Source organism: Rickettsiales endosymbiont of Stachyamoeba lipophora (genome assembly GCF_003932735.1).
Taxonomy (GTDB): domain Bacteria; phylum Pseudomonadota; class Alphaproteobacteria; order Rickettsiales; family 33-17; genus RICK01.
The window spans coordinates 1,198,185-1,313,527 of record NZ_CP033611.1 but is presented as its reverse complement, the minus strand read 5'-3'; the positions used below and the strand labels follow the sequence as shown (position 1 = coordinate 1,313,527).

The 115,343-nt window shown below is 32.8% G+C and carries 107 protein-coding genes, 1 other RNA gene and 2 pseudogenes (2 of these 110 cut by a window edge); 57 read left to right on the top strand and 53 right to left on the bottom strand.

Annotated elements, in window-relative coordinates; translation table 11 throughout:
* From EF513_RS06055 to EF513_RS08065, 4 genes are all read left to right on the top strand, one after another.
* A protein-coding gene (locus EF513_RS06055) for a Rossmann-fold NAD(P)-binding domain-containing protein (protein WP_125216507.1) crosses the window boundary here: on the top strand, positions 1-52 show its 3' end. 1,124 nt of this gene lie to the left of the window's left edge; the window shows 52 of its 1,176 coding nt (coding positions 1,125-1,176); its start codon lies beyond the left edge, outside the window; its stop codon occupies positions 50-52.
* A 108-nt stretch (positions 53-160) separates the two neighbouring features.
* The gene (locus EF513_RS06050) at positions 161-1,465 is read left to right on the top strand and encodes a sensor histidine kinase (RefSeq protein WP_125216506.1); all 1,305 of its coding nucleotides are present in this window, start codon (positions 161-163) and stop codon (positions 1,463-1,465) included.
* 4 nt (positions 1,466-1,469) lie between these two features.
* Positions 1,470-2,459: a response regulator transcription factor gene (locus tag EF513_RS06045; RefSeq protein WP_125216505.1), complete on the top strand. Its 990-nt coding sequence runs from the start codon at positions 1,470-1,472 to the stop codon at positions 2,457-2,459.
* 364 nt (positions 2,460-2,823) lie between these two features.
* On the top strand, positions 2,824-2,967 hold the full coding sequence (locus EF513_RS08065; RefSeq protein ID WP_241208577.1) for a helix-turn-helix domain-containing protein: 144 nt from the start codon (positions 2,824-2,826) through the stop codon (positions 2,965-2,967).
* Positions 2,968-3,019: 52 nt separating this feature from the next.
* On the opposite strand, the pseudogene EF513_RS08185 reads toward EF513_RS08065, so the two are convergent.
* The 6 genes and pseudogenes from EF513_RS08185 to EF513_RS06010 form a co-directional block, all read right to left on the bottom strand.
* Positions 3,020-3,261 (bottom strand): annotated as a pseudogene (locus EF513_RS08185) (type II toxin-antitoxin system YafQ family toxin); the annotation flags it as partial.
* Between the two features lie 32 nt (positions 3,262-3,293).
* Positions 3,294-3,500, bottom strand: a complete 207-nt coding sequence (locus EF513_RS06030; RefSeq protein WP_125216504.1) for a type II toxin-antitoxin system RelB/DinJ family antitoxin — start codon at positions 3,498-3,500, stop codon at positions 3,294-3,296.
* Between the two features lie 167 nt (positions 3,501-3,667).
* Positions 3,668-3,871, bottom strand: a pseudogene (locus tag EF513_RS06025) (helix-turn-helix domain-containing protein); the annotation flags it as partial.
* Between the two features lie 210 nt (positions 3,872-4,081).
* Positions 4,082-5,494, bottom strand: a complete 1,413-nt coding sequence (locus EF513_RS06020; RefSeq protein ID WP_125216502.1) for an RING finger protein — start codon at positions 5,492-5,494, stop codon at positions 4,082-4,084.
* 41 nt (positions 5,495-5,535) lie between these two features.
* The gene (locus EF513_RS06015; RefSeq protein WP_125216501.1) at positions 5,536-6,609 is read right to left on the bottom strand and encodes a hypothetical protein; all 1,074 of its coding nucleotides are present in this window, start codon (positions 6,607-6,609) and stop codon (positions 5,536-5,538) included.
* 280 nt (positions 6,610-6,889) lie between these two features.
* Positions 6,890-7,300: a hypothetical protein gene (locus EF513_RS06010; RefSeq protein WP_125216500.1), complete on the bottom strand. Its 411-nt coding sequence runs from the start codon at positions 7,298-7,300 to the stop codon at positions 6,890-6,892.
* A gap of 192 nt (positions 7,301-7,492) precedes the next feature.
* Here EF513_RS06010 and EF513_RS06005 point away from each other — a divergent pair, with 192 nt between their 5' ends.
* The gene (locus tag EF513_RS06005; RefSeq protein WP_125216499.1) at positions 7,493-7,702 is read left to right on the top strand and encodes a hypothetical protein; all 210 of its coding nucleotides are present in this window, start codon (positions 7,493-7,495) and stop codon (positions 7,700-7,702) included.
* Between the two features lie 78 nt (positions 7,703-7,780).
* Here EF513_RS06005 and EF513_RS06000 read toward each other — a convergent pair whose 3' ends face one another.
* On the bottom strand, positions 7,781-8,389 hold the full coding sequence (locus tag EF513_RS06000; protein WP_125216498.1) for a hypothetical protein: 609 nt from the start codon (positions 8,387-8,389) through the stop codon (positions 7,781-7,783).
* A gap of 236 nt (positions 8,390-8,625) precedes the next feature.
* Between EF513_RS06000 and EF513_RS05995 the strand changes: the two genes are divergently transcribed.
* Positions 8,626-8,928: a hypothetical protein gene (locus EF513_RS05995; RefSeq protein WP_125216497.1), complete on the top strand. Its 303-nt coding sequence runs from the start codon at positions 8,626-8,628 to the stop codon at positions 8,926-8,928.
* Positions 8,929-9,476: 548 nt separating this feature from the next.
* On the opposite strand, the gene EF513_RS05990 is transcribed toward EF513_RS05995, so the two are convergent.
* Complete coding sequence (locus EF513_RS05990) at positions 9,477-10,028, bottom strand: hypothetical protein (RefSeq protein ID WP_125216496.1); 552 nt, start codon at positions 10,026-10,028, stop codon at positions 9,477-9,479.
* Positions 10,029-10,216: 188 nt separating this feature from the next.
* Positions 10,217-10,735, bottom strand: a complete 519-nt coding sequence (locus EF513_RS05985; protein ID WP_125216495.1) for a hypothetical protein — start codon at positions 10,733-10,735, stop codon at positions 10,217-10,219.
* A gap of 405 nt (positions 10,736-11,140) precedes the next feature.
* Between EF513_RS05985 and EF513_RS05980 the strand changes: the two genes are divergently transcribed.
* Positions 11,141-12,133: an ankyrin repeat domain-containing protein gene (locus tag EF513_RS05980; RefSeq protein WP_125216494.1), complete on the top strand. Its 993-nt coding sequence runs from the start codon at positions 11,141-11,143 to the stop codon at positions 12,131-12,133.
* A gap of 236 nt (positions 12,134-12,369) precedes the next feature.
* On the opposite strand, the gene EF513_RS08180 is transcribed toward EF513_RS05980, so the two are convergent.
* On the bottom strand, positions 12,370-12,519 hold the full coding sequence (locus EF513_RS08180) for a helix-turn-helix transcriptional regulator (protein WP_410528588.1): 150 nt from the start codon (positions 12,517-12,519) through the stop codon (positions 12,370-12,372).
* 119 nt (positions 12,520-12,638) lie between these two features.
* On the opposite strand from EF513_RS08180, the gene EF513_RS05970 reads away from it, so the two are divergent.
* Positions 12,639-13,430, top strand: coding sequence for an ankyrin repeat domain-containing protein (locus EF513_RS05970; RefSeq protein ID WP_125216493.1), 792 nt, complete (start codon positions 12,639-12,641; stop codon positions 13,428-13,430).
* On the opposite strand, the gene EF513_RS05965 is transcribed toward EF513_RS05970, so the two are convergent.
* From EF513_RS05965 to EF513_RS08175, 4 genes are all read right to left on the bottom strand, one after another.
* Positions 13,419-13,562 (bottom strand): HigA family addiction module antitoxin, encoded by a 144-nt coding sequence (locus tag EF513_RS05965; protein WP_277592632.1) that lies wholly within the window; start codon positions 13,560-13,562, stop codon positions 13,419-13,421. The two genes, EF513_RS05970 and EF513_RS05965, sit on opposite strands and share 12 nt — an antisense overlap.
* A gap of 18 nt (positions 13,563-13,580) precedes the next feature.
* A complete protein-coding gene (locus tag EF513_RS05960) occupies positions 13,581-13,907 on the bottom strand; it encodes a type II toxin-antitoxin system PemK/MazF family toxin (RefSeq protein ID WP_206425192.1) in 327 nt (108 codons plus the stop codon).
* The gene (locus EF513_RS05955) at positions 13,901-14,143 is read right to left on the bottom strand and encodes an AbrB/MazE/SpoVT family DNA-binding domain-containing protein (RefSeq protein ID WP_125216491.1); all 243 of its coding nucleotides are present in this window, start codon (positions 14,141-14,143) and stop codon (positions 13,901-13,903) included. Before EF513_RS05955 ends, EF513_RS05960 begins: the two co-directional genes overlap by 7 nt.
* Before the next feature lie 69 nt (positions 14,144-14,212).
* Positions 14,213-14,353, bottom strand: a complete 141-nt coding sequence (locus tag EF513_RS08175) for a DUF4113 domain-containing protein (protein WP_125216490.1) — start codon at positions 14,351-14,353, stop codon at positions 14,213-14,215.
* 363 nt (positions 14,354-14,716) lie between these two features.
* Between EF513_RS08175 and EF513_RS07935 the strand changes: the two genes are divergently transcribed.
* From EF513_RS07935 to birA, 10 genes are all read left to right on the top strand, one after another.
* Positions 14,717-14,869, top strand: a complete 153-nt coding sequence (locus EF513_RS07935; protein WP_164503848.1) for a hypothetical protein — start codon at positions 14,717-14,719, stop codon at positions 14,867-14,869.
* Between the two features lie 170 nt (positions 14,870-15,039).
* Positions 15,040-17,544 (top strand): leucine-rich repeat domain-containing protein, encoded by a 2,505-nt coding sequence (locus EF513_RS05945; protein ID WP_125216489.1) that lies wholly within the window; start codon positions 15,040-15,042, stop codon positions 17,542-17,544.
* Positions 17,545-17,733: 189 nt separating this feature from the next.
* Positions 17,734-19,818, top strand: a complete 2,085-nt coding sequence (locus tag EF513_RS05940; RefSeq protein WP_125216488.1) for an F-box protein — start codon at positions 17,734-17,736, stop codon at positions 19,816-19,818.
* Between the two features lie 175 nt (positions 19,819-19,993).
* Positions 19,994-21,562: an F-box protein gene (locus EF513_RS05935; protein ID WP_125216487.1), complete on the top strand. Its 1,569-nt coding sequence runs from the start codon at positions 19,994-19,996 to the stop codon at positions 21,560-21,562.
* A gap of 193 nt (positions 21,563-21,755) precedes the next feature.
* Complete coding sequence (locus EF513_RS05930; protein WP_206425191.1) at positions 21,756-22,301, top strand: Ada metal-binding domain-containing protein; 546 nt, start codon at positions 21,756-21,758, stop codon at positions 22,299-22,301.
* A gap of 4 nt (positions 22,302-22,305) precedes the next feature.
* Positions 22,306-22,800, top strand: a complete 495-nt coding sequence (locus EF513_RS05925) for a methylated-DNA--[protein]-cysteine S-methyltransferase (protein WP_125216485.1) — start codon at positions 22,306-22,308, stop codon at positions 22,798-22,800.
* A gap of 111 nt (positions 22,801-22,911) precedes the next feature.
* Positions 22,912-23,109, top strand: a complete 198-nt coding sequence (locus EF513_RS08025; protein WP_206425190.1) for a 2OG-Fe(II) oxygenase family protein — start codon at positions 22,912-22,914, stop codon at positions 23,107-23,109.
* An 84-nt stretch (positions 23,110-23,193) separates the two neighbouring features.
* Complete coding sequence (locus EF513_RS08020) at positions 23,194-23,481, top strand: alpha-ketoglutarate-dependent dioxygenase AlkB (RefSeq protein ID WP_206425189.1); 288 nt, start codon at positions 23,194-23,196, stop codon at positions 23,479-23,481.
* Between the two features lie 309 nt (positions 23,482-23,790).
* The gene (locus tag EF513_RS07930) at positions 23,791-23,928 is read left to right on the top strand and encodes a hypothetical protein (protein ID WP_164503847.1); all 138 of its coding nucleotides are present in this window, start codon (positions 23,791-23,793) and stop codon (positions 23,926-23,928) included.
* A 432-nt stretch (positions 23,929-24,360) separates the two neighbouring features.
* A complete protein-coding gene (birA, locus tag EF513_RS05915) occupies positions 24,361-25,332 on the top strand; it encodes a bifunctional biotin--[acetyl-CoA-carboxylase] ligase/biotin operon repressor BirA (RefSeq protein ID WP_125216484.1) in 972 nt (323 codons plus the stop codon).
* Here birA and bioD read toward each other — a convergent pair.
* The 4 genes from bioD to EF513_RS05895 are packed head-to-tail and all read right to left on the bottom strand — an operon-like array spanning position 25,316 to position 28,478.
* Entirely contained in the window at positions 25,316-25,981 is a 666-nt protein-coding gene (gene bioD / locus EF513_RS05910; protein ID WP_125216483.1) for a dethiobiotin synthase, read from the bottom strand. The two genes, birA and bioD, sit on opposite strands and share 17 nt — an antisense overlap.
* On the bottom strand, positions 25,971-26,717 hold the full coding sequence (locus EF513_RS05905) for a methyltransferase domain-containing protein (RefSeq protein ID WP_125216482.1): 747 nt from the start codon (positions 26,715-26,717) through the stop codon (positions 25,971-25,973). The genes bioD and EF513_RS05905 overlap by 11 nt, the downstream gene beginning before the upstream one ends.
* A complete protein-coding gene (locus EF513_RS05900; RefSeq protein ID WP_125216481.1) occupies positions 26,711-27,364 on the bottom strand; it encodes an alpha/beta fold hydrolase in 654 nt (217 codons plus the stop codon). Before EF513_RS05900 ends, EF513_RS05905 begins: the two co-directional genes overlap by 7 nt.
* Positions 27,357-28,478, bottom strand: coding sequence for an aminotransferase class I/II-fold pyridoxal phosphate-dependent enzyme (locus EF513_RS05895; RefSeq protein ID WP_125216480.1), 1,122 nt, complete (start codon positions 28,476-28,478; stop codon positions 27,357-27,359). The genes EF513_RS05900 and EF513_RS05895 overlap by 8 nt, the downstream gene beginning before the upstream one ends.
* Before the next feature lie 87 nt (positions 28,479-28,565).
* On the opposite strand from EF513_RS05895, the gene bioB reads away from it, so the two are divergent.
* From bioB to EF513_RS05875, 4 genes are all read left to right on the top strand, one after another.
* Complete coding sequence (bioB, locus tag EF513_RS05890) at positions 28,566-29,495, top strand: biotin synthase BioB (protein WP_125216479.1); 930 nt, start codon at positions 28,566-28,568, stop codon at positions 29,493-29,495.
* Positions 29,485-30,744, top strand: a complete 1,260-nt coding sequence (bioA, locus tag EF513_RS05885) for an adenosylmethionine--8-amino-7-oxononanoate transaminase (RefSeq protein WP_125216478.1) — start codon at positions 29,485-29,487, stop codon at positions 30,742-30,744. Before bioB ends, bioA begins: the two co-directional genes overlap by 11 nt.
* 174 nt (positions 30,745-30,918) lie before the next feature.
* Positions 30,919-31,701 carry a class I SAM-dependent methyltransferase gene (locus EF513_RS05880; protein ID WP_125216477.1) on the top strand — a complete coding sequence of 261 codons (783 nt, stop codon included), beginning with the start codon at positions 30,919-30,921 and terminating at the stop codon, positions 31,699-31,701.
* Positions 31,702-31,723: 22 nt separating this feature from the next.
* The gene (locus tag EF513_RS05875) at positions 31,724-32,950 is read left to right on the top strand and encodes a sulfotransferase (protein ID WP_125216476.1); all 1,227 of its coding nucleotides are present in this window, start codon (positions 31,724-31,726) and stop codon (positions 32,948-32,950) included.
* A 9-nt stretch (positions 32,951-32,959) separates the two neighbouring features.
* On the opposite strand, the gene EF513_RS05870 is transcribed toward EF513_RS05875, so the two are convergent.
* Complete coding sequence (locus EF513_RS05870) at positions 32,960-33,571, bottom strand: TetR family transcriptional regulator (RefSeq protein WP_125216475.1); 612 nt, start codon at positions 33,569-33,571, stop codon at positions 32,960-32,962.
* A 134-nt stretch (positions 33,572-33,705) separates the two neighbouring features.
* Between EF513_RS05870 and EF513_RS05865 the strand changes: the two genes are divergently transcribed.
* From EF513_RS05865 to EF513_RS05830, 8 genes are all read left to right on the top strand, one after another.
* Positions 33,706-34,827: an efflux RND transporter periplasmic adaptor subunit gene (locus tag EF513_RS05865; protein ID WP_125216474.1), complete on the top strand. Its 1,122-nt coding sequence runs from the start codon at positions 33,706-33,708 to the stop codon at positions 34,825-34,827.
* 18 nt (positions 34,828-34,845) lie between these two features.
* On the top strand, positions 34,846-37,944 hold the full coding sequence (locus tag EF513_RS05860) for an efflux RND transporter permease subunit (RefSeq protein WP_125216473.1): 3,099 nt from the start codon (positions 34,846-34,848) through the stop codon (positions 37,942-37,944).
* Positions 37,945-38,664: 720 nt separating this feature from the next.
* Complete coding sequence (locus tag EF513_RS05855; RefSeq protein ID WP_125216472.1) at positions 38,665-40,263, top strand: peptide chain release factor 3; 1,599 nt, start codon at positions 38,665-38,667, stop codon at positions 40,261-40,263.
* Between the two features lie 525 nt (positions 40,264-40,788).
* Positions 40,789-41,877 carry a phospholipase D-like domain-containing protein gene (locus EF513_RS05850; RefSeq protein ID WP_164503845.1) on the top strand — a complete coding sequence of 363 codons (1,089 nt, stop codon included), beginning with the start codon at positions 40,789-40,791 and terminating at the stop codon, positions 41,875-41,877.
* Positions 41,878-41,894: 17 nt separating this feature from the next.
* A complete protein-coding gene (locus EF513_RS05845) occupies positions 41,895-42,659 on the top strand; it encodes an endonuclease/exonuclease/phosphatase family protein (RefSeq protein WP_125216470.1) in 765 nt (254 codons plus the stop codon).
* Between the two features lie 207 nt (positions 42,660-42,866).
* Positions 42,867-43,304 (top strand): hypothetical protein, encoded by a 438-nt coding sequence (locus EF513_RS05840; protein WP_125216469.1) that lies wholly within the window; start codon positions 42,867-42,869, stop codon positions 43,302-43,304.
* Positions 43,304-45,094, top strand: a complete 1,791-nt coding sequence (mrdA, locus tag EF513_RS05835) for a penicillin-binding protein 2 (protein ID WP_125216468.1) — start codon at positions 43,304-43,306, stop codon at positions 45,092-45,094. Before EF513_RS05840 ends, mrdA begins: the two co-directional genes overlap by 1 nt.
* Before the next feature lie 121 nt (positions 45,095-45,215).
* The gene (locus EF513_RS05830) at positions 45,216-47,171 is read left to right on the top strand and encodes a hypothetical protein (RefSeq protein ID WP_125216467.1); all 1,956 of its coding nucleotides are present in this window, start codon (positions 45,216-45,218) and stop codon (positions 47,169-47,171) included.
* A 184-nt stretch (positions 47,172-47,355) separates the two neighbouring features.
* Here the strand turns inward: EF513_RS05830 and EF513_RS05825 are convergent, their stop codons facing one another.
* The 15 genes from EF513_RS05825 to ccmE all read right to left on the bottom strand — a co-directional run bounded on the left by EF513_RS05825 (position 47,356) and on the right by ccmE (position 63,240).
* Positions 47,356-47,889, bottom strand: coding sequence for an ATP/GTP-binding protein (locus EF513_RS05825; protein WP_125216466.1), 534 nt, complete (start codon positions 47,887-47,889; stop codon positions 47,356-47,358).
* A 265-nt stretch (positions 47,890-48,154) separates the two neighbouring features.
* Positions 48,155-49,168, bottom strand: coding sequence for a DNA polymerase III subunit delta (gene holA, locus EF513_RS05820; protein ID WP_125216465.1), 1,014 nt, complete (start codon positions 49,166-49,168; stop codon positions 48,155-48,157).
* Between the two features lie 15 nt (positions 49,169-49,183).
* The gene (locus tag EF513_RS05815; RefSeq protein WP_125216464.1) at positions 49,184-49,696 is read right to left on the bottom strand and encodes a hypothetical protein; all 513 of its coding nucleotides are present in this window, start codon (positions 49,694-49,696) and stop codon (positions 49,184-49,186) included.
* Positions 49,683-52,193 carry a leucine--tRNA ligase gene (gene leuS, locus EF513_RS05810; RefSeq protein ID WP_125216463.1) on the bottom strand — a complete coding sequence of 837 codons (2,511 nt, stop codon included), beginning with the start codon at positions 52,191-52,193 and terminating at the stop codon, positions 49,683-49,685. The genes EF513_RS05815 and leuS overlap by 14 nt, the downstream gene beginning before the upstream one ends.
* 16 nt (positions 52,194-52,209) lie before the next feature.
* Entirely contained in the window at positions 52,210-52,701 is a 492-nt protein-coding gene (locus EF513_RS05805) for a DUF3576 domain-containing protein (protein ID WP_125216462.1), read from the bottom strand.
* A 63-nt stretch (positions 52,702-52,764) separates the two neighbouring features.
* Positions 52,765-53,730: a glutathione synthase gene (gshB, locus tag EF513_RS05800; protein ID WP_125216461.1), complete on the bottom strand. Its 966-nt coding sequence runs from the start codon at positions 53,728-53,730 to the stop codon at positions 52,765-52,767.
* Positions 53,731-53,837: 107 nt separating this feature from the next.
* The gene (locus EF513_RS05795) at positions 53,838-54,611 is read right to left on the bottom strand and encodes a BON domain-containing protein (protein ID WP_125216460.1); all 774 of its coding nucleotides are present in this window, start codon (positions 54,609-54,611) and stop codon (positions 53,838-53,840) included.
* Between the two features lie 19 nt (positions 54,612-54,630).
* Complete coding sequence (plsY, locus tag EF513_RS05790; RefSeq protein ID WP_125216459.1) at positions 54,631-55,212, bottom strand: glycerol-3-phosphate 1-O-acyltransferase PlsY; 582 nt, start codon at positions 55,210-55,212, stop codon at positions 54,631-54,633.
* On the bottom strand, positions 55,213-56,970 hold the full coding sequence (locus EF513_RS05785) for a PHA/PHB synthase family protein (protein WP_125216458.1): 1,758 nt from the start codon (positions 56,968-56,970) through the stop codon (positions 55,213-55,215).
* 3 nt (positions 56,971-56,973) lie between these two features.
* A complete protein-coding gene (parE, locus tag EF513_RS05780; protein WP_125216457.1) occupies positions 56,974-58,947 on the bottom strand; it encodes a DNA topoisomerase IV subunit B in 1,974 nt (657 codons plus the stop codon).
* 34 nt (positions 58,948-58,981) lie between these two features.
* Positions 58,982-59,320: a cytochrome c-type biogenesis protein gene (locus tag EF513_RS05775; protein WP_164503844.1), complete on the bottom strand. Its 339-nt coding sequence runs from the start codon at positions 59,318-59,320 to the stop codon at positions 58,982-58,984.
* Positions 59,307-59,846, bottom strand: coding sequence for a TlpA family protein disulfide reductase (locus tag EF513_RS05770; protein ID WP_125216455.1), 540 nt, complete (start codon positions 59,844-59,846; stop codon positions 59,307-59,309). The genes EF513_RS05775 and EF513_RS05770 overlap by 14 nt, the downstream gene beginning before the upstream one ends.
* Before the next feature lie 233 nt (positions 59,847-60,079).
* Entirely contained in the window at positions 60,080-60,829 is a 750-nt protein-coding gene (locus tag EF513_RS05765; RefSeq protein WP_125216454.1) for a M15 family metallopeptidase, read from the bottom strand.
* 78 nt (positions 60,830-60,907) lie between these two features.
* On the bottom strand, positions 60,908-62,779 hold the full coding sequence (locus EF513_RS05760; protein WP_125216453.1) for a heme lyase CcmF/NrfE family subunit: 1,872 nt from the start codon (positions 62,777-62,779) through the stop codon (positions 60,908-60,910).
* Entirely contained in the window at positions 62,776-63,240 is a 465-nt protein-coding gene (gene ccmE / locus EF513_RS05755; protein ID WP_125216452.1) for a cytochrome c maturation protein CcmE, read from the bottom strand. Before ccmE ends, EF513_RS05760 begins: the two co-directional genes overlap by 4 nt.
* A 209-nt stretch (positions 63,241-63,449) precedes the next feature.
* On the opposite strand from ccmE, the gene EF513_RS05750 reads away from it, so the two are divergent.
* Positions 63,450-64,418, top strand: coding sequence for a zinc-binding dehydrogenase (locus EF513_RS05750; RefSeq protein ID WP_125216451.1), 969 nt, complete (start codon positions 63,450-63,452; stop codon positions 64,416-64,418).
* On the opposite strand, the gene EF513_RS05745 is transcribed toward EF513_RS05750, so the two are convergent.
* A complete protein-coding gene (locus EF513_RS05745; RefSeq protein ID WP_125216450.1) occupies positions 64,398-65,486 on the bottom strand; it encodes a class I SAM-dependent methyltransferase in 1,089 nt (362 codons plus the stop codon). The genes EF513_RS05750 and EF513_RS05745 overlap by 21 nt on opposite strands.
* Positions 65,479-66,252: a prolipoprotein diacylglyceryl transferase gene (lgt, locus tag EF513_RS05740; protein WP_125216860.1), complete on the bottom strand. Its 774-nt coding sequence runs from the start codon at positions 66,250-66,252 to the stop codon at positions 65,479-65,481. Before lgt ends, EF513_RS05745 begins: the two co-directional genes overlap by 8 nt.
* Before the next feature lie 68 nt (positions 66,253-66,320).
* On the opposite strand from lgt, the gene EF513_RS05735 reads away from it, so the two are divergent.
* The 6 genes from EF513_RS05735 to EF513_RS05710 all read left to right on the top strand — a co-directional run bounded on the left by EF513_RS05735 (position 66,321) and on the right by EF513_RS05710 (position 72,051).
* Positions 66,321-66,620, top strand: coding sequence for an accessory factor UbiK family protein (locus tag EF513_RS05735; protein WP_125216449.1), 300 nt, complete (start codon positions 66,321-66,323; stop codon positions 66,618-66,620).
* Positions 66,621-66,704: 84 nt separating this feature from the next.
* Positions 66,705-67,970, top strand: a complete 1,266-nt coding sequence (locus EF513_RS05730; protein WP_125216448.1) for an MFS transporter — start codon at positions 66,705-66,707, stop codon at positions 67,968-67,970.
* The gene (uvrC, locus tag EF513_RS05725) at positions 67,957-69,975 is read left to right on the top strand and encodes an excinuclease ABC subunit UvrC (protein WP_125216447.1); all 2,019 of its coding nucleotides are present in this window, start codon (positions 67,957-67,959) and stop codon (positions 69,973-69,975) included. Before EF513_RS05730 ends, uvrC begins: the two co-directional genes overlap by 14 nt.
* Before the next feature lie 65 nt (positions 69,976-70,040).
* The gene (gene pgsA, locus EF513_RS05720; RefSeq protein WP_125216859.1) at positions 70,041-70,592 is read left to right on the top strand and encodes a CDP-diacylglycerol--glycerol-3-phosphate 3-phosphatidyltransferase; all 552 of its coding nucleotides are present in this window, start codon (positions 70,041-70,043) and stop codon (positions 70,590-70,592) included.
* A gap of 117 nt (positions 70,593-70,709) precedes the next feature.
* Positions 70,710-71,270: a hypothetical protein gene (locus EF513_RS05715; RefSeq protein ID WP_125216446.1), complete on the top strand. Its 561-nt coding sequence runs from the start codon at positions 70,710-70,712 to the stop codon at positions 71,268-71,270.
* A gap of 238 nt (positions 71,271-71,508) precedes the next feature.
* Positions 71,509-72,051, top strand: coding sequence for a hypothetical protein (locus EF513_RS05710; protein WP_125216445.1), 543 nt, complete (start codon positions 71,509-71,511; stop codon positions 72,049-72,051).
* Between the two features lie 558 nt (positions 72,052-72,609).
* On the opposite strand, the gene EF513_RS05705 is transcribed toward EF513_RS05710, so the two are convergent.
* The gene (locus EF513_RS05705; protein WP_125216444.1) at positions 72,610-73,392 is read right to left on the bottom strand and encodes a hypothetical protein; all 783 of its coding nucleotides are present in this window, start codon (positions 73,390-73,392) and stop codon (positions 72,610-72,612) included.
* A 334-nt stretch (positions 73,393-73,726) separates the two neighbouring features.
* Between EF513_RS05705 and EF513_RS05700 the strand changes: the two genes are divergently transcribed.
* Positions 73,727-74,665 (top strand): hypothetical protein, encoded by a 939-nt coding sequence (locus tag EF513_RS05700; RefSeq protein WP_125216443.1) that lies wholly within the window; start codon positions 73,727-73,729, stop codon positions 74,663-74,665.
* A 108-nt stretch (positions 74,666-74,773) separates the two neighbouring features.
* Here EF513_RS05700 and EF513_RS05695 read toward each other — a convergent pair whose 3' ends face one another.
* The 5 genes from EF513_RS05695 to EF513_RS05675 all read right to left on the bottom strand — a co-directional run bounded on the left by EF513_RS05695 (position 74,774) and on the right by EF513_RS05675 (position 80,865).
* Positions 74,774-75,241 carry a phasin family protein gene (locus EF513_RS05695; protein WP_125216442.1) on the bottom strand — a complete coding sequence of 156 codons (468 nt, stop codon included), beginning with the start codon at positions 75,239-75,241 and terminating at the stop codon, positions 74,774-74,776.
* A 119-nt stretch (positions 75,242-75,360) separates the two neighbouring features.
* A complete protein-coding gene (gene topA, locus EF513_RS05690) occupies positions 75,361-77,883 on the bottom strand; it encodes a type I DNA topoisomerase (protein WP_125216441.1) in 2,523 nt (840 codons plus the stop codon).
* Between the two features lie 2 nt (positions 77,884-77,885).
* Positions 77,886-79,040: a DNA-processing protein DprA gene (gene dprA, locus EF513_RS05685; RefSeq protein WP_125216440.1), complete on the bottom strand. Its 1,155-nt coding sequence runs from the start codon at positions 79,038-79,040 to the stop codon at positions 77,886-77,888.
* Between the two features lie 7 nt (positions 79,041-79,047).
* The gene (locus EF513_RS05680; protein ID WP_125216439.1) at positions 79,048-79,818 is read right to left on the bottom strand and encodes a substrate-binding periplasmic protein; all 771 of its coding nucleotides are present in this window, start codon (positions 79,816-79,818) and stop codon (positions 79,048-79,050) included.
* A 51-nt stretch (positions 79,819-79,869) separates the two neighbouring features.
* Positions 79,870-80,865: a lactate/malate family dehydrogenase gene (locus tag EF513_RS05675; RefSeq protein WP_125216438.1), complete on the bottom strand. Its 996-nt coding sequence runs from the start codon at positions 80,863-80,865 to the stop codon at positions 79,870-79,872.
* Positions 80,866-80,999: 134 nt separating this feature from the next.
* Between EF513_RS05675 and EF513_RS05670 the strand changes: the two genes are divergently transcribed.
* On the top strand, positions 81,000-81,368 hold the full coding sequence (locus tag EF513_RS05670; RefSeq protein WP_125216437.1) for a hypothetical protein: 369 nt from the start codon (positions 81,000-81,002) through the stop codon (positions 81,366-81,368).
* A gap of 286 nt (positions 81,369-81,654) precedes the next feature.
* On the opposite strand, the gene EF513_RS05665 is transcribed toward EF513_RS05670, so the two are convergent.
* From EF513_RS05665 to ssrA, 4 genes are all read right to left on the bottom strand, one after another.
* On the bottom strand, positions 81,655-82,404 hold the full coding sequence (locus EF513_RS05665; protein WP_125216436.1) for an ABC transporter ATP-binding protein: 750 nt from the start codon (positions 82,402-82,404) through the stop codon (positions 81,655-81,657).
* Positions 82,401-83,264: an ABC transporter permease gene (locus EF513_RS05660; protein ID WP_125216435.1), complete on the bottom strand. Its 864-nt coding sequence runs from the start codon at positions 83,262-83,264 to the stop codon at positions 82,401-82,403. The genes EF513_RS05665 and EF513_RS05660 overlap by 4 nt, the downstream gene beginning before the upstream one ends.
* Complete coding sequence (locus EF513_RS05655) at positions 83,264-84,259, bottom strand: ABC transporter substrate-binding protein (RefSeq protein WP_125216434.1); 996 nt, start codon at positions 84,257-84,259, stop codon at positions 83,264-83,266. Before EF513_RS05655 ends, EF513_RS05660 begins: the two co-directional genes overlap by 1 nt.
* Positions 84,260-84,413: 154 nt before the next feature.
* Positions 84,414-84,747, bottom strand: a transfer-messenger RNA (tmRNA) gene (ssrA, locus tag EF513_RS05650).
* A 77-nt stretch (positions 84,748-84,824) separates the two neighbouring features.
* Between ssrA and EF513_RS05645 the strand changes: the two genes are divergently transcribed.
* From EF513_RS05645 to EF513_RS05610, 8 genes are all read left to right on the top strand, one after another.
* A complete protein-coding gene (locus EF513_RS05645; RefSeq protein ID WP_125216433.1) occupies positions 84,825-85,181 on the top strand; it encodes an NADH-ubiquinone oxidoreductase subunit NDUFA12 family protein in 357 nt (118 codons plus the stop codon).
* 51 nt (positions 85,182-85,232) lie between these two features.
* The gene (mlaD, locus tag EF513_RS05640) at positions 85,233-85,727 is read left to right on the top strand and encodes an outer membrane lipid asymmetry maintenance protein MlaD (RefSeq protein ID WP_125216432.1); all 495 of its coding nucleotides are present in this window, start codon (positions 85,233-85,235) and stop codon (positions 85,725-85,727) included.
* Between the two features lie 66 nt (positions 85,728-85,793).
* Positions 85,794-86,291, top strand: coding sequence for a DUF2155 domain-containing protein (locus EF513_RS05635; RefSeq protein WP_125216431.1), 498 nt, complete (start codon positions 85,794-85,796; stop codon positions 86,289-86,291).
* A gap of 439 nt (positions 86,292-86,730) precedes the next feature.
* On the top strand, positions 86,731-88,638 hold the full coding sequence (dxs, locus tag EF513_RS05630) for a 1-deoxy-D-xylulose-5-phosphate synthase (RefSeq protein WP_125216430.1): 1,908 nt from the start codon (positions 86,731-86,733) through the stop codon (positions 88,636-88,638).
* 121 nt (positions 88,639-88,759) lie between these two features.
* On the top strand, positions 88,760-89,611 hold the full coding sequence (gene lpxC / locus EF513_RS05625; protein ID WP_125216429.1) for a UDP-3-O-acyl-N-acetylglucosamine deacetylase: 852 nt from the start codon (positions 88,760-88,762) through the stop codon (positions 89,609-89,611).
* A 328-nt stretch (positions 89,612-89,939) separates the two neighbouring features.
* Positions 89,940-92,765, top strand: a complete 2,826-nt coding sequence (locus EF513_RS05620) for a sodium:solute symporter family transporter (RefSeq protein WP_125216428.1) — start codon at positions 89,940-89,942, stop codon at positions 92,763-92,765.
* A 151-nt stretch (positions 92,766-92,916) separates the two neighbouring features.
* Positions 92,917-93,846 carry an FAD-dependent thymidylate synthase gene (gene thyX, locus EF513_RS05615; RefSeq protein WP_125216858.1) on the top strand — a complete coding sequence of 310 codons (930 nt, stop codon included), beginning with the start codon at positions 92,917-92,919 and terminating at the stop codon, positions 93,844-93,846.
* Between the two features lie 3 nt (positions 93,847-93,849).
* Positions 93,850-96,852, top strand: coding sequence for a hypothetical protein (locus EF513_RS05610; protein WP_125216427.1), 3,003 nt, complete (start codon positions 93,850-93,852; stop codon positions 96,850-96,852).
* Between the two features lie 199 nt (positions 96,853-97,051).
* Here EF513_RS05610 and EF513_RS05605 read toward each other — a convergent pair whose 3' ends face one another.
* The 7 genes from EF513_RS05605 to EF513_RS05575 form a co-directional block, all read right to left on the bottom strand.
* Positions 97,052-97,966 carry an MraY family glycosyltransferase gene (locus tag EF513_RS05605; RefSeq protein ID WP_125216426.1) on the bottom strand — a complete coding sequence of 305 codons (915 nt, stop codon included), beginning with the start codon at positions 97,964-97,966 and terminating at the stop codon, positions 97,052-97,054.
* Between the two features lie 224 nt (positions 97,967-98,190).
* The gene (gene mutL, locus EF513_RS05600) at positions 98,191-100,077 is read right to left on the bottom strand and encodes a DNA mismatch repair endonuclease MutL (RefSeq protein WP_164503843.1); all 1,887 of its coding nucleotides are present in this window, start codon (positions 100,075-100,077) and stop codon (positions 98,191-98,193) included.
* Positions 100,078-100,184: 107 nt separating this feature from the next.
* Complete coding sequence (locus EF513_RS05595) at positions 100,185-100,709, bottom strand: DUF3035 domain-containing protein (protein ID WP_125216424.1); 525 nt, start codon at positions 100,707-100,709, stop codon at positions 100,185-100,187.
* Positions 100,710-100,727: 18 nt separating this feature from the next.
* Positions 100,728-101,219 carry a signal peptidase II gene (gene lspA / locus EF513_RS05590; RefSeq protein ID WP_125216423.1) on the bottom strand — a complete coding sequence of 164 codons (492 nt, stop codon included), beginning with the start codon at positions 101,217-101,219 and terminating at the stop codon, positions 100,728-100,730.
* Positions 101,209-102,135, bottom strand: coding sequence for a riboflavin biosynthesis protein RibF (gene ribF, locus EF513_RS05585; protein ID WP_125216422.1), 927 nt, complete (start codon positions 102,133-102,135; stop codon positions 101,209-101,211). Before ribF ends, lspA begins: the two co-directional genes overlap by 11 nt.
* Before the next feature lie 15 nt (positions 102,136-102,150).
* Positions 102,151-103,041, bottom strand: coding sequence for a protein translocase subunit SecF (gene secF / locus EF513_RS05580; protein ID WP_125216421.1), 891 nt, complete (start codon positions 103,039-103,041; stop codon positions 102,151-102,153).
* A complete protein-coding gene (locus tag EF513_RS05575) occupies positions 103,042-103,746 on the bottom strand; it encodes a TerC family protein (protein ID WP_125216420.1) in 705 nt (234 codons plus the stop codon).
* 88 nt (positions 103,747-103,834) lie between these two features.
* Between EF513_RS05575 and EF513_RS05570 the strand changes: the two genes are divergently transcribed.
* From EF513_RS05570 to nuoF, 10 genes are all read left to right on the top strand, one after another.
* The gene (locus tag EF513_RS05570) at positions 103,835-105,979 is read left to right on the top strand and encodes an ATP-dependent helicase (protein ID WP_125216419.1); all 2,145 of its coding nucleotides are present in this window, start codon (positions 103,835-103,837) and stop codon (positions 105,977-105,979) included.
* 1 nt (position 105,980) lies between these two features.
* Positions 105,981-107,102 carry a 3-deoxy-7-phosphoheptulonate synthase gene (locus EF513_RS05565; RefSeq protein WP_125216418.1) on the top strand — a complete coding sequence of 374 codons (1,122 nt, stop codon included), beginning with the start codon at positions 105,981-105,983 and terminating at the stop codon, positions 107,100-107,102.
* Between the two features lie 211 nt (positions 107,103-107,313).
* On the top strand, positions 107,314-109,161 hold the full coding sequence (locus EF513_RS05560) for an ATP-binding cassette domain-containing protein (RefSeq protein WP_164503842.1): 1,848 nt from the start codon (positions 107,314-107,316) through the stop codon (positions 109,159-109,161).
* A 74-nt stretch (positions 109,162-109,235) separates the two neighbouring features.
* Entirely contained in the window at positions 109,236-111,218 is a 1,983-nt protein-coding gene (locus EF513_RS05555; RefSeq protein ID WP_125216416.1) for an ATP-binding cassette domain-containing protein, read from the top strand.
* 232 nt (positions 111,219-111,450) lie between these two features.
* Entirely contained in the window at positions 111,451-111,744 is a 294-nt protein-coding gene (ndhC, locus tag EF513_RS05550) for an NADH-quinone oxidoreductase subunit A (protein WP_410528587.1), read from the top strand.
* 8 nt (positions 111,745-111,752) lie between these two features.
* The gene (locus EF513_RS05545; RefSeq protein WP_125216414.1) at positions 111,753-112,283 is read left to right on the top strand and encodes a NuoB/complex I 20 kDa subunit family protein; all 531 of its coding nucleotides are present in this window, start codon (positions 111,753-111,755) and stop codon (positions 112,281-112,283) included.
* Positions 112,284-112,286: 3 nt separating this feature from the next.
* A complete protein-coding gene (locus EF513_RS05540; RefSeq protein ID WP_125216413.1) occupies positions 112,287-112,901 on the top strand; it encodes an NADH-quinone oxidoreductase subunit C in 615 nt (204 codons plus the stop codon).
* Positions 112,902-112,915: 14 nt separating this feature from the next.
* Entirely contained in the window at positions 112,916-114,097 is a 1,182-nt protein-coding gene (locus EF513_RS05535) for an NADH-quinone oxidoreductase subunit D (RefSeq protein WP_125216412.1), read from the top strand.
* Positions 114,094-114,681 (top strand): NADH-quinone oxidoreductase subunit NuoE, encoded by a 588-nt coding sequence (nuoE, locus tag EF513_RS05530; protein WP_125216411.1) that lies wholly within the window; start codon positions 114,094-114,096, stop codon positions 114,679-114,681. Before EF513_RS05535 ends, nuoE begins: the two co-directional genes overlap by 4 nt.
* An 11-nt stretch (positions 114,682-114,692) precedes the next feature.
* Positions 114,693-115,343, top strand: the 5' portion of a protein-coding gene (nuoF, locus tag EF513_RS05525) for an NADH-quinone oxidoreductase subunit NuoF (protein WP_125216410.1). It continues 630 nt past the right edge of the window; only the first 651 of its 1,281 coding nucleotides appear in the window; it begins with the start codon at positions 114,693-114,695; the stop codon falls past the right edge of the window.

Below are 115,343 nucleotides of genomic sequence, written 5' to 3'. Positions count from 1 at the left end.
AAATCTATCACCTATGCATATGGTATATAAAGCCAAAGAAGAGTTGGTATAATTGTTTTAATTAATATAGGCTGCTTATTAATATAAAAGCATTGTTTAACTTCACTTAAATATGATATATTTTAACAAATAAGTAAAATTATTAGTTTTAAACAATTGTATGATAAAAGTAAAATGTACTAACTATTTTATAATAAAGATAAACAACCATATTAAAGAGGAATTTAAAAATACAGAAGGACACCTTGCTAGCTTAGGATTATTACTTTTCATTGGGTATATAGGTTTTTATTTTTTAAATTCATTATTTTTTACCACGCAAGATTATGAAAATTTATACCTTCGTTTGATAGTGGCAGCTTTGGCTGTTCCTATATTGTTTGCTAAGTATTTACCACAAAGTATAGCAGATAAGTATTTACATATTCATTGGTATATAACGTTACTCTATTGCTTACCTTTTTTCTTTGGTTTTATGTTATTAAAAAACCCAAATTCAAATATATGGCAAATTAATGGTTTAGTAGGGTTAACAATTTTAACGTTATTTGTTGGAGTTATTTCTTATATATTCCTTTTTACCATAGGTAGTGTATTAGCTTTTGCAGTGTTTTGGTTTACCTCAAGTCATAGTGAGCTTCCTTCTAATATTATTGGAGTATTTGGGAGCTACATTCCTCCCATTATTTATTTTATAATTTTTTCTACTAAACAGCATAAAATATACCAAGAGAAGATCAGCGCAATGAAGGTACTAAGTGGAATAATAGCTCATGAGATGCGTACTCCCCTTGCAGGAATTACAGCTGCTGCACATGCTTTTAAAAAATATCTACCTATACTGATTAAAGGTTATTCGATAGCAAAAGAACAGAGTATGATTTCAGAAAACATACCAAAAACTAACCTAAACTTATTAGAAAAACTTCCTCATAATATTAGTCAGTTGGCTAATGATGCTAATGTTGTAATTGATATGATGCTCATGCGTTTAAAACAAATAGATAATATCAATACAGATAATATTTGTTCATTTAAAGAATGTATTAGCAAGGCACTAACGCAATACTCTTTTATGGAAGGAGAGAGGGAGCTGGTTAACTTTGATCACACTCAGGACTTCAAATTTAAGGGTAATGAGTTACTAATTATTCATGTATTATTTAACCTGCTTAAGAATGCTATTTATTATGTTAGAGCAGTGGGCAAAGGAGATATTAAGATCTGGATAGAATTAGGAGATAAGTATAATAAATTATATTTTAAAGATACAGGTGCTGGCATTTCTCAAAAGGCTATGGTTAATTTATTTAAACCATTTAATACAGATACCAGGCATGGTACAGGACTTGGGCTTGCTTTTTGTAAAGAAGTAATGGAAAAAATCAAAGGTAAAATTAGTTGTGATTCAAAAGCTGGTGAATATACTCAGTTTACATTAAGCTTTCAAAAATTAGAGGATTAAAGAAATGAACATTTTACCCATATGTTATTTTCCTACTACTGTAGTTTTAATTGATGATAATAAAATCTTTTTATCAAACTTAAATATGGCTTTAGATTCAGATCGTAAGTATTTAACCTATAGTAATGCTATAGAGGCGCTGAAGTTTTGTAAAGAGAGCTATCATCCAGATAATTTTACTAAGCGATTTGCTGAGGAAATTTATGGGGAAGGGTATCAGAGTAGGGCAATTAATTTTAACATTTCTGATTTATATAAAGAAATATATAATCCTAATCGCTTTGCGCAAATTTCATGTGTAATAGTAGATTATGATATGCCAGGGGTAAATGGCTTAGAAATTTGTGCTGCTATTACTGATCCTAATATTAAAAAGATATTACTTACTGGCGCTGCTGACGAACACTTGGCGGTAAAGGCTTTCAATCAAGGGCTAATTAGCCACTTTATAAGTAAAACTGATATAGATGCTATCAATAAAGTTAATCAAGCGATAATAGAAGCAGAAAAAAGTTACTTCAATAGCCTATCTTCCATGGTCGCCAATCTTATTATATCTGATAATCCTTACACGGTTCTTGCTGATTCTGCTTTTAGAGAATTATTTTATAATATTATTAAAAAGCATAATATAGTTGAGCATTATTTGTTTGAAGAATATGGCTGCTTTCTTATGGTTGATAAAGATGGCAATTGTTATAGATTATTTATATATCCTGAAGCTGATATAGAAGAAATAGCAATAGAGGAAGAAAAGAAAGGTATACTAGATAAAGCTACAATCAATGAGTTAAAAAATAAAAAACTTATGCTTTGTTTTCATTGCGGTGATAAGGAAAGTATTGATATTAAAGATTTAAAACCATTTTTGCATCCTGCACAAAAATTAGTATGTAAATCAGGTAGCTATTGTTATACTTTAATTAATGAAAACATGAATATTGATAAAGATAAAATATTATCTTTTAATAATTATTATAATTTAACTCGATGAAATAATAAAGGAGCTAGCTCCTTTATATGGGCATTGTAGATTATTGGTTCATCAGAATCATTTTGTGGATTAAGGGCGATCAAGTTAAAACTGTTATTTTTGGCTATCATGAATCGTCTAAAGATGATTTTTCCTGAACTTAGCTTGGTAATACAATCTTTTCAAAATTACTTTCCTGGAAAATCCCGCCCACTAAATCACCAATGTTAAAAAATGGTGTCATATCATTATTATAAATAGTGTAAGTGGTAATTCACCCATATCAAACTTAATTTTAAGTATTGTTGGAGCGTATGGAGAATTTGAATTATCATTAAGTAAAGAAAGGTAGCTAGAGGGTATCCACCTTGCTAAACAAAGAGGGATGTACAAAGGCCGTAAAAGAATTTTAAATGAAGAACAAACCGAACAGCTAAAACAAAGAATCACTGTGGGAGAACCAAAAGCGCAAATTGCAAGAGACTTAAAAATTTCTAGAGATACTTTATATAAATATTTAGATTATTAATCTTAAGATGTTTGGTCGTTTTCTATATTGTATTTAAGCATTGGTTTAGATCCTATTTAAAAAGATCTATATGTGTTCCTGATCTAGTAAGAATTAAGGTGTTATGAATGATTTTATATATTAAAAGCCAATCGGGTTCTATATGAAGTTCTCTAAAACCATCCCAATTTCCTACAAAATATGATCTTTATTTTTTATAGGTAAATCAACTTTTATTACTAATATCTCAATTATCTTCTGAATCTTTGCAAGGTTTTTTCCTCTTTTCTTTAGAAGCTTAATGTCTTTCTTAAATTGATTAGTATACTAAAGTTCCAATATGATGGTTAATCATTTAGGATATCATCTATGTTGGTTGCTCTGCTGGTTTTTCTTTTAGTAGCGTCTTCTATCGCTCTTACAGTTGCTCTATTTGGTATTTTTGCTTCAAAAGGCAATCCTTTATGTAAGCAAACTTGGGTGTAAAATAACCTTACAGCTTCTACTGATGAAAGGCCTACTTGATGCAAAATTTGTTCTGCTTTCTTTTTCAGTTAGCTATTAATCCTAGCATTTACTATGCTATTTTTGCGAGTCATCTTAGATACCATTGTATTACACACGTCATACAAATTAATAAGTTTTAGATGCAAGATCAAGCTGTTTGTTTTACTTCAGCATTAATAATTATTTCTTCAATCGGCTGAATAAAAGTAGCGATCACAACTTTACTAAGATTTGGCTTTCTACGGTTTGTATCAAGAAGCGCTTCTATTCCTCCTTCATTAACCGCTCTGTGATATCTGTAAAATGTTTCCCTAGAGAAACCCGTTACTTTACAGGCTTTAGAAATATTTCCTAACTCTTCGGCTAAGTTTAAAAGTCTTACTTTATTTTTGATAATTCTTTCACTACTATAATTCATGAGGTTATCCTTTTTGTTATGATGTTAAAATTTGTACTTACATTAAAATGGATAACCTTACTTTTTCAAGTAATGTCATATTAAATCTAAACTAATTCAAATAGAAGTTACAAGCGAGCAACTGCCTATTTTCTTACCTATAGAAAAATAGTACTATATAAATAAGGTAAAATATTTATAATACCTTATTTATATATATGTCTTGGCTATTTACCTAAACCAACCCTTGCTTTGTATAGGTAATTTAATCTTGGTTTCTTCAAATACTTTTTCTCTAGCAGCCTGATAATTTTTTTCTTGCTCTTCTTGAGCTGCTTTAGAGAATAACCACTCTTCGTTAAACTCCTTCTCAATTTGCGGATTAAGATTGTGCTCTTTTGCTACTTCTTGCCATTTTGCTCTTAAGATGCCAATAATTTCATCCTGCATTTGTTCATCGGTAAATAGTTTATATTCTCTTCTCTCAGGTGCAGGTGGCAAATATTTCATATTATCATTAGCTCTTTTTATAGCTTTTTCTATTTTTAAATCCCTTTCTTTAAGGGCAGATTCATCTCTTTCTAAGAAAATAAGTTCTTCCTGAACCATTTTCCTATAATAATCTTCATATTCCTGTGAGGAAGGATCGTAACCATTGATTAGCCTAACTACTGGCTGCAATTCTATATTAGGGTTTAAGATACATTTGCTGTGTCCTTGATCATGCCAATCTTGAATATTTCTTGCTTCATAATAATGCCCTGCTTGATCTTTATATGGCTCGCGCATTATATTCATGGTTATTCCACAATAATATTTTTGATCTAATAATCCTGCCACATTAACCTCTTGCTCTTCAAACCTTTTTATATATTCATCGATAACTCTACCTTTACCATGATATTCATTACTCTCAATTAACTCTTTTAGATGATAGTCAAACTTGCTTTCGTAATATTTTACCTTCCTTTTCAATTCTCTGAGCTTTTCCTCCTCTGCAACTTTCTCATTATAAAGATTCTTTAAAAGAGGGATTCTTTGTTTTAAGGTTTTTACATATTTTTCCATCAAGAATATGTAATTATGATTACCTCGAGTGAAAAATTCCTCAGCTATTTTATCATGTTCTTCGGATTTATAAATCTTAAACGGCCTAGGCTTAAATAAGAGAGAATAATATTCTATGCGCAATAACTTAGTGTGGAGTTCATGATCTGATTTTCCGTACACATAATATTCAAGCTCATTTTTCCCAAAATTCCCTCCACCAGTTACTACCCCAAAGGCTACAGTAGCAGCAGCAGAAAGCTTCAAAGATTCAAACAATGCAGCTGATAAAGCACCTTTGTCATAATAAGCTAAAAAACTTCCTGCTCCAAATAAAGCGCCAATCCCAGCACCTAATTTTACCCCTGTGAAAAGTGCTTCCACCAGATATTTTTGATGATAACCTTGCTCTTTAAGCTCTTCAAGTCTTTCCCTACCCTTATTAATAGCATTAATGATAGGATCTAAGAGATTTTGATAACTAACTTTAGCCAAGTCAGAAACACCACTTGAATGACTTGTTTCACTATCCTGATTTGCATCAAATATAGTTGACTCAACTAAACTTAATTCTTCAGCAGTATTCATATTTGGCATAGTACCTCTATATTTAAAAAATTGATATTTTTTAGATGTTATTACGCAATTCCTTGGGTATTGCTAGGCCCAGCCTGCTGCTGTCTTGCTGTAACATAATCTTGCCATTTATTATTATCTTCATTATGATTTACCGAACTTCCTGCTTGTGAAGATGAAGCTGCAGGCTGAAAGTAATTATCATTTAACTGTGATTGGGGTATTTTACCATTATGTATAAGTTCTTCATCTCTAGATGATTGCAGTTCACTTCTAATCTTAGCCTCTAACTCTTGTCTAATATCCCTTTCTATTTGTTGTTCCTTTTTGTAACGTTTAATTTCATCTAATTGCGCCTCTAAAAAGCCCTTTGCTTTACATATATTTTTATGTTCACGTTCCAAATTTTGCTTTCTATTGTTAAGCCCATCAATTTCAGACTTGAATCTATTAATTTCTTTAGCTAACTGCCGATGAATTACAACAGGTCTACTAATATCATCAATAATTTTGTTTGCAGCTAATACTCTACTCTCTGCTTCTGTATATTCTCTATCTATCCTATTAATCCTGTCTAGTTGTTCTTTAAATTTTTTATCAGCTGCATCTTGAGCATGTTGTAATGCATACACATATCCTACTCCTGCTCCTACTACGGCAACACCTCCTATTATCGCAGCACCAGCTACAACTGCTGAACTAACACCTACAGAAGCAGCAATGCCAGCAGCAGCCTCTGTACTTGCAACAGCTGCTCCTGCTCCTGTGAATTTAACTGTTGCTATACCAGCTACACCTCCGACTCCTGCACCAGTTCCTATAGAGTCTTTTGTAAATGATTCTCTATAAGCTTTTTTTTGTTGTTCAACTCTTTCTAAGGTCTCACCTTTATATGTAGCTTTTTGTTTCTCTGCTTTAGCCTCTTCGTATGCTAACCCTATTTTATATTCCTCAGAGCCTTCAATCTCCTTTATTTCTCTTTCTGATTCTTCTAAATGTTCTTTTAAAGTTTTCAAAGATATATTAGTTTCCTGTAATTCTTCATATAACGCTGATGCTTTTTCTTTCTTTTCTTCAAATTGTTTTGATAGTGCACTTTCAATATTATCATCATCTAAATAATTTTTAATAATCATAATCTCTCCCCATTGTTGCAATATTTGTCATTAAGTAGTAAGTTCAAACAGCATTATTCTTAAGAATATATTAATATTCCCATTAGATTAAATTAATGGTTATATTCAACTAAAAATTATTAAAGGGAGAAATTTTTATATTTTTCACTCAATAGAGAAATATTCTAATAATTTCAAAATAGAAGGTTGATTTTTAAATATTAATATTAAGTAACCTCTTGAAAATGCTTGAATTTAACAAGTATTAGTAATCCAATCCATTGCCTTTCTGATGAGTTTTTTAATTCTCTAATTTTAGGTAATTTTGCGTAGATTCAATATGCTTTTCTATAGCTTGCTGAATATTTTTATTGGTTTGATTATTGCAAGGCTTATTATTAGCTAGCTTATAGTAAACTTCATTTACCTTGTAATGTTCTTGCTCTTTCTTACTTCCCATCAGATTCTCTGTAAACTGCATTGATTTTATATTATCCAGCAGTTCTTTCGGTTTAATATCAGCTCCAGTAATTGCTTTATATCTATCAGCTATACGAACTGCTATACGTGCATTTTCAATACCGCATTTGGTTTTAATATGAAGTTCTAATGCTCTAGAGTGTAAAATTACTTCTTGCTGCTCAACCTTGTTTTTAATGTAATCTTGCTCTGTTTTAGTGAGCTTTAGTTTCTTTCTATTGTCTCTTAGCAATCTAACCTCATAATGTGCTGTTTTCCAGATTTTTTCATATGCTTCTAATAGGGCTTCTATATATATTTGACTATCACCTCGTTCCTTAAGATAATTGCTGAAGTTAGAATTAATTAAGCTTAGAGCTGGAGTGACTTGCGTATAAGAATATGATCTAAATCAGGTTTAATTAATTCTGCTCCTACTATTGCAGTGTTAATAGATGATGAGAAGAGATACCTGGCAAGCTTGCGTTCTGCTATAGAACACAGGAGGAAGTATTTAACTTATAATGATGCACAGAAAGCTCTAAGATTTTGTAAAGAGAGCTATCATCCAGATAATTTTACTAAGCGATTTGCTGAGGAAATTTACGGGGAAGGATATCAGAGTAGGGCGATTAATTTTAACATTTCTGATTGATATAAAGAAATATATAATCCTAATCGCTTTGCACGAATTTCAAATTGATGAAGACAAAATATTATCTTTTAATAATTATTATAATTTAACTCGATGAAATAATAAAGGAGCTAGCTCCTTTACATGGGCATTGTAGATTATTGGTTCATCAGAATCATTTTGTGGATTAAGGGCGATTAAGTTAAAACTGTTATTTTTGGCTATCATGAATCGTCTAAAGACGATTTTTCCTGAACTTAGCTTGGTAATACAATCTTTATTATGAAATCCCTCAAAATTACTTTCCTGGAAAATTCCTCCCACTAAATCACCAATGTTAAAAAATGGTGTCATATCATTATTATAAATAGTGTAAGTGGTAATACCTGGATATAAATCTTTTAAGTATTTTTGTTCTTTAATAAGATTTTCTTCGTCATTTGCCTTAAAGCTAGTTAGAGAAGTATATCTAATAGGAGGTTGCCCAGTCCCATGCTTTAGCCATTCTTCGGTTACAAATATTCCTTCTAGGTGATAAAGTTCTATGCAACGCCTAATGCCTTTATCAGTTAAAGGTTTATGATTATTCTCCCACATCCGCAAGGTGATTTCAGGAAAAGTATGATTATTGGAAAGTTCGGTTCGATTTAAACCTGTTAAAGACCTTATATATTTTAAGCGCTCAGCTATTGTTTTTAAATCCATCATGTAATTATTTATATTTTATTGATTACGAGCAATATAATTAAAATTCATAAATTTCAAATAGTTAAATTTTATCTCTATAAAACTATTGTAAATAACGATATTTTATATTGACACGTATCACTTTATTATATAGAGATAATTTATACAACAATAAATAAATTAACCTTTTGTTAAAAGAGTATTAATTGCATATTAATAAAGTTTAAAACTCCAAATATGATATGGGATAAACAATTATGCCGCATAAAGTAATAGATAACATAGAGAAAAAAGCACAAATATTAAGGGCATTAAGAGAAATAACAAGCCTTAGTGATGAGCAAAAATTAGATCTGATGGACCAATATAACCAAATCCAAGAGCAATTAGATACTTCACTAAAGGAAGGAATAAATGAGTGCAAAATAACAGCTAATGCGTGTTTAGATTTAGTATCAGGGCTGGAAATTGTTACTCAGTCATTATCAGAAAAGTTCCCGGAACTGAATAAAAAACTTACAGAAGTGAGATCTATACTAAATAGCGAAAAGTTATATTAGTAAGCTACTGATTTATAAGAATAAACGTTCTTCTCAATGATAATTAATATAAATTCATTATAGTTATTAACCGATTGTTAATGATAAGATGCTATAAAAGATCAAAGCTATAGACAGAGCAAGCGTGACAAATAGTAGAAATATCAGAGGCAAAGTAATAGTAGCAAATAGATAAGCCTTTAGATTTATGAGGTGAGATGGCGTCTTCAACCGTATTTCCTGATAATTAGTTACAGTATGATAATTAAAGAAAAAACAACCATATGTATTATTTAAGAAAAGATTATGTATAAGTTACTTGATATTAATATAACCGAAGATGAAATTAAAATGAAAGCTGGTATTAACTTAACCTCAAAAGCTATTGAAATAGATATAAAAGAATTAGAGGGACTTCAAAACAATTTTATCAAAGCGCATTCGCTTTTTGTAAAGCTATTAATACTGGCATGTAAGTATAATAATCATAACTACATACAAACCCTTGTGTCTAAATTTAAATCTTCATCAACCAATGTAAAACCTACCTTCTTTTTAATTGTATTATTTTACCTACTAGGCTCCTGTTTACTGTCGCTTTGTTTTCTACTACGACCTTCATCTCTGTTATATGCATCATTGTGTCTATGGCCTCTTCTTGAATGATGCCTACTAGTATCTCTCCTATAAGGATCAGCTCTCTCCGAATCATGTCTGCTGCTTGCACCTCTATCATAGTTCTCATAACTTTGGCTATGTCTATAATCTCTGTCATGATCATGACTTCTTCTGTGCTCTCTAGTGCGTTCATATCTATCATGGCCATGACTACTGCTAGCGCCACTACTGAAGTACTCATATTCACCTTTAGTCTTCTGTTTCTTAGAGCTATAATGGTCCATTCTTTCTCTATCAGAAGCTGATGCTTCAGGGTATGTATTCTCCTCTTCTCTTTTACGTTTTTTAGAGGTAGGCGCTTGTTCTGCACTTGATGTGCTGGCTGCAGAAACAGTGTCACCTGGCGCTGTAGTGGATAGGCTAGAAGCTGCCACAGATCTGCCTGGTAACATTTGTCTAAGCTTTTCTTCTAAAATCTCTTTAAAAGGCTTTTCTTTTGTCACCGGATCAGGAGAATTAGTTGAATCTGCAATAAACTGATTGCCTCGTTGTTGTGCTTTAAAGCTAAAAGATTGCTCTAAAGCTTCTTGTAAATTGTTCCTATCTATATTCAGCCTTTTTCCTAACTTTTCTAAGTTAGGTCATATCAATTCTAAGTCATGCTCGATTATGACATTTTTAAGTTCTGGATTCAAAAAAGAATCTTGTGATGTAAAAAAAGAGGAATGCCAGCAGGGAAAATAAGCCCATGCCCATGTTCCTCTCTTGTTTCAATAGAAGCATTTGGAATATCCTGATCTTCATCTTCTTCCCTTCGAATATCGGCAGAATATTTCTCATTTATAGCCCTAATAATGTATTCACAATGTAAGCAACATTTTTTAGATATTCCTATATAAATAGGTTCTTTTGTGTTATTTAAGATTTTATCTTCTAGTAACTTTTGGATAATTTTCATTTCCACATGAATTTTTCTACCATTAATTCCTAGAGGTTTTCTTATGATTATAATGTGGTTTTCTTCGATTGCTATTATTAATGGTTTTTTAAAGGCTGTGCTCCCTTTAGGTCTAGTATAATAATCTAATATTGATATTGTAACTTTATCAAGAGCTTTAATAAAAACTGATGATGGGCGGCCTGGATTTTTCGTTACCTCTTTATATAGAAAACTATAGTTTTTTAATATATCGTCTCTAGTTTGTTTCAAGTTATCTTGGTTAACGTTAATACATTTGTATGCTAAAAAATTTATATACTCTTTAATTCTTCAGCTAAAGAATTATCCTCATTGTTGCTAGCAAAAAGAAGCTTTTCTCCATCAAAGCATACTGCGCCACAAACATTCTCTCCCTGGACCAGGCGTATCATGGCTTTGTTGCTGGATTGATTTAGAGCTAGACATTTAATTTAAACCTATATTGCTAACATATCTGATCAATTCTACCATAAATAATTACTTCCAAAAAGCAATTATTAATAATTTAAGAAAAGTATTAAATTTCCTATCTATATAGTTAAATATTGTAAAGTTATAAGGGGAATATTATATTTATTGATGCTTTATATTACTAGTGACATGATAGGAAAAATCACTATTTAGATAAGGTATATTATGAAAGAATTAACACCAAAAGATAGAGAACTAATTCACGCAGTTTGGAAAAAAGATTTAAATAAGGCCAAAACCTTAATAGAGCAAGGTGCAAACGTTGATCTAGAAGATTTAGGAGGAATTACCTTACTACATTATGCGGTAGGCAAGCAAAGTATAGACATAATTGAATTCCTTCTAAGCAAAAATAAGATTGATATAAATAAGCAAAAAGAAACTTATGATCGAGAAACCGCATTAATGATTGCCACAAGATTTAAAAATAAAAAGATCATGGAGTTATTATTAGCAAAAGGAGCAAAAGTTAATATTAAAGATAAATATGGAGATACAGCTTTATATTGTGCGGTAAGTAAAGACTTTATATATGGCGCTAAACTTCTTCTGGAACATAAAGCCGATATGACTATATCTAATAATTGGAACATGACTTCTATACATAAGGCAGTGATTTCAAATAATAAAGAAATGCTGGAAGTATTGCTAGCATCTCTTAAAGATTATAATATTCTTACAAAAATATTAGATCAAAAGGCAACTCTTTCCAATCATCAGTTTGATGAAGAAGGGGAAGATATGGCTGGAGAATTTACTCCCCTAGAAGCAGCAGCAATGGAAGGCTATTTAGAGCTGATACCTATTTTAATGAAATATTATCCAGCTGAAATAAATAAAGATGACCCTAAATTAAGTTCCTTAGAGGCATTATATACGGAATATCATTCGTCAGAGGACAAGATAGATGAATTCAGGACAGCAATAGAAAAAGGCATAGAGGATCAACATGCAAGAATTAATGCTGCCCAAGAGGCAAAAATTAGCAATGGTGAGCAACACAAATCAAAACAAAAGACTTTAGGAAAACGAGAAAAAGATGTTTCTATTGATGATAACCCAGCCTATAAAAAACATAAAACAAACTACGGAAGATATACCAGAAAATATAACAAACAATCCTCTGAGCAGCAGACAAAAAGTTATAAAGGCAAATAAGGATGTAGAAGAGCGGGATTGCCTATTATTCAATGTATAGGTAAGCTATAAGCCTGAATATTTCCATCTTCCTATCTTTTATTTAGAAAAAAATATTTCTACTAGAACTTTTTTTATTAAAGGAACATAGGATGAAATTAATTACTTCTATTCATATTTTGCTTTCAATTGCTTTATAATCTTCATCAATCTTTTACTAGTTAATACTTATTTCTTATTTCTCTCTTAATGGCTTTTTACCAAGCTATATTTAATCTTTTTAAATGCACTTCTGCAATTTTTAGGTCATATTCATTCTGCAAATTGAGCCAGAATTGTAGTGTTGTACCAAAATGCCTAGCTATGATTAAAGCTATCTCTGCAGTAATCGTTCTTTTGCCATTTATAATCTGAATATATTAATCACTTAGCCACCTGTTTTTTGATATTTATTGATTAGCCAAATATTAAATGTTATAGTTTTTATGTTATTTTTTAACTTTTTCTAATATAGAATGGAGGTTTTATGCCAACTTCTCCTCAATATTCTTTAGAGCATCGGCTCCTTTCTGCTGCTTGGACAGGTTTTACAGATCAAGTACAATCTTTAATTCATAATGGTGCCAACGTAAATGCTATTAATAGCTCGGGTGACACTCCTTTGCATGAAGCTTGTAGATATAATCGCATTAAAACCATAAAATTACTTTTACAGCGTAATGAAATACAAGTGAATAAGCAAAATTCTTCCGGTGTTACCCCTCTTCATTTAGCGATAGATCATGATTTCGTAGAAGGTGTAGAAATGTTATTAGATAAAGGCGCAGATCTTTTAGAATGCACTGATCTACAACAAAATGCCTTGCATATAGCGATTATTACTCTTCCTAGCGATGAAAATAGTAAAATCATTAAGATATTACTAGAGAGATATATTAATAGACCTGATATAAAAGAAATATTAAATCAAGAAGTTGAGCATATTGTTTCATATATTAATAATGGCTATGATTATGTAGAAGCTCATAAGTTTAACGCTTTACAACTTGCTGCTATGTACAAAAAATATGATCTAGTTGAAAAATTTATCGCCCTAGGTGCAGATTATACTGTAAAGAGTGAGCTCTTTGATTTGCCGCTTGAGGAATTATTTAAAGAATTTACCGAGACCAATGAAGAAGAAATAAAGTTATTACAAAAAGCCATTGAAAAAGGCAAAGATACATTTATAAAGAGGCCGACTAAAGAGCATGAACCAGGCATCTCAAATTATGATAATAAGAAAAGACAGGAATCCTTTGGTCGGTCACCTAATTAGTTTTAAATTAGCAGCAGCTACTTTGAAATCATAATTATTCTGTAAATTTAACCAGAATTGTGGTGTAGTACCAAAATATCTTGCGAGAATCAAAGCTGTCTCTGCAGTAATAACTCTTTTACCATTTATAATCTGATTAATTCTTCCTATTTACGAAAACATTTCTATTAAAGTTTTTTTTATCATTGATGATTCAAGATTTTTGACTTCACCAATAATTTTTACTAGCCTAGTTTTATCTACTGTTCTCATCTGATCTAAAGCTATTTGTCCTTTCTTATTATCGAAGATACAACTTACCCGCGTAGGATACATACGAGCAACAGATGTTAAAGGAGCAATAATAACTGTATTTAAGTATTTATTCATCTCATCTGGAGAAATAATAACACAAGGTCTGGTTTTTTTAATCTCACTACCTAATGTAGGATCTAGGTTTGCTAAAAAAATAGCAAACTGCTTGTATGCTGTTACCATTCCCATTCTTCTTGATCAAATGAGTTATGAATATCCAAATCCCTAAACTCATTATCTACCTGCTCATTTTTAAAGCTCTTTTCCCAACTTTTACGCACAGCTGTTATTGGCTTTAATACTATTTGATTATCGCTTTCAACTATTTCAAAACTTTGGGCTCCATTAAACCTCTCTAATAGGCTCTTCGGTATTCTTATTCCCTGGGAATTCCCAATTTTTATTATATTAACCTGCATTTTATCCTCTCTATTTGTAGTTACATTGTAATTACTTTCTGCCTTAATGTCAATATTATGATCAAAAAGTCAACTGATTTCTAATATCTCATCCCAATTTGTAGTATACTTAGGCGATACATTGCCTTGTTTCATTTTCCATTCATTTTTTGAAAGACAGCTACCCATAAACAATGTATTTTTTCCAAGCTTCTGATTAAGCTCATACATAATGTTACTTGGATCTTCTTTTTTTTGAGTTTCACTTGATTGAAAAAGATTTAGATTGCCTTCCTTATTATTAATTAGGTCAAAAAGTACTATCCCTTTTTTATAAAGTTTTTCAAGTATCTCACATTAGCTCTTTGGTTTAAAATGACTATCGAGTCTGTGTAATCCTTTAGTATCTCCAGCTTGCTATCATATTGCTAGTTTTGCTTGTTGCTAAATTTATTAGTTCTTAGGCGTACCTGTATTCCTTTAACTAAAGAATTTTGTTAATATTAACAAAAAGCTTTTGTAATCTTTCTTGATTGCCGTATTTATTAGTCAGCTCACTAAAATAGAGATATTACAATTGTCCTTAATGATGATTTGATAATAATTTTCGAGGAAGCAAAAAAAGAAGAGCTAGCAAGATTAGAAAAGCTAGAGGCACAAGAAAAATTAAAATCCCCAGAATTTCAACAAGCCGAGAGTTTTGTAAATATGGTAGCAAGACAAGGTAGAGAACGTGGAATTTTTTAAACACACTTATTAATCCTTTGCTATAATTAAGGTCGGTTTATTGCCGGCCTTTTTTTATAGTTTTAAAGCTAAGCCATTTTGCTAAATAGGAAATTTATTTTAATTTAAAGCTTTTTTTTATTCATTGAGTGTTAATATTTGGTGGATAATAATTAATATAGGTATTAGTTATGATTAATGAAACATTAAATACTCAAGTAACTTCATTGGATAACAGCCTTATTACTAACTTTAGTTCTCTTCCAGAAGATTTGGCCATCAAAACTCTAAGCTTTCTCTCATCTAATAAAGATATTGCTAATGGCAAGCTAGTACTAAAGGAATGGCAAGAATATGCTAAAAAAGCTTTAGCTTACTATGCTACAGGAAAGTTTGATCTTAAATATATCGATACTGCTTTCTTATCTAAGCTGCTAGTTCCGCTAGAATTAGCAAAAACTTTTATTGAATATAGATATAAAGACCTGCAAGAGGATAAAAATGATAACCAACTTGATAGATACCTTGAGGGTAATGCAGCTGCAATTACACTAATCGCTCAAAAGACAGTTACGGTAGCAACTCTTATAAAAGCATTACACGATTTAGAGCAAAAGCAGCAGAAAATCAATAGCAAGCAGAAAGTAGAAATAGAATATACTATAAATTCTTTAGAAGGTTTAGTTAATTACATTAAAGCATATGATCAGCTCAAAGATAAGCATTACTTATTAAAGATTGACATTAATCAGACGATGCCCTCACGTAATAAAGATTTAATTAACCCCCTATTAGATATTATTAAATTTAGTAATAACCAAAATCCACCAGAATCTATTACCATAAGCTATAATAATGAAGCTATCCAGGTAACTTATGATCAAGCTAAACATATTGCTAACCATATGACTGTTCTTGAATTAGCAAGCTGCTATATAAGATCTGCAGGAGCTCAGGATTTAGCTAATGCTTTAAAAACTAACAAAGCTCTTAGCTCTCTTAACTTGCAAGCAAATGACATAAAAGCTGCGGAAGCTATAGCAATAGCTGATGCTTTAAACACTAATAAAGCTCTTAGATATCTTAACTTAAATTGGAATAACATAGGAGCAGAGGGAGTTAAAGCAATAGCTAATGCTTTAAACACTAATACCACTCTTGCTTCTCTTAACTTAAGTTGGAATGACATAAAAGCTGCGGAAGCTATAGCAATAGCTGATGCTTTAAACACTAATAAAGCTCTTAGATATCTTAACTTAAGGCATAATAGAATAGGAGATGCGGGAGCTAAGGATTTAGCTGATGCTTTAAAAGCTAACACTACTCTTGCTTTTCTTGAATTGGGGCATAATAGCATAGGAGCTGCAGGAGCTACAGCAATAGCTATTACTTTAAAAACTAACACTACTCTTGCTTTTCTTGAATTGGGGCATAATAGCATAGGAGCTGCAGGAGCTACAGCAATAGCTATTACTTTAAAAACTAACGCTACTCTTAGCTCTCTTAATTTAGAACGTAGTAAGATAGAAGACGTGGGAGCTAAGGATTTAGCAGATGCTTTAAAAATTAATAAAGCCCTTAGGTTTCTTAACTTAAATTTGAATGACATAGGAGACGTAGGAGCTAAAGCAATAGCTGATGCTTTAACAATTAATACTACTCTAACTTCTCTTAGCTTAAATTGGAATAGCATAGAAGATGCAGGAGCTACAGCAATAGCTGAAGCTTTAAAAACTAACACTACTCTTAATTCTCTTAACTTGGAAGGTAATAGCATAGGAGCAGAGGGAGCTAAGGATTTAGCTGATGCTTTAAACACTAACAAAGCTCTTAGATATCTTGACTTAAGGCATAATAAAATAGGAGATGCGGGAGCTAAGGATTTAGCTGAGGCTTTAAAAACCAACACTACTCTTACTTCTCTTAATTTAGTTGAGAATAAAATAAAAGAGGCAGGAGCCAAGGATTTAGCTGATGCTTTAAAAACTAACAAAGCCCTTGCTCATCTTGATTTCACCGAGAATAAAATAGGAGATGCGGGAGCTAAGGATTTAGCTGATGCTTTGAAAACTAACAAAGCTCTTGCTCATCTTGATTTAACCCATAATGAAATAGGAGATGCTGGAGCTAAGGATTTAGCAGATGCTTTAAAAATTAATAAAGCCCTTAGGTTTCTTAACTTAAATTTGAATGACATAGGAGACGTAGGAGCTAAAGCAATAGCTGCTGCTTTAACAATTAATACTACTCTCACTTCTCTTGATTTATGTCATAATTACATAAAAGCTGCGGGAGCTAGCGCAATAGCTGAAGCTTTAAAAACTAATAAAGCTCTTAGATTTCTTAACTTAAAATGGAATAGCATAGGAGCTGCGGGAGCTCAAGCAATAGCTGCTGCTTTAACAATTAATACTACTCTCACTTCTCTTGATTTATGTCATAATTACATAAAAGCTGCGGGAGCTAGCGCCTTAGGCAAAGCCAGCGCTTATATTAAAAAGACTCAAAATAGAGATATTACAATTATTCTTAGAGAGGAGGATTGGGGAATAATTTTCGAGGAAGCAAAAAACGAAGAGTTAGCAAGATTAGAACAACTAGAGGCACAAGAAAAATTAAAATCCCCAGAATTTCAACAAGCCGAGAGTTTTGTAGATATGGTAGCGAGTAAAGGTAAAGAACGTGGAATTTTTTAAACACCTTTATTAACCCTTTGCTATAATTAAGGTCGGTTTATTGCCGGCCTTTTTTTATAGTTTTGAAGCTAAGCCATTTTGCTAAATAGAAGATTTATTTTAACTAAAAGCTTTTTTAGTTAATGACTTTAATTTTATTAATTTTATATTAATATATCGGCAGTTTTATTATTAATATAGGTTCGCGTAATGGCTAACGAAACTTTAGCTACTCAGGTAACTACATTGGCTAATATGCCTGATGATAGCTTGCTTCCTTTGGATGTAATCTACAATCTTCTTGGTTTTCTTCCTAATAAAGATTTATTTATCCACAGGTTAGTATCTAATAAATGGCAAGAATATGCTAAAAAAGCTTTAGCCTACTATGCTACAGGGAAGTTTGATCCTAAATATATTGATACAGCTTTCTTATCTAAGCTTCAAGTTCCTCTAGAACACGCCAGAACCTTTATAGATTATAGATATAAAGGCCTGCAAGAGGATAAAAATGATATCCAGCTTGATAGATACTTTGAGGGTAATGCAGCTGCAATTACACCAATCGCTCAAAAGACAGTTACGGTAGAAACTCTTATAAAAGTATTGTACGATTTAGAGCAAAAGCAACAGCAAATCAATAGCAAGCAGAAAGTTGAGATAGAATATACTATAAATTCTTTAGAAGATTTAGTTAATTATATTAAAGCATATGATCAGCTACAAAATAAGCCCTACTTATTAAAAATTGACATTAACCAGACGGTGCTCTCATGCAATAAAGATTTAATTAACCCCCTATTAGATATTATTAAACTTAGTAATAACCAAAATCCACCAGAACCTATTAACATAAGCTATAATAATGAAGTTATCCAAGTAACTTATGATCAAGCTAAACATATTGCTAATCATATTACTGTTCTTGAATTAGCACACTGCGCCATAGGAGATATGGGAGCTAAAACAATAGCTGACTATTTAAAAACTAACGCTACTCTTAGATCTCTTAATTTAAGTAGTAATAAAATAGGAGACACTGGAAGCAATGAATTAGCTGATACTTTAAAAACTAACAAAGCTCTTAGATCTCTTAATTTAGATAGTAATAAAATAGGAGACGCTGGAAGCAATGAATTAGCTAAAGCTTTAAAAACTAACAAAGCTCTTAGATCTCTTAATTTAGGTAGTAATAAAATAGGAGACGCTGGAAGCAATGAATTAGCTAAAGCTTTAAAAACTAATAATACTACTCTAACTTCTCTTAACTTAGAATGTAATAACATAGGAGATGCGGGAGCCAAGGATTTAACAAATGCTTTAAACACTAACACCACTCTTACTTCTCTTAACTTGGGAGCAAATGGCATAGGAGATGCGGGAGCTCAAGCAATAGCTGGCTATTTAAAAATTAACACTACTCTTAGTTTTCTTTACTTAAGTAATAATAGCATAGGAGATGCGGGAGCCAAGGATTTAGCATATGCTTTACAAACTAATAAGACCCTAACTTCTCTAAACATAAGATCTAATAGCATAAAAACTGCGGGAGCTCAAGATTTAGCTGAAGCTTTAAAAACTAACAAAGCTCTTAGATCTCTTAACTTAGAATATAATAGCATAGAAGATGCGGGAGCTAAGGAGTTAGCTAATGCTTTAAAAACTAATACTACTACTCTAACTTCTCTTCACTTAAAATATAATAGCATAGGAGATGCGGGAGCTAAGGAGTTAGCTAATGCTTTAAAAACTAACAAAGCTCTTAGAGCTCTTAACTTAGAATATAATAGCATAGGAGATGCGGGAGCTATAGCAATAGCATATGCTTTACAAGCTAATAAAACCCTTACTTCTCTTAACTTAAAATGCAATGACATAGAATCTATGGGAGCTCAAGCAATAGCTATTGCTTTAAAAACTAACAAAATCCTTACTTCTCTTAACTTAGAATACAATTACATAAAATCTGCGGGAGCTAAAGCAATAGCTACTACTTTGAAAGTTAGTAATACTATTACTTCTCTTTATTTAGCTGAAAATAACATAGGACATACAGGAGCTAAAGCGTTAGGTAAAGCCTATGCTTATGTAAAAAAGATTCAGAATAGAGATATTACAATTGAGTTTAGTCACTCTTTAAGGCGATCTTTAAATAAACCTTTTAATACAGCTAGAGAAGAAGAATTAAAAAGATTAGAACGCTTAGAACAGCGAGTTCCTCAGCAACCTCAAAGCTATGTAAGCATGGTCACTTCTCAAGCTAGAAGTTTTATTAATTGGTTTGGGTTTAAATAAGTCTCTTATTTTGTAATTGTAATGCTATAAAACAGGTCGGTTCATTGTTGTCCCTTTATTGTAGTTTTAAAGCTAAGCCATTTTGTTAAATAGAAACGTTATTTTAACTAATAACTTTACTTTTTATTAACTAAATGTTAATAAATGGCGGATTGTAATAATATAGGTATTAATTATGACTAACGAAACTTTAGATACTCAAGTATCTGCTTTAAATAATGAGCCTGATGATAGCTTGCTTCCTTTGGATGTAATCTACAATCTTTTTGGTTTTCTTCCTAATAAAGATTTAGCTAGGCACAGGTTAGTATCTAATAAATGGCAGAAATATGTTAAAAAAGCTTTAGCCTACTATGCTAAAGGGATGTTTGATCCTAAATATATTGATACTGCTTTCTTATCTAAGCTTCAAGTTCCGCTAGAATTAGCAAAAACTTTTATTGAATATAGATATAAAGACCTGCAAAGTGGCAATGATATTCAGCTTGATAGATACTTTGAGGGTAATGCAGCTGCAATTACACCAATCGCTCAAGAGGCAGTTACAGTAGAAACTCTTATAAAAGCATTACACGATTTAGAGCAAAAGCAGCAGAAAATCAATAGCAAGCAGAAAGTTGAGATAGAATATACTATAAATTCTTTAGAAGGTTTAGTTAATTACATTAAAGCATATGATCAGCTACAAAATAAGCACTACTTATTAAAGATTGATTTTAATCAAAATGAAAGCCCACGCAATAATGATTTCATTAACCTCCTATTAGATATTATTAAACTTAGCAATGACCAAAATCCACCAGAACCTATTAACATAAGCTATAATAATGAAGTTATCCAAGTAACTTATGATCAAGCTAAACATATTGCTAATCATATTACTGTTCTTGAATTAGCACGCTGCGGTATAAAAGCAGAGGGGGCTAAAACAATAGCTGGCTATTTAAAAACTAATACCTCTCTAACTTCTCTTGACTTAAGAACTAATGGTATAGACGCTGCGGGAGCTAAGGATTTAGCTGATGCTTTAAACACTAATAAAGCTCTTAGATATCTTAACTTACATTGGAATAACATAGGAGCAGAGGGAGCTACAGCAATAGCTGCTATTATTTTAAAAGCTAACACTACTCTTACTTCTCTTAACTTAAATTGGAATGCCATAGGAGACGTGGGAGCTCAAGCAATAGCTGATGCTTTGCAAGCTAACACTACTCTTGCTTTTCTTGAATTGGGGCATAATAGCATAGGAGCTGCAGGAGCTACAGCAATAGCTATTACTTTAAAAACTAACACTACTCTTAGCTCTCTTAATTTAGAACGTAGTAAGATAGGAGACGTGGGAGCTCAGGATTTAGCAGATGCTTTAAAAATTAATAAAGCCCTTAGGTTTCTTAACTTAAATTTGAATGACATAGGAGACGTAGGAGCTAAAGCAATAGCTGATGCTTTAACAATTAATACTACTCTTACTTCTCTTCACTTAGGTGTTAATAACATGGGAGCTGCGGGAGCTAGCGCCTTAGGCAAAGCCATCGCTTATGTAAAAATGACTCAAAATAGAGATATTACAATTATGCTTGATTATTATTTAGAGCAATCTTTTAATGCAGCCAGAGAAGAAGAGCTAGCAAGATTAGAACAACCAGAGGAGCAAGAAAAATTAAAATCCCTAAAATCTCGTTTTGTAGATAGGGTAGCAAGGCAAGATAAAAACGCGCAGCTTGTTAAACACATTCATTAACCCTTTGCTATAAAATAGGTCGGTTCATTGCCGGCCTTTTTTTATAGTTTTGAAGCTAAGCCATTTTGGACATCTAACTTTTGATCAAAATAATTTTTTTAGTTGTTATTATTGTAATAACCTTCAATGATTATATGTCTGAAAATGGCTAGAAATGTTTTTGAGCTATATTATATTTAGAATATAACAAAAAGTGATAGATAAGCCTATGGCTCAGATTAACGCAGCATTTTATAACGCTTATTCATCTCGTGACCCACGTTTTGATGATGTGTTTTATATCGGGGTAACTTCCACAAATATTTATTGCCGCCCGATTTACACTGTTAAAACACCGCATCCAGAGACAAAACGCTTATATCCAACAGCAGAACGCATTTCAGAGTTAAATGTTGATGACTTAACCACGCTCGGCATTATTCAATCTCGCGTTAGAAGTATTATCACATTGGCACAGCAAATCGCTTCAGGGCGTTTAAAACTAGAAGCTGGGATAGATCCAAAAATCACTATCAAACAACTGACTGTACTTCCTGGTATAGATGATTGGACAGCACATTACATTGCTATGCGTGTACTACGCTGGTCGGATGCGTTTCCCAAAGAAGATATTGCAGTGCGCAACAACTTTGGCGGAGTGACTGCTAAAGAAGCGGAAAAGATATCACAAACATGGCGGCCATGGCGCAGTTATGCAACCCTGCATCTATGGCAAAATCAAATTCAACCTAAGGAGTAATATTATGATCACATCACATCTATATACAACTATGTCAAGCCCACTTGGTGAAATAGTACTGACTTCAAATGGTGAAGCCATTACCGGCCTTTACACCCCAGAACATCATTATTACATACAAGCCCAAAAAGAAACTCATGATCCCAAGCCATTTCAGCAGGGTATCAAACAATTGAATGAATATTTTGCAGGCAAACGCAATAAATTTGATTTACCGCTTGCACCAGTCGGCACAGAATTTCAAAAACGTGTATGGAAGGCCTTAAATGATATTGGCTATGGTGAAACTAAAAGTTATGGGGAAATTGCAAAGTCCCTGAACCATCCTAACGCCTCCCGTGCGGTAGGAATGGCTAATAGCAAAAATCCAATTTGTATTATTATACCATGCCACCGTGTTATCGGCATGAATGGCAAGCTCACCGGCTATGCGGGCGGTATCCAGGCTAAGGAATGGTTGCTTAATCATGAAGCCACTGTTGGCTCAACAAAGGGTTAATACAACTCTACGAAAGACTACACAACACAAAATAAAACATATTCTATGATGATAACTTTCGATAAAGTAGCCAAGGGCGGATGGTGGCAAGATTCCTTAGAGTAGGATGCTATGATACATACTACGAGAGTTTGCTTTACCACTAGAAGCCAGGATATCAGCGCATTGCATGAGATAACGGCTGATGCTCCGTTTCGGCATATGGCAACTCCAAGCGGTTATAAAATGTCCGTGGCTATGACTAATTGCGGAACGGTGGGCTGGGTAACAGAACATAGTGGTTATTGTGATGATACCATTACCCGGTAAACCCTGGCCGAGCATGCCGGATGTTTTCCTCCAATGCAGCAACACAAGCAGGATATAATCTATTTATACCAGATACGTGCTCTTATGAACCGTTGTGAATCAGGTGCAAAACTTTCATTACATCAAGATAAGAACAAGCGCACTTATAACGCACCTATTGTTTCAGTTTCACTTGGGCTATCGACTATTTTTCAGTTTGGGGGATTGAGCCGAAGTGATAAAATTCGCCGCATTTCCTTATTACATGATGATGTAGTGGTTTGGGGTGGAGCCACTAGGTTATTTTATCATGGTATTGCTCCATTAAAAAAAGGAGATTATCCAACCTTGGGTGAATACCGAATAAAGCTAACCTTCCGCAAAGCCCGATAGCTTTTAAGATGAACGGCACCCATTCTCTAGAGTAGAATAATTACATAACTGGCAGCAGCATTGCAAGCGTACTAAACACAAGACAGTAGATGCTCTACTAGGATATTGTAATCATTAGCAATGGCTCACTAGGTCAGCACCTTTCTCCTTAAATTAAGATTACCAGCACTATATTTACAGAAGACAGACACCAAAAAATTAAAGAATTAACAACCCAACTAGCGCCTAATATTGCATAGTTAATTAACTTGTAAAGATTCCAAATAAAGATCAGGTTCGAGACGAAGTTTTAATAGAGAAAAAAGTAAATTGAAGCCGTTATCTTTAGATAGAATGATCAAATATAATGCTGAAGAAAAACTATATGACTTTGGAAATGATCATATTACTAGTTATATGGAATCTAATCTTAAAGAGTCTAATTTTAATAGTACTCACTTAACCTAATTGTTGTGTTTATTTCCTATTTGCCAGGTAGCATTTAGTATATGTATGGTAGCTATGCGGCAAATCGGCTAGTTTGTGTAAATAATTTAAAAATAAATAGTATTAATTACAGTGATTACAGCAATGAAGGTAAAGAATAAAAAAAATCATTGATAAGATATCTATAGGCTTCGTAATAAAACAAGAGACAGCAACTTCAGTGTATTACAGCCAAATCAATGTCTTTACTTACTCTACTATTACCAAAGTAATAAACAAAGATTTAAGATTGGAACTATTACAAGCAAATGATTATATTATAAGGGATCAAAAAATTTATAATATTATATGCTAACAGCTAAAGATTGATACCTAATAAAAACCCCACTATTATTGCATTTTCCTAATTAAACTGATAACCATTAATGATTAATGTAATTATTACAAACAATTATGAAAAAGTTACCGAAAACTCTGATAGAACTCACCCACATATTGAGCGACCTTGCATATCATGATGGAGATACTATTGGCCAAAAACTTGGTATTACCCGTAGTGCTGTCTGGAAAGCTATTAAAAAACTTGAGGAATACGGAACAAAGATAGATTCTATTAAAGGCAAAGGTTATGCTTTATCAGAACCATTACTACTTTTAGATGAGCATCTTATTCAACAAGGTGTTCCCCATAAAAACATAACCATAGAAGTATTCGAGAGCTTAGAATCAACCAATAGCTACTTAAAAGGTTTTGTAGGCAACATCACTCCTCGAGTTTGCATTGCAGAATATCAAACTCAAGGCAGAGGAAGATTGAATAGACGCTGGTATTCCCCATTTGGAAAAAATATATATTTATCCATACTTTATCCTTTTGAGAAAGATATGAGTGAACTTGTCGGCCTAAGCACAATAGTAAGTCTTGCTATAGTTGATGCTTTACAAGATTTACAGCTAGCTCAGCAGATTTTTTTAAAATGGCCCAATGACATTATTGTTAAACAAAAAAAACTCTCAGGCAGCTTAATAGAAATAATATCTGAAGCTAACGGACTCTCTTATGCTATTATTGGTATAGGATTAAATGTAAATATGATTAATGATGATAATCATATCAACCAATCATGGACATCCCTTAAACAACTATTAAACCAAGATGTTGATAGAAATAAGTTATGCATCTCTCTAATTAACAGCCTAACCACCTATCTCAAAAAATTTAACCAAGAAGGGTTTAACCCATTTAAAACAGAGTGGGAACAACGGGATATGTTACTTAACAAAAAAGTTAAACTTGTCTCAGGCAATAATATCATTAGCGGTTATGGACGAGGTATTAACAACCAGGGTAATTTAATGTTGGAAGTTGAAAAAGGATATATAAAACCTTTTTCCTCAGGTGATACTACTATAATAAAGGAGTAATATCTAGCATTTCTTCTGGTTGTTGGTTCAATCCTACAACGCCTAAACAGGGAGCTTTAATATATTGTTTTAAGGTTTCAATATTAGCATCGTTTTCCAGATTTGTAGGACCAAGACAATTAGCAACCCACCCCTTTAACATAAGATTTTTATTCAATATTGATTCATAGGTAAGTATTGAATGGTTTATGCAACCAAGCCTAATTCCAATTACTAATATTATGGGGATATTAAGTTTATAAACTAGATCTGCAAGCGTTTCCTGATCATTTAAAGGCACTTTCCACCCCCCTACCCCCTCAACTATATAAACCTCATAATTGCCATTTATGGTGGGATAAATTTTTTGATATATATCTTCTACCGTCAATTTGAGTTTAACACGCTCAGCTGCAATATTCGGAGAAATAGGAGGCAAAAAGCAAAAGGGGTTAATGAGGTCATAATCTAGATTTTTAGAAGAATGCTTTTGTAAGCATAACGCATCCTCATTGTAAATTTTGCCATCTATAATTTTTCCACCACTTGCAATAGGTTTGAGTCCTAACGTCCTAAAGCCTGATTGTTGAAATTTTTTTATTAATCCAATGCTTATATAAGTCTTACCTATATTGGTGTCAGTTCCGGTAATAAAGAATTTATAAGTCATTACTACCCTCTTTAGTAACAATAAAAATACCTATGTTATAGGTTAGTCTAAAGGGCAGCTTAGCCTGTTTTTTAAAATATAATAAGTTAGAATTGTGTTTTCTTATGCCGTAATAATTTGCTCCCACTTGCTTTATTGACTTAAGAGCTAGGATAAAGGAAGGAAATACTATAGATTTTACATACAGATCAGCACTTAAAATTTTATAGCTAGTTCTTGCTAACATTAACTGAATATCATGTTGTTTAAAAAAAGGTAAGATCCTATCTGTACCCAGCTCTTTAAATGTTCCATCTAAAGGTAATGAAAAGGCTAAAACTCCTTCATTAGATAAATTATTATAGATGTTGTGCAAGGTTAATTCTAGATTACTACTCCAATGTAAACTTAGATTAGCAACAACCAGATCAAATACAATTTTAGGATAATAAAAACTTTCAAAACTTTTTTCAAGAATCTCAATGTTAAACTTGTATAGTCTTTCTCTTGCTTTTTCTAAAAAGCTATCAGCTATATCGATAGCAAAAAATTGTTCAAAATTACTATATCTTTCAGCAAGCATCTCAGTTAAAAGTCCAGTACCACAGCCTAAGTCTATAATATTTTGAGCTGTTGCTTTGTAGGCTCTAAGCCTATTAATCAAATTAGTTCCCACCAATGTTTGGATATAGCAGTTAGCATCATAAGTACTTGCTGCTTTATTAAAATGGTTCTTAATTTCTAGTGAGTTTAGCATAAATCTATAAACCTTATCAGTTCATCCTTTATAATTTCGGTATGGGTTAAAAATGGCACATGACCTGCTTTAGGAATAATTATTATCTGATGAAACCTGGGAAAATATTCAGTCTGCCTTAAAGGAATAATTGCATCTTTCTCACCTAAAATATTTAGCACTGGTATTTTAAGATTGTTGTAAATTTCCCTTGCATCTAAGCTTTTAATTAATTTTAAGTGGTTTGCAGGGACCGCAGTTTGATGTTCTGCTAGGTAGCGCCTTACCTGGGTAGATTTATTAGGATATTGGACTATCCCGCTAAAATTTTTCATATTACTTTCAATTTGAGAAAGGGTTATTCCGGGCCAATTTTTATCTTCCATAAATTTTGGAGTGCTCGCTATTAAAGCAAGTTTGCTACATTTATGGGGTAATAAATGGTATAAATAAGTTGCTATCAGCCCACCAAGTGACCATCCGATAATAATAGAATTATCAGATATTTTACTGGCAATAATATCTATTATCTTTTTGATATCAAGATTATCAATCTCAGGTAAATCTATCAAAGTAACTTGATAATCCTTTAAGCTCGGAGTAATGAAATCCCAAATTGATGATTTAAAACCAAGCCCGGGTAACAATACAACAGAATGGCTACTCATAATATTTTTCAGCAATTAATTGTAATAAATTTAAGATTTGTTGTTTTGAGTGAAGGCAATTAAGAGAAATTCTTATTCTTGCTGTATTTTTTGGCACTGTTGGTGGTCTTATGCAAGAAATGAAAAGTCCTTTATCTAGTAAATATTTTTGAATTTTTAATGTTCTATTGTTATCACCAACCAATATAGATTTTATAGGTGTTAAGTCTTTTGAAACTAGAGGCAGCTCTAAATTATCTGCCATTTCTACAAAAAATAAAATCAGCTCATTTAATTTTTGCCTGCGCCAATTTTCTTCATTTATAATCTTAAGTGCTGCAAGCGTTGCATGGGGCATGGCTGGGGGAAGTGCAGTTGTATAAATATAGGTTCTGGCAAACTGCTTTAAAGCCTGGATTAAATTTTTATCTCCTGCCACAACTGCACCTTGGCTGCCAACAGCTTTACCTAAAGGTATTATCAGACAAGGTACATCTTTTTGGGTTAAATTATAATACTCACAAATTCCTCTGCCCCTCTTACCTAAAACTCCTATAGCATGAGCATCATCAATAATAAATGTAGAACCATATTTTGAAGCCAAATTTGCTAGCTTATGAGCAGGAGCGATATCTCCTTCCATACTAAATATACTTTCAGTAATCAACAAACTTTGCTTAAACTTTTTAGATAATATAAGTTCTGCATGCTCCATATCATTATGCTTAAACCTACGCAGCTTTGCTTGTGAAAGTTTAATCCCATCAATGAGTGATGCATGGACCAATTTATCAGCAACAATACTAGAGTTCTTATCAGCTAAAGTGCTAATTACTCCTAAGTTCGCAAGATACCCTGAATTAAATAAAACAGCTTGGTCTCGATTTAAAAATTCAGCAAATTTTTGTTCTATATCTTTATGAGCCTGCGAGTATCCTGTAACCATTGCTGAGGCTCCACTGCCAAGCCCATAAAGATCCACTCCTTCTTTAAAGGCTGCTTTTACTGTTGAATCTTGAGCCAAGCAAAGATAATCATTAGAGGCAAAGTTTATATAATGATGCGCTACAATATACTGTTCTCGCAAAAGGGAGTCAGCTCTATAAGCCTCTAATCTTGCTGTAATATCAATCATATAGTTATAAATTATTATTGACGATCCTTAGACAATATGTTACCCCACTTGATCAGTCAACTAATTTTAATTTTACGGTTTACTGTTATGAAATGGACAAAACAACAAGTGTTAAAGCTATTTGAGTTACCATTTTTGGATGTGATGCATAAAGCACATCAGGTACACAGAGAGCATTTTCCTAAGCAAGATATACAGATCAGTACTCTATTCAGCATCAAAACAGGTTCTTGCCCAGAAGATTGCAAATATTGTCCTCAATCAGCTCATTACAATACTGCTGTTAAAAAAGAGAGTTTGATGGATATCAACATTATTTTAGAACAAGCAAAATTTGCTAAAATAAATGGTGCTGAAAGATTTTGTATGGGAGCAGCGTGGCGCTCATTGCATGATAGAGACTTGCCACAAATTACTGAAATCATTAAGCAGGTGAAATTGTTAGGGCTTGAAACTTGCCTGACTTTAGGAATGTTAACCAAAAAGCAAGCCAGCATATTAAATAACGCAGGACTGGATTATTATAATCATAATCTAGATACTTCTGAAAACTATTATAAAGAGATCATAACTACCCGTACTTATGCTGATAGGCTTGAGACTTTACAAAATGTAAGAGATGCTGGCATCAAAGTATGCTGCGGTGGGATAATAGGTATGGGAGAAAAATTAGAGGATCGTGCTGATTTGCTAGTTACACTCGCTAACTTAGATCCATATCCTGAGAGCGTTCCTATTAACCTATTAGTGAAAGTAAAGGGTACTCCTCTTGGGAATAGTAAAGATATAGATATTTTTGAGTTTATTAAAACTATAGCGGCAGCAAGAATAATTATGCCTAAAGCACGAGTAAGGCTTTCAGCCGGAAGAAATAATATGTCAGAAGAAGCCCAAGTTTTATGCTTTATGGCTGGAGCTAACTCAATTTTTTATGGTGCAAAGCTACTTACCACCAAAAACCCTGAGATGGAAAAAGACTTAAACCTCTTAAAGAAGTTAGGATTAAATGCAACCTGAGCTAACAGTACGTGATGATAACAACCTCGTATGGCAATCATATGCACAAATGAACTTAGCTGATACCCCACTAATGATTAAATCTGCTCAAGGTGTATATTTAACCTTAGAAAATGGCAAAAGAATGATAGATGGTATTTCTTCATGGTGGAGCACTTGTCATGGTCATGCACATCCTTATATTGTGAGCAAAGTGGTAAAACAAGTTAATGATTTGCCGCATATCATGTTTGCAGGGCTTGCGCATAATTCGGTTTATGAATTATCTAAAAAGCTGATTAAAATACTGCCTCAAGGTCTTGAGCATTTTGTGTATTGCGAATCAGGCTCAGTGGCAGTAGAAATTGCCTTAAAAATTGCCTTACAATATTATAGTAATCAAAGGCAGTATCGTTCTAAATTTATTTATTTTGAAAATAGTTATCATGGCGATACTATCGGTTGCTCGATTGTTACTGATGATAATACTATTACCCACCAATTTGCTAAAAAAAATGAACATTCTATTAAATCTAAACTTCCCCAAAACAAGCAGGATTTAGCTGATTTTGATAGGTTACTCAGCAACAATAAAGAACAAATAGCTGCTGTTATAATTGAACCAATATTTCAAGGTGCTGGTGGAATGAAGTTTCATACTCCTGAGATATTAGCTGAAATCTATAAAATAACCAAAAAATATGGGCTTTTATTTATTGCTGATGAGATTGCCACGGGGTTTTATAGGACTGGCAAATATTTCGCCTGTGATCATGCTAGCATTACACCAGATATTATTTGCTTAGGTAAAGGAATCACTAGCGGAGTAATACCTTTCGCAGCAGTTGGCACAACTGACGAGGTATTTTTTAGCTTTTATTCAGATAATCCTGAATATGCACTAAAGCATGGTACAACCTTTGCAGCTAACCCTTTAGGATGCATGGCTGCAATAGGATCAATAGAGCTATTTGAACAAAAGCCAAGGAAGCTGCAAGTAGCAAATATGAGTGACCAATTAAAATCCCAATTAGAGCCTTTAAAAAAACACCATAAAGTCAAAGAGGTAAGAGTATTAGGAGCCATAGGCGCAGTAGAACTTGATTGTTCAATTAAAGATATTTTACTTATGAGAAGCCTAATTAGAAAAAAGGAAGCTTGGCTTAGGCCATTTGGTAATGTGCTTTACACTATGCCCCCTTTTATTACAAATCAAAATGAAATTAGTACAATTACTCAAACCATCGAAAGCTTAGTACTAACAATATAAATAACCGATTATTATTTTTGGTCCTCAATAAACAAATAATCTGCTTAATAATTTCAGTTGCAATTAAAAGTTTTATATTATACATAGTTTTAATATCAAAAGATGAAATATAATTTAATTAATTAATTCATTTATTACCGTATCATAGTACAATACAACTATAAAGGAACAAATATGAGCACAGATACAGCAATTAAGCATGGTGACTTTACAGGTCTGGCGGAAGATTATTCAAAATACCGCCCTGGTTACAGTTATGATGTAATCAATGCAATTGAAGGATATATTGGTAAAGGTAATAATTTAACATGCGCTGATGTAGGAGCAGGTACTGGCATTTGGACTAGAATACTCGCTAATCAATTTAGTGGGAAAATTTATGCAGTAGAACCTAATGAAGATATGCGCACTCATGGTATGAAAGATAGCCAAAATTTAGCAATTGAATGGATAGACGGTGCTGGTGAAAATACTAACCTACCTAGCCACTCATTAGACTTAGTCAGCATGGCTTCTTCATTTCATTGGGTTAATTTTAATCAAGCTATTGAGGAATTTCATCGCATTTTAAAACCAGGAGGTACATTTGTAGCCATTTGGAATCCAAGAGTTATAGAATATAATCCGCTTTTTATTGAAATTGAAAGCTATTTAAATGAATTAAGACCTAATATTAGTAGAGTATCTTCAGGATCTTCAGAATTTGTAAATAACCTAGCATCCAAGCTTAGCAGTTTAGATAATTTCGAAAAACTATTATATCTTGAAGGTTATCATACACAAACTTTTACTAAAGATTCTTACATTGGTGTGTGGAATTCTGTTAATGACATTAGGCATCAAATAGGCGAAGAAAATTTTACTAAATTTATTGCCTTTATAGATAAAAAAATAGACGATAACCAGCAAATCGAAGTGCTATACAAAACCAGAGCATGGGTAATTAGCAAAAAATAATAACAACAATAATTAATTATTTATGAAAGTAATTGCAATTCAAAATTTTGGTTCTAGTGGAACTACCTTAGTTCATAGCTACCTTGATGGTCACAACCAAATATTATCTTTACCGGCATTATTTGGGATAGAGTTTTATTATAGATGGGATAAGCATTATCAATTTTTGTCTAGAGACAAATTAATTGCCGAACATTTAAAAGACTTTTCTTATTTTTTTGAAGCAGATGCACCTATTCATGACATTTATGGCTTAAACGACATGGGTGAAGATCGCATGCAAAATGCTGCCATTGATAGAGATTTATACATACAACATTTTTTAGCAAGCTTTCCTCAAGAATTTACTAGAGCCAGCTTCCTGGTAAGCATCTACCAAGCTTATAACAAAGCGATGGGCAAAGATATTAAGGATGCTGAGTTTTTAATATTTCCTATTCATAGCAATCCTAAGCAATATGCTTTAGACTTATGTGAAGACTTTGAAAAAGTGTATTTTTTACATATGTTAAGAAATCCTATTCAATCGATTGGTTCTTCTATTAAACATAATTTGTATAATCAAGAATTATTTAAAGTTAATTGCTTAGAGTCTTCTATTTCCCAAATTTATAAAGATAAACCTTTACATGTTTGTAATTATCAAACCCATGGTATTGTTCCATATTGCCAGAAAGATCATGTGACCATTGGTGCTCTTAAACTCGAAGATCTTCATAACCATAAAAAAGAGGCTTTAGATAGCATATGCACCTGGCTTAATTTACGCTGGGAAGACTGCTTAATGGATAGTACCTTTAATAATCATAAATGGTGGAATAGAAAAGAAAGTATTCGTATAAATGGTGCAAACACCCTCACTATTCAACAAAATCATTCAGAATTTTTAAATGAGTATGATAAACAGCGCTTACAATCTATTGGAGAACATATTCGGCTTTATTACCCTGAAACTACTATTCAATTCCAATTCAAAAAATTTCTTAAACCTTTTCAATTGGAAACCAATATTAACTATTACAAGCAACGCATTATAATTCTTTTTGAAAAGAGATTTAAGCTATCCACCAAGCTACTGAATAAATTCAACATTAAATGGAATTTTACTAGTTATTTCTGGCCTTATATCTGGGCTAAGGATTATATTAGCATTCGCTGTACTATCTTGAAAGCCAGAAAATTTCAATTAACCGAAACCAGTAAAATCGAACTAATCTACCAAGCAAGAAACAAACCGAGTACAAGTTAACCCATTACATCACCGAGCTACAAATGATTTAAAGAATATATCTATAAGTTCTATAGAAACGCTAGTTATACTATAACGCTTAGGATTAAATAAATAATCATAGAATATTCCCTGCATAAAAGAATATAAAGCAAGCGCAGCTCCTTGAGGTGTAAAGGATAAATTGCATTCTCTTTTTTCCTGAGCCAACATAAATATCTTTTCCATTTTAGAAAGAGCTTCTTGGCGCATCTGTTCATGGCGTTTAAATTTACTATCATGAGCAAATTGTTCGCACTTAAATAACAATATAGTATACACCCTGCGCATATGCTCATCTTCAGCAAGCGATTGTAAACAATAAGTACAAATTTCTTTAAGGGCTAGCATAGGGCTATGATGATTACTGACCATCTCATCAAATAACTTATCTAGCGGAAAACTAACCCTTTGATGCATAGCATCAAATAAATCCATCTTATTTTTAAAGTGCCAGTAAATTGCCCCTCTGGTTACACCTGCTGCTTTAGCTATATCTGCTAAGGAGGTATCAGCCACCCCCTTTTGCAAGAAAATATTTTCTGCAGTATCTAATATTAACGCCCGTGTCTTCTCAGCCTCTTCTTTAGATCGCCTAACCATCTATACCTATCATTTACAACCACAAGTAAAATTTATTATTATAATTATATACATTCATTGTTGAATGTATATAATAGATGTATTATTTATAAATAATTATTATTAAAATCACTTTTAATATAAACATATTACATATGAAAATTAAGCTTAAATCATCTTACAAATTTTATATCTTAGTATTAGTTATAGTAATTATTATATTTACTAAACTATGGATAAATTATAACTATTCCAACCCCTCTTCTAATTATAATCCTCATGTAACAACACAAACCATTATCCCACACGATGTCGAGCTAGCTAGCGATTATAGTGGCCGTGTAACCAGCTTTAAATATGCAGAAATTAAGCCTCAAATTAATGGGATTATCATTGAACAAGTATACAAGGAAGGTCAATATGTCCACAAAGGAGACATACTTTTTAAACTTGAAAAGGAATCTTTAGAAGCAGCCTCAATGAAAGCTAAATCACGTTTACAACAAACTGAACACAATTATCAACGTATAAAGAAATTGTTTCATGAAAAAACTGTTAGCTCTCGTGAATATGAAGAAGCTTTAGCAAACTTCCAACAAGCCGAAGCAGATGCTCGCACAGCTAGTATCAATCTAGAATATACCAATGTTACAGCTCCTATTAATGGAATTGCAGGCAAAGCAGAATATACTGAAGGTAATTTGGTGTTGGCCAATTCAACCTTACTTACTAAAGTGGTACAATTAGATCCTTGTTATGTAGAGTTTGGATATTCTGATCAAGATTTTTTAACAAATTATCTTAAAAAGATAAGTTCCTCCGGCCAAATCAATGATTTAAAAATAGCACTTAAGCTAGATAATGATGAACTCTATGAACATGAAGGATCCTTTCATTTTAATGATAGTGTAATTGATGAACAAACTAGCACTATAAAAGCCACTGCTATTGTTCCAAATCCGGCAAATAAAATTACACCTGGGCAATTTGCAAAAGTTATAATTAAAGGAATTAAAATTAACGGAGCAATTATTATTCCAGATCAAGCAGTAATGCAGGGTTCACAAGGTACCTTTGTATACACAGTTAATAATGATAATAAGATTATAATTAAACCTGTTAAATTAGGTAGCTTAATCGAACAAGGAAGAATGATTGAACATGGCTTAGAATCAGGTGATCGCATTGTCACAGAGGGAATGATTAAAATATACCCTCAACAAGTAGTTATAGTGGATACTGAAAATAATCAAACTGATCAAACTAAAGAACAATAATATCATTTATAAATTATTATGTTTGCTAAATTTTTTATTAACCGCCCTGTATTTTCAGCAGTAATATCTATTATTATTGTTCTTGCAGGTATTGCAGCCATGAATAACCTACCGGTTGCTCAATATCCGGAAATCGTCCCGCCCGAAGTAGTAGTAACCGCTCACTATCCAGGAGCTAATGCCGAAGTAGTATCCAATACTGTTGCTGCTCCTCTTGAACAGCAAATTAACGGTGTTAGCAATATGCTTTATATGCGCTCACTAGCCACCAATAATGGTCAGTTAGATCTTACTTTAACTTTTGAGATTGGCACTGATGCGGAACAAGCAACAATCGATGTAAACAATCGTGTTCAAGCTGCTTTAGCACGTATCCCGGAAGAGGTAAGAAGAAACGGAATCAGCGTAACTAAAAGATCCAGCTCTATTTTACAAGTAGTTACTATGTTTTCCAGCTCAGGAAAATATGATCCTATTTATATTAGCAATTATGCACTTTTAAATATTATTGATGAGCTTAAACGCATTCCCGGTGTTGGTGATGCTATGTTATTTGGCGCTAAAGATTATTCAATGAGAATCTGGTTTAAACCAGATAAATTAGCTTTCTACAACTTAACTCCTAATGAAGTAATAAAAGCCCTTAGGGAACAAAACTCACAATATGCTGCCGGGCAGTTTGGCCAAGAACCTCTTAAATCCCCGCAACAATTTACTTATACTATTAATACTCCTGCCCGTCTTAGCGAAGTTAAAGAATTTGAAGAGATCATATTAAGGGCTGATTCAAAAGGTAGGCTGCTTAAACTGAAGGATGTTGCTAACATTGAATTAGGCGCTCAAGACTACAGCTTTGCAGCAAGCTACAATGGTACCCCCGCAGTAGCAATTGGAATATTCTTACAGCCCGGAGCAAATGCATTAAAAACCGCTACGGCTATTAAAGCAAAAATGGCCGAATTAGCACATAGTTTCCCAACAGGAATAAATCATTCTATTCCCTTTGATACTACTCAATTTATTCAAGTATCTATTAATGAAGTAATTAGCACCTTTATAGAAGCTATTATTTTAGTAGTACTAGTGGTTTATTTATTTTTACAAAATTTTAGAGCTACATTAATTCCCATTATAGCCGTCCCTGTATCATTAATTGGAACCTTTGCTGGAATGTACTTGCTTGGTTTCTCAATTAATTTACTTACCTTGTTTGGCTTAGTGTTAGCTATTGGGATAGTAGTAGATGATGCTATAGTAGTACTAGAAAATGTTGAAAGAATTATGAAAGAGGAGCAGCTACCGGCATATCAGGCGTCAATTAAAGCTATGCAAGAAGTAACTGGTCCTGTTATAGCCATTGTATTAGTACTTTGTGCGGTATTTATCCCAGTTGCATTTATGGGTGGACTCACTGGTGAAATGTATAAGCAGTTTGCTATTACCATTTCTATTTCGGTAATCATTTCTGGTATTGTGGCTCTTACTTTAACCCCTGCTCTTTGCGCTTTAATCATTAAGCCATCTCATAATGAACCCTTAAAGTTTTTCAGATGGTTTAACAATTGGTTTGAACAATTAACTTTAAGTTACACTGACAAAGTCAAATTTTTAATCAAACGGGCGTCGTTAGGTATCACCATTTTTATAGGTATTTTAATTGCCAGTGGAGTATTATTTTCACGCATACCAACCAGCTTAGTACCAGATGAGGATCAAGGATATTCTTTTATTATGACACAATTACTGCCTGGCGCTTCCCTATCACGCACTAAAGCGGTGACTGATGAGGCTGATAAACGCTTTTTAGCACAACCAGAAGTAGCTGATATAGTTACATTTGCAGGTCTTGATCTATTTACATTTACCCCCAAATCTTACTCAGGAATATCTTTTATTAATTTAAAAGATTGGAATAAACGGCCTAAAAAAGAGCAAGATGCTAGAAACTTAGTAGGCCGCTTTATGGGCATTACTGCTGACATCAAAGATTCTTTTATTCTGGCATTTAATCCTCCACCTATTATGGGAATGAGCACTACCGGCGGTTTTAATTTATATCTTCAAAATAAAATCGGTGCCAGTACTGCCGAATTAGCCGCAGTTACTGCACAATTAGTACAAGCAGCACAACAACAACCGAAACTTACAGGAGTAACCAGTACTTTATCAGTAAATGTACCACAATATTTAATGGAACTTAATGTTATTAAAGCTAAAGCTTTGGATGTACCAATTGATGCAGTGTATACTACTCTTCAAACTGCGTTGGGTGGATTTTATGTAAACGATTTTAGTTTATATGGTAGGTCTTATAAGGTTAATTTGCAGGCTGATTCAGAATTTAGAGATAAAGCTGAGCGTTTAAAAGAAATATATGTACGTTCACTTAGCAGCAAGCTCATTCCGTTAGATGCATTAGTAACCGTTAAGCGGATAATAGGGCCGGATATCATTGAAAGATTTAACGCCTTCCCTGCCGCTAAAATCATGGGTGGTCCAATTCCAGGTGTGAGTTCAGGCGAAGCCATTACTATAATGGAAGAACTTGCCCACAAAACTTTACCACAAGGTTATTCAATTGGATGGACCGATTCTGCTTACCAAGAGCGTACAGCAAGCGGCTCAAGCACCATTGCATTCATTTTTGGAATTATTATGGTGTTCCTTATCTTGGCTGCTCAATATGAAAGATGGTCATTACCATTATCGGTAATTGTCGCGGTCCCTTTTGCTGTATTAGGAGCTTTACTCGCAGTATATCTAAGAGGATTAAACAATGATGTATATTTTCAAATTGGTCTCATTACGCTCATAGGATTATCTGCTAAAAATGCCATATTAATTGTTGAATTTGCTGCTATAAATCACAATAAAGGTATGAACATTATTGAATCAGCCATTACTGCAGCCAAGCTGCGTTTCCGCCCGATTATCATGACCTCCCTTGCCTTTATTTTAGGTTGTGTACCCCTTGCGATCAGCAGTGGTGCAGGTTCTGCCAGCAGGCATTCTATCGGTACTGGAGTAATTGGAGGTATGCTGTTTGCCACCTTTGTAGCCATTTTCTTTATTCCATTATTTTATACGTTGATCATGAAAAAAACTGACAACAAGTAACCAATTCATTACTTAAGCACCATAAAAATGCTTTAACCGATTTTACTACTGGGCTGGAAGCTTATCAGGATTACCTTCTTCAAGGTGATCTCCAAAGCTGATAACCATTTTAGCTTATAAGGCATCAAAAAATATTGAAAAACATTCTAAATATCTTAAAGTTGCCAAATATGTAGCTTTAGAATATTTGGCTATTGCTGCAATTTCTTTTTTCGGTATTGTACCAAGCTACTATTAGAAGATTCTAAAATAATTCTAGTTGTAGGTTATATTGATACTAGCCACTATTCTACGCTTGTGAGCATGCCTCTGATGTCATCCTAAATAATAAAAAATATAAATATTGTTAACAATCATAAATATCTTATAAGCTTGTATCCATACTTGTTTACAAATGAGCTCAAAAGCTTTTAGAATTATGGGAGCTAAGGCGTTAATATTTTTTGTTGTTACGCTTAGCAGGATTACACCTTACCTCTATATTACGGTCAGTACACACAACCTAAGATTAAGCTGATTATTTACTGATTTATCTCAAAGAATTAAGCTTAATTTATTATTTATTACTATCTTTTTTATCACTTTGTTCTATAAGTTAACAGCAGATAATTACACTCCTGATTTAGCAAGCGTTCTTAACATAAAAACTGATGATAGTTCTTAGAGAATTATCTATTTTGAATGCACCAAGTTATCAAGAGTACATAATAGAGATATTTTATGCAGGATATTACCAAACCACACCAATCCAATCAACGTCGTACTTTTGCCATCATCTCTCATCCTGATGCCGGCAAAACCACTTTAACGGAAAAACTATTATTAAATAGTGGAGCTATTCACATAGCTGGCGAAGTAAAGGCACGAGGAGCCAGAAGACACGCTCATTCTGACTGGATGGAAATGGAACGCAAGCGTGGTATTTCTATTACCTCATCGGTAATGACCTTTGAACATGCCGGCTTAACTTTTAATCTACTAGATACACCAGGGCACCAAGATTTTAGTGAAGATACTTATAGAACCCTTACCGCCGTCGATTCAGCTATTATGGTAATTGATGCTGCTAAAGGCATTGAGACCCAAACACTCAAATTGTTTGAAGTATGCCGGATGCGTAATATTCCTATTGTTACTTTTATTAATAAATTTGATCGTGAGGCACGCGATCCTTTTGAATTATTAGATGAAATTGAGCAAAAACTTGCGCTGGACGCCTCTCCAATAAATTGGCCAATCGGCATGGGTAAAGAATTCAAAGGATGCTTTCAGACAGAGAACTCTTCCTTTCTATACTTTCAACCTGAGAATGGCGGAGAATCATCACAAGTTATAAAAGTCCATTCCTCTACTGACACGCGTCTTGCAGATTTTATGTCCCCTGCGCTACAAACAAAGTTGATAGAAGATACTGAGTTAATGCATATAGCCGGTAAAGCATTTGATACACAAAGCTACCGAGAAGGCCATTTAACTCCAGTTTATTTTGGCAGCGCTCTGCGCAATTTTGGTATAAAAGAATTACTAGAAGGGCTAACCAAAATGGCGCCTTGTCCAAATATGCAACCGGCCAACCCTCGTCCGGTAAGTGCTTTGGAACCGAAAGTAACCGGCTTTGTATTTAAAGTCCAGGCTAACATGGATCCTAACCATCGTGACCGCATAGCCTTTTTAAGAATATGCTCAGGTACTTTTAAGCGTGGTATGAAACTTAAACAAACTCGTACTGGAAAACTATTAGCTATTCAAAATCCGGTGTTTTTCTTAGCACGTGAACGCCAATTAACTCAAGAAGCATATCCAGGAGATATTATTGGCATTCCCAACCACGGCACCTTAAGAATTGGCGATACTCTTAGCGAAGGGGAAGATTTACACTTTAAAGGTATCCCTAGCTTTACTCCTGAAATTTTAAAACGAGTACATGTTAACGATCCCATCCGTATCAAACATTTACGTAAAGCCTTAGAAGATTTAGCCGAAGAAGGAATATTACAACTATTTAAACCTATACTAGGTTCACAGTGGGTAATCGGGGTAGTAGGTCAATTACAACTTGATGTAGTATTATCAAGAATGGAATCAGAATATAATCTTTCTGCCATTTTTGAATCATCACCTTATGAAACTACACGCTGGCTATTTGCAGAAGATCCTAAAGAAATTAAAAAACTTAGTGATCTATATCAAACCCAAATAGCAGAAGATAAAGATGGCATACCAGTCTATTTGGCTCGCGACAACTGGGATTTAAAACGAGTACAAGAAAAATTTCCCAACTTAGTTTTTGCTAAAACCCGTGAGCAATATATAGATTAAATTTCTTTATTTTTATGCAGCGAGCTCATAACTTTATTTAATAATTTTATTTTTAAATCGAAATAGATTATTTAGCAATTCCGTAGGATTCCAACATACCTTTAAGATAAAGTTATTAGCCGTACCCCACAAAAAAAAGCCCTGCTTATGCTGGACACATACCAGCAAGCCTGGGTAACGCAAACTCAGTTTCTTTTTATTAGCTAAGGGTTTCCCAGCTCAATCTAATCTCTTGATTTTTTTTGGTATTTACCTTCATCGTGTTCTAAATTGCTGTATATAAGATTAACCATCTAACAATGACTATGATCACAAATCATTCTCACGTAATAATGTTTTAAATTTCACTTATCTTCTCAAAGTTATTTATTTCTATAGTTGCATAAGCCTTATGGTAGGAATTTATCCCTATTGTTAACCAGGCATCTTTAAAAAAAGCTGCTTAGCTACTTTTAAAATATCTTACTATTAGGCTTATAGGGAAGATGTAAACACACTATGGTATGCAGAAATACTTAGATTATGATGACACAAAATATTAATAAATCTTGGCAATGGTATAACAATACTCCTGCCTTTTTAGATGAAATGTATATAAGCTGCTCAAAAGCTACAAAATCCATATTACTAGAACAATATATAATAAAAAATGATCAAGTAGGCAGAAAGTTTTTAAAAATACTGACCAAGAAAGCAAAGCAAGGAGTAAAAGTTGCAATATTATGTGATTGGATAGGTGGTATAGATTTATGGAACTCTCCTCTTATAAAAGTTCTTATTCAAAATGGAGGAAAATTTTATTTTTATAATTCTATTCGACAATGGCATCCGTTTAAGATAACCACCTGGTTCACAAGAGATCATAGAAAAATTTTGCTTATAGATAGTCAAATAGTCTTTATAGGTGGATTCTGCCTTGATCAGCGTATGTATAACTGGCATGATTTAGTAATAAAATTAAGTAGTGAACTAATTTGCAATGATATTAAATATTACTTTGAACTTTTATTTAACGAGAATATTTCTAATAAAAAACGTAATTTAACCACATTTAGCCCTATAACTGAAAATGGCTTTAAATGCTTGGTTAACAATGCCAAACGACACGAAAAATATCTTTATCAAGCATTACTAGAACAAATTAAACAGGCAAGAAACTATATATATTTAGTCACACCTTATTTCATTCCGGAAGAAAATTTTTTTCAATCCCTAAAAGAAGCGGTAACACGTAAGGTAGAAATAGTATTACTAATACCAGAAAGCTCTCATATAAAGTTAATTGATTATATTACTTTCCACTACTATATCAAAGCTATTCAGGCAAAGATTAAAATATTTCAGTTTAAAGATCAGTTACTCCACGCCAAATACGCTATTATAGATGATGAATGGGCTATGGTAGGAAGCATGAATTTTGATTATTTAAGTCTTATGAAAAGCAATGAACTAAGCCTGGTTATTACTAATCATCAAGCCATAGTTGAATTAAAGAATTTACACTGTGTAGACTTAATGCATAGTAAAGAACTCTCTATTAACGAATTATACCAAAAACCATTATGGCAAAAAATAATAGGATTATTAGGACTAATCTTTAAAAAACTTTTATAAACTATAAAGTACAAACTATGGGCAAATTAAAAATTTTATTTAGCAATTTAGGCTACGCACGAGGTTTCAACGGTTATTTAAAGCAACATATATTACATTTATACCGCCATATTTATTGCCCACCAAATGTGCAAAGGCAGGTATTATTAGAACTAAAAAATATTATTAATCTAAAAAAACCAGACATAGGTTGCGTAGTAGAAATTGATCAAGGTTCTTTAAATTCGGCTTATTTTAATCAAATAGAACATTTAATAGATATAAATTATCCTTTTTTTGATATTGAAAATAAATACAGTCAGAATAGTTACTTAAATAAACTGCCTATATTTAATGGTAAATGTAATGCGTTCTTTGCAAAGCTAAGCTTAAATTATCAAAAACTTTATTTTACTTACGGTACTAAAAAATTAATTTATAAAATTAACCTAATAAATAATATTACTCTTTTTTTTGCACATTTTTCTCTTAAAAAGAACGTAAGAGCTAAACAATATCAAGAGATATGTGCACTAGCAAAAAATGAACCAGGCGAAGTGATTATTATGGGAGATTTTAATAATTTTCTAGGATTTAATGAGCTTTTACCCTTTACTCATGATGCTAATCTGTCCATATTAAATGATCAAAAGATTCCTACTTTTACTTTTCATATATGGCAATATCCTATAGATTTATGTATTTGCTCAAGCAGCTTATTACGCAAATTACATTTAGAAATTATACCACAACCATTTTCAGATCATTCTGCTCTTTTGCTAACAATTGCTTCTTTACCATAGCTACTTTCACATAAAATAACTAAATTTAATAATATATTACATTTAATTATAATTCAGCCACTTGTATATTTAGCAAACTGGATTAAACTTTAAGTTTAATATTTAAAATTTGTTAATTACATGATTCTTGATCGCAAAATAATTATAAGCGAACTAAATTACGATAATTATTTCAAGCTATTAAGTTTAATTTTATTAGGTATCAATGTGTTTGGAATTATTTTTAATACCAGCACTATATTTCATGGTACCTTTTTCATTAATTTTTATATTATGATTTCAACTCATCTCTTAATAAACTATCATAATTTAATTAACTATTGGCTTTTAATACTTATAGGCTTTATTGCTGATCTTATCTTCGGTTTTTATACAGGTATACATTTATTAAGTTTTATTATTATTAAATATATTTATGATACTTTTTTACGCATGATCAAGATTGAAAACTTTGCGTTAGAACTAGCTTATAGCGCATTATTCTTAAGTATTGATATTTTATTAAAAATAGCGATATACCAAGTAACAATGCATCTTGAGGTGAATTATATTCATATTATATATAATTTTATAATGTCCTTAATTTTATATCCAGTAATGACAATGATAGTTGATAAGATAATTTATAAATATAGTTTTAGATAATGCGCTTAGAAAAGCAGGTTGCAAAGATTTTCACTAGAAGAATGCTAATCATTGGAGCATTCAAAGCTTTTTTATTCCTAATAATTTTTATAAGGCTATTTTATTTACAAATCATCAATTGGGGAAAATTTGCCACCCTTTCAGATAAGAACCGCATTAGATTTAAAGCTATCTCTCCCGAACGAGGTCTTATCCTAGATAGCCAAGATAATATCTTGGTAGTTAACAAAACTTATTACAAATTGTTTATTGATACCACCATCAATAAACATATTACTGAACTGAAAAATAAAATTATTGATCTGCTGAGCTTAGATCAAGAGCAAATCGAACAAGTTGAGCAAAACATCCTTAAGCCAAAGAACCAAGGCCAATTACTTGTTATGGATAATGTCTCGTGGGAGCATTTATCCATAATAGAGTTACATAATTTGGAATTACCAGGGGTATATATAGAATCCGGGCGGTATAGACATTATCCATTTGCTGAACTTTGTAGCCATTTAATTGGCTATGTAAGCTCCCTTAGTAAAGATGATGCTGACTATGAACGTTTAAAACGTTATGATCTAAAAATTGGCAAAAGCGGCATTGAAAAAACTTTTGATCATCTTCTGCGCGGTGCAGTTGGATTTCAACAAATTGAAGTGGATGCATACGGCAATCTGATTAGAGAACTTAGCACTCAAGAACCTGAATTCGGCCAAAACATCAAATTATCTATCAACCTCGAACTACAGCAAGCAGCAACCAGCTTACTGGAAGGTAAGGATGGCGCTATAACTTTGATGAATTGCCAAACCGGTCAAGTTATAGCAATGTGCTCCTCACCTGGTTACAATCCTAATATTTTATCTCATGGTATTACTTTAGATTATTGGAATAAGATAATTAATGATAAACATTTTCCTCTGATTAACAAATCTATTAGCCGAACTATAGCTCCTGGTTCAGTATTTAAACTAGTAGTAGCGCTTGCTGCTTTAGAACATGGGATATCCCCTGATGATCGTCATGATTGTCAAGGAACCTTCTATCTAGGAAACCATGCATTTCACTGCTGGAAACGTCATAAACACGGACCCATTAATCTTAAGCAGGCGATCCAGCATTCATGTAACATATATTTTTATTATACTGCTAAAATTTTAGGGATTGATGCTATTGCCGCAACAGCTCGCAAACTTGGTCTTGGTCAACCAACTCAAATAGACCTTCCGCATGAAAGTACTGGCCTAATTCCAAACAAAAAATGGAAGAAAAAACGCTTTAAACAAGATTGGACAGTAGGAGATAGTATCAACGTAGCAATTGGCCACGGATACCTGTTAGTGACACCTATTCAGCTTGCAGTTATGGCTGCCAGAATAGCTAGTGGTAAAGAACTTTACCCTAAAATATTTACTAATAATACTGACTTTGCCAATTTGGATATAGCTCCTGAACATCTTGAGATAATTAGAGAAGCCATGCATATGGCAGTAAACCAAGCAGGCGGCACAGTGTTTCGTTTTAGAAATGATATGGGAGCAGATTATGAATTTGCTGCTAAAACCGGTACTTCTCAAGTTATTGCTATTCAACGGGATGCGAGTGGAAAAGCACTTGACAATAAAAGCTGGGAAACAAGCCATCATGGGTTATGTATCGGCTTTGGACCCTATAAAACTCCTAAATTTGCTTGTAGCGTAATGATCGAACATGGTGGTAGTGGCGCAGGGGCTGCAGCCCCTGTATTAAGTGAATTGCTCAAGCTTGCAATGAAGCTAGATAAAGATGGATTAGTATAATTATCCTTTTTTACTAATTATCAGAATTTCATGCCAGTTAAAAATAAATAAATATCACTCTTTACTGTAATTAATTATTAATATTATTATAATTAGTATTAAATTATAAAGGATACTAATTATGCCATCAACAACATTAAGCAAAAGTGATTTACTAACTTTAAAAAAGACGATCATTTCTAAAGTAACAGGATATATATCCTCAAAACACGCTGAAAAATCATTAATTATATCAGCTAGCACTAAAGATGATTTAATTAATAAATGTAGTGAGATTTATTGCCATATTATCGTAGGAAAGACTAAACAAAATGATAAAACGACGGCTGAAGCAATAGAGAACATTTTATCTAATACTGCAGAAGAATATAGATCCCTACTAGTGAACTTTTCTTATACTAATAAATGTAATGTGAGCAAAAGCTTACTATATTTAGCCGTAATGAATACTAAAGTTAGCACGGTTGAATTATTAAAAAATTACGGAGCTGAAGATCCCAATCACACTTTATTCCAAAGTATATTGAATTTTAACCATATAGGCGCTTATAAAGCAGCTTTAATCAAAACGCTAGCCGATGAATCTACACTTAAATTTCAAGATTCAAATAGTAATACTTTTTTACATCTAGCTTTAAGTAACCAAAATAATATTGAAAGCGAAATTGTACTATCATTAATTCAAGCTATAGCTGAAGAGCAAAATAGCAGTGAAATACTAAACATAACTAACGCAGAGGGTAATACCTCACAAACCTTAGTAGAAAATCTACTTAAAAATGCTAAAGAAAATGAACAACAAGATTTAAATAAAATTTTAGAGCATCTGAAAAAGGCTGCTCCACCTAAATCGAGTAGGGCTCCTTCACCTCAGCCAGGGTTAAATGAGGGTATAAGAATAACATCAACACAACAAAACCAACAACAATTACCAACTCAAACCTATAAAGCCAAAGAACAAGACAAAACTAAAATTACTACTGAATCTCAAACTTCTAAAACAAGCACTAGCTTAAATAATATCTCTAACGCTAATGCACCTAAAAAGAATCAAGCAACTGAACCTCAAACTTCTAAAACAAGTACTAGCTTAAATAATATCTCTAACGCTAATGCACCTAAAAAGAATCAAGCAACTGAACCTCAAACTTCTAAAACAAGTACTAGCTTAAATAATACCTCTAACGCTAATGCACATAATAAGAGTCAAGCAACTGAACCTCAAACTTCTAAAACAAGTACTAGCTTAAATAATATCTCTAACGCTAATGCACCTAAAAAGAATCAAGCAACTGAACCTCAAACTTCTAAAACAAGTACTAGCTTAAATAATATCTCTAACGCTAATGCACCTAAAAAGAATCAAGCAACTGAACCCCAAACTTCTAAAACAAGTACTAGCTTAAATAATATCTCTAACGCTAATGCGCCTAAAAAGAATCAAGCAGCTGAACCTCAAACTTCTAAAACAAGTACTAGCTTAAATAATATCTCTAACGCTAATGCACCTAAAAAGAATCAAGCAGCTGAACCTCAAACTTCTAAAACAAGTACTAGCTTAAATAATATCTCTAACGCTAATGCACCTAAAAAGAATCAAGCAGCTGAACCTCAAACTTCTAAAACAAGTACTAGCTTAAATAATATCTCTAACGCTAATGCGCCTAAAAAGAATCAAGCAGCTGAACCTCAAACTTCTAAAACAAGTACTAGCTTAAATAATATCTCTAACGCTAATGCACCTAAAAAGAATCAAGCAGCTGAACCTCAAACTTCTAAAACAAGTACTAGCTTAAATAATATCTCTAACGCTAATGCACCTAAAAAGAATCAAGCAGCAGATTCTTCTTCTAAATCTTTCATGAAAAATTTAGCGATTAGCCTACTAATCATTTCAGCTGGATTGCTTGGTTTATATATTGTTGGTAGCTTGCTAGCCCCTCGCTTTGTACAACAAGTATTGAACCAAGCCATAAAATCTGTTAAATTTGCTGAAAACAGTATAAGTAATACCTTTTCATGGGTTACGAACGAACACAATAAACAGAGGAGTTTTTCTAATTATATTCAGAAATAACTGAAGTGAGCACTGCTATGTGCTGTGTATTAATAATAGCCAATAGGCAAGCAATAGTACTTATCTAAGAGCTTCATCACAAATGGGTTAATGCATTAAATTCCGAGATTAGGAATAATGAGTTAAGATTTTTGGATTTGAGCAAAAGCAGATGTTATCAATATAGCGACTGATTTTATAATTTTTATACTAATGCTATAATCTGATTTACTCGATTCTGTATTGCTTGTTGAGGAATTTTAATGCATTCATAACCAAAAAAATTATATACTTCTTCATGGACTTTTTCAAAGTATAAAGATTCTTCAAAACTAATTTTTCTTGCTTCAGTAGGTTTACAAACACCTAAATTTTCTATAAAAAATACTTTCTTTTGATATATCTGCTTCTTCTCTATTCTATCTATCTCTTCTAAAAGACTTGAAGGATATTGGTAACCGAGATACTGACAGAGAGCATAAGTACAAAGCGGTGATCGATCAAAAAATTGCATTCTGCTTTGAGCACAAGATAACTGAACTTGCCTTTGTTTTTGTAAATTTACAATTTTATCAATAAACAAAGGCATCAGCCATGGTTCTTTATTACCTAACGTTTGTTCTAAAGCGATTATATCAGTAGCAGCTTCCTCTATTACAAAATAATCCATCGTTTCTAATATACGAATGATAGAAGTCTTTCCTGCCCCTGGGGTTCCAGTTAAAATATATCGCTTCATAGTATTTTACTCTGCTGAAATTTTCTTAAAGACATAGTATACCATTAAGATAGTTTACTACTTTAGTATAATAATAGCATGCATCTTGTCTGCTATTATTTGTTATGTGCTCTTTAACTAGCTGAAATAAATATAGACGTCCTCTCTTATATGGTCGCCAGGATGTGTACACCTATTTTAATCAAACTACGACAGAAGCAAAGCTCAAGAAATATACAGATATAAATAAGGTTTATTTAAAAAAATTGAGTTTATAGCAGCCAACTTAACCAACTTTAGGTGTGGCAATCTCTGTGATTAGTTCTTTTCTTAGTTTGATAGTACAAAACTCGCTAGTTTTACTATATTGCTCTAGGCCATATAGCTTATCAAGCATATTAGTTAGACTCTCTTTATCCCATCTCTCTAATTGCTTGATATAATCTGGTTGATGTTTAAAAAATATAATAGGTTTTGCAGTTGATACCGCTTCTCGTGCACTAATTTTAGCTTTAAGCATTACTTCTTTTAACTCAAGCAGTTTAAATGCATGCTTAATAAATATCCTTATAACTCCAACCGCCGTAAGCTCACTTAAAGCTAGATCTAATTGATTTAAAAATCCTTTAGAATTTTTATTAAAATAATCTATAACTAAAGTGCCAAATTCAAATTCTTTTGAACCTACTAAAATTTTACTTACAGACGCTAAGTCTGCTACCTGCTTGCCAGAAAAAATTGCTATTTTTTCAAGTTCTGATTTAATTAGCCCTCTATCACCTGAAATAGAAGCAGCTATAATTGCAGGTACTTCGCTAGTATATTTTACTCCTAACCGATCAAACGTAGCTTTTGCTAAAGCCTCTACTCCTTTTTCATCATCTTTATAACAAGGTATAGCTAAAATATCAGCATGAGCTTCTGCAAATTTACGCAAACCACTACTAGCGGCCAAATCTTCAGCTATCATTACAATAAAATTATTAGCCAGGTTAGCCTCAAATAAATCCTTGATAATACCTGGTAAATTTGTAGCAAAGCCAATAATCTTGATTACTTTTATGCCACCAAAAAAGCTAATATTATTAACTTCCTGCAATATTTTTGAATGATCTTCAGATTTAGCAATATTAAATTCACTTAATCTAAAAGTATCTACCTTACCACCAAAACACTGGAATATTACTTGATTAGCCCTTTCAATCCCCAGGCCTAAATCCGGACCATATAGAAGTAATGCTTTAAAACTTCCCGGCAGTTTTTTGAGTTCTACTTCAATTCTAGTGGAAGGAATTTTCATGCAATTACAATAACCTTATTGGTTTTTGAAATAATTATTAATCCTAAACATAATATCCTGTGCATTTTGTTTACTGGTGTTATGAATAGCATCAGTGAGGCTTATAAATTCTGTAAAAGGAGAGTCAAGAGTGTTATATCCCGAGCTATTACGCACCACTCCCTTTAATAATATTTCATGGGTAACAAGATCAATCAGAGTAAAGTCTACCTTGATTACCACATTACGTCGTGTAGCATCACCGGTTCTAAAGACCAATACTGGTTTAGTATATTTAGCAACATGAAAATTTAAACGATACTTATTAGTAACATCTCTATTACAATAATTACACAACATATCATGTAAAGGAACATATACAGCTTGAGCTTCTTGTGTAGCTGGTTCTAATAATTCAATTTGCGCAAGCAAGCATGCATAATCTTGATCCATGTTTGTCTGATTTTTAGCATATAACGGCTTAAAACCACAGCTTGTTACACTCAGCACTATTATCGATAATAAAAGACTTTTTTTAAACCACCACATTAACTATTTTTCCTGGAACTATAATGATTTTCTTTGGATTATTGCCTAATAAAAATTTTTGTACTTGGTCAAGATTAATTGCCAACTGCTTTAAAGCTTCTTCTTCAATATTGCGTGCCACTTCTATGGTCGTTCTAAGCTTGCCATTTACTTGTACTGCCAGTGTCACTTGATCTTCTACTAAGAATTTTTCTTCATATATAGGCCAAGAAGCTTTACATACTAACCCTTCTCCTCCAAGCATTACCCATAACTCCTCAGCTAAGTGAGGGGTCATTGGTGAAAGCAACTTAACTACATCTTTTACAATACTCACTAAAAGTTCTTTATCATTGTTTGATAATTTGTTTAGATCAATTTCAAATAACTGATTGGCTAATTCTCTAATTCTAGCAACAACTCTATTAAAATTAAACTCAGCAATTTCATCAGTTAAAGCATGGATGGTTTTATGTAGGGCTACTAGGATTTTATTATGATTAAATGATTCTTCAGCTTCTTTAGCTTCTACTTCTAATATTTCAGTAACAAAGCTAAATAAGCGTCTTAAAAATTTATGTGAGCCTTCAATCGCGCTATCGTTCCAAATTAAGTCCTTCTCAGGTGGGCTATCTGATAGCATAAAAAATCTGGCGGTATCTGCTCCAAATTTATTTACGATATAATCCGGATCTACCGTATTGCGCTTAGATTTGCTCATTTTTTCAATACGGCCAACTTTAGCTATTTCACCTGTAGCTTTACAGATATAATTATCACCTTGCTTTTCTACCTCGTCAGGATAAAGCCAATGCCCATTTACATCTTTGTAGGTTTCATGGCACACCATCCCTTGGGTTAATAGGCCTTTAAATGGCTCATCTAAATTCCACATACCACATTTTTTCATCGCTTTAGTAAAAAACCTAGCGTAAAGAAGATGCATCACAGCATGTTCTACACCACCAATATATTGATCAACCGGCAACCAATAATGGCAATCTTGTTCATCAATCGTCTTATCTGTTGTATTATTGCAATAACGGGCAAAATACCATGATGATTCAAAAAAAGTATCAAAAGTATCAGTTTCCCTGGTAGCCTCTTTACCACAAGATGGACAATTAGTTTTAGACCAAGTCGGATGATTTTTTAAAGGATTACCTGGCATCTCGAAGCTAATATCATCAGGCAGCGATACTGGTAAGTTTGCTTCATTTTCCGGGACTATTCCACAAGCATCGCAATAAACAACTGGAATTGGGCACCCCCAATAACGTTGACGTGAGATCCCCCAATCATGCAAACGATATGTAATTTTTTGGGTTGATAATTTATGCTCTTTTAAATAGTTAATAATCTTCTCGTGAGCTTTGTCTTGAGTAAGCGCATTCAGAAAATCTGAATTGATCATTACCTGCTGTTCTTCATCAAAATTTTGAATTATTTTGATATTATATTTCTTAGCAAATTCTTGATCTCTTTGATCCATTCCTGGGCAGCCATACAAAGCTCCACTGCCAAAATCACTTAATACATAATTAGCAATATAAACTGGCACTGCTATTTTAGTCACAGGATTAATTGCAGTAATTTCAGTTAAGTGGCCTTTCTTTTCAGCGAGTTCCTGTGCACTTTCGGTGGTAGGAATTGATTTACACTGATGAATAAACTCTTGTAATTTTGTATCTTTTTGTGCAAGCTTCTGTGTTATTCCATGATCAACCGATAACGCAACAAAGGTACAGCCAAATAGAGCCTCTGGAGTAGTAGTTTGAATTTCAACCGCTTGATTAAGTTCAGGAATAAAAAATTCAAGCGCTGTCATTTCCTGCTTACCAATCCATTTACGCTGCATGGTCTTGACGTGCTCAGGCCAATTAGGCAAATTATCTAATTCATTTAGTAAACCATCAGCAAAATCAGTAATCTTTAAAAACCATTGTTTTAGCTTTCTTCTTTCAACAACAGCTCCAGAGCGCCAACCTTTTCCATCTACTACTTGCTCATTGGCAAGCACGGTATTATCTACTGGATCCCAATTAACCTCGGCCTCTTTTTGATAAGCTAACCCTTGCGTTAAAAATTCTAAGAAAATTTTTTGCTCATGTTTATAATAATCAGGTGAGCAAGTTGCAACCTCACGACGCCAATCATATGAAAAGCCAATTTTCATGAATTGCGCGCGCATGTGGTCAATATTATCATAAGTCCATGATTTAGGGTGCAGTTTACGTTCAATTGCAGCATTCTCAGCAGGCAAGCCAAAGGCATCCCATCCCATAGGATGTAATACATTAAAACCTTGCATTACTTTAAAGCGAGCAATCACATCACCTATAGTATAATTACGTAAATGCCCCATATGAATTTTACCTGATGGGTATGGTAACATTTCAAGTACATAATATTTAGGTTTAGCTTGGTCTGTTTCTACTTCAAAACTACGCTTATCATGCCAAATTTGCTGCCATTTTTGCTCAATCTCTACTGGCTTATATTCTACTGTATTATTCATGAACTTAACTATTGAACTAATTATTTAATTTTAAATATCTTGCACGGGTTAAAATACGATCTTCAATTTCAACGGCCATTTTAGGATTTGGCATTACATCAACCCAACCTGATTTAATATATTTTTGCTCAAACACATTAACTTTAACTGCATCTGCACGCATAATATCACTACTAATTAAAATATTTAATTTATAACGATAATGGCCTTGATAATCTACTTGATACCACTCAGTAGTAATTACACCTGAAAATGGATCAACTACACTTATTGGCATAGTATTAACCGCTTCAAGAGCTGCACGCCATAAATAAGCATTAACGGTAATACCTGCCGTGTCTCTTTTCTTCTTACCACCGATTACAACCCCTTCTTCACCTGTAAGTTTACCAAAAGATTCTTCTCTTCTCTCTCTAGAACTTTTTGGAGTATCCCCGGTAGCTTTGTATTGATTATTACATGCTGTAATTAAAAAGATTATGCTCACTATCAATAATTTTTTTATCATATCAATCCTATACTAATTTTATTTTTAATAATATCGTTAAAATCTAATTATACAAGTATCCTATTAATTAATGTTACTTTTACCCTTCTGTTTATTTAAGTAAATTTGCTTAATATTATGCCAAATTTTATCTTCAAGATTCAAGCTGTAAAGCCTATTTACAACCAATATTCCGGTAGGAGAAGTAATATTAACTTCAGTTAAATAGTTACCAATTATATCTAACCCTGCGAGCACAATATTGTTTTCTGTTAAGAACTGTCCAACTTCATTACAAAGCTCTAACTGCTTATCGTTTAATACAATTTGACGAGCTTCTCCTCCGCTTGCCAGGTTAGCAACCACTTGGTTAGGAGCAGGAAATCTTGCAATTGCACCTAACACTTCCCCGTAAGACATGAGTACTCGTATATCCCCTGTTTCTCTAATTTGGGGTAAATATTGTTGGGCTATGATAAACTCTTCAGTATCGTGATAGTAAGCCTTAAACGCCTTCAATCCTTCCTCACTTTTTGCATCAACTAAAATTACCCCTCTACCGGCATGACCATAAAGAGGTTTTAAAATCACTTTTCCAAATTTTTCTAGAAAACTTCTAAGCTGCTCATAATCTCTACTAATTAAAGTTTGAGGCATTAAATGCTGAAAATGAAGTGGAATAATTTTTTCTGGATTACTAATTAATACTTCAGCAGGATTCACTACCACCACCTTTTCACTTATAAATTTAAGTAGATGGCAAGTAGTTAAATAATGCATGTTATAGGGAGGATCTTGCCTGATTAAGAGAATATCAGCCAGCTCAAGATTTACCTCTTGCTTTTCGCCAAGCCAATAATTATTAGGTGATAAAATTTTAGTTTCCCTAACCGTCGCTATTACCTTACCACAATTAAAAGATAAATTATCAGGCTGAAAAGTAAAAATTTCAAATCCATCTCTCATTGCAACTTGAATTAATGCAAGCGAAGTATCAGTCTCGTGATTAAGTTGATCCAAAGGATCAATCTGAACAAATAATTTAGGCATAGGGGTAACGTAAAACTGCTAATATTAATTAACATAAAAATTTAAAGTTTAATTAGCTTGAAAGTTGTAATCTTGTATAAACTGCAAACTATTAAAATTCTAAGATTTTAATCATCAAATTCATCTAAATCATCAGAACCGGTTTCAATAGGAACTTCTTTTACAGATAGCGGCTTTGGTGCTACTAATGGTTTAAGCGGAACAGCTTTTACTTTTTCAACCTTAGTTTCATATGGAGCCGCCACATTATCATTATCCGGATAATCCATGCTAGAAACAATTTTTACATAACTTACTACTTTTCTTACATTTCTAATTTGTGACGCCATGGCGGTAACCATATCTAATTCCTGCTTAGATTTTGTTACCCCAATTAAGTAAATCACCCCTCTAATAGTCTCTATATTATAGTTAAAAGATTTTATATTTTGATAAAATAACATTTTAGTACGTAATTGGGTAGTAATCCAAGTATCGGTTGCATAGTCTTTAACTTCTAATCCCTGGATATTCCTAATTTCAATTTCATTAATTACTTCCCTTACTCCATTAACTTTCCAGGCAATCCTAACTGCCTTTAACCTATCTTCCTGAGATACAACAGACCCTGTAAGCAATACTCTACCATTAGCAACTTCAACTTTAATTTTGGCAAAAAGATTATTAACATCTTTTCTAAAATAACGTTCACGAATTTTTGCTTTGATTGCCAAATCATCAAATTTTTGCCCGGCAGTTCTATCTTGTACTAGCACCACACCAGTAGCCATTGATCCACCAAGCACAGCAGGTATACAAGAGGTAGTAACTGATACAACGAATGGTAACGAAACTATAATTAATTTCCGCACAAATGACATATTCTCAAATAATTTTTTCATATATCCTCTCCTACTTATATTAAATTTTCTTCTCTTCACCTTTAAGCAATCTTTTAATATTTGCTGTATGTTTACAAAGTATCAACACAGCTAAAGCAAAACAAAATAACGGTAAGTCTGGTTGCAACCCACAAAACCAATAAGCATAAATTGGTGAAAGTGCTATCGCTATAATTGCTGCTAATGAAGAAATTCTTGATAAAGCAAATACTAAAAGCCAAGTTAAGCAGGTCATTATCCCTATTTTTGGACTAATACATAGTAGTATCGCAGAGCCGGTTGCCACCCCTTTACCACCTTTGAATTTTAGCCATATAGGAAACATATGTCCAATAACGGCCATTATACCAGTCAAATATAATAATATTAAATTTTCAGTGGTAAACTTGACCACCATGACAGGAATAACCCCTTTAAGCATATCACCTATTAGAGTAATAAGAGCAGCTTTTTTGCCTAGTACCCGTAAAACATTAGTACTACCAATGTTACCTGAACCTTTGGTTCTAATATCCATTTTAGATGAATATCTAGCTATTAAAAATCCAAACGGGATAGATCCCAACAAATAAGATATTACTAATATAATCCATTCACCCATTTATTTTACCATCACATAAGTTCCTGGAGCATCGCAAATGCCTTGTTCATCAATTCTTTTCGATGATATGGTAAGGTCCTGCTTACCTGATCTTTCACTAAGCCAGCTAACCACATCATGCCACCAAGATTTTTGATGAAATTCTGCTTTACCATACCAATCATCAAAAGATCCTTTTAAATTATTATTAACAAAATATCCATATTTATTTTTATTTGAGGGATTTATAACACCAGCTACGTGCCCTGATTCTGATAAAACAAATCTCACCTTGCCTGATAAATATTTAATTCCGTCATACACTCCGATAGCAGGCGCTATATGATCTTCTTTAGTAGCCAGGAAATAACAATCAAAATCAAGTTTTGAAATATCAATTGCCACATTATTTATTGTTAAATGATCCTTTTTACATACATTATTATTCAAATACATATTACGCAAATAAAAGCTGTGCATCTTATAAGGCAAACGAGTACTATCATAATTCCAATAAAGTAAATCCATTGCTATTGGCTCTCTGCCAAGAAGATAACTATTTACGTAATTACCCCAAATCATATCGTTAGCTCTAAGCAAATTAAAAGTCATGCTCATGTCCTTTGAATCAAAATAACCTGAGCTTGCCATTTTAGTTTCAATTTTCTCAATCTGCTCCTCATCAACAAACAATCCAATTTCGCCTGAATTATTAAAATCTAATAAGGTGGTAATAAACACTATAGAATTAATTAGATCTTTTTGCTGCTTTTTAAGATATGAAGCAGTTACCGCGGTTAAAGTACCACCAATGCAATAGCTACATAAGTTCACTTTTGAGTTAGAGAAGTTATTAACAAACTCAATCGCTTCGATTAAATATTTAACATAGTCCTCAAAATCTATGTCTTTGTGCGTTTCATCAGGATTAAGCCATGAAACTAAAAATACCATATGATTATTTTGCTTTAACCATTGCACAAAAGAATTTTTCGGCTGAAGATCAAAAATATAAAATTTATTAATAAACGGCGGTACTACGAAAATAGGAGTAGTATATACTTTTTGTGATTCTTCTGGATAGTAAGCAATCAGTTCAAGCAAGCTATTACGAAAAATCACTTTACCTTTGGTAGTAGCAATATTTTCACCAACTTTAAAAGCACTATCATCGACTGTTTTAATATGGAAAACATCAATATTTTGTTGCACATCTTCAGAAAATTTTTGTAACCCTTTTAATAAATTTTGAGCATTAGATTGAACGGTTTCTCTAATTACTACCGGGTTAGTAAATAAAAAGTTAGTTGGCGCGCTGCTATCCAAAAATTGCCTGATAAAAAATAATAATTTGGCTTTATTTTTATGATCTATCTCTTCTAATTCATCAATATATTTCTTAGCCAGCTCGGAAGTCATAAAATAACATTGCTTAATCATATCAAAAAATGGATTATTAGTCCAAGTTTCATCCTTAAAACGACTGTCTTTTTCTTGCGGGCTAAATAAATCATTAGCTGCCATACCTTGAGCTTTAGAATTAATATTAGCCATAATAGACCAAAAATTATCCAACCATTGCTGGTGATAATCAACTAACATACCAGGCTTATTAAACGCTTGGGATAACAATTCCTGAACATCGCTTCCATTATTAAAATAAGAATTATCAAGATTTGCTACACTATTATTCCAATAGTTATTTAATACATTAGGATATTCTACTAAAAGTTGAAAATAATTTTGTGCAAAATCCATATATGATTTTTCTTCGCTCATATGTTATATATCCAATTCTTCTTTAAGGTTGTTAAGATTAGCAGTTTGTTCTTGAATAAACCTAAACCTTAGCTCAGGCTTTTTACCCATTAATGTTTCAATAGAGTTCTTTGCTTCTTCTTCATTCAGCAAAGTAACTTTCTGGAGTATCCGAGTAGTAGGATCCATAGTAGTTTCTTTTAGCTGTGGAGCTGTCATTTCTCCTAGCCCCTTAAAACGCCCTACTTCAATATTCCCTCTTAGCTTTTTTTTAAGCTTTTCAAGCTCTTTATCATCTTGAGCATAATAGGTCTTATTACCATGAACTACACGGTAAAGCGGCGGCTTAGCTAAATACAAACTCCCCCGTCTTACCATCTCAGGCATTTGCAAAAAGAAAAAGGTCATTAATAAACTAGCAATATGAGCACCATCCACATCAGCATCAGTCATGATAATAACTTTTTCGTATCTTAACTGCTCAAAATCAAAGTTTTTTCCTATGCCACAACCCAAGGCAGTCATCAGATCATTAAGTTCTTGGTTGGCAAGCATCTTATCTCTACTATTACTTGCAACATTCAGAATTTTACCGCGCAGTGGTAATACCGCCTGAGTTTCTCGCCTTCTGGCTTGCTTAGCAGACCCGCCTGCTGAGTCACCTTCTACAATAAAAATTTCGGTGCCTTGTGCTGAACTACGCGCACAATCGGCTAACTTACCAGGAAGCCTTAATTTTTGAGTAAGGGTTTTCCTAGATACATCTCTAGCTTTTTTACGATTAATTCGATCCTCAGCCACCTGAATTAAATACTCAAGCACCAAAGTACCCTGCTGCTTATTAATACCAAAATAGTGATCATAATGATTTTTTACAGCAGCTTCAATAGCTCGTGATATATCATGATTTAACAGCTTTTCCTTAGTCTGCCCTAAAAATTGCGGCTCACTAATAAAAATAGATAACACGAGCGCTATTCCACTGGCTAAATCATCATTGGTTATCTGGCTAGCTTTTTTGTTATTAGTAAGGTCAGCAAAAGATTTTAAACTTTTAAGTAAGCCTTGCCTAAAACCTTGCTCATGCACCCCACCTTGAAGAGTATTGATCGTATTACAATAGCTTTTAATATGAGCTTCTTCATTTTCAGCAATCCAAGCTAGCGCCCATTCAATTTTGGCAGGACGATTTTGTGAATCATAAAATTTCTCTAAACCCGAAAAATAATTACCACCTACTAAAGATGCATCACCCAAATAATCTTTTAAATAATCAACGATACCTTCAGGAAATTTAATATTTTCTTGAGCTGGCACTTCGAGAGCAATAGCAGGATCGCATTGCCATTTTATCTCCAATCCTCTGAACAAATAAGCTTTTGACTTAGCTAAAGCATATAATTTTTTAGGCCTAAAATAAAATTCATTACCAAAAATTTCAGGATCAGGATGAAAAGTTATAGAAGTACCACTAACTCGAGGTTTACCAAACTCAGTAGTTTCTTCAAAAACCTTATGGCCCTTCTCATAACGCTGTACAATTCTTTGGCCATGCCTTACCACTTCCACTTCAAAAAAATCAGATAAGGCATTAACTACTGAAATTCCCACACCATGCAAACCACCGGCAGTTTGATAAGCCTTATTACTAAACTTACCACCAGAGTGAAGAGTAGTTAAAATTACCTCTAACGCAGTTTTTCCTGGAAACTTAGGATGTGGATCAAAAGGAATTCCTCTTCCGTTATCAGCGATAGTAATTTTATTATCAGCAGAAAGCATAAAATGAATTTTAGTAGCAAAGCCCGCAACAGCTTCATCAGTGGAGTTATCAATAATCTCAACGGGTAAATGATGGAGGGCATTTTCGTCCGTACCCCCAATATACATTCCTGGACGTTTTCTTACTGGCTCTAACCCTTCTAACACTTCAATTTGCGAAGCATCATAATCAATAGAAGGTTTAGTTTTAGATTTTTGTTCGAATAAATTGCTCATGCCACGATATTTTCTAAGGACTATAGACTATAGGTTATACCTGAGTACGCTTTCTTATGTAAAGCAAAATTAGTAACCCGGCCCCTAAAACACCAATCAGAATAGGTATTATCATTAATAATTTTTGCTGCTCAAGATCAGGGTTAGCTAAAACTTGCTCTCCATACTCATCGATTATTATTTGGATTATTTCTTCATTAGTATTGCCTTGCTCCATTAAATTTACAATCTGCTGCTTAAGCTTGATCGCAAATTCTGTATTAGAACCTTCAATAGTTTGCCCTGCACAAGTTAAGCACTTAAACTGCTGGTAAAGATAATATTCTCTTTGCTTATCTTGTTCATAATCAGCATAAAGGTTATTTATTATCAATAATAGGCAGAATATACTTTTTAATAACATACTCATTGATTACTCCGGTTACAAAAAAACGAATTTGATGATTTTCATCTACTAATAACGTGGTAGGCAACGCAAAAATTTCAAGCTCTTTAGAAAACCATCCGGTTTTATCAATTAAAACTTTATCATAATCTTTTTTACTGTTATTAAACTCAAGATATAAGTTAATATTATACTCGCTATCATGCCAAGGCATTGCGTAAATTGGTATATTATACTGCTCTTTTAATTTTAATAAAACTTTTGCCTGCTTGTTGCATAGATTACACCAGGAAGCAATAAAATTAATAATATAAAATTTAGAATTTATCTCTTTTAATGCAAAGCTATGTTGTTGATTTAGCTCAGTAAATTGATAATCTTGCTCGAGTTGCAAACCAATTTGTTTACGATTAATCTCACCTTTAAACTCTGGTTGGTAAGTATTATTAATAATAATTATTGCCACAGCGAACATTAGGAAGCTAAGTAAAACTTTTAACCTTGCTTTTTTCATTTAAGTATAAATTTAAAATTTCTTGTAATTATATCTGCTTCTTAATTTATTACTATAAAAAAAATAAATCTATCAATGAGATAAGCTTATTTTTAAAAATATAATAATATAGAGTTTAAATGATATTAACAATTAATTGGCAATAGAATAATTTATTAAACAGAGCAACAAAAAGAGGGACAGCTACACAAGCCAGCCCTTCTAAAACCTTCAATTATAACTATTAGTAGTAGTTACCTTTTTGGTTTAATTATAAAGTCGAAATATCTTTCTTTATGAGGTTCATCTTCTAAAGTAAAGTGCCACCATTTTTTATTATAACCTCTAAAGCCCGCTTCTTCCATTTCATATTTAAGCAAGTCACGGTTATTTTGTTGGTAGCTTTCAATTAATGGACTAAATTGATATGATGCTACATCAAAAAAGTTAAATGAAGTACCCATATCCACTGTGCCATCATCTAAATAAGGAATTTTATACCCATCATTAAGATAACGCGCTTCTATTACAATTGGTTTAATATTACCCCCAATTTTAATTAAAGTTACATCTACGGAACTACCACGAATATGTGAAGACTTAGAGGATAAATACCCAAATTCAACTGCTTTTGATTTATCAATACGAGGGTAATATAAATTCTTATTTTGCTGGTTAACTAAGTCTTGAGACCAATCAATAAAATCATTAACCGCTCTTATCGGCCTATAACCATCATAAACTACCAAACCATATCCCAATTGATTAACTTTAGATTGAACATATTTCAACCTTTCAGCAGTTTTTTTAGTAATAATAATTTCACAAGCTTCATAACCTTTAATCGGCCTTCCAACAAAATTCTCCTCCTTACAATATTTAACAGACTGGATAATAGTAGGATCAACTTCATTTAAATATACAAAGCCTTCATGCATGGGGTTATCAGCAAGTACCGCAATTACTAATAGACCAATCGCTAAAGCTCCAAATTGAACAAACATAGTAATCTCCTTATATTAACGGTTAATATCAACCAGCCATGGTTAACATCGTTTATATTACGTTATCGTAAATAAAGTCTAAATAACAACGTTAAATTTAATGAAAATTAACTTAATTGCTCCAATTAATATAATTAACCCACCCAACCATAGTAGGCTAATCAACGGCTTATTATAAATTCTAACATGTAAATATTGTTCATCTTTTAGTTCGCTAATTGATATATAAATATCTTCTTTTAAACTATGATATACATCACTATCGCTAGTTATTGATCCCTCAACTGGATAAAGCCGTGACTCAGGATAAATATAAATAATCTTATAATCATCTATACTTACTTTAAATTTTGCAACCCTACAAAAATAATTTGGCCCCGCTTCATGTTTAATCTGCTCTAATATAAATGTTTTATTATGAATTTTAATTTCATCACCAATTTTAATATAATCTTCATAAGCAGTTTCATAATTAACCGAAATAATCGCTCCTAATAACAATACTCCAAAACCTAAATGAGCCAGCAAGAACGGCAACTTGGTTTTATTTAAAATAAGAAAGTACAACGATGAGCAGACTAAATAGCTACTTGAAAAAATTCCCATTACTACTGCAAAAGATACCTGACCATACAAATGAATAATTAAAAAAGCCACTAAGCTTGCAATCATTATGGATAACATATTTTTACTAATAATTGCTTTCATCTTACTCACCCTCCAACTTAAAGAATGACTAAGACCACAAGCCAGCATCACAACAATAAAAATTGAACCAAGAGTATTATTAAAATAGCTATTACCGACAGTAATACTTTGTCCAGTTACAAGATTAAGCCCTATTGGATAAAGGGTAGCAAAAACAATGATAATAAAAGCAATCACCATCAATAAATTATTAATCAGTATGCTCATTTCTCTAGAAAGCAGTTTAAAGTTAAATTCTATGTGCGGCTGCTGGATATCTCTCTTTAACTGAGCTTTAAATAATACATAAAGTGAAAAAATAACTATTATAATTAAAAAACATAAAATACCCACTCCCTTAGTAGGATCTGCTGCAAAACTATGTACGGAAGTTACCACTCCAGATCTAACTAAAAACGAACCTAGAATTGAGGCAATAAACGCCAACATGGAAAGAAAATGGACCCAATATTGCAGAATATTTTTATTAATCGCTAAAATAACCGTATGAAGCAGAGCTGTTGCAATAAACCAAGGCATTAGCGAAACATTTTCTACCGGATCCCAAAACCAAAATCCTCCCCAGCCTAGTTCGCGGTAAGCCCACCAACTTCCCAAAATAATTCCTAAAGTTAAAAAACTCCAGGCTACAAGGACAAAATTTCTTAATAACCTAAATACTGTCGGGCTATGATTATTATTCCGTAGCGCATAAATACTAACACAAAAACTCAGTACAAATCCCATATAGCCACAATACAGAATAGGTGGGTGAATCATCAGCCCAACATCCTGTAGTAGCGGATTCAAACCAAGCCCATTGCTAGCTTGATGTAAATTTAACTCAAAAGGATTATTAAGAAAAATGATATAGCTAACTATAAAAAGATTGATAATAGCATTAACGCTACTTACTTTTTGCTTACAAGCTGCATCAACCAAAGTATATTTATTAAACACCCATAAATAAATATTGATCACCAAAGTCATTAACAGCAGTGAACCCTCGTGATTTCCCCAAGCACCTCCTATTTTATACAACAATGGCTTTAAGGTATGAGAATGTAAATAAACTAAAAGTACTGAAAAATCTGAAACAATAAACGCATATATCAAGTTAATAACAGTTATGACTGACAAAAAAAGTAAGCTCGACACAAGCTTTTGATGCAGCTCAAATTTTTGCTTAAAGCTTGCCATTATAATTGCTGAATTATTAAGCAATATCAGATAGAGTAAACATTGCCCAAATATTGCAATCATGGTGCTTTCTCACCTGTATTACGATACAACCCCTGCTCTTTTAAACTATCAGCAACTTCTTTAGGCATATATTTTTCATCATGTTTAGCTAGCAGCTCACTTGCCACAAATTTATTACCGGTTAATTTTCCTTTAGCCACAACACCTTGATTCTCCCTAAATAAATTTGGTAGCATGCCATTATACTCTATTAGCAAATCTTGTTTGTTATCAGTAATCACAAATCTATGGAGGGTAGTATTATTTATATTTTTATTTACCGTACCTTCTCGCACCAAACCGCCAACGCGAATAGTTTTTCCAGCCACTTCTTGTAGTGAAATTTGCGCAGGTGAAAAAAAGAACACAATATTGTTATTAAATTGACTAAATATTAAATACAAACCAACAATAGATGATAAAATACTAATAGAAATAAAAATAATTCTATTATATTTAGGCTTAAGTTTTTTTCTGCTCATTTTATTGAATAACAGCTTTAATCTTTTTTAACCTGTACCATACCAGGCCTGTATATAAGCTTAAAGGAATGAAAAACACCAAATATGCAGATAATATATAATGAAAATAGCTTTGCATGATTAATAAATTTACTTTTAAGTTGAGAAATAGCTAAACTATTGATAACATATAAAAACATATTACTTATATCAAATAATTTATTTAAATTATGAAAGCATATCAAATTTCTACGCCAGGTGCTGCCACCGAGCTCAAATTAGTTGAAACCAAGCTTCCACCAATGGGGGAAAATGGCATTTTAGTTAAAAATTTATTATTCACAATTAATCATTGTGATATTTTAAAAAGAAAAGGAATTCATAAAACTAAATTACCCGCTATATTAGGTTATGAAGCCATTGGTGAAATACAAAAGGTGGGTTCCCAAGTTAAAGGGCAAGGTTTTGAACCTGGCGGCCTAGTAGTCTACTGCACTGCACCAGGCGGAGGATATGCCGAATATAATGTGGTACATCAAGATCAGTGTATTACTGTTGAAACAGGTGATATAGAAATGTTAGCATCCTGTTTTTCCAAGGCTATTACCGCACACTACTTGCTGAGAAGAACTATTAAAACCAGGCCAGGTCAATATATATTAGTACATGGTGCTGCCGGGGGTTTAGGCCATATTCTCATACAAGTAGCGAAATTTTATCAGCTTAATGTAATAGCTACGGTGTTAAATGATACCCAAGCAGCATTTGTAAAATCTTTAGGCTGCAAGCATATTATAAATAACTCCACTCAAGATTTTGTACAAGAATGCCTTAAACTTACTGATAATATTGGCGTTGATATTGTATATGACCTACTTGGCGGAGAATATTTAAATAAATCCATGAAATGTTTGAATTACTTTGGATTACTCGCCTCTTGCGGAGATATATTAGGCAGGCCACTTAAGCTAAATTTAACCTTAGCTGATGAAAAATGCTTATTTCTTACTCGTCCACGGTTGGAGGTTTATAAAGCTCCCCGCTTGGAATTAATTCTTAGTGCTAATGAAGTTTTTACTATGCTTGATAAAAAAGTGATTAAGCCCGGAGCAATCCGATATGAATTCAACCAAGTTCCAGAAGTACATCAGTTAATGGAAAATTTTGAAACTTTAGGTTCACAATTTGTAAGAATTTAAAATCTCAAGTTCTGGATGATAAATAATTAGCACTTTAAATAACTCACCCATTTGGCTTTTTGAAACCAACCTTTCATATTGCCTGGTGAGCATTTCTTTTAAGTGGGGATTTTTCTTCTTAAGCTCTTCAAACCTTGCTTGTACACCTAAAGTTTTTAAAAAAGCTTCCTGGGTAGTGATATGATATTTGGCATTGATAATATTTTTGCTAAGCTCTACAAAATCCACATGAGTGGTAATATCTGCTTCACCAGGATACTGAAAATTATCTACGAATTTATGCTTTTTAAGAGATTGCAAGGTTGAAACAAACTTTCCCTTTCTTTCAACAAAACCATAATCAATAATAATCGCAATACCTTTATTCTCTATAACCAGCCCATCAATATGTTTGGCTATTTCCCCTGCGTTATGGTTCAATTCAATAATTGCACCATTTGGAGCAGTACAGTAATTTTGGTTAAAATACTCAGAGTTACCAGAGATAATAGGTAAGTGAGTTATTTTTATTTGATCATTTTCAAGCATTAAAATTTGCTCGTGCCAGTTACCATTAATCTTAATAAAAGCCTTAACCGGCAGCGCATCAAAAAATTCATTGGCAACTAGCATTACATATTGATTTTGAACCTTAAAATCACTGATATTATCAAACCATTGCAGTGTAGGTAAGCTATATGGCTTTAAATTTTCTGCCTGGGTAAGTCTTAGGCTTAGACTATTTTCTACCAGCCAAAAATTAGTAACATTAGCAAGATTGCTAAACCGCCCCCAGCTTCGTAAAATATCGCTTAGCAAAGTGCCGTTTCCGGGACCTAGTTCAATATAATTAATATTATTAGTTATTTGATTACAAGCTAGAGTATTTAACAAGAATAGACCTATTAATTCACCAAACACTTGTGAAGTAGTTGGCGCGGTAATAAAGTCTCCACTCTTCCCAAACGGCTGCTTTGTTGAATAATAACCATATATGGGATCATAAAGGCATAACGACATATATTCATCAATAGTAATAAAACCTTGTTGAATAATTTTCTGCTTGATGAAATCTAATAATTTAAACAAATTTAGTAGCCCGCTTAATCAAGATAATGCCAAACAAAATCATTGGGATCGAAAGGATTTGCCCCATAGTAAGGCTCCCAAACAACAAACCCAACTGAAAATCAGGCTCTCTAAAATTTTCTACCAGCAATCTAAACACACCATAACCCAGCAGAAATACTCCTGAAAGCCTGCCAGCATATTGACTGATATTAGTTTTAAAATATAGCAGGTTAAGCACTGCAAAAAGCACTACCCCTTCAAAAAATGCTTCATACAGTTGGCTAGGATGGCGCGGTATATTACCCCCGTATTGAAATACCACACCCCAACTTCTATCGGTTACTCTGCCAAAAAGTTCGCCGTTAATAAAATTAGCTATTCTACCTAAAAATAAGCCTATTGGTGTTACCATACTTAAATGATCCGTAATATTTAAAAAATTATATTTAAATTTTTTGGCAAACAGATAAATAGCTGCAATTACCCCCCCCAGGCCACCATGGAATGACATACCTCCTTTCCATATATAAAATAATTCTAAAGATAGAAATTTCTCAGGCTGATAAAAGCAAATATAACCCATCCTTCCGCCTATAATCACTCCAAAAATGATATAAACAAGCAGAGTATCCAATTCTTTAGGTGTAATTTTAAAATTATGGTTATACACTCGCTTAATTAGTTCAATCCCAATTAGCATTCCTAGCGCATAAGCTAAACCGTAATATTTTATTTCTAAGGGACCAAAGGCAAATAAAACTGGGTTGATATTATGAAAAAAAATTGTTGTCATGGCTACTATGGTTAGTTATATTAAAATATAAGATAAGTATTAATTTTCAAATTAGATAAATGTCAAACAATAAATTTTTTGAAGAATTTCAAAGATTAGGTGCTAGCGCCTTCAACACCTTTGTAGGTTCAGCTAAGCACTTTGAAGAAATGCTTAAAAACATGGTGGAAAGCTTCTTGCTAAAAATGGATTTAGTAAAAAAAGATGATTTAATGGCCACACAAGAAATGATAAAGCTGGCATTAGAAAAGATTGCCAACTTAGAACAACAAATTATCAAACTTCAAGAAGGTGAACATACTTCTGCCACGAGCGAAGAAAGCATCAAAAAGAAATCACCCAAATCATCTAAAAAATAAATTTAATAGAAGTAGTTGATTATTTAGCAATTATGGCTATTAATTAATTTACTATTTTTATAATTAAAATTTTCATATCAAATAATGCACAAAGCTAGATTTAATCATATCAGAACCCTGATAATATGGTTGGTTCCCACCATATTTTTTGCCTATCAGTTTATGATTCGTAATACTCCAGGGCTGTTAGTGGATGAATTAACTAGCCAGTTCCACATTAATGCGCTGCAATTTGCCTTATTCTCATCTTTATTCTACGCTTCTTATTCGCTTATGCAAATTCCTATTGGTATTTTACTGGATAAGTATAATCCCAGATTTGTACTTTCAGCCGTAATGGCCCTGTATAGTATAGGGGCAATTGTTTTTGCAAGTACCGATAATTTTTATATTGCGTTAATTGCACGTATTTTAATGGGTATTGGTTCGGTTATTGGCTTTTTAGGTAGCGCTAAAATGGCTAGTCTTTATTTTCCGCCTAAGCAATATAGCTTTCTTATTTCTTTAACCTTTACTGCCGGATTTTTAGGAGCAATGTATGGGGGCAAGCCAATTGCCTTATTAATCACTCAGTATTCTTGGCAATATATTTATTATACTTTTGCAGCTTTTGGCCTATTATTGTCAATCGTACCTCTATTGATGTTAACCGATAAACAAGAGAAATTTGAAGATAATTTACCTAGTATTACTTTTAAAGATCTAGGTCTTTATTTTAAAAAGTATAAAACCGTAGTATTTGTTGCAATTTGCGGCGGATTAATGATGGGACCTACTGAAGGATTTGCAGATGCCTGGGGAGTAAAATACTTAACTACAATATTTCATCTTAGCAAGTCAGATGCCTCTTTTGCAGTATCGATGGTTTATTTAGGGTTATGCATTGGAGGTCCATTAATGGTTTTTATTTCAGAAAAGCTTAATTGTGATATTATCACTGTGCTTTTTTGTGGTTTTATTATGACCATTTCTTTATCCATTTTACTTTCTATTGATCATTTAAGCTATGCTCAAATTATCGCTTGCTGCTTTGTTACCGGCCTTGGATGCGGTTCTCAGGTAGTAATTTTTACTATTAATAGCAAGCTTGTTACTAATGAGTTCGCAGCAATAACAGCCGCAATTACTAATTCGATTGTAATGTCATCAGGATTCTTCATTCACTTAATTATTGGTTTTGTCATTGATTTAGTAAACCAAGGATCCATTGCAAACAATTTAAGAATTTACACCAAAGATGAATTAAAATATTCTTTATCTGCCATTCCAATTTTAATGATTATTGGTAGTATTTTAATTATGCTAGCATATACAAGGCTAAGCAATATTGACAGAAATGAGCAAACTTAAATCCTTTGATTTTGTAAAAGAATTTATTAAAAACCTTCCTAGCACTCCTGGTGTTTATCGGATGATAAGCGACGAAAATAAAGTATTATATGTAGGAAAGGCCAAGAATTTAAAAGCCAGAGTTAGTAATTACGCCACCCCAGCTCGTTTAAACAACCGCATTATTCGGATGATTGAGCAGATAGTTGATATTCAAGTTATTATTACTAAATCAGAAGCTGAAGCCTTGCTGCTTGAGGCTAGTCTTATTAAAACCTTAAAACCGCGTTATAATATTTTATTACGTGATGATAAAAGCTTCCCTTATATTCATATTAGAACTGATCATGAATTTCCACAAATTACTAAATATCGAGGCAAAAAACAGAATGATGGATTTTATTATGGTCCATTTGCATCAGCACGAGATGTTAACAACTCTATTAATGAAATTCAAAAAATCTTTTTACTAAGACCTTGCTCAGATAGCTTTCTAGCTTCACGTAAAAGACCTTGCCTGGAATATCAAATCAAGCGTTGTTCAGCTCCTTGTGTAAATAATATCAGCTCATCAGAATATGCTGATTTAGTTGCATCTGCTAATAGTTTTTTACAGGGCAAAAGTAAAAATCTACTAGATGATTTGAAACATAAGATGCACATAGCCAGCATTGAAACCAAATATGAGCAAGCCGCGTGGTATCGCGATCGAATTAAAGCATTAGAAAAAGTAATAGCCCGGCATCATGTTAATTTATCTGGCAGCAGTGATGTAGATGTGATCGCATTATATCGCGATGAAGGCTTAGTATGTATTCAAATATTCTTCTTTCGTGGTGGACAAAATTATGGCAATCGCAGCTATTTCCCAGCACATACCGAAGATACAGAAAACAGTGAAATATTAAATGCCTTTATAGGCTTATTTTACCAAGATCGCATAGCTCCTACTGAAATTTGGCTGAACCAAGAAGCAGAAGAAGCAGGCGAGCTAGAGAATTTGTTAGGGCAAATAGCAGGATATAAAGTTAAAATTTCAGTCCCAAAACGCGGGGAGAAAAAGCAAATAGTCGAGCTAGCTTTAAATAATGCTCATAATAGTTTAGCACAAAAACTTAAAGAAACTGCCAAATTTGCTAAATTATTTGCTCAAGTGGCCGAAATATTCAAGTTAGATCAAGAAACAAACCACTTGTATCACTCAAAATTAAAAGAGGAATCTTTAGAAGAAACGAAGATAAGCACCAGAGAATACTTAAATGTATTTGATAATGAGCATATTCACCCTCCAACAACAAACTTACCACCTAGAAAGGATTACACAGGCCAGATTTTCCGCATTGAAGTATTTGATAATAGCCATATTAGCGGTACTAATGCCGTAGGCGCGATGATAGTTGTTGGTCAAGATGGTTTTAATAAAAATGAATATAAAAAATTTAATATTAAAACCGTAATGGATAAAGGCGGTGATGATTACGCCATGCTTTATGAAGTACTAAATAGGCGCCTAACCCGGCTGATTAAAAACCATCCCGAATATGAAGCAGGCACCTGGCCAGATTTTTGGCTAATTGATGGGGGCAAAGGCCAACAAACTATAGTTGAAAAAGTTTTTCACGAACTCGGGATAAGAATACCTTATGCTTGTATTGCAAAAGGAGAGGATCGCAATAGTGGACGGGAAACATTTTTTACCCCTCACCTTGCTCCCTTTAGCTTAGATCGTAACGACTCAGTAATGAAATATTTACAAATCATTAGAGATGAAGCACATCGTTTTGCTATTACTTCGCATCGTAATTTACGCTCCAGTAAAATTAAAATTTCTATGCTTGATCAAATTGATGGAATTGGCCCTAAACGTAAACAAGCTTTATTTAAAGAGTTTGGCAGTATTGAGGGAGTATTAGAGGCAGATACAGAGGCAGTTAGCAAAGTATTAAAACTAAATATCCAAACAAGCACCGAAATAATTCATAATATTAAAAACCTGCTAGAAAGTAAGAAAACACCTAGCGAGTAAATTTATAAATTGCTAAATTATGGTATGATGTTATCTTATTAGTGAATCCAATAATTAACCATAAAATGCTGAGAGACTTACCAAATATCCTAACTATATCACGCATAGTTGCTATACCTATTTTGATTTTATGCTTTTATGCAGCAGGGAGTGATGCACTGTGGTATCAAGCCACCGCTTTTATCTTTCTTGGATGCTGTATTACTGATTTTTTCGATGGTTATTTAGCTCGTGCTTTATCATTACAATCAAAACTCGGGCAAATTCTTGATCCCATCGCCGATAAATTGTTGGTAGGCTCCATTATTGTAATATTAATTGATAAAGATAAAATGGGTGTAGTTCCAGGACTCGCAATAATTGGCAGAGAAATATTAGTATCAGGACTTAGAGAATTCTTGGCAGAGCTTAGAATTAGCGTACCGGTCACCAACTTAGCTAAAATCAAAACTGCCACCCAAATGGCAGCACTATTTATTCTATTGTTAGGAAAAGAAGGCTCAGGCACAGAATTTTTTCCAATAATAGGCGCGCTTATGAGCTGGCTTGCTGCGGTGCTGACTGTTATCACCGGTTATGCTTACGTAAAAGCTGGCATTCAGCACCTAAAAGATTAAATTTTTATTACATATAACCATGCCTGTATTCTATAAATTTTATTTTTTAACAAACTTCTTTACAAATATTGTTAGTTAAATATCTTAAATTCTTTATTATATTCAAATGGTTGAAGTATGAGTACAATTTCTAGCCTTTATAGCGCTGCAGCAAGCTCTATTCCACTTAATGAATTAGAATCTTTGCTTTTAAAACTCTACCTCATGCCACCAGCATATTTGGGCAAACCATCTTATTGGAATATAAACGAAAATGCTTGCTATTTATATTTACAAACTTTTCTGTATGATACAAAAGCTCCTCAAACATCATTAAACAAAAAACAAGAAAAAATTAATAACCTCGCTACCGCCTGTGCCTCATGGCTGCAAAAATTGTCCCTACCTGGTAAAGTATTAATTCAACCCTTACCAGTAGATGAATTAACTCATAATATAGATTATCAAATTTTTATTTCGCTTGAACGAGAAAAATATGATTCACTACTAGCACCAATTATAGGCACAAAATTTAGTGCTGAAGAAGCATTAGCTCAACTTCAGCTAAAATTATCCCAAGCTCAAACCCAATCAAGAGCATCTTGGACAACTCAAGTAGGAATACCTTCATCTTCTCAATCCAGCGCAGTTTCTAACACTCAAAATAATAATACTAAGAGTATTATGCATAAAATATAGCCGTGTCCTTAGAAACAATATAGCTCTCAGAATAAATTTCATATAAGCACAAAGATGTAATAGAAAAAAATTTGTACTAAAACTCTTTTTAGCTAATTACCAAAAAAATTTATGTGATCATATAACCACATTAAGTTCATTATATTAACTTTAAATTTTTATCAATATACTAATAAATTTACTCATCCTACTTAATGTAAATATTCTTAATATTTATAAACAATTAGAAGAGTTATATATGCCAAAAATATCCGCTCCCATCTTAACAGATGAACAACAATTGATTCGCTCACAAGCTTTATTAGAAAAATATTTTGATAAAGCCTTTAATCCAAATCTCAAAAAATCCTGCTGGTTCGAAACATCTAACTATTGCTTCTTAAATCTATATTATCAGAATATTACTAATTTAAAGGCTGAAGAAGACTTATATATATTAAAAACCAAAGCTAAAGAAGTGGCAAAAAATTATCACTCATTACTGAGAGAACTTGGACTTATTGGAGTAATTCAAACTGAAACCACGCATGATGAATTGCAAGAACATACAGCAATAATTATATATCTAAAACTTAAAAAAAGTATATATGATAGCATGATTAAGCCTATTACTAATGCCCATTTAAGCATTGAAGAATCCCTAGCTCAGCTTAAATTAAAATTATCCCAAGCTCAAACTCAATCCAGCCAAGCTTGTAAGCTTATAAATACACCATCTTCGCAAGTAGCAACGCTGTTTACACAAAAAAATAGCAATGAACAGGATATACATAAAAGATAATTTTAGCATGAATATTAGGTAAGTAGCAACGACTAGCAGCTCTACTTAATGTTACTAGTTAGCGATATGTGAGCTTTAACGCAACTATCTAAAAGAAGGCCATTTTTATTCTACCACTTGGCAAGGGAAGAGCAAATCATAAAAACTTTTTCTAATGGATAAGCATTTTCTGAAATAACTCGCTGTAGCGCTAGCTATTTATTATTTGCTATAATTGCAATCTTATCATGAACCTAATTTAAACTTATATATAATAAATTATGGGCATTGCATTTATCAGATGACAAGAGTTGATACTGAATAAAGCTCAATAGCTCATAAAGACAAGGCCGCCAGCCCAGATTTCTACCGTCTTACTCTACCACCCCTAACCCCCTCGGAAAATTCCAAAAGAAGCTTAAACTTAACATACATTATATTTTGATTCTTTTTAATCATTTAAACTGGCGCTATCTCTCATGCTTGGTCAGCTCTCTTCCTTTAACCTAAGCCATGCAATAAAAAGCATCCAAGGTTAATCAAAACCAAGGATGCTTAAATATAATAACCAGCTAAGCTTTAAGGCCCATCCATTCCTCTTGGACTGTAGTTTATATGGGCACCAGCTTGGTTAGCTCTCGGTTGTCCTTGCTTGTTTTTAAGTTGGTTAATCGCTTCTAAAGGAGCGGTATAAGTTGGATTTTTTGTACCAGGCACAGTTTCCTGTTTTTTGCTTGAACCTTGAATCCCAGGTAATAAATTTGAGGAAGTAAAAAGCTCTTTTAACCCAGCTAAGGCAGGTTGCTTCACTATAACATTATATATGATTTTAGGAATCACCCATAAAGGAAGAGTTATTATTAAAAAAATCTTTGTTACTAAGCCCATTGATTCCTGAGCAGACTTTTGCTCAGTTTGTACATTATTAATGCTAAACTGAGATGGTTTGTTATGGTTACTAGCAGCCCGGTAGCCATCTTTAGCTGGTATGCCAGCTGATGGTTGTTGTGGTGCTTGAATAGGTGTTGTTTGAGTAGAGGATTGCAGAGTACTGCGTTGCGGTAAATTAGCTTTTTCAAATGCTTTTTTGTATAAAGCTTGGTTTGTAGGATCTAAAACCCAAGCTTTCGTCTCTTGTGGTACATTTTTATTTGCGGCATGTTCTACAGTATCTGCAACATTTGCTATCAGCCCAGGAAATTTATTATAACAGGCTTGCAAGAGACCGACCTGATTTGTCCTCAAAAGCAAGGTCGCAATAGTTTCTCCGCTATAGAATTGGATGCTCGTTTTATCCTGAAGGTCATATGTAGAAGTTCTAAAGATTAGATCAGGAATTCTAGGTATATTATCAAATAACATGTTGAAGATTTCTAAAGAATTTTTTTCTCCTATGAAATGAGGAACCAAGCTTACAAGATAATTATTATTAATAACAAGTTACTTTTATAACCAGAAGAAAATAGGGTTTATATCTCAGCAAGCACACTAAATCTAAAGACTCTCTCTATAAAAATTATTCGGATCATGTAACTATTGATCTTATTCTATAAGTTTTTAGCTTATTTATCCTTTATAAGTAAAAAATTCTGCAACTTAATCTAACTAAATTATTGCCCATAATATCAATAAAGTTTCTAATATCTTATTCACTCACAAATAAATTAAAACCAATTAAAACGAAGAGTAACCCGCTATGGTATCAATCAACTTTACATTAGATAATCAAACTACTACCGTTTCATTTTCAGATGAAGAAATAACAGCATTAAAAGAATATTTTATCCCCAATAACTGGGAAATAAAAGAGGTGGCTGAAACAACAGGAGGTGGCCCGATTATTCAATTTGCCGTTTTTAGATACAAAGAATACGGAGAATTCACTAGTAGAAAACTATGGAGTAATAGCTTTGACCAGTATCATTCACTAGCAGAGAAAAAACTTATACTTGGTAGCTTTAATAACACTGAAAACTGTATAGATATAGCCGATGGCGTGCCCTCTACTCACTTAGCACCTCATACTGTTTTCTATATACCTGTTAATATTTTTAATCTTTATTTAAACCCTATTTTGGAACAAAATTTACCCTTTATAGATGCTTATAAACAATTCTTAACTCAAGATATTCTATTAGCTAATCTTAAAATGTATCTTAGAACTCAAAGAGATCATATAGAACCAAAATTATTACAGCCCACTGAGCAAAAAGCCCCCGATTATCTGCAAAAATTATTACAGCTCACTGAGCAAAAAGCCCCCAAGTATCTGCAAAAATTTTTGAGCTCCATAGAACATGAAATGCGGTTATATATTAAGAAGCATCTTTACACCGCTCATGATGCTTATACAAAAGCAGAACTCACCTTGTATTGGATATATGTACATAAAAGCCCTCAGTTAAAGATAGCGACTAATAATATTATCAAAACTATAACTTCTGCAATCAACCCGGAGCCTTTACCATCATCACCACTCCACGAGCTGTTCATCTCAAAAGATAAACCAGCCTTCAATGAGTTAATAAATAATCATATAGAGAAACTATTACTACAACAAATTATACAAATAATAACAGAACCTAAAAGTCCTAGAATTAACCTTAGCAGTTCTACTGACCAAATAAGCTTATAACAATTAAAACTATTACTTGGGTACAATCTTAAATTTAAAGTAGTGTGATTGGCCAATAAAAAAAGAGCCTTCAATTAAGGCTCTTTTTTTATTTACAATATTAAAATCTTATGCAGATTTCTTTTTATTATTGGCGTTAATACCAAATTGACCCATATTGTCATTCATGCATTCTGCTGCATTTTTGGTCATAACTTCAAACATTTCCATACAAGCTTTATTCATGGTTTGAGCCATTTCTTTAGTTGATGAAACTGCATTATCAAACATGTTCTGACATGATTTTGCTTGTTTTTGCACTAAATTTTCACCATTAATATTGGTACAATCTTTAGCCATATCAAAAGCTTGGCTCATGTTATTTTGCATGATTTCAGATTGAGTTCTCATGATCGCTTGCATGCATGAAGCAATAGTTTGATTAGTTTGATAGCATGAATCCATCACTTTTTTCATGTTCATCATATTATTATTTGTATCCATGTTTGGCATTTTGCACATATTCATGAAATTATTCATCATTGGCATTACATTCATCATATTATTAAACATGTCCATATAAGGATTAGCTGACATTTTGACCCCACGTCTATTACAAGTTAAATTACTTATTGATACTTAAAAGTTAACATTTTTTACCAGCAGTTGCAATAGTAAAAAATTTAAATTTAAAGATATATTTATTTCTTTATATTTCAACTAGATTTTTTCTTTTTTGCAATTATAGATTGTAATTCTTCTTTAGTTGCCTGTTCAACATCAATCTTTTTATCAAGCTTAATTTTGACATCTCCTTGCACTAGGAATTTTACTCCAAAAGCACCCTGAATAATCTGTATATCCTCAAATTCTTTAAGAATTTTTTGCTTTTTTGGCGCATTATGGCTTTTTTCAAGATGATCAGCAACCAGTGAAATAGCACGGTTTTTATCCATTAATATAAAATTATCTTCTCGAGAAATCGAAATAAATTTACTATCATGCGCAAGGTAAGGTCCAAATCTACCTATTCCAATCATGATTGGTTTATTGGTATCAGGGAATATTGCTATTTCCTTAGGCAATTCACTAAGCATAAGAGCTTGGTCATACGATAGGTTACTTGGCGTGATGTTTTTAGGTAAAGCCACCCTTTTTATTTCTTTTTTATCATTTTTTTCTTCATTGCCCTTTTGAACATAATATCCATACGGCCCCTTTCTTAAAGACAGTTCAAACCCATCCTTACTCATGCCTAATACTTTAGGTAACTTAATCTCGCCTTCAATACTGTCTTCATTTGCAGAAATTTCTTCACCATTTTCTTTTTCAATTTTAGCAGTATGCTTACATTCCGGATAATTACTACAAGCTACAAAAGCTCCGAATTTACCAAGCTTAAGTCCTAAAGTACCATCATCACATTCAGGACATTTAGTAGGATTAGGATTAGCTTCACTAGGTTTAAATATATGATCACCTATCAGCTCTTCTATACCCTTAAGCACCTCTTCCATCTTTTTCTTGCCAATTTCGGATACTTGGTTTTCAAAATCCACCCAAAATTGGTTTAATAAATTTTTCCAGTCTTGCTTACCTGCTGAAACTTCATCCAAACCATTTTCAAGTTCTGCTGTAAAATTATATTCAACATATTTTTCAAAAAACTTAGTTAAGAATGCATTTACTAACATTCCGCGCTCTTCAGGAATAAACTTTTTTTTCTCAAAAATTACATAATTTCTTTCTTGCAGAACAGAGATAATTGAAGCGTAAGTTGAAGGTCTTCCTATTCCTAACTCTTCTAGCTTTTTAACTAAACTTGCTTCACTATATCTAGGAGCAGGTTCGGTAAAATGCTGAGCAGGAATTACTTCATGGAGCTTAAGTAGATCATTAGCATTCAAATTAGGTAATTTAATTTCATCCTGCGTATCATCCTCTTCTTCCTTTCCTTCTTGATATACCCTATAAAAACCATCAAATTTAACAGTTGAACCAGAAGATCTTAATTGATATTTACGCGACTGATCTTCAATATTTACCGTTAATACATTTAGCACCATAGGATTCATTTGACTTGCAACCATACGCTGCCAAATAAGCTTATATAATTTATATTGCAGCTCATCCAACGACTTGGCAATACTATCAGGAGAATAACTAACATTAGTAGGTCTTATAGCCTCGTGCGCCTCTTGAGCATTTTTAGCTTTAGTTTGGTAAACCTTAGCACTCTTTGGCAAATATTCTGCACCAAAATTACTACCAATATGCCTCCTAGTCTGCTCTACAGCTTCTTCTGACACTTGTACCCCATCGGTACGCATATAAGTAATAAGCCCTATATTTTCCCCATTAACATTCACCCCTTCATATAATCTTTGGGCAAGTTGCATGGTAAGCTTAGCAGAAAATCCTAATTTTCTTGAAGCTTCCTGTTGAAGAGTAGAAGTAGTAAAAGGAGCTTGCGGATTACGAAAAGCTTCTTTTCTTTCCACTGAACTTACCACAAAATTAGAAGCCTTTAATTCTTCTACTATAGCTTCTACATCCTCAAACTTTCTAAAGCTAAATTTTTCCAATTTTTTATTATTAATAGCAACTAGATTAGCTTTAAAATTCTTATTTTGCGCTTCAAATGCGCATTTGATATCCCAGTATTCTTCTGATACAAATCTTTCAATCTCTTGCTCACGTTCACAAATAAGCCTCAACGCAACTGATTGAACTCTTCCCGCAGATTTGCTTCCTGGCAGTTTGCGCCATAATAATGGAGAAAGGGTAAAACCTACCAAATAATCTAGAGCTCGTCTTGCCTGCTGGGCATTTACCAAGTTCATATCTATATCACGCGGATTTTCTATAGCCTTTTTTACCGCATTTTTAGTAATCTCGTTAAAAACTACTCTTTTAATAATTTGGTTGGTAATAATTTTCTTTTGTTTTAAAATTTCGATAATATGCCATGAAATAGCTTCACCTTCACGGTCAGGGTCAGTTGCCAGATAAATTTCATCCACCTTTTTAGCGCAATCAGCAATTTTTTTTATATGGTTAGAAGAAGTTGGATTTGCTTCATAAATCATTTTAAAGTTATCCTGTGGAATAACCGAACCTGATTTTGAAGGTAAATCCCTTATATGACCATATGAGGCTAAAACTTCAAACTCATTACCTAAATATTTATTAATAGTTTTAGCTTTAGCAGGAGATTCAACAATCAGTAATTTGGACATAATTAATCAATTTTATATTTTTTTATAATGCAGTTATTGGCAATTCTTTCAATTTCACCGGCTATCTCTAGTTCAATTAATGCAATATTTAATAATTGCCAATCAAAATTATGCATTAATATTAATGATTCAATATTTACGGGTGTATAGTTTAACAAATTTAACAATTGTTGTTTAACTTTTAATGTTTCTTGTTCATCAGGCAAAACTGTGAGTCCCGGCATACTATTAACAAAGACAGCACTATCTTCATTGGCCACACACCTGTGCAAACTTTGTGATAAAATTTCTAATATTTCTTCAGCAGATTCAACCAAATAAGCACCTTCTTTGATAAGTTTGTTGGTACCCTTTGCTCTTAGATCAAAAGGCGAACCGGGTATAGCAAAACACTCTCTATTTTGTTCGGCGGCAAAGCGAGCAGTAATTAGCGAACCAGATTGTAAGCTTGCTTCAACCACTAACACACCAAGTGACAAACCAGAAATAATACGGTTCCTTTTAGGAAAATGCTTGGCTATTGGCTGCATCCCAAAAGGCATTTCAGCTATAACAAGTCCATTTTTTGCAATTTTATTATATATATCTTTATTCTCTTGAGGATATATTACATCAATTCCCCCTGCAATTACCGCAATAGTTCCACTTTCCATTGATCCTAAATGCGCAAACCTATCCACTCCTCTGGCTAAACCCGAAACAATAACCGTTTCCTCACCAAGCTTCTTTGCCCATTTTTGTGCAATTAATGCCGCATTATGAGAACAATTTCTTGAACCAACTATTGCAATTGAATCTTGATTAAACAATTCAGGATTTCCCTTAATGGTTAAAACAGGCGGGCAATCATCAATTTGCCTAAGAATTCTAGGAAAATTTGCATCTTGATAGGTTACAAAGCTAGCACCATATTGCAGAGTTTTATCTATTTCAACTAAAACATCTTGCCGAGAAGCAATTTTAATTTCACCTTTATTACGTCTTATCAGTTCTGGCAGTAATTCAACTAATTCTGCTAGATTACTATTAATTTTTAATAAATTATAAAAAGTTCTAGCCCCTATATTACTGGTACGATAGATACGCAATAAATTAATTAGCTCTTCTGAATTTAATTGGTTTAAATTACTACTAGTCTTGTATATTTCTACTTGCATTTTAATTTCATTCTACAATAATTCCATACTTAAATAACATATCATTGAGCTTACCCTCTTCTTTTAATTTTTTGAATCCATCTTCAAATATTTTAAGAAGAACTTCAGCATTATTAATTTTATTAGAAAATGCTATATAGATCCCTTCAGGCTTAAGCTTGCTTACTGCTTCTATTCTGCCCACTTGGTTCATTAAAAACAAATTATATTTTAATACATTATGATCTGCAATTAACACATCATTATTGCCACCAAGCACTGCATTAATATTATCTGTAAGAGCAACAACACCCTTAGTACGTTGAAACCCATCAGGGTTCTTAGCAATAATATCATCTATAAATTCACCATAACTATAACCTTCTATTAACAAAATTTTATTCTTGATACGCTTTAATGAATCAACTCCATTAAAATGCCAGGCATTATCTTTTAAAGCATAAAAATTTGCAGTAGAAGTCACAATAGGATCTTTAGGAAATAATAGATCTGGCGCATCACTTTTATAAGTTGCCGGCAAAGCTGTATAATCTCCTTCCCGGGTCAGTTTTATAGCTTTTGTCCATTCATTCAATGAATATTTAATATTATACCCGCGTGGCTCAAAGATGTCTTTTAAAATTTCTATTACAATACCAGGAGCATTAGAAGCAGGATCACAATTATAAGGGCACCAAAGATCAGCAGTAACACTAATAACTTTTGATGAACTTACTGCATCAGTTGCATAAACAATATTACTCCAAGCTACTATAAACAATATAAAAATCAGCTTCATCTTCCCTCCTCACATACATCTTGTTAAGTATCTCCCTTACTAGTGCACGCGTCAACTTTTTATTGATGGCTTTAAAAGCTCGGTAATAACTTGATATTGATTATCTAATACTGTTTGGCAATTATTAATCATCTGCCGCTCAGTGCTATTTTGCTTAACGCTTATAATGGTATTAACTTCTCGGGCTAAAAATTCGGTAAGCTGGCCCATTGCTCGTTTTCCATCCCAAACTGAACAAGGAATCCGCACTTTAGCATGGCCATCAATCTGTTCAATCATGTGCATAGCTGCATGCGAGGGACCAAGAACAGAAGAAGTTCCTGTTAACTTAATAATATCATTACCCCTAAGTATTGTCTGGTTACTTATTTCTTGGATCTGTTCATAACTCGCGAATTCAGTTAATGGTTTAGCATTAATAGTAACACCACTCATTAAAGGCACCATATTAGGACCATGTTCACCGATTGCAATTCCTTCTACTACCGGATTTTCAAGCTCAGGAAATTTATTATGGATAAATTCTTTAACAGCATTGATTAACCTCATAGTATCCACATAACTTACACCTACAATTTTTTTAGCAATCTCCTTTTCTTTCTTACCAGATTTTTTTGCAACCATTCTAATTAAATAACTAGTTAAAAAATCCACCGGATTTGCTACCATCAACACTAATATCATTGGATGATCTGCTATAAAATTTATATAAGATTGCATAATAACAGCATTTTTACCTGCAAGCTCTTCTCTAGTTTCATCATTAGAAGTGCGCTTAACCCCAGTGGTAATAACTATAAAATTTACGCCACTTAATTCACTTAAATCACTTACTAAGCTTACTTTGCCGCATCCGGGTAACTGAAGTGCATCATTAATATCCATTAACCTGCCCATTTTAGAGAGCCAATAAGGACTAGGCTTATCTTCTACCTTATGGTAACGATTATAAATAATTACATCATAACCTTTTAATGCAAGAATTTCTGCCAGATTAAAGCCAATATCCCCCGCACCAATTATACCAACCTTACAATATGTTTTCATATTTACTCTTTAATCATCATTCCTTTCTATTCTTGACAAATTATTCGCTTGAAGCAATCAAAATTTAATTTTTTCTCGTTGTCTTTTAGATTTAGTAAATCTACAATCGAATTAAAAACAAACAGGTAACCAATATGCAATACATACTAGCGGCTAATACGAATGGCTTAAATTATCAGCAAGCAGATGAACTTTTTAGTAAAATTTTAAAGTTAGATATTAACAAAAACATCATTGAGCAACAGAGCAAAACAACTACCGACAATGCCAGCATAACTTCAACTAACAATCAAAACATTAACTTTAATTTTACTTTATATTTAGATGAAGATAACAAATTATTTAATGAAAATTCAGCTGAGTTAATCCAAAAATTTCTACTAGATAAACTAGATGATGGTAGCTTCACTTGCCTTTCAGGAAATTTAAATATTTTTCATAATAATTGTACAGATATTGCAGAAAAATTACAAATCATAGATAATGAAGATGTTATTATGTGATAATTTCTAATGCCAATTTTAACCCGCGTTCTATATTTATCTAGATAAAAGAGCTAAAAATACAGAAGAGAAGATTAGATCATTAGATTTAACGATTTTGAGCTTTGGTTAATTAAAGTAAAATAGACCGACTGACTATACCTATCCCAGGTATAGTTCCTGCAAATCTTTTTTGCTCTAATATATGGCAATTCTCATTCTGTTGCTATTATAGATCATATGATTAGTATACCATGGCCTTCTCATTTCCATTACCAAACAACAAGAGGAATTCAATTCCTCTTGTTTACTCTTCCTGTGTTTCTTGCCATAATTTAATAGGGTTAATCTGCTTCTTCTCTTCCCCACTAATATCATGCATGATTTTACCATGTTGCATCACAATAGTCCGTCCACCATATTCGGTGGCATGCTTCATATTATGAGTAATCATAAGCGCTGTGACGTTATGTTTTTTTATAAGCTTATCGGTTAGCTCCATAACTACTTTGGCAATCTTAGGATCCAAAGCCGCCGTATGCTCATCAAGCAGCAACACTTGAGTTGGCGCAGACATAGACATTATCAAGGCTAACAATTGCCTTTGGCCTCCTGAAAGCATTCCAATTGGCTGGTCAAACCGATCTTCTAGACCAACATTCAATTCAGCCACTTGCTCTCTGAAATTTTGAAGGCTAGTATTATATAAACTTAAAGATTTCGCTCTTACTCTACTTGCAAACAATATATAATTTTCAGCAATAGTCAGCTCTGCAAAGGTACCTTGCAAGGGATCTTGAAAAACCCTAGAAACCATTCTAGCTCTTCGTGCCACCCCTAGTTTAGTCACATCCATATTATCAAAAAAGATAGCCCCTTGTTGAGGAATAACATTGCCGGCAATCACATTCATTAAAGTTGATTTACCAGCTCCATTACCACCAATTATTACTACAAATTCACCATTGTTAATAGTAAGGTTAAATTTATCTAAAGCATTAAATTCATTAACACTTCCTTGATTAAAGGTCACAATTATATTTTTTAAAGTAATCATAATCTTACTCCAACCAAGTTGGTTTTTTTAAGCAATTTAGGTACCGCAATAAACCCTATAACAATCAGCGCAGTAATGAGGTTTAAATCACTACTCTCAAGCCCTAGAAAATCTGCATTCAACGCCATAGTCACGGCCAAACGATAGGTTATACTGCCAAGTACACAGCTCCACAATAAGATAATAAAATTTTTGGGTGTAAGCTTTTCTCCAATGATTACTGACGCAAGACCAATAATTGCCGTACCAGCACCCATAGAAATATCTGCAAATCCTTGGGTTAAAGCAAAAATTCCCCCTGCTAATGAAGCAAGCCCATTGGCAAGCGATAGAGCAATAGTTTGATAGCATACCAAATTAATACCCTGGGAAAGTGAACATTTTGAATTGATCCCTACCGCCCTTAAAGCCAGCCCAAACTCAGTTTTAAAGAGATAGGTCATACCTGCAAAAATAGTAATTATTATAGCAGCTAAAATCATCAGATTATACTTACCATTAAATATATTTTGATCATTAAAAAGAGCAATATTAGGTTGACCCATAATACGCAAATTTATTGAATAAAGTGCCGTCATCATCAAAATTCCAGCCAGTAAATCCATAATTTTAAGCTTTTGACTTAGCATAGAGGTAATAAATCCGCATACCGCTCCACCAACAGCACTTAAAATTAAAGATAAAAATAACGAATGCCCTTTAGTAATCATAACTGCAGTAATAGCAGCACCTAAAGGAAAGCTACCATCTACCGTAAGGTCTGCAAAGTTAATCACTTTAAATGTTAAAAATATCCCAAGTGCAACAATAGCATAAACTAAGCCAATTTCTGTGGCTCCTAAAATTTGCATTAAATTCATTATTTTTCTCCCATGATTTTAACTTGGGTCAGAATACTTTGAGGGATAATAATTCCAAATTTTTTGGCAACGATGGGATTAACAATAATTTCAAGCTTATCTGGAGTTTCAACACGCAGGTTTGATGCTTTTTCACCTTGTAAAATTTTAGCAGCTTTTTCACCAGCTTTATACCCTACTTCATATTGACTAAACCCAATAGAAGCCACAGCACCAAACTTTGCCAAGCTAGAATCCATAACTATTACAGGTACGTTTAATTGATGCTGGGAAATCACTTTAAATAATACATTGATTCCTGCCACCACAGTGTTATCGGTAGTCACCAGCATCAAATCAATCTCTTTACCAATGCTTTCTGCTGCTTGTGCTATCTGCTGAGTATTATTAATTGCTTTAGCAACAATCTCAAATTGTTGCTTATTATCCTTCAGCTTTCCTAATATACTCACTGAATTTGCTTCTCCTGCATTATAAATCAAACCGATTTTAGCAGCTTTAGGCATCATTTTACGTACCAAGCTTAAAACTTCATCGATAGACGGATAATCAATTGCTCCTGTAATATTCTCCACTTGATCTAGCTTTGCTAACTTATGATCAGTTACTGAAGTAAATATAATAGGAATATTTTCATCTTTACGAGCACTCACTAAACTTTGTACTGAGGGTGTGGAGATAGCAACCACCAAATCAGGATTGCTAGCCATTATCTTTTGAGCAATTTGAGCAGCTAAATTTATTTGCCCAGCAGCTGTAAATTTATGTAATTTAATATTTTGCTGATCAATAAATCCATAGCTTTTAAGCGCATCAGTAAAACCATCATAAGCTAAGTTTAGCCCAGGGTGATCAACAATTTGTGAGATATAAATATTAGGTGAAGGGGCTGCTAAAGAAAGGAAAGAACAAAGAGAAACAATAAAGAAAGAGAATAGACTGAAAATTTTAGGCTTAAGAAACTTTTTTACTACACAAACTAAATTTACAAACATTTTGAGATTCCTCTGATACTATATTATTATAATTATTTGATATGTTATTTAAATTATTTTTTCCTAATGACCAATAATAATTATAATACATTTTAAATCCTTTTTTAATTAATTAAATTTAACCAGATTAGTATATTCACAATTATAGCAAAAAAGTGGGGGCGTTCTGTTGCCCGGCGCCCCCTATCCGCGAACCTATGCAGCGTTTGCAACTTCCGCTTGGAAGTTATCGTTTGCTGCTACAAGTCCAATACCATTGTTATCGTTGGCATTTGTAAAATGATCCATTATACAGCGGTATCATGCTGAGTGAAAATTACACCTTTACCACAAACGTCGAAGCTGTGTCACCCCCATATATTGTTTTGGTGGAGGTGCCGGGTTCTGCCCCCGGGTCCGTATTGCTTATTTTGAGCAACGTTTATCACCATAGTTAAGCAAAACTTAACATTTACTAATATATCACAGACTAATAAAAAGTGAAGACTTAAAAAATAAATTTTACTTGAAATAAAACACTTTTTACGTAATCCTTATATAACCGAAATAAATTTTTAAATTGCAAATGATCAAACTTGGCACCCTGATTTCAGTATGGTTATTTTATAAACCTATTGGTACTGATCAAGTGGGTAATAAATATTATCTTTCTAAAATTAAAGATAGTGAAAATAAATATCGCCGCACTGTAATATATAACGGCTTAGTTGAGCCAACTAAAATTCCTCCCATGTGGCATGCCTGGCTACATTATTTAACTGATGAGATCCCTAGCAAAGTACAACAATATAGTTGGCAGCAAGATCCTATGCCTAATTTAACAGGTACTGATATGGCATATCGTCCACCGGGGCATATTGCAAATGGTGGCCAAAGGCCTAAAGTAACTGGCGACTATGAAGCTTGGGATCCAAATGCTTAAACTAACTTTTATACTAACACTTTGTTTATTAACTTTATTGGAACTGGCTCTATGAATAGATCTTACTTAGAAATTGCTACTGGCTTTTTAATTACTGTCTTTGCAGGATATTTTTTATTCTCTTCATATAATAAAGCAGATTATAGAGATAGCTCAAAAGGTTATAATATAACTGCTAAATTTGATAATATTAATGGCATTAATATTGGTAGTGAGATTAGAATTTCGGGAATCAAAATTGGTGAGGTAGTCTCACGCCAAATCGATCCTAACACTTATCAAGCAGTGCTTATGATGAATATTGACAAAGACATTAAAATTCCTGCCGATAGCAGCGCTGAAATTAACAGTGAAGGCTTTTTAGGTGGTAAATTTGTTGCCATTAAAGCTGGAGGGGATGACACCTTTTTAAAAGATAAGGAGCAAATTTTTTATACTCAATCTTCAATAAGTTTAGAAAATTTAATCGGTAAAATGATTTTCTCCAAAGAAGATAAAAGAGAAGATACCGATCAAAAAGATAATACCTATAAACATAACAAATAAGATACATATCAAGTGAATACTTATTTTAAATCTATAAGCCTTTTATTTTATAAATATTTTGCAATCTTGAATTTGACTTTAGCCTTTATTCAACCTGTCTTTGCTAATAATGAGCTAGACAGCTTGCTTAATAGCTACATAGATAATGAAGAGGAAGATGTAGAACCATACGATAATCCACAAGAGCCACCAAGCCATCAAACTCAAGGTAATAATGCTAACGAGGCTAACTCTTTAGATGAAATGCTAAATGGAGAGCGAGCCAAAGGTTACCAAACCACCTCTAAGGCAACAGTAATTTATTTAGATAAACTCTATACAAAAAAGACAATCTTAACACTTAATATCGGGGAAGAAAAACCATATAAAAACATCCAAGTTTCAGTAGAAAAATGCTTAACTAAAATCAATACCCCTTATAAAAGCAACTTGGCTTTAATTAAAATAATTGAGGATAACAAAATTGTCTTTCATGGTTGGATCTCAAAAGAATTTCGCGCTCTAAATTATATAGCCAACAACCCTTATTATGATATTTTGCTAGATTCGTGTCTAGATAATTAAAATCAGCCCAGAGTAAAATGTTTTATAATTAATTTTATAAAAACTACCTTTAATACTTTTATACATATCATCAATTTTAGTGTTACCTTTTTAGAGGTAATATAAACTCTAAAATAGCCAAAGCTTTAGCAATGCTAATAAAAAAGTTCGAAAATTTTATACACTTTGAACTTACGGGAAAATAATTTAGATATTGAAATCAAGCTATTGTAGCACCTCACAAAAGATAGGTTATTTGGTGCAAATTCAAATAATACAGCACCTAACAGGCCAACCTGCAGTAGCAGATTAATTAAGTTTTCACAGACTTTATTATTAATGTATTTTTATTTATTGATACCTCCTATGATTTTTTATATAAAATACAACCAATTAGTATTGATTTTCTTACAGCTTGTTTTATGGTAACAACTTTAGAAATAATAGTTACAACCAGAGAATGACAAATTTAATTGATCAAATTAATTATCCACAAGATTTAAGAACATTAAAAGTAGAACAACTACCTCAAATATGTGAAGAATTACGCCAACAAACCATAGAGATAATTTCACAAACCGGTGGACATCTTGGTGCAGGCCTTGGAGTAATAGAACTTACTATTGCGCTACATTATGTATTCGATACTCCCAATGATAAACTGGTATGGGACATTGGCCACCAAACCTATCCACATAAAATTATAACCGGCCGTAAAGAGCAAATGCACACCTTAAGGCAAGGTAACGGATTATCAGGCTTTACCAAAATCAAAGAAAGTGAATATGATCATTTTGGCGCAGGTCATAGCTCAACTTCTATTTCAGCAGCTTTTGGAATGGCAGTAGGAAGAGATTTGAAACAAAAAACTAACCACGTAGTGGCAATTATAGGTGATGGCTCTTTAAGTGCTGGTATGGCATATGAAGCTTTAAATCACGCAGGCGCAACTAATCATAAATTTTTGGTGGTTCTCAATAATAACGATATGTCAATAGCTCGCCCTGTTGGCGCTTTAAGTAAATATCTTTCTAAAATTACCGCCTCTAAGCCGTACCGGAGCTTTAGGCAAGTTGCAAAGCAGGCTTTGGAACATTTACCCGGCCCCCTTGATAAAATTGCTAAGCGCACTGAACAATATTTAAAGAATGTCAATAAAACCAATGATATTTTTGATGATTTAGGATTTTATTCCATTGGACCTGTAGATGGTCATGATGTAGTTGGGTTAGTAGAAATTCTTACACAGATCCGTGATGATGATTCGATATCTTCACCCTTTATGCTACATATAGTTACAGAAAAAGGTAAAGGATTTTACCCATCAAAAGATTGTCCTGAAAAATTTCATGCAGTTAGCAGCTTCGATCCGGAAACCTTAGAGCAACAAAAGAAATCCTCATCGCACCTTAGTTACACTAAAATTTTTGCTGATACTTTGTGCGTTTTAGCCTATGAAGATCCTAAAATCATAGCAATTACTGCAGCTATGCCCAGCGGCACAGGGTTAAACCAATTTGCCAAAGAATTTCCTGAACGCTTTTTTGATGTAGGCATTGCAGAGCAACATGCTGTTACTTTTGCAGCAGGTCTTAGTTGCGAAAATTACAAACCTTTTGTAGCTATTTATTCAACCTTTCTACAGCGCGCTTACGATCAGGTGGTACATGATATAGCTGTACAAAACTTGCCTGTACGGTTTGCAATAGACCGGGCAGGATTAGTTGGAGCAGATGGACCAACTCATGCCGGCAGTTTCGATCTAACTTATCTTAGCACTCTTCCCAATTTAGTAATCATGGCACCCAGCGATGGAGAAGAATTAGCTCACATGGTTAAAACTGCAGCTTGCTATGATAAAAGCCCTATTGCGTTTAGATACCCCCGGGGCGAATCAACTATCACCTCCTTACCAACTTCACTACAAATTTTAGAAATTGGCAAAGGTCGCGTGGTTAAACAAGCTCAAAACACTTCATTAAAAATTGCCTTTATAGCAATCGGAACCATACTTGGTAGCAGTCTAAAAGCTGCAGAAATCTTAGAAGCAGAACCTTCCTTAAGCGTTACTGTATTTGATGCTAGGTTTGCTAAACCTATTGATAGTGAAAATATTATTAATATTGCCGCATCTCATCATATTTTGATTACGCTGGAAGAAAATTCTATTGGCGGATTTGCTGCTCAAGTTACCCAAGTACTAACCACTAATGGCTTACTAGATCAAGGCAAGCTTATTTATCGCAATCTATTTCTACCGGATAATTTTATTGATCAAGATACTCAAAATGAAATGCTTAAAAAGGCTGAGCTAGATACCACATCAATCGTTCAGTTTACCCAAAAACTAATAAACAATAGTAAATAGCTTATATTATAAAGCGTGTAATAAATTGTAATACTATAGGTTTTGTATATTAGTAGCAAAATTGGTTATAATAAAAATATTAAAATATATCTAAAATCAATTGTAATACAAATATTAAATTATGAATCAAAATACAATTTGCCATTCAATAAGCTGCATTGGTAAAGGCGTACACAGCGGATTAGATGTTAAAATGATCCTCCATCCTGCACCTGAAAATCATGGCATTAAATTTAAACGTAATGATCTTAACGAGAATAATATCATTGAAGCTAAATTTGAAAATGTTTCTCATACTGTGTTAAATACTACTATTTCTAATACTCAAGGAATAAAAGTAAGCACTGTAGAACATGTTATGGCAGCATTATGGGGCTGTGGAATTGACAATTGTCTAATTGAAATTGACAATGAAGAAGTGCCGATTATGGATGGTAGCTCAGAACATTTTGTATTTATGATTGAATCAGCTGGCACTCAAGAACAAGAAGCAAAGCGTAAATTCATTAAAATTAATAAAACTATCAAAGTTGGTGATGATAAAGCTTATATTGAAATTGAACCAGCAGATGATTTATCTATTAATCTTCAAATTAACTTTACCAATCAAATTATTGGCAAACAAGATTATGCTATTCACAATCAAGTTAATTCTTTTAAGCATGATTTAAGTCGTGCACGCACTTTCTGTTTTGAATATGAAGTAGAAGCTCTGCGCAAAAAAGGTTTAGCTAAGGGTGGCTCACTCGACAATGCTATTATTGTATCTCAAGATAAAATTTTGAATGAAAATGGTTTAAGATTTGATGATGAGTTTGTTAGGCACAAAGTTTTAGATTGCATTGGAGATTTATACCTTGCCGGGCATATTAAAGCTAAGGTTAAAGGTTATTGTTCAGGACATAAACTTAATAATGAATTGTTACGTGAAGTTTTTAAAGATCAAGAAGCTTGGCATGAAATTTTATCCTAATAATCACTAGCTTTAATACATTATTATTTACTTCTCAAAAAGGCTTTTATTATTAAAAGCCTTTTTAATTGCCTTATTGGACAACTTGATCAGTTTCTATAATTATGTATAGTTAACACAACATTAGAGAGCATAATATTATTTATATTCTTTTTATCATCGTGTTTTCAAATTTAGATTTAAGTTGGCTGTATATAAGCTATTTTTATAAATATTTTAAGCTTGCCCTCTCTTTTGCTTAAATTATTATTGCGTTTACACGCAATTAACGTTAATTTAACTTAAATTATCCCATAATCGTTTTAATAATTTTTATATATTACCAACTATGAGTATTAATATAGATTTAATCATTATTATAGTTTTCCTAAGCATAAACCTATTTGTTGGGCTATATACCGGCCACGGAATAAAAAATATCAAAGAATATGCTATTGGTAATAGAAACTTTACTACTGCAGCCCTGGCAGCAACAGTGGTGGCTACTTGGATTAGCGGCAGCCGCTTTGCTATATCAGTAACTGAATCTTACAAACATGGTTTTTGGGACTTAGCTTCCGCAGCCGGGGATGTTATTGCACTACTGACTATCGGCTGGATTTTTGGCCCTAGGATGAAAGAGTTTTTTGGCAAGCTCTCTGTTGCTGATATAATGGGAAGCCTATACGGCAATAACATTAGAATAATTACCTCTCTAGCTTCCATTGCTCAATCTATAGGAATGCTTGCTTTACAGATAAAAGTATTTTCCACTCTATTTAATCATTTTTTAGGGATGGATAGTATTTATGCAGTAGTTATCAGCAGCTTTGTAGTAATTGCTTATTCTGCTTTTGGAGGCATTAAGGCGGTAACTTTTACAGATGTTATGCAATTCATAACTTTTGGTGTCTTTATTCCTATGTTTGCTTTATTTATTTGGCAATCTATCGGAAGTCAGGAATTAATTATAGATACTTTACAAAATAATCCTAAATACAATGTTTCTAAATTTTTTACTTATCGTCATCCGCAATTTGTTGAGTATTTATTTTTATTTTTATACTCAATGGTACCAAGCTTTAATTCTACTATGGTTCAACGTACCTTAATCGCTAAAAACGTTAAGCAAATTCGTCAGTCCTTTACTATTGCTGCTATTACCGCTCTAGTGATTGACTTACTAGGACATTTTATAGGAATGGTTGTTTATACACACAATCCAGGACTAGATCCTAATAATATCGCTATGTATGTGATTGATACTTATACTTTCACAGGCTTTAAAGGTTTGGCTATTGCAGGCGTGATGGCAATGATTATGTCCACTGCTGATTCTTGGCTTAATACCGGTTCAGTGATTTTTGTTAATGATTTTTGTAAATCGATAGGATTAAAAATCAAAAGAGAATTACTTGTTACTAGAATTTTTACTATATTAATGGGTATAGGCGGAGTATTGCTAGCTCTATCAGCTACCAATTTGCTAAAACTCGTATTACTACAAGCCAACTTTTACCGCCCGGTAGTGACTATACCTTTAATTTTGGCTGTTATGGGTTTTAGAAGTTCTACTCGCGCAGTATTAATTGGCATGTTCGGAGGTATTGCTACCGTAATAATCTGGCGTAATTGGATTCAGCCCGTTATAGGTATTGAAAGCGTGGTACCAGCAATGTCTGCCAACCTTATATGCTTTATGCTAGCGCATTATCTTTTGAAAGAGCCCGGCGGATGGGTTGGCACTAAAAATTTGGCTCTACTTCAAGAAATGGAAATTAAAAGTAAATATAACAAACAAATGAAACAACGATTTTTTAGTACTTTTATAAATAGTATTCAAAATTTCAATCTAGTTAAATATTGTGCAGCTAATACACCGCCAGGAGGTATAACTTATACTATCTATGGTGTATTTAGTATCCTCTCAATAATACTGGCTACCTTCCTACTAGATAACACCTTACATCAGCAGTATTTCCATATACTAAGCATTATAGAAGCTGTAGGGCTTTTTTTAGGTACAGCTTTTATATGCAATAAATTATGGCCAGAAAATATTAAAAATAAGTACTTAGGAATTATTTGGCATATTGCTGTATTTACCACTTTGGCCTTTAGCAGCAGCTTTTTAGTTATGGTAAGCCAATTCTCTGAAAATAGTTTAGTTATTTTCATCCTTAATTTAGTGATGGTAGGATTACTGATGCGGTGGCAAATTGCATTGCTTATGATTATTTCTGGAGGATTATTAGCAGTTATGGCCTATCATATATTTATAGGAGATATTGGCACAGGTCCTGCTGGATATGATTTAAAATTAAAAATAACCTATCTTTCTTTACTGATCAGTGCAGTACTTGTGGCCTTAGTTAAACCTCAACAAGAACAGCAAGAGCTTTCAGAACAAACAAAGATATATTTAAGCGAAAAGATTCGTGATCGTGAGGAAGAACTCAAAAAATTACTAGAACTTAAAAATGAATTTATCAACAATATCAATCATGAAATTAGAACTCCTATTAGTGGAATTACTAGTATTAGTGAGATACTTGACGAAGATTATTATAAGCTAAGCGAAGAGCACAAACGTAAAGCGGTAAAAACTATTGCCGAAAACTCAAATAGATTACTCAGCTTAATGAATAATATTTTGGATTTATCCAATTTAAGTAGCTTAAAAGCTAATTTACAAATTCAAGAGATAAATTTAAGCAATTTATTACACGATACTATTAAAGAATGCTGCAAATTTAATAACAAAAGTGACCATCTTGAATTTATTATCGATATTGAACCTGCTTTAATAGCAGAATGCGATGAATATTATATCAAACAAACCTTAGGTAATTTAATCAGCAATGCTATCCAATATAGTAATGACGGAACAATCGTTATCGCACTTAAAAATAAGCTGGAAGAAACAAATGCTACGCATGTAATAGAATTTAGTATTACGGATCAAGGAATTGGCATACCTACAAATGAACTTTATGAAATATTTGAACCGTTTACAGTAAGCTCAAAAACTCGTAACCAAGCAGGTGGTAGAGGTGTCGGCCTTGCTTTATGTAAAAAAATTATTGAACTACATAAAGGAAAAATTTGGGCTAGTAATAATGAAGACAAAGGTTCCATCTTTACTTTCATTCTTCCAATTACCCATTTAGCTTAAGCTAACAATTTTAGCTTTATTAATTATAACTTTTATACTGTAAAATTTTTATAATATTATCGTGATTTTACCTTGCAATAGTTCAAATAATTTATATCCTCATGGAGACAAAAATATTTTTACTAATTTAAACTAAAGGTGCTCTTCAATGATGGATAAACAAGCTGAACTTGCTGAATTACAAACTCAAACCAACCAAACAAGAAGAGCTACAGTATCAGGAATTGAAGAGGAATTATATACTCCTCATAAAGTTTTGGATCATGGATTTGTCCGAGTGATTGATTATATGGGAGATGACGCAGCAGTAGTACAAGCTGCCCGCGTTTCGTATGGAAAAGGTACTAAAAAGGTTAACGAAGATCGTGGATTAATTTTTTACTTAATGCGCCATAGGCATACCACCCCTTTTGAAATGTGTGATATTAAACTTCATATCAAATTACCAATATTTGTTGCACGCCAATGGATCAGGCATAGAACTGCCAGTGTTAATGAATATTCCGCTCGTTATTCTATTTTAGGTAACGAATTTTATATTCCTGAAATGAATCATATGGCTGCACAGTCATCTACTAATCGCCAAGGACGCGAAGAGTTACTACCTGAAGAACAAGCTCGCAATTATATTGAAACTTTTAAACAAGATGCTCTTACTTGTTACAAGCATTATGAAGAAATGCTTAACATGGACTCAGAAGGCAACACTTTAGATGAGCAAAAACCCAGCCTTGCTAGAGAATTAGCTCGTATGAATTTAAACTTAAATTTTTATACTGAGTGGTATTGGAAAACCAATTTGCATAACTTATTGCATTTTATTGCATTACGCGCTGACCCTCATGCACAATACGAAATTCGCGTTTATGCGGATATCATTGCTGAGATTGTAAAAAAATGGGTACCAATCACTTATGAAGCTTTTGAAGAATATAGAATGTTTGGCACCCATATTTCACGTAAAGGTACCGAAATAATTAAAAAGATGATTAACGGTGAAAAAGTCACCCAAGAATCAAGCGGTATGTCAAAACGCGAATGGGGTGAACTTATGGAGGTTTTAAACCTAGAAAAAGACTAGCTAATGAACAAAAAGCTAAAAAGATTTTTTATATATTTGTGGGTTATTACATTTAGCGCTATTCTTTTTGTATTAGGGGTGGCGTTTCATATACATAAACACCCTATTGACAATAAAGTTATTAACAAACTGATAGTAAGGAGCATTCACTCCCTTGATCAGACTAGTAGAGTTGATATTCAACATAGCCACTTTGTTATCGATCTTGCTAATTTTAAAATCAGATTATCTATTGATAATCTAACTGCTTTAAATAAAGCGGAGCAGCCTTTTATTAAATTTGAAAAGTTGGAATTTAAAATTCCTATTTGGAATTTGCTTACCAGTAACTTAGTCCCTGATTACATTCTCTTTAGCAAGGGTGATATCAATCTTGAATTTCTTACTGAAAACCAACCCTCTTTTCAAAGAAAATTTAATTTTAATAAAATTTTTAGCTTTTTCAAAAATATTAAAATTCAAATTAAAGATGTCAAAATTGACTATTTAGGTAATAATCTAAAAATTAATAATATTCAAAATTTATATATAAATACTCACAAAAGCTTAATCGATTTTGATCTCAAAATTAATAATATAGCTTATAAGCACTTTATCTCAATTGAGACTACGCCAGAAAGTGTGAAATTCAAAACCAAACTAGATAATTTAAATAGCCAAATAATTAATTGGGCTTTGGGCAATAAACTAGATAACTTAACTGGCCCTCTACAACATAACCTTACTACCAATATAGCTTTAGAGGCTGAAATACAAAACAATAAATTAAGCAATCTTAAAATAGAATTAGATAAACTAACAGGTACATATCATTTAGCGAAGTTTTTTGATCATCAACATAAGATTAGAAATGCTTACATTAAATTTGAGATCCATGAAGATTTTAAACAAATCAAACTTACTAAATTTCTACTTGCTCCAGAAGAACAAGGCCAAATAGAAATAACCGGAGTAATAAACCCTTTTTTATTTAGTAATCTTGCTGATTTAACAGTCCAAGTGAGAAATATACCTGTTGAATATGTACCAAATTATTGGCCAAAACAATATCTTTTCATTAAACAAGAAGTCTTTAATTATTTAAAATCTGGCCTTATAGCTAGTGGGAAAGGAAATTTTAAAATTGATTCTAAATGGCTAACCCCTAATTTAATGACAGACTCACAAATTCAAGCTAAATTAAATATTATTAATGCAGAACTTACTGTCTTAGAAAAGCTTGATAAGCTTGCAAAAACTAATTTGGCTGTAAAATTTTCTCCCTTTGCGGCCGCATTTAACATTATCGAAGCAACTTTTGCTAACTCTAAAATAAAAAATACAGCAATTGAAATTCCTTTTGATACTACAAAAAAGGTATTATTTGATTTAAATTTTGAAGGACAAATCAAGGATACTTTAAAAATTTTAGAACGATTTAAAACAGAAATTACACAATATAATGTAATTAAAAATTGTTTAACTAAGTTAAATGGTGATATCAAACTTTCATCACAATTCGAAATTCCTTATTATGGCTCGGATATTAATAATCTAAATTTTAAAATAAGTGGCGAGTTTGCTCAATTAAGCAGCGCCAATTTTTTTGAGCTAAAAAATGGCTTTCCAATTGAATTTAAAGATGGAACTTTTGATTGGGCAGAAAATATTTTAAATTTAAAAACCCAAGCGCTTATTCATCAAAATGAACTTAAGGTAAATTTAACTCAAAAATCTACCCTGCCCGCCATTATAAAAATTCAGGGCAATATAAATCACAAAAGTATTAATAAGTTAGCTGAGGCTTTAGAGATAGATCCACTACAAGATATTACTACCGAAGGTAGAACCTATGTTGATGTTCTCACTACTATTTTTCCAGATAAATCTACCAATCATGTAAAACTTAACTTTACTAATAGTAACTTGCATATAGCAGGACTAAACCTAAACAAATATGTTGGACAAAAACAGTTTTATGAAGCAACCATCATTAATGACGATCATCATTTAATAATGCATAATATCATCTTAAAAGGGGTGACACTTAATACCGACCCTAGCTTCTTAACTTATAATAAACAAAAGAAAGTTGTAACAGACCTTAAAATTAATAATTTATCCAGCTTTAATAATAAATTTTCAATTGATTACGAAAACAATCAGAAACATAAAACTTTAGACTTAACCGGAAGTCACTTAGATATTAGTAAGTTTTTATCTACTGTAACTAAATCTGCATCTCCTAATGAATGGTTAAAAGATATTAGCATTAAAGCGGCATTACAAACCGTAACTACTGCCAATAGTATTAAACTTAATAACTTAAAAATAGACCTTAATTGCACCAACAAGTGTGATAATTTTCATATTAGTAGCCATATTGATCACAAAGATAATTTCAATTTTATTAGCCAAAATGGCAAAGATACTTACCATTTTGAATATCTAATTAGCGATTTTGGTAAATTATTAAACGCTTTAAATATTTCTAATAATTTTGTAGGTGGCAAGTTTAACGCTTATCTTAAGGGTATTAAATCAGATAATAAAATTGAGGGAAAAGTTAATATTCAAGATATTACCTCACTACAGGCTTCGGTTTTATACTCAATATTGAAATTGACCTCAATTGGCGGAATCTCTTCTATATTAACTAAAAATGAAAAAGGTATCAAATTTACTAAATCCTCGAGTAAAATAGCATATGATTGGCAACAACATAAACTCACTATTACTGATGGTAATGCTAAAGCAAACTCTATTGGGCTTACCATGGAAGGATTTTATAATCTACATTCTAAGGATTATAAGTTCAATGGTACTTTGGTACCTAATTTATATGGTATTAATCAATTATTTGGCAAAATACCTGTATTAGGGGCCAACTTATTAGGAGGCAAAAATAGCGGCATAGTTGCTGTAAATTATACTATTAAGGGAGATATATCTCATCCCACTCCTAAGATTTGGGTTAACCCCCTATCTATATTAACTCCAGGTTTTTTACGTAAAATTTTCCAATAACCTTATTGCCAAAAAACTATATTAGGCTTCTTTCGAAACCGGAAAAATATAGGGAAATTTAGAATAAACACAAATGATGAGTATGGTTTATTAAACCTAAATGCACATTCAAGGCTTAGTCTGACACACAAATTATCCATCTATCTATACATAGCTTCAAAAGGAGCTTTAAAAAACTTCACTTAATAATAAAATATTACTATAAACATAAAGCAGTTATAATAGCTATGGAACTGTATAATGTTACCATCAAAGTAACGTGAGAATGTGATAGGCCGCTTCTTACTAAACGTTGATAAACATGTTTCGAATGAGGCTGCCAAAATTTTTCTCTTTTTACCATTCTGCTAATTAAGGTAAAAGTCGCATCACATAAGTAATAACTAGGTAGGATTAAACTATTTATTACTCCTCCTTTATATGCAAGCTTAAGTAAACAATATCCAATGATAAAGCCACTTAAAGTGCTTCCTACATCTCCGTAAAATATTTTAGCAGGATGCCAATTAAATATTAAAAACCCTATACTACTACCAATAATTAAAGCACTTATATAACCTAAAGACCATTGTTCTGTTTTAGTAATCACTAGCAGCAAAACTCCAATCATCATCATGATATTATTGCTACCGGTAATGCCATCAATTCCATCCATAAAATTGTAAATACTAATAAAGTAGGCAAGAGTTAGAGAAATTAAAATTTTTTCTATCAAATTAGGAATAAAGGATGGTAATAATAAATTCACCTCTTGCAGCAGCAAAAATACTACTAGGCTTGCAGCCAACAAATGAGCAGCAAGCCTAATTTTAATTGAAAGTGGTTTTAGATCATCTATAAATCCTACTGCCCCTATTATTAAGGCAGCACCAGCTAAAATAAAGGAATTATAAATTTCATTAAAAGCTACATAGCTAAAAAAAGGATAGCCAACTACAAATATGATTAAAGTAGCAAGCCCTGCCCCTCTGGGAATAGGGTTTTGATGATTACTTCTTGCATTAGGAATATCTAAGACTCTTTTACTTTTAAAAATTTTAATTAAAAACCAAGTAATCCAGCCACTACCCACCGTGCTAGTTATAAAAAGTAATCCAAAATAATGCCAATTCATGAGCTAACCTCTTAAATATTTCAATTTATATACCAAAATGATTTCAAGAAATGACTAGTAAAATATTAGTGAGCAGCACAGAATATATAGACATATTTGAGCAGCACAGTTCTAACAAATTTGACGATCTCCAATTCTTGCAAGCTACCGAGCATATAACTTAATATCTATACTTATAATATTTATAACTGGATTTGAAAATTAACTTTTGATTATATACAAATTTATCTGCCAAAAAGCTGTTCTAAATCCTTTAATTTAAGCTTAATAAAAGTTGGTCTGCCATGATTACATTGAGCTGCCATCGGTGTATTTTCAATTTGCCTAAGCATCATATTCATCTCATGAGCATTCATTTTTCGTCCTGCCCTAATGCTACTATGGCAGGCTAAAGTTTCATAAATATGCTCAAAAACTTGTTCAATATTGTAAGCTTTATCAAACCTAATTAGATCTTCTGCCAAGTCATTAAAGGTCGCTTGGATATCGAATTCTCCAAAACTACTTGGCACTGATTTGACTTCAATGATCTTTTTATCAACCAATATAATCTCAAAACCTAAGCTTAATAAATGCTCCTGATGATTAATAATAACTTCAATTTGCGCTTCAGTTAAATGGATCACTTCAGGAATTAACAATTGCTGCTTTTCAATACCATTTTGTACAAGGTTATTTTTAAGCTTCTCATACACTATACGCTCATGAGCAGCATGCTGATCTACAATAACTAGTCCTTCTTCATTTTCAGCAATAATATAAGTTAATCCAATTTGGCATTTTGCTACTCCTAACGGATATATGGTATCTAGCGAAGAAGTAGAATCTAATTCTTTATAACTATGCTCAGTCGTAGTAACGGTTGCTATATTAGGATTATTATTAAATTGGCTGGAAATATTGGATGCCTCAACCTGAGTATAACTTGCAGGAGGAATGCTCAATTTATTATGATATTCATTTGCTTGATAAAATGGGGCTGCTCTTGCTTGCCTAAAACCGCCTAGTCCCATTTGGTGGGCAGCTCTCTGTAATTCTTGAGTAGCTTCTAAATTATTACTACTGGCAATTTTATTAATCAGGTTATCACTTAAAGTAGACGAGGTAATGTTGCTATTAGTATCCACCAACACTTGCTTGATAGCCTTAATAATAATTGCTTTAATCAAATTTTGATCTTTAAACCTTACTTCTGTTTTAGCCGGATGCACGTTTACATCTATTTCATAATTTGGGAGAGTTAATTTAACTAACGCAAGTGGGAACCGATCATACGGTAAAACATCTTGATAGGCAACTTTAACAGCTTGCTGCAAAATTCTATCTTTTACTGGACGATTATTAACATAAATTAAAATTTTATCTCCAGTTCTAAAGTTAAAAGTAGGAAGTCCTAAAAATCCGCTAATTTGAATATCTTCTCGTATAAAATCTAATGTGAGTAGATTTTGAGAAAAGCTTTCTCCCCATAAATCTGTTATCCGATTAAGCAAATTATGGTCAATAGATTCTCTACTATCTAAAACTTTCTTTAAATCATTATAAAAGACAAAGCTAATATGCGGGTTTATCAGCGCAATTCTTTCTAAGATATTTGCTACTTGCTGCGCTTCACTTTTAGGAGATTTTAAAAACTTTAGCCTGGCAGGAGTTGCAAAGAATAGGTCTCTTACTTCAACTATACTACCCCTATTGATACTTAAAGAAGCTGGAATTACTTCTTGCTTATCCCCACCCTCAACTGAAATAGAGTAAGCTATGTCGTGCTCCAAAGTTTTTGAAGTAATTTTAAGACGGGCAACAGACCCTATTGAAGCTAGCGCTTCCCCTCTAAAACCAAAAGAATTGATATTAAATAGATCATCATCTTTTAGTTTTGAAGTAGTATGCCTATCAACTGCTAAAGCTAATTCATTAGGTGGTATACCCGAACCGTTATCTTCAATTTTAATGTAATTTTGTCCCCCCGCCTCTATCCATACTTTAATTTCAGTTGCCCCTGCATCAATGGCATTCTCAACCAATTCTTTTACCGCTGAAGAAGGACGCTCAAGTACCTCACCAGCAGCAATTCTATTGATAGTAGTTTGGGAAAGTTGTCTAATTATCACTAAAATATTCTAAAACTATAATTAATTATTTAAAGCTCTATCTTGGGTGAGATAAGCCTAAGATCAGGCAATAATACACATATTATTTTAAGAGTTACTTAACCTTATTACTTCCCTAGCACTTTATCAATTAATGTCTTCTCTTGTTTTTCACTTTTAATCTCTCCTTCTAATAAGGAACGATTATTTTTTCTATTTTCTTCTATTCTATTCTTTTCTTCTGCAGGAATTATTATATGCTTTACCTGATTTTCATCATCACGCTTTAATATCATGCCGGCCTTATCAATTAAAGATTTTTCTTCTGTATAATCTTCTGGTTTCTTATCAGCACTTAAACTTTGCCTAATAGCTGGGTCACGTGAGTTTAAGCCAAGCCTTTTGAGCATTAGCTCTTCAGCTTGATTAAATTCTATTGGTATATTAACATCTTTGCTACCATTTAGAACAGAATACACATCAACAGGCGTACCCGGTTTCACCAAATCATAATTAGGTGGCAGTATTAAATCTGGTTGGCTTATTACCATAAATTCATCTGGTGCACTTCTAATTAATCCCAAATTTCTTTTCATGCTTTGGTTACAAGCAGTTAGTACAACTAATAAAAGAACTAAACTAATAATTCTCATATAACTTTCTCCCTAAAATCAATCTATACTTATCTTTTTTATTTTAAAATGTTCTATTACATCTTGTATTATTATTAAAGATACACCGATACATACAAAACTATCAGCTAAATTAAATGATGGCCAATGATATTTATCAATATAAAAATCTAAAAAGTCTCGTACATATCCACATACAATCCTATCAATAATATTACCAAGCGCACCACCAATGATCAGACTAAAGGCAAAAACTTGTAATTTATCTTGAGTATTTTTGACTAACCATAGAAGATATAAAGATATAGCCAGAGCTATAGTAGGAAAAATAAATTTGCCAAGCCCAGGAGCTTGAAACAAACCAAAACTAATTCCATAGTTTTTTACATAAGCTAAATTAAATCCCGGGAATATGTTAACTTCATATATACTGAAGCTTTTAAAATATTCAAACACCAGTTCTTTAGATGCTAAATCTAAGCTAAGTGTAATCAATATAATGATAAATACACTTAATTTTTTATATTTCATTATTATTTTCAATACCCATTATATCTTGCATAATCTGCTGTTTTAATGCATTAACACTTTCAAATTTTTTTTCTTCTCGAATAAAGCGTAAAAATTCAATTGTCAAATTTTGATTATATAAATCGCCTGAGAAATTAATAAAATGCACTTCTAGTAACGGCTTAGTATTATTAAATAATGTTGGCTTAACCCCAAAATTAGCTACCCCCTTAAGCACTTGACCGTTAAAAGTACTTTTCACTTCATACACCCCATATCTTAGTACTAATTGCTCCATACCAGCTATATTTGCAGTACGATATCCTAAGTTACGGGCAAGCCTTTTCCCTTTTCGTACCTTACCATGAATAGTATAATAAGCCCCTAAAATAGACCTAATTTTATCTACCTTACCTTCTTCTAAGTAAGCTTTTACTAGGCTAGAAGAATAGATTTCACTCTTTTCGTTTACTTGTTTAAGAATTATTTTTAAATTAAAATATCCTTGCTTTGCATATTCTTCTAATAGTTCGATATTGCCACTACGCTTATTTCCAAATTCAAAATCATAACCTATCACTAAGGACTTCACCTTAAGTTTTTCTATTAAAATTTTTTCAATAAATTCTTTAGCAGTCATCCCAGCAAATTGGTGATTAAAGTTTTGGAGAAACATTAAATCAATTCCCATATGGGCAAATTTAAAAATTCTGGTTCTTATGCTATCAATACGTTTGTAATTTAAACCAGGCCTAAAGAACACTAGAGGATTAGGCTCAAAACACATGATACTTAAAGGCAGCTTAAGAGCTTCAGCTTCCAATTTTGCATTATTAATCACCGCTTGATGCCCTAAATGCACACCATCAAATTTTCCAATAGCAAGGACTATACTATCCACACTATTATAATATTGAGAGTATCTAACAATTCTCATAATTTATTATCAATTTTAGGATACTTTAGAATTTTTTAACCTAAGGTTAATTAACACTGGTGCCGAAAGAAAAATTGATGAATAAGTACCAATTATTATACCAAAAAACATTGCGATACTAAAACTTGCAATTACGTTACCACCAAATAGGATTAACGCTAAATTTGCAAAAGCGGTAGTAAGCACAGTTAATGTGGTTCTCGATAATGTATCATTAATACTTTTATTAACAATATGTTCTATGGTATTTTTACGCATTTTTAGTAAATTTTCTCTTATGCGATCGTAAATTACTACTGAATCATTTACAGAATAACCAATTATAGTTAATAACGCTGCTATAGAGGTGAGATTAAATTCTAATTGGGTTAAACTAAAAAATCCCATAGTTAACAATGCATCATGAGCTAGAGCTAAAATTGCTCCTATGCTATACTGCCATTCAAATCTAAACCACAAATAAATCATAATACTTAGGAATCCTAATACAACGGCAATTACACCATTTTTAATTAGCTCCTCTCCTACTTGTGGTCCTACAAAGTCAATTTTTCTAAAATGAGTGGTAGGATATTTGGTTTCTATTAATTCTCTTATCATATTAATAGTTGTAGCTTGGTTCTCGTTATTTAAACCAACTTTAATCATAATTTCTTTTTCAGAAGAAAGATTAAATACCGAAAACTCCTCAATCTTATTATTATGTAATTCTTTCCTTAATTCTTGTAGATCAATAATGTTTTCATTGTAGATCTCAACTACCACTCCACCTGCAAAATCTACTCCTAAGTTTAAACCTTTGTTTAACACTAATATTATGGATATCACGCTAAGTATTATGGATATAATATAGTTAGGTTTGCGTAATTTTAAAAAATTTATATTCAATTCTCTAGTTTTAAACATCTATTTTTGCTCTCTTAACACAATCATTTTAATAAACTCAACTACCATCCCAAAAAGTATTGCAAAATACAAATTAGTCAAATTAATATGAAAGCCTATGGCTTTTATTATCATAAATAACCCTATGACTAGCAAACCACTTAAGCTTAAAACTTTAATTGCCAAGTTATTATAAATAAAATTTTTGATTTTATTCTTAGCCAATAATACAATAGTTAATGAGGCTATAAGAGCAATTAAAGCGACAGTAAGATACTCTGTAAGCCCCATTGCAGTTGCTGCTGAATCAAGTGCTAAAATAAAGTTAATAAAGCCAATCTGGATTAAAGCCTGCCTATAATCATTATCGGTTTTAACCAGCTTAACTACCTTATTAAATTTTATATCATAGATTTCGCTTATAGCCTTTATAACTAATACCCCACCAAGAAGTAAATATAAAATGGTTTTAGTGGTAACATTAAAATTAGCAATAATAAATAGATGACTATTAAGATGGCAAATAAAATAGCACACAAATAATAATGCCACCCTAGATAAAACCGCAGTAATAATACTAATCCTACGCAAACGCTTGCGTTCTTCTAATGTTAAATTATTATAAGATAAAGATAAATAAATAGCATTATCGATCCCTAAGATTACTTCCAAAAACACAAGAGTTAATACATTTAGTAAGTTACTAAATGTTAAAATTTCTAACATTTAATTAATTTGCAATAGTTTTATTTGTACTGTAAAAAACTATTGAAGATAAGACCAGCAATTTTTTCTAAAATCTTAATATTATTTTATGAATCACGAATTATTACAAAAACTTAACCAAGAACAGCAAAAAGTAGTAACAAATACTAACGGTCCTTTACTAGTGTTATCTGGAGCAGGGACTGGTAAAACTACTTCGATCACTTCTCGTATTGCATATTTAATTTCAGAGCGCCTTGCTCTTCCTCAGCAAATCTTGGCAGTAACCTTTACTAATAAAGCAGCCCGTGAAATGCTTATTAGAATTAACAACCTAATTGATGCTCAAGGAATCTGGTGTGGCACTTTCCATTCTATTGCTACTAAAATTTTACGTATATATGCGGAGCTAGTTGGTTTTCAAAATGACTTTACTATTATTGATATAGATGATCAGATTAGGTTAGTTAAAAATATTGAGGAAAGCCTCAATATTGATCATCGTAAATATTCCCCTAAAAACATATGCTCTATTATTCAGTCATGGAAGGATCTATCCATCTTTCCTGAACAATTAGATGAAACCTTATTAACTAACGATTGGCGTAAAAAGGCTGCCCAAATCTATACTCTTTATCAACGACAATTAAAAACTGCTAACAGCATGGATTTTGGCGATTTATTATTGTATAATATTAAACTATTTCAAGAACAAACTGATATTTTAAGCAGATTCCAAGAACGTTTTAAGTATATTCATGTAGATGAGTATCAAGATACTAATAAAATTCAAGATTTATGGGTTAAATTACTTGCAGCTAAGCATCAAAACATTTGTTGTGTCGGCGATGATGATCAATCAATTTATGGCTGGCGTGGAGCAGAAATAGCTAATATTCTAGGGTTTACTAATTATTATCAAAATTGCCATATTATCAAATTAGAACAAAATTATCGTTCTACCAAAAATATTCTTGCAGTAGCCGGCGAAATAATTGCTAAGAATAAACAAAGATATCATAAAAAATTATGGAGCGACCTGGAATTAGGTAATAAGGTGTGGCTTAGCAAGCTTAGAAATGATCATGAAGAGGCAGAATTTATCTGCAAAGCTATCGATCACTTTAAACATCATGGAGAAAACTTAGGAAGCGTTGCGATTTTAGTCCGTGCTTCATTTCAAACCAGGGTATTAGAAGATAAGTTGCTAAAAAACATTATTCCCTTTGTGGTAATAGGTAGCTTGAAGTTTTATGATCGCTTAGAAATTAAGGATGCAATAGCCTATATACGATTAAGCAACAATTTTAATGATAATTTTGCATTTGAAAGAAGCGTTAACACCCCTAAAAGAGGAATTGGAAGTACCAGTTTAAAGCAAATTCAAAATTATAGCTTACTATATAATATTAGCTATTATGAAGCCGTTAAAGATATGCTTTCCAAGCAAATTTTCACCGGTAAAATTGCTAAAACTTTAAATGAATTTATTACAAATCTAGCTAGCTGGAATGAATTAATTAAAGCGACCTCTCATACACAAGTGGTAGAAACTATCCTTAAACAATCTGGTTATCTAGAAATGTGGCAAAATGATCCCTCCATTGAAGCTAAAGGCAGGGTGGAAAATTTAAAAGAATTATTTAGAGCTATCCAAGATTTTGCAAGCATTGCAGAGTTTTTAGAGCATGTTAGTCTCGTTAGCGATAATGAACAAGAAGGTATTGATGTCAAAGTTAAAATTATGACTTTACACGCTTCCAAAGGACTTGAATTTAACAATGTATTTCTACCTGGCTGGGAAGAGGGAGTTTTCCCAAGTATCAAATATCGTGATCAGGAACAAATTGCTACTGAGCTTGAAGAAGAACGCAGGCTAGCTTACGTAGGAATTACTAGAGCACGCCAAAGATTGTTTATTAGCCATACCAATGAAAGATGGATGTACGGCTCAGTTCAATATAACCTTCCTTCACAATTTTTAGACGAAATTCCTAACAGCTTACTACACATTACTCGATTTGATGAAGTTTTCTCTCCTGATTTTCTTGAGCAAAAACCTAAAATCCTTCCTATCAAAACTCCACAGCAGAACAAAGGTAAAAACGAACCAAAACAGGTATATAATAAAAAAGTTTTTCATCAAAAATTTGGTTATGGTACAGTAATAAATAGTTATGATAATAAATTAGATATATTATTCGAACAAAGTGGTCTCAAGAAAATCGGCATTGAATTTATAGAGTTTTGTTAACATGAGTAACGATTGGAGCCCGTCAAGCTGGCAGAATTTCAATATTACCCAACAACCAAACTATAATGAGCAAGATAAATTATCTGAAGTTTTAAGTAAACTTTCCACTAAGCAGGGCTTATGCACCTTTAATGACATAGCAATACTTAGAACCATTTTAGCAGAATTTGGTAAAAACGATTTTATTATTCAATTAGGTGATTGCGCTGAACCAATTTTAGAGGACCCAAAAGAATACGCTTTATGCCTTTATAAACTATACGAACAAGCTACAGCATTATCACCTCATAAAAATATAATAAAAATTCCTAGGATTGCTGGACAATTTGCCAAACCTAGAACTAATGAATATATTGAACTTGAAGGTAAACTAATTCTCTCTTATCGGGGGGATTTAATCAATACCCATGGGGTTGATGAGCAGTTTCGTCTTCCCAACCCAAAAAATTTATTAAATGGCTACGATCATATCAATAAAATCAGAAGTCTTAATCTTAATTGGTTTTATGCACACGAAGCCCTTCATCTGCAATTCGAACAAAACCTTATTAGGCAAGAACATAACTTAAGCTATGCCTCAAGTAGCGAATTAATTTGGATTGGTAATAAAACCAGATTTATGGATAGTGCCCATATAGAATTCGCCCGAGGTGTTATTAACCCGGTAGGAATTAAGATTGATTCAACTATTTCAGCAGAGGAGATAGACTACTTGGTGAACACTTTAAACCCTTCTAATCTTAAAGGTAAGATATTATTTATAATGCGTTTAGGCCTAGAGAATATAGAACTACATTTACCCCGTATTTTCCAACATTGCTTACAGCAAAAGCATAATTTGTTATATTTAGTTGATCCCATGCATGGCAATACTAAATATATTAAATCCAATCAAAAATACCGTTTAATGGCTGAAATTTACCAAGAAACAGAAGTTTTTTTTAAAATTGCATCCCAGCTTAATATCCAAGTATCAGGCATTCATTTAGAATCTACCTACCAAAATGTTTATGAATGTATTGATAACATTTCACAAAATCAAGATTATCACTCAATGTGTGACCCTAGATTGAATAGCAACCAAACATTAAATTTACTTACTTTTTTGAATAAATTTAATTGAAATTTAATTTTTAATTGACATAATATTAAAAAATAATTAACCTTTATGAAAAATTACTATATCAAATTTTTAATCGAGAGATAAAATGCTTGCTTTGTTCCAACCAATAAGATCATTTAAAAATTATCTTATACAAGTAAAGAACATTATTATTACGCCTATACACAAGCTAGTTAGAACTTTACTATTGAGGCAAGATATAGTTTTAATTATGGCACTGAAATTTATTTGTTTTAGCATAACTGGCATTATATCAGGATTCACTGCAGGCTTTGTATTAGATACAATAGTTGCTCAGATTAATAATACCAGCAAGCTATCTGTAAATAACAGTGTATTACTTACAGCAGGTTTAATATGCTTTAATTACGGCATTAATACTATTGCTAACTATTTAGAAGCCTACTTCGGGAACCAACTAAATCGCAATATCAAAACATATATTCAAAATCATGATATAATGAAAAGAAATAAAGGATATATTGCCTCTATTGAAGCGGTACAATCAGATTTTTCAAAGCATATTGTGAAGTCTTTTTCTAATTTTACCTTATTTAGCTTTCACTTATTCTACGAGCCTCTTAAGCTTTTAGCTGAATTCTTTTTAATCAATAAAGCCTTAGCCTTATTATTTTTAAGATTTAATATAAGAAATAATTTTTTATTTACTTCTAATCTTGGTAGGTTTCTACCTTATGGGTTAAGCCTAGTTTTAATGGTGTTTGAGGTCTCAAGGTTATTAGTTATAGCAAGATTATATGATGAAGAAAAACTAAAAACATTAAAAAAAGAACTAAAAGGAAAGCAAGACAGCCAAGAAGCAAATGAGGTAGTAGCTGCTATTAGCAACAATGAAGAATCAATCCGCAAACTAACACAAGCAATTAAAGAGGCAAAGAGCTACCAGTTTACTAATATTTTCCTTAAATCTATAGCAAATATCTTTAAACTAGCAATTTTATTTGCTGAATCTCTTACACAACCACTGAAAATTGTTCAAAAGTTAATTGAAAGTCTAACCAATACTACTACACCGGTAGGCAATATTAGTAGGAGAGCTCGTAAATTTAGGGAGCACGGCAAAGCAGCAAGTGAAGGTTTAGTATCAGCTTGGGGTTCTAATAAAGATCTAGAAGATGCTTATAGCTTTTGTGCATTTAGCAATGCTGATACCTTACGCAGCATAGATCCGAGATATTTAAATACCCAACAAGCAAGATTAAAAGGGAACGACATAACTTACGAATCCATAAAAAAAGAAAGAGCCCTAAAACTTATCGATATTAAAAGAGATACAATTAATGAAATTAAATTAGAAAATTTAGTTTTAAGATTTCGTAATAAACATATAAACAGCGATGGAACAGAAAGCTATAATTTCAAGGAAATTAAATACCGCAACTTACAATTACCTAGAGGTAAACTTATTTTAATTGAGGGATTAAATGCTACTGGAAAATCTACTTTCCTTAAAGTATTATCAGAACGTTATCTCTTAACAGGCGGTAGTCAACAAGCACGGCTTACTTTACCACAAGATGCCTCCTTTGCTTTTTTAAGTTTAAATGAATTTAATCAGCACTTTAAATTTTTAGAGGTAGCCGCAAACTTCCGGGCAACTGAAGACACTTTAAAGGAATATAGCACGAATAATTCTAATCTTCACACATTATTAGAAAGTACTAAAACTACCCTTGCTAAAGATTACTCTGACGGACAAAAAACAGCTATAATGATTATCTCAGCAATAACCAAGCTTAGGCTAAACAATAATACTATAAAGAAATTTGATATTTTAGTTGATGAAGCTTTATCTTCTCTTTCTCAAATACCAGAAACTGCTAATTCTCACGGTGCCAGAGCCGAAGCTCTTGAGTTACTTAATAACTATGCTGAAGAGCACAACAGATTTGCAATGATTATTGATCATAACTTCTCAGCACAAGAAAAGGAAGGTAAGGAGGCTAAACCGTTAGATGTAGCAGATAGGATTAAGGCTTATTATAAAAACCTACAATCTAATCACACTACACAGCAAGATACCTCGCGAGCTATTTAATTATAGACGACACTATGTTAACTACTCTCTTGTAATGTAAATTTAGTAAATTTTAATAAAATTAGGATATTAAGATGTCATACCTTTCTTCTCAATTCATTACTCCTACGGACGATAGCAGTTTCTTACATCATTATTATAATACTTTCATCAAACCTGCATTAAAGGCAGCTTCAAATATTTTACTTAGAAAAGAAGTAATATCTCTTATCTTAATTAAAATTGTTTGTTATACTATTACAGGAATTATTTCAGGTTTTACTGCCGGCTTTATATTAGATACTATTGTTGCGCAACTAAATCAAACCAGCGCACTCTCTGTAAAACAATCAATTATTACCATTTTATCTTTAACGTGCTTTAATTTCGGAATTAATGAAATTGGCAATCAGCTCGAATCTTACTCCCAAGAGCAATTACGCCAGCAAATCGAGGAATTTGTTGAAAACCATGAACTCATGAATAATTCTAAGATTAAAAAATACATAGATTCAATAGAAACTGTTAAGAAATCATCTTTACAAACAAATATTATCAAATCTTTTTCTCATTTATCAGTGTTATGTTTCACATTAGCTTACGATCCTTTTATGTTACTTGTTGAATTTTTCTTAATTAATAAAATCTCTAACCTTTTATTTATCAAATTTAAGATACAAAATAACGCGATAATTAAATCCAATCTGGGAAAATTTTTACCTTATGGCCTAAGTTTTGTTCTTCTCGCATTTGAGTTAGGAAAAGTGTTGATTAGAGCTAAGTTATACGATGAATTGCAGATCCAAACAACTGAAGACCAACTGCGCAACATAACTCAAAACAAATCTATAAATAAGACAGTAGCAAAACCCCAAGTCATTGATAATTTTATAAAATTCCTAAAAAATAAACTTGAGGAGTTAACAAAATATAAAATTGTAGTGAAATTATTAAATGGGGGCAGCAAAATCTTACAACTATCAATTTTGTTTGTACATTCTATAACTCAACCTTTCAAAATTATTCAAGAAATTATTGAAACCTTAACTGGATCTCAAAAATTGGAACATAATCTAGACGAGAAAATAATATCATTACAGCAATATACTAGAGCTGTAGGCGAAGACTTAAAAGATTTTATAGGTTCAGATAAGGCTTTACTTCGTACTTATCGCGCTTGCCTCTTGATCAATCCGGAATTAATGATTAAAGATAAAGCAATATATGCTCGCAAAATAGAACCTACAGATCGTATGATGAGTAAAAGAAGATTTGCTCTAATTGACCTAAAAAGATTGGATACACAACAGAATATTGCTATAAACAACTTGGTAGTAAAGTTCCTTATCCCAAATCCTGTTAAAGGGGCATCATCTACACATATTACTAAAGAAATAAAATATAAAAATTTAGAATTTTCTAAAGGACACCTAATCACTATTGAAGGAAAAAACGCTACTGGTAAATCTACTTTTCTTAAAGTTTTAGCCGAACAATACCATATTAGCGGTAGCCAGAATGCTCGAGTACAATTACCAAAAGACACATCTTTTGCCTTCTTAAGTTTAAACAACTTTAATTCTCATTTTAAGTATTTACAAAGTGCAGCAAATTTTAGAGCAACTGCGGATACATTGACTGAATTTAGCGATAATAACACCCCAGATACTTCTTACCCGGAACTAAAGAAGCTATTAACCGACCTTCAAACCACACCAGCCGAAACCTATTCAGACGGCCAAAAAACTGCTATCATGATTATCTCTGCACTGACTGCATTGGATGAAAATAATCAAAAAATATATCAAGATATCATTGTGGATGAAGCCGCTTCTGCTCTATCTAAAATCAACGATGACGGAGTCCTTGTTGATGGAGGTGCAAGACGAGAAGCTATGAATCTGCTTCGCAAATATGCTGAAAAACAACAAAAATTTGTATTTGTTGTGGATCATAATCTTGCTCCTGAAGATAAACAAGGTACAAAAGTAACATTAGACACAGAAAATGAAATTGTAGCTTATTCCGCTGAAGGCGCAGTTATCGCACGCGATCCAATTCAAACAATAAGGATCTAATATTAACCTTACATCCAACTATTCCACTTTACTTTAAATACATAAGAGTGACTTTCGCTAGCCACTCTTATTATGTTTTAAAACAAACGCTTGTAATCTACGTAAAAATTTTCTATCATATTTATAATTTTTAGAATGTTAAAAATTTAATATGTTCACAAAATCCGAATTAGCTTTAGAATATTTACCTATCCTGATTTTTTTAGCAATCGCTATAGGTCTTTCAATTGTCATGGTTATTATCCCGTTTCTGGTTGCCCGAAGTCGCCCTGACCGTGAAAAATTATCTGCATATGAATGCGGCTTTGAAGCATTTGGGGATGCTAGAGGAAAGTTTGATGTACGCTTTTATCTCGTGGCTATGCTATTTATTATATTTGATTTAGAAATTATTTTTCTTTTCCCATGGGCAATTACTTTAGGTAAAATTGGTAAATTTGGCTTTTGGTCAATGATAGTGTTTTTAGGAGTCTTAACAGTAGGCTTCATTTATGAATGGAAGAAAGGCGCCCTTGATTGGGAATAGAGTTAATTATGCTAAATAAAATAAAATCACCAGATGAATATTTATCCCAAGTAGCTGAAGAAGTTAACAATCAAGGTTATTTTGTTACTAAACTTGATCACTTAGCAAGCTTAGTCAGAAGCTCATCACTGTGGCCAATGACCTTTGGTCTTGCTTGCTGTGCTGTTGAAATGATGCAAGCTGCTGGCAGCCGTTATGATTTAGATAGACTAGGGTTAGTATTCAGACCAAGCCCTAGACAATCTGATGTAATGATTGTAGCAGGCACTTTAACTAATAAAATGGCCCCAGCTCTAAGAAAAGTATATGACCAAATGGCCGAACCAAGATGGGTTATCTCTATGGGTAGCTGCGCCAACGGTGGAGGTTATTATCACTATTCTTATTCAGTAGTAAGAGGATGTGATCGCATTGTACCTGTAGATGTTTATGTACCGGGCTGCCCACCTACCGCTGAAGCATTACTTTATGGAATTATGCAATTACAACGCAAAATCCAGCGCACAGGCAAACTCAGACTAAAACGTAGCGGTGAATGAATAATGCAAGACAGACAGCAAATAGTTGAATATCTAAAAAGCAAGTTTTCTTATACCCATTTAATTGAATTTGAATCTAAATTTGATGCAATTTTAATTAAAACTACTAAAGAACACATCTTATCAGCGATCAAGGTGCTTAAAAAAGATTCCAAGTTACAATTTACTACTCTGATTGATATTTTTGGAGCTGACTTTCCTGAGCGTGAAAATAGGTTTGAAATTAACTATAATTTTTTAAGCTTAAAATATAATTTACGTTGCATTATCAAAATTGAATGTGAGGCAGATTCAGTTATCCCTTCTATATATGAAATATTTGAAGGAGCTATTTGGTTTGAGCGTGAAATATATGATATGTACGGTATATTATTTGGTAACAATCCAGATTTAAGGCGTATTTTAACCGATTATGGCTTTCAAGGCCATCCACTTCGTAAAGATTTTCCACTTACCGGCTATGTGGAAGTAAGATACGATTTTGAAACTCAAAAGGTAGTCTATGAGCCAGTAAAGCTTATGCAAGAATTTAGAAATTTTGACTTCTTAAGCCCATGGGAAGGCACAGAATATAAAATACCAGGCACATTACCGGGTGATGAAAAGGCAAAAAATTAGGTTGATTTGAAAATATGGCAGCTGAACTTGAACTGAAAAACATGACCTTAAATTTTGGGCCGCAGCATCCTGCCGCTCATGGTGTTTTAAGGTTGGTACTTGAAATGGATGGAGAAGTAATCGAGCGCGCTGACCCCCATATTGGCCTACTGCATCGTGGCACTGAAAAATTAATCGAGCATAAAACCTATCTTCAAGCCATTCCTTATTTTGATCGCTTAGATTATGTTTCACCTATGTGTCAAGAGCATGCATTTGCTTTATCAGTAGAAAGATTATTAGGCTGCGAAGTACCTATTCGTGCACAATATATTCGGGTATTATTTTCAGAACTTACCAGAATATTAAATCACACTTTAAACATTGCAACTCAGGCGCTTGATGTAGGAGCCACAACTCCCCTCCTCTGGCTATTTGAAGAGCGTGAAAAAATTATGACTTTTTATGAGCGAGTCAGCGGCGCCAGAATGCATGCGGCATATTTCAGGCCAGGAGGAGTTGCACAAGATTTACCAAAAGGATTATTAGAAGATATTTATCATTTTAATGAAAATTTTCCTAAATATTTAAAAGATGTAGAGTCTTTGCTGACCGAAAACCGCATATGGAAGCAACGATTAGTGGATATAGGCATTGTAACCGCAGAGCAAGCCTGCAACTATGGTTTTTCAGGACCAATGTTAAGAGGCTCAGGAGTACCTTGGGACCTACGTAAATCACGACCATATGACGTATATGACCAAATGGATTTCGATGTAGCAATCGGAAAAAATGGTGATTGTTATGATCGCTACCTAGTACGTATTGAAGAAATGTACCAATCAGTAAAAATCATCAAGCAATGTATTGAGCAAATGCCTGAAGGTCCAATCAAAACTTTAGATCGTAAAATTGCTCCGCCTCCAAGACATGAGATGAAAACTTCGATGGAAGCTTTAATTCATCACTTCAAACTTTATACCGAAGGATATCATGTACCGGCAGGAGAGTATTACGCTGCAGTGGAAGCACCTAAGGGAGAATTTGGAGTATATTTAATTTCTAATGGTACTAACAAACCTTATCGGTGCAGGTTGCGTGCTCCAGGCTTTCCTCATCTGCAAGGATTAGATTTTATGTCCAAAGGTCATATGTTAGCTGATGTGGTAACTATTATCGGAAGCCTGGATGTAGTGTTTGGAGAAATTGATCGATGAGCCATCAAACTAACAAAATAGAGTCAGCATCTTTTGAATTTACAAAAGATAATCTAGAAAAAATTAAACAAATTATAGCAAAATACCCTCAAGGACGCCAAGCAAGTGCAGTACTACCAGTTTTAGATATTGCCCAACGTCAAAATCATGGGTGGTTATCTAAATCAGCTATGGATGCAGTAGCATACACCCTTGATATGCCTGCAATAAAAGTATATGAGGTGGCAACCTTTTATACGATGTTTAACCTTAAACCGATTGGCAAATATCATTTGCAAATTTGCGGTACAACTCCATGTTGGCTCAGAGGCAGTAATGAATTATTTAAAATCTGCAAAGATAAGCTTGGCCTCAAACAAGGAGAAACTAGTAACGATAATCTTTTTACGCTGTCTGAAGTTGAGTGCTTAGGAGCTTGCGTTAATGCACCACTTGTCCAAATTAATGATGATTATTTTGAAGATTTAGATTCCACCGTCTTCTCGGAGCTATTGGATAAGTTAAGTGAAGGGAAAGAAATTAAACATGGTTCCCAAACTGGCAGAACAGGATCCGCCCCAATTGCAAATGATGCAAATAAATAAAGGGAAACAAGATGCTTAAAAATGAAGAGCGTATTTTTAAAAATATTTATGGACTTGAGGATTGGGCTCTTAAAGGCGCAACAAAACGCGGCATTTGGGATAATACTAAACAATTACTTGAACTAGGACATGAAGCGATTATTGAACAAGTCAAAGCCTCAGGCCTTAGAGGCAGAGGCGGAGCAGGATTTTCTACCGGTATAAAATGGTCTTTTATGCCAAAAGAAATAAACCCTAATCGTCCTCATTACTTAGTGGTTAATGCTGACGAAAGCGAACCAGGCACCTGCAAAGATCGTGACATTTTAAGATATGATCCGCATTTATTACTAGAAGGTTGCTTGATTGCAGGATTTGCCATGCGTTCCCATACTTGTTACATATATGTAAGGGGCGAATTTTATAATGAAGCATCGCATATTCAAAAAGCTATTGATGAAGCTTACGAGGCAAAGTTAATTGGTAAAAATGCTTGCAACTCCGGTTGGGATTTTGATATTTATTTACATAGAGGTGCTGGCGCTTATATTTGCGGTGAAGAAACAGCTTTGCTTGAAAGCTTAGAAGGTAAAAAAGGTCAACCACGCTTAAAACCTCCATTTCCTGCTGGATTTGGTTTATATGGTTGCCCTACCACTATTAATAATGTTGAGTCAATTGCT

Bases quoted from the DNA above. Each gene is read 5' to 3' on its own strand.
- bioB (WP_125216479.1), top strand. From the start codon at position 28,566: ATGAAATGGACAAAACAACAAGTGTTAAAGCTATTTGAGTTACCATTT.
- EF513_RS05905 (WP_125216482.1), bottom strand. From the start codon at position 26,717: ATGCTAAACTCACTAGAAATTAAGAACCATTTTAATAAAGCAGCAAGT.
- EF513_RS05845 (WP_125216470.1), top strand. From the start codon at position 41,895: ATGGGCAAATTAAAAATTTTATTTAGCAATTTAGGCTACGCACGAGGT.
- EF513_RS05785 (WP_125216458.1), bottom strand. From the start codon at position 56,970: ATGAGCGAAGAAAAATCATATATGGATTTTGCACAAAATTATTTTCAA.
- EF513_RS08025 (WP_206425190.1), top strand. From the start codon at position 22,912: ATGATACATACTACGAGAGTTTGCTTTACCACTAGAAGCCAGGATATC.
- EF513_RS05670 (WP_125216437.1), top strand. From the start codon at position 81,000: ATGCAATACATACTAGCGGCTAATACGAATGGCTTAAATTATCAGCAA.
- dxs (WP_125216430.1), top strand. From the start codon at position 86,731: ATGACAAATTTAATTGATCAAATTAATTATCCACAAGATTTAAGAACA.
- EF513_RS05995 (WP_125216497.1), top strand. From the start codon at position 8,626: ATGCCGCATAAAGTAATAGATAACATAGAGAAAAAAGCACAAATATTA.
- EF513_RS05875 (WP_125216476.1), top strand. From the start codon at position 31,724: ATGAAAGTAATTGCAATTCAAAATTTTGGTTCTAGTGGAACTACCTTA.
- ribF (WP_125216422.1), bottom strand. From the start codon at position 102,135: ATGAGAATTGTTAGATACTCTCAATATTATAATAGTGTGGATAGTATA.
- bioA (WP_125216478.1), top strand. From the start codon at position 29,485: ATGCAACCTGAGCTAACAGTACGTGATGATAACAACCTCGTATGGCAA.
- birA (WP_125216484.1), top strand. From the start codon at position 24,361: ATGAAAAAGTTACCGAAAACTCTGATAGAACTCACCCACATATTGAGC.
- EF513_RS05545 (WP_125216414.1), top strand. From the start codon at position 111,753: ATGCTAAATAAAATAAAATCACCAGATGAATATTTATCCCAAGTAGCT.
- EF513_RS05575 (WP_125216420.1), bottom strand. From the start codon at position 103,746: ATGTTAGAAATTTTAACATTTAGTAACTTACTAAATGTATTAACTCTT.
- EF513_RS05620 (WP_125216428.1), top strand. From the start codon at position 89,940: ATGAGTATTAATATAGATTTAATCATTATTATAGTTTTCCTAAGCATA.
- EF513_RS08175 (WP_125216490.1), bottom strand. From the start codon at position 14,353: ATGTATGAGCTTAATCAGAAGCTTGGAAAAAATACATTGTTTATGGGT.
- mlaD (WP_125216432.1), top strand. From the start codon at position 85,233: ATGAATAGATCTTACTTAGAAATTGCTACTGGCTTTTTAATTACTGTC.
- EF513_RS05940 (WP_125216488.1), top strand. From the start codon at position 17,734: ATGGCTAACGAAACTTTAGCTACTCAGGTAACTACATTGGCTAATATG.
- EF513_RS05540 (WP_125216413.1), top strand. From the start codon at position 112,287: ATGCAAGACAGACAGCAAATAGTTGAATATCTAAAAAGCAAGTTTTCT.
- EF513_RS05900 (WP_125216481.1), bottom strand. From the start codon at position 27,364: ATGAGTAGCCATTCTGTTGTATTGTTACCCGGGCTTGGTTTTAAATCA.
- EF513_RS05735 (WP_125216449.1), top strand. From the start codon at position 66,321: ATGTCAAACAATAAATTTTTTGAAGAATTTCAAAGATTAGGTGCTAGC.
- EF513_RS05895 (WP_125216480.1), bottom strand. From the start codon at position 28,478: ATGATTGATATTACAGCAAGATTAGAGGCTTATAGAGCTGACTCCCTT.
- EF513_RS05730 (WP_125216448.1), top strand. From the start codon at position 66,705: ATGCACAAAGCTAGATTTAATCATATCAGAACCCTGATAATATGGTTG.
- EF513_RS05695 (WP_125216442.1), bottom strand. From the start codon at position 75,241: ATGTCAGCTAATCCTTATATGGACATGTTTAATAATATGATGAATGTA.
- EF513_RS05860 (WP_125216473.1), top strand. From the start codon at position 34,846: ATGTTTGCTAAATTTTTTATTAACCGCCCTGTATTTTCAGCAGTAATA.
- EF513_RS05770 (WP_125216455.1), bottom strand. From the start codon at position 59,846: ATGAAAAAAGCAAGGTTAAAAGTTTTACTTAGCTTCCTAATGTTCGCT.
- EF513_RS05570 (WP_125216419.1), top strand. From the start codon at position 103,835: ATGAATCACGAATTATTACAAAAACTTAACCAAGAACAGCAAAAAGTA.
- EF513_RS05925 (WP_125216485.1), top strand. From the start codon at position 22,306: ATGATCACATCACATCTATATACAACTATGTCAAGCCCACTTGGTGAA.
- EF513_RS05655 (WP_125216434.1), bottom strand. From the start codon at position 84,259: ATGTTTGTAAATTTAGTTTGTGTAGTAAAAAAGTTTCTTAAGCCTAAA.
- EF513_RS05760 (WP_125216453.1), bottom strand. From the start codon at position 62,779: ATGATTGCAATATTTGGGCAATGTTTACTCTATCTGATATTGCTTAAT.
- EF513_RS05565 (WP_125216418.1), top strand. From the start codon at position 105,981: ATGAGTAACGATTGGAGCCCGTCAAGCTGGCAGAATTTCAATATTACC.
- EF513_RS05830 (WP_125216467.1), top strand. From the start codon at position 45,216: ATGCCATCAACAACATTAAGCAAAAGTGATTTACTAACTTTAAAAAAG.
- EF513_RS05560 (WP_164503842.1), top strand. From the start codon at position 107,314: ATGGCACTGAAATTTATTTGTTTTAGCATAACTGGCATTATATCAGGA.
- secF (WP_125216421.1), bottom strand. From the start codon at position 103,041: ATGTTTAAAACTAGAGAATTGAATATAAATTTTTTAAAATTACGCAAA.
- EF513_RS05880 (WP_125216477.1), top strand. From the start codon at position 30,919: ATGAGCACAGATACAGCAATTAAGCATGGTGACTTTACAGGTCTGGCG.
- EF513_RS06050 (WP_125216506.1), top strand. From the start codon at position 161: ATGATAAAAGTAAAATGTACTAACTATTTTATAATAAAGATAAACAAC.
- EF513_RS05710 (WP_125216445.1), top strand. From the start codon at position 71,509: ATGCCAAAAATATCCGCTCCCATCTTAACAGATGAACAACAATTGATT.
- EF513_RS05850 (WP_164503845.1), top strand. From the start codon at position 40,789: ATGACACAAAATATTAATAAATCTTGGCAATGGTATAACAATACTCCT.
- uvrC (WP_125216447.1), top strand. From the start codon at position 67,957: ATGAGCAAACTTAAATCCTTTGATTTTGTAAAAGAATTTATTAAAAAC.
- EF513_RS05960 (WP_206425192.1), bottom strand. From the start codon at position 13,907: ATGGTAACAGCATACAAGCAGTTTGCTATTTTTTTAGCAAACCTAGAT.
- leuS (WP_125216463.1), bottom strand. From the start codon at position 52,193: ATGAATAATACAGTAGAATATAAGCCAGTAGAGATTGAGCAAAAATGG.
- EF513_RS05945 (WP_125216489.1), top strand. From the start codon at position 15,040: ATGATTAATGAAACATTAAATACTCAAGTAACTTCATTGGATAACAGC.
- EF513_RS05795 (WP_125216460.1), bottom strand. From the start codon at position 54,611: ATGAAAAAATTATTTGAGAATATGTCATTTGTGCGGAAATTAATTATA.
- EF513_RS05825 (WP_125216466.1), bottom strand. From the start codon at position 47,889: ATGAAGCGATATATTTTAACTGGAACCCCAGGGGCAGGAAAGACTTCT.
- gshB (WP_125216461.1), bottom strand. From the start codon at position 53,730: ATGCCTAAATTATTTGTTCAGATTGATCCTTTGGATCAACTTAATCAC.
- EF513_RS05870 (WP_125216475.1), bottom strand. From the start codon at position 33,571: ATGGTTAGGCGATCTAAAGAAGAGGCTGAGAAGACACGGGCGTTAATA.
- EF513_RS06020 (WP_125216502.1), bottom strand. From the start codon at position 5,494: ATGCCAAATATGAATACTGCTGAAGAATTAAGTTTAGTTGAGTCAACT.
- EF513_RS05605 (WP_125216426.1), bottom strand. From the start codon at position 97,966: ATGAATTGGCATTATTTTGGATTACTTTTTATAACTAGCACGGTGGGT.
- EF513_RS05555 (WP_125216416.1), top strand. From the start codon at position 109,236: ATGTCATACCTTTCTTCTCAATTCATTACTCCTACGGACGATAGCAGT.
- EF513_RS05610 (WP_125216427.1), top strand. From the start codon at position 93,850: ATGAACAAAAAGCTAAAAAGATTTTTTATATATTTGTGGGTTATTACA.
- EF513_RS05970 (WP_125216493.1), top strand. From the start codon at position 12,639: ATGCCAACTTCTCCTCAATATTCTTTAGAGCATCGGCTCCTTTCTGCT.
- ccmE (WP_125216452.1), bottom strand. From the start codon at position 63,240: ATGAGCAGAAAAAAACTTAAGCCTAAATATAATAGAATTATTTTTATT.
- EF513_RS05535 (WP_125216412.1), top strand. From the start codon at position 112,916: ATGGCAGCTGAACTTGAACTGAAAAACATGACCTTAAATTTTGGGCCG.
- EF513_RS05680 (WP_125216439.1), bottom strand. From the start codon at position 79,818: ATGAAGCTGATTTTTATATTGTTTATAGTAGCTTGGAGTAATATTGTT.
- EF513_RS05805 (WP_125216462.1), bottom strand. From the start codon at position 52,701: ATGATAAAAAAATTATTGATAGTGAGCATAATCTTTTTAATTACAGCA.
- holA (WP_125216465.1), bottom strand. From the start codon at position 49,168: ATGAAAATTCCTTCCACTAGAATTGAAGTAGAACTCAAAAAACTGCCG.
- EF513_RS05865 (WP_125216474.1), top strand. From the start codon at position 33,706: ATGAAAATTAAGCTTAAATCATCTTACAAATTTTATATCTTAGTATTA.
- plsY (WP_125216459.1), bottom strand. From the start codon at position 55,212: ATGGGTGAATGGATTATATTAGTAATATCTTATTTGTTGGGATCTATC.
- ndhC (WP_410528587.1), top strand. From the start codon at position 111,451: ATGGTTATTATCCCGTTTCTGGTTGCCCGAAGTCGCCCTGACCGTGAA.
- topA (WP_125216441.1), bottom strand. From the start codon at position 77,883: ATGTCCAAATTACTGATTGTTGAATCTCCTGCTAAAGCTAAAACTATT.
- EF513_RS05815 (WP_125216464.1), bottom strand. From the start codon at position 49,696: ATGTGGTGGTTTAAAAAAAGTCTTTTATTATCGATAATAGTGCTGAGT.
- EF513_RS06045 (WP_125216505.1), top strand. From the start codon at position 1,470: ATGAACATTTTACCCATATGTTATTTTCCTACTACTGTAGTTTTAATT.
- pgsA (WP_125216859.1), top strand. From the start codon at position 70,041: ATGCTGAGAGACTTACCAAATATCCTAACTATATCACGCATAGTTGCT.
- EF513_RS05700 (WP_125216443.1), top strand. From the start codon at position 73,727: ATGGTATCAATCAACTTTACATTAGATAATCAAACTACTACCGTTTCA.
- EF513_RS05645 (WP_125216433.1), top strand. From the start codon at position 84,825: ATGATCAAACTTGGCACCCTGATTTCAGTATGGTTATTTTATAAACCT.
- EF513_RS05750 (WP_125216451.1), top strand. From the start codon at position 63,450: ATGAAAGCATATCAAATTTCTACGCCAGGTGCTGCCACCGAGCTCAAA.
- EF513_RS05955 (WP_125216491.1), bottom strand. From the start codon at position 14,143: ATGCAGGTTAATATAATAAAAATTGGGAATTCCCAGGGAATAAGAATA.
- EF513_RS05715 (WP_125216446.1), top strand. From the start codon at position 70,710: ATGAGTACAATTTCTAGCCTTTATAGCGCTGCAGCAAGCTCTATTCCA.
- nuoE (WP_125216411.1), top strand. From the start codon at position 114,094: ATGAGCCATCAAACTAACAAAATAGAGTCAGCATCTTTTGAATTTACA.
- EF513_RS05935 (WP_125216487.1), top strand. From the start codon at position 19,994: ATGACTAACGAAACTTTAGATACTCAAGTATCTGCTTTAAATAATGAG.
- lspA (WP_125216423.1), bottom strand. From the start codon at position 101,219: ATGAAATATAAAAAATTAAGTGTATTTATCATTATATTGATTACACTT.
- parE (WP_125216457.1), bottom strand. From the start codon at position 58,947: ATGAGCAATTTATTCGAACAAAAATCTAAAACTAAACCTTCTATTGAT.
- EF513_RS05595 (WP_125216424.1), bottom strand. From the start codon at position 100,709: ATGAGAATTATTAGTTTAGTTCTTTTATTAGTTGTACTAACTGCTTGT.
- EF513_RS05675 (WP_125216438.1), bottom strand. From the start codon at position 80,865: ATGAAAACATATTGTAAGGTTGGTATAATTGGTGCGGGGGATATTGGC.
- EF513_RS08020 (WP_206425189.1), top strand. From the start codon at position 23,194: ATGAACCGTTGTGAATCAGGTGCAAAACTTTCATTACATCAAGATAAG.
- EF513_RS05660 (WP_125216435.1), bottom strand. From the start codon at position 83,264: ATGAATTTAATGCAAATTTTAGGAGCCACAGAAATTGGCTTAGTTTAT.
- bioD (WP_125216483.1), bottom strand. From the start codon at position 25,981: ATGACTTATAAATTCTTTATTACCGGAACTGACACCAATATAGGTAAG.
- EF513_RS05705 (WP_125216444.1), bottom strand. From the start codon at position 73,392: ATGTTATTTGATAATATACCTAGAATTCCTGATCTAATCTTTAGAACT.
- EF513_RS06015 (WP_125216501.1), bottom strand. From the start codon at position 6,609: ATGATTATTAAAAATTATTTAGATGATGATAATATTGAAAGTGCACTA.
- EF513_RS05765 (WP_125216454.1), bottom strand. From the start codon at position 60,829: ATGTTTGTTCAATTTGGAGCTTTAGCGATTGGTCTATTAGTAATTGCG.
- thyX (WP_125216858.1), top strand. From the start codon at position 92,917: ATGGATAAACAAGCTGAACTTGCTGAATTACAAACTCAAACCAACCAA.
- lpxC (WP_125216429.1), top strand. From the start codon at position 88,760: ATGAATCAAAATACAATTTGCCATTCAATAAGCTGCATTGGTAAAGGC.
- EF513_RS05665 (WP_125216436.1), bottom strand. From the start codon at position 82,404: ATGATTACTTTAAAAAATATAATTGTGACCTTTAATCAAGGAAGTGTT.
- EF513_RS08065 (WP_241208577.1), top strand. From the start codon at position 2,824: ATGTACAAAGGCCGTAAAAGAATTTTAAATGAAGAACAAACCGAACAG.
- EF513_RS05855 (WP_125216472.1), top strand. From the start codon at position 38,665: ATGCAGGATATTACCAAACCACACCAATCCAATCAACGTCGTACTTTT.
- dprA (WP_125216440.1), bottom strand. From the start codon at position 79,040: ATGCAAGTAGAAATATACAAGACTAGTAGTAATTTAAACCAATTAAAT.
- mrdA (WP_125216468.1), top strand. From the start codon at position 43,304: ATGCGCTTAGAAAAGCAGGTTGCAAAGATTTTCACTAGAAGAATGCTA.
- EF513_RS05980 (WP_125216494.1), top strand. From the start codon at position 11,141: ATGAAAGAATTAACACCAAAAGATAGAGAACTAATTCACGCAGTTTGG.
- EF513_RS06000 (WP_125216498.1), bottom strand. From the start codon at position 8,389: ATGATGGATTTAAAAACAATAGCTGAGCGCTTAAAATATATAAGGTCT.